Raw genomic sequence first — 113,764 nt, 5'->3', positions numbered from 1 at the left:
GCTGGTCGCCCAGGTTCCCCTGGTCTAAACCCCGGCGATCACCGATCCTCGACGGCCGCGACACGATGCTCTGCGTCGGCATGAACGGCGAGCCGCTCCCGCTCGAGCACGGCTTCCCGGTCCGCATGCTCACCCCCGGCCTGTACGGATATGCCGGCGCCTGCAAGTGGGTGACCGAATGGAACTGACCACCATCACCGCGACCGTCGAATAAGCCCTCCGGCCCTCCGGCCCTCCGGCCCTCCGGCCCTCCGGCCCTCCGGCCCTCCGGCCCTCCGGCCCTCCGGCGCGCTGACCGGCTGGCCCGCCGGCCGTGCCGGTCCCGCCGGCCGTGCCGGTCCCGCCGGCCGCGCCGGTCCCGCCGGTCCCGTGGTCCCGTCGGCCCGGGCGGTCAGCCGGTCAGGGGACGGTGCGTTCGATGGCCGCCGCGCCGTCGCGGTCGAGCTCCCGCCGGGCCCGTTCGACGTTCTCCGGGGTCGGGTCGCGGCCCTCCGCCACCGCCAGGTCGGCCGGCTCCCACGGCTGGTCGGCCCCGGTGCGCACGATCGGTTCCTCGCCCGGCGCGAGGAACTGCGGGTTCTCGGAATCCGGCCCGCCCCCGGTGACGAAGGCGTCGACCGCGACGTCGTCCTCGATCGCGTCCGCCACCTCCGGAGTCTCCTCGAGCGGCGGGCGGTTCGGCTCTGTCATGGCTCCTCCAAACGCTGGGCCCCAGTCATCCTCCTCCGCGGCGCAGCCCTTCGCATCCCGGTCGCGGGCGCCTGTGGAAAACGGACGATCGATGCGTCCGACAGCCAAGCGAGCGTGATTCGGACAACCGTCGCGCGCATCGGATGGACGGTGCGTAGCGGGCCGAATACATTTCTGCGGTGTCATGTGTGTGCGCGTTCCGGCGGGGATCGTGCACACCCGTGGCGAGGGGAACGAGAAATGAGCGAAAGCTGCGAGGTCCGGCAGCGGCCGGGCCCGATGGCGTCAGGCCCGGCGAGGTGACCGGCCTGCCCGACGCGGAGCGCGATGCCGGCGAGGTGGTGCGCCTGCTGGCAACGCTCGCCGCGCGGTTGCGTGCCCGCGACATCGACCTCGGCGACGAGCAGGAGTTGATCGCGCTGCTGGCCGCGGACGGTGGCGCGGCGGCGACCCGGGTCCTGGCCTACCTGCGCGACCTCCAGGGCTCCGGGGACGGCGTGGCGGCCGCGGTGCCGCCGCGGCTGGGCCCGTGGCGCGAGTGGGTGCCACCGCGCGGTCACCTCTTCGGCACGGCGCCGGCCCCGGCGCCACGGGTGGAGGGTTTTCCCAGGCCACGGCGCCGCGATCCCGGCGAATGACAGCTAGGCGGGGCCGCGCAGCGTCTCCGAGGGACACACCCCGAAGCGATTCCGGTACGCCGAAGCGAACCTTCCGAGGTGCGCGAACCCCCAGCGGTGCGCCACCGCGGCCACGGTCGCGCGCGACGGGTCCTCGCGGCGCAGGGACTCGTGCGCGCGTGCCAGGCGTACCTGTTGCAGGTAGGTCATGGGCGCGCACCCCACGGACCGGCGGAAGCCCTCCTGGAGCGACCGCACGCTCACCCCGGCGATCCTGGCCAGGTCCGCCACCGTGAAGGGGCGTTCCGGTTCGTCCTGGATCGCGTCGATGACCCGTTGCACGGCGCGCGGCGGGCCGGCCGGCGCGGGCGCGTTGAGCTCCTCGGTGTAGCGGTGCGGCACGCTGAGCAGCAGCCCACTCAGGACGCTGCGGCGCAGGTGCTCCGCGATCAGGGGCTGGCGGACCAGGCTGGCCGGGTGGCCGATCTCGGCCCGCAGCATCCGTACGAGCGTGCCCCAGCTGCGCGCCGGCCCGGACCGGAGGTCGACGACCGCGGGCAGGTCGATGGGGCCGGTGACCGGGCGGCCGAGCAGGGCGGCGAGCTCCGCCTCCAGCGCCGGCTGCTCGATCTTGACGTCGAGTTCGGCCGAGTTGGCCGCGTGCAGGGTGTAGACGGGCTTGCCGGGCCCGTACAGTACGGCGCTTCCCGGGTCGGCGGTGATCTCGAGGCCGGCGTACCAGACATGCAGTTGACCGGTGGTGGGGATGGTGATGTGGTACGCCTCGAGCTCGCTGGCGACGAGCGTCACGGGGGCGCCAAAACCCAGGTGGCCGACGGTCAAGGGTCCGAGTTGGATCACGTCGGCGTGGAACTCGAAGCCGTCGGGACCCTCCGGCGCCGCCACCGCCAGGGGGTGGTAGAACCGGGCCAGCAGAGACCGGGTGTCGTCGATGTCGACACTGCTGAAGCTCGCGGTCGCGCGGGTAACCACCGAGGGCGTCACTGTCCTGAAGTGAGCGTCAACCATCTCGTAAGGCACTCCTGCGCATACGGTGAGTATTCGTGGCAGGTAGGAGCACGTCAATGTCCCGACGCGGCCGGTGACCGATCCAGCACATTCCGGCCATATGAACTACTCTGGCGTTCCGCGCCTACCTGGCGTAACTTGCAGACCAGCGGATTGTTGTCGGGACGCGGACGTCCGGCCGGGCCTGGGTGAGGCACCGGGTTGCAGAACTGCCAGAGCAGAAGACTCCGCGGAATGTTCGGCGTCGCCCGCACGACGCCAGGAAGAGGGCAGCCGTGTATCTGCCGATCACCACTCGCCAGTTGGCCGACGGTACGGTCGAGATCGCCCCCAGCGGGGAGATCGATCTCGACAACGCCCACGTCATGCGGGACGCCGTCAACGACGTCCTGACCTCGCAGACGCCGGGACGGATAGACCTCGACCTCCAACGGGTGATGTTGATCGACAGCATCGGGATCGGCATCCTGGTGGCCTGCTTCCACACGGCCGCCGCCTCGGGCGTGAAACTCGTGGTGAGCCACCCCAGCCCGACGGTCTACCGCCAGCTGTGGATCTCGGGCCTGGTCGGCCTGCTGGGCTGCGCCGAACCGCCCAACCCGCGCACGTCGGTGGGCCTGCGCCCGAGCTGAGCCACCCTCCACCGCCCGGAGGGGCCCCGCGGTCCCGGACTTGCCGGTCCGGGCCGCTCCCGTTCCACCCGTTGCCTTCGGGCCGCCGGCTCATCGGGTCGCACCCGCCCGTTGCCCTGGCGAACGTCCCCGGCTGGCTCATCGGGTCGCACCCGCCCGTTGCCTTGGCGAACGTCCCCGGCCGGCTCATCCGGTGGCACCCCACCGTCGCCTTTGGTCGTCGCCGGCCGGTTCGTCGGGTCGTGCCCCGCTCGGGCTGCGGCCGCGCGGGCCGTCCGTATCCGGGCGAGCTACCTCTAACGGGTGATTTCGGGTCGCCGTACCGGGTCGGTGCGGGCGGGACGGTCGGCGAGAATGCACCGCATGATCGTCCTGCGTTCGGTCGCGTTGTTCCTGCTCGCCGCCCTCGCCGAGATCGGCGGTGCGTGGCTCGTCTGGCAGGGCGTACGCGAGCATCGCGGACTCCTCTTCGCCGGCGCCGGGGTGATCGCCCTCGGCGCGTACGGTTTCGTCGCGACCCTGCAGCCCGACCCGAACTTCGGCCGGATCCTGGCGGCGTACGGCGGGGTGTTCGTGGCCGGATCGCTCGGGTGGGGCATGCTCGTCGACGGTTTCCGCCCGGACCGCTGGGACCTGATCGGCGCCGGCCTGTGCCTGCTCGGCGTCGTGGTGATCATGTACGCCCCGCGCGGCGCGTGACATCCGCTCGCCGCGGCCGTCCGGGGTGCCTTAGCGTTGCAGGATCATGTGGCGGCGCGCGGCGATCGGAACCCTCGTCCTCTACGCCGCCGCGGTCGTCGCCATCACGATTTTCCCGATCCGTGTGCATCCCGCCTCGTACTGGGCGGGCGAACCGTTCATGACGATGGTCCACTGGAGGCCCGGCGACGTCGACGCGCCGAGCTTCACCCTGAACGTCATCATGTTCATCCCGTTCGGGGTGCTGCTGCCGTTGCTGTGGCCGGCCTCGGACGGGCTGCGGGCCATCGCGGTACGGGCGGTCACCGCCAGCACCGCGATCGAGACGGTGCAGTTGGTGCTCGGGCTCACCGTCGGCAGCCGGCGGACCATCGACGTCAACGACCTGATCGCCAACACCGCCGGGGCGGTGATCGGGCTGCTCGTCCTGCGGCTGGCGGTGCCGTCTCCGGTCCACCGGGCCCGCGTCCTGGCGGTGCCTTCCGGGGTCCGCCCAGCCTGCGTCCAGGCGGTGCCCTCCCGGTTCCGCTGGGCCTTTGTCCTGGCGGTGCCCTCCCGGTTCCGGCGAGCCCGCGTCCTGGCGGTGTTCTTCCCGGTCCGCCGGGCCCGCGCCCTGGCGGTGCGTGCCGGGGCGCGGGCGACCGAGGCCGGTGGTGGGGACCAGCCCGGGGCGCCGCGTTCCCCGTCGGCCGGGGGCTCCACGAGCGGATGCCGGGGCCGGGACGTCCGGTAGGGGCGGCGCGCCGGTGCCGGGGGCTCAGACCAGCAGGTCGGGCTCCACCTGGTGGATCTTCACCGGCATGCCGTCCGGGGTCTCCACGTGCAGGCGGGTGCCCAGGTCCGGGTCCCTGGCCAGCCGCACGATGGTGACGCCGCGGTCGCGGAGCAGCTTCTCGAGACGGTCGAGCGGCATGGTGGCGGAGAAGTTGAGCTCGACGGTGCTCTCGCCGCGGGACGGGTCCGGCGGCCGGGTGACCAGTCCGATCTGGGCGGTGCCGACCTGCATCAGCACCCACTCGCCGCCCCGGTCGCCGTGGATCAGCTCGCCGCCGAGCATCTCGTAGAAGGCGACGGCCTCCGGCATCTCGGCGACGTGGACCATCGGCTGCAACTGCAACCCGGGCAGCACGGGGCGCGGCGCCGGCACGCGGGCGACGCCCCGCTTCGGAAGCTCGGGCCGGAGGTCCTCGGCCGGAGCGGCGTCGGCTTGCGCGGCATCGGTCTGGGCCGCATCCGGGTCCGGCGGGGCCGGATCGGACTGCGCCGGGTCCAAAGGCCCGGAGTCCGACGGTCCGCGCTCCGACGGTCCGCGCTCCGACGGTCCGCGCTCCGACGGTCCGCGCTCCGACGGTCCGCGCTCCGACGGCCCGGAGTTCGACGGCTCGCGCTCCGACGGCTCGGGGTTCGACGGCTCGGGGTTCGGCGGCTCGGGGTTCGAGGGGGCCGGGTCGGGCGGTGGTTGCGGGGATGGGGGCGCTGCCGGCTCCTCGTGGGTCAGGAAGGGCGGCGGGATCGGGCGGGGGTCGGCGGGGCTTGCCGTGGTGGGGCGGCGGGGGCCCGGGGTGGCGGCCACCGGGGCGGTGCGGGCCGGGGGCACGGCGGGGTGCCGGCCCCGGTTGTGCGCCGTCTTGCCCCCGGCGGTCACCGGTCGTTCCTTCGCCATGGCGGACTCCTGTCGGGCAACTGTCGGCGCCGGCGGAAATGCCGCCACCGACAGGCTCAACGACCCGTGCCGCTCATCGATTCATCCGCGGATGCCCGCATCCTGCGAAGAACCAGCAGGCCACCGATGCCGGGTACGAACGCCAGCAGCCGGGTGCGCACGTCTCGGGACTCGCGGAACGTGGCTCCGGCGACGACCAGATAGGCGCACCCGTGCACGGGCCCGAGCAGGGACGCGACCGGCGCCCAGTGCACGGTGGCAAGGTTGGCGAACAGCAGCACGAGGGAGATCAGCTCCACCCGGGCGGCGATGGTCAGCGGCGGGGAGGGCATCGGTCACGCCCCCGTCGTCGAGCCGGGCCGGATGATCATCAGCACCACGACCGTCGCCCACACCAGATTGAAGACCCCGGTCACCATCCCCAGCCGGGCGGCGACCGCCGCCACCGATCGGCCCGGCCTGCCGGCCGCCACCGCAGCCGCAGCGCCGGACCCGCCCGTCCCGGTCGCGGACCCGCCCGTCCCGGCTCCGGACCCGCCCGTTCCTGCTCCGGACCCGTCCGTTCCTGCTCCGGAACCGTCCGAGCGGGCCGCGGGGCCGGGCTCGCCGGAGCCGGACGGTCCGGTCGCGGTGCCCGGGGCGACGGGAGCGAGGTCCGCGGCGAGGGTTGCCACCTGGCCCGGGAGGATCGCGAAGACCAGGATGCCGGCGGCCACCGCGGTCAGGGCCATCGAGACGATCAGCCAGGCGTCGGTGAGCACGCCCAGGCTGCTCGCGGTCGCCAGCCCGAACACCGGCACGAGGATGCCGAGGCCCGCGTAGACGCGGCAGATCCGGTGCAGGTTGCGCAGGACCGCGATGCCTGCCGGGTCCGGGTCGGCGCCGGTGAGCACGCGGCGGGCGGTGGCGGGGAACATGCTGGCCGCGACGGTGACCGGGCCGATGGCGACGATGGCGGCCAGGACGTGCAGGGACAGGAGCAGTTTTGTCACGGTTCCCGACCGTAGGGACCACGGATATCCGCCGACAGTGGCTGGAATGCCATATGCCAACGGATTTTCGCCAGCGGCCGGACTACGCTGCCGGTTCATGCACATCGTGGCCGTACTCGCCCTCGACGGGGTCGTCGCCTTCGACCTCGCGACGCCGCTCGAGGTGTTCGCGCGGACCCGGCTGCCCGACGGCTCGGCCGCGTACGACGTGCGGGTCTGTGGCACCGGGCCGGAGGTGGACGCCGGAGCCTTCGCGATCCGGGCCCCGTATTCGCTGGACCTCCTCCAGGAGGCGGACACCGTCATCGTGCCGGGAATCGCGGACCTCGCTGCGCCCGTACCGGAAAAGGTCGTGAGCGGGTTGCGGACGGCCGCGGCGCGCGGCACCCGGATCGCCTCCGTCTGTGTCGGCGCGTTCGTGCTCGCGGCGACCGGCCTGCTCGACGGGCGGCGGGCGACCACGCACTGGGCCGCGGCGTCGCGGCTGGCCGAGTGGTTCCCCGAGGTGGAGGTGGACCCCGGGGTCCTCTATGTGGACAACGGGCAGTTCCTCACCTCGGCGGGCGCGGCGGCCGGGCTCGACCTCTGCCTGCACCTGGTGCGCCGCGACCACGGCTCGGCGGTCGCCGCGGACGCCGCGCGGGTGTCGGTGATGCCGCTGGAGCGGGAGGGCGGCCAGGCGCAGTTCATCGTGCCGGAGCAGCCGCCGGCGCCGCGGGGCTCCACGATGGAGCCGCTGCTGCGGTGGATGCAGGAGAACGCGGGACGCGACCTGACCATGGCGGAGATCGCGGCCCGGGCCGGCATGAGCACCCGTACGCTGAACCGCCGCTTCCGCGAACAGACCGGCACGACGCCGCTGCAGTGGCTGCACCGGGCCCGGATCCGCCACGCGCAGCACCTGCTCGAGACGACCGCGGACGGCGTCGACCGGATCGGCACGCGGGTCGGCTTCGGGTCGCCGACCGCCTTCCGCGACCGGTTCAAGCGCATCGTCGGCACGAGCCCGTACGCCTACCGCCACGCCTTCCGCACGAGGACGGTGGTCAGTCGTTCAGCTGGGCGCGCTGGATCTCCGTGAGGGTGGCGGTCATCACCTCCGCGATCGGCCGGGGTCCGAGCAGGTGCTCGAGGAGCAGGGCGGCGTGCAGCGCGAGCGTCTCGGGCTTGGGCGCCGGCGAACCGTCGTCCTCCCACACCCCGAGGGCGCTCGCCAGCAGGTAGAGCGTCGCCTGCGGGTCCACCTCCGGGCACCAGGCGGCGGCGGACCGGACGCTCTGCTCCAGGACGGCGCGCACGTCGTCGGCGGCCAGCCCGTCCGGGTGGGCGGCCTCCAGGAGCAGGCGCACGGCGGTGCCCAGGATCAGGCCGGTGCGGGTCTGGTCCTGCGCGCCGAGCTCGGCCACCGCCCCGGACAGCGCCGCCGGGTCGCGGGCGCGGGCCGCCTCGACGGCGGAGGCGGTGGCGGCGGCGATCGGCCGGGCCGCGGCGGGCAGGTGACGCCACTGATCGGTCATGGGGCGACGCTAGCCCGGGGGTCCGACAGAACCGCCTGCGGGAAGCGCTCGATGTTGTCGACCACCCAGCGGCGCAGCAGGGCCAGCGGCTCGCACGCGTCGCGGCCCAGCGGGGTCAGGGAGTATTCGACGTGCAGCGGGACGGCCGGGTACACCGTACGGTCGATGAGGCCGTGCTCCTCCAGGCGCCGGAGGGTGGCGGTGAGCACCTTCGGGCTGACCCCGTCGAGCTTCGACCGCAGCGCCCCGAACCGCCGCGGCCCGTCCTCCAGGGCGCCGAGGGCGAGCGCGCTCCACTTGTTCGCCAGCAGGTCCAGCATGTGGCGGCAGGGGCAGGACGAGTCGTAGACGTCATGGGTACGGCCGCAGGAGGTGGGCGCCATCGCGCCATCGTAGTATCCATTGGGAACCAGTGGTCGTCGACGGCGCTGGCTGAAAGCCGTTTTTGTCGGAGGCACCTGGCATGGTGGTCGGCATGACGGTGGACAAGGCGATGGCAGCCCGCGTCGAGCGCGGCGAGTTCCCGGGAATCGTCACGCTCGTCGCGCACGACGACGACGTGCGCGTCGACGCGATCGGCGCCACGGCGTTCGACGGGGGCGTGCCGATGACCCGCGACACGATCTTCCGGATCGCGTCGCTCACCAAGCCGGTGCTCGCCGCCGCCGCGATGCTGCTCGTCGAGGACGACCTCATCGACCTCGAGGAGCCCGTCCACCGGCTGCTGCCCGAGCTGGCCGGGCAACGGGTCCTCGCCCGCGTCGACGGGCCGCTGGACGACACGGTCCCGGCCCGCCGGCCGGTCACGGTCGAGGACCTGCTCACCTTCCGGATGGGCTTCGGCCTGATCACCGAGCCGGAGTACGACCCGCCCTGGCCGATCAACCGGGCCGCCGCCGAGCTGGAGCTCACGCTCGGCCGGCCGGAGCCGCGCACCCCGCACGGGCCCGACGAGTGGATCCGCCGCTTCGCCACCCTGCCCCTGATGGTGCAACCCGGTGAGCAGTGGCAGTACAACGTCGGCAGCCTGGTGCTCGGGGTCCTCCTCGCCCGGGCCGCCGGCAAGCCGCTCGGCGAGGTGCTCCGGGAGCGCCTCTTCGACCCGCTCGGCATGCGCGAGACCGGCTTCTGGCTGCCCGAGGCCCGCGCCCGGCAGCTGCCGACCCACTACGCGACCGACCCCGGGACCGGAAAGCTCGCCGAGCGTACGGACACCGGCGTGCAGGTGTGGAGCCGGCCGCCGGCCTTCCCCTCCGGCTCGGCCGGCCTCGTGTCCACGGTGGACGAGTTCCACACGTTCGCCCGGATGCTGCTCGACCGTGGGGTGCACGGCGGCACCCGGCTGCTCCCCGAGCGGTCGGTCGAGCTCATGACGACCAACCGCCTCACCCCGGCGCAGCTCGGGACGGCGGGTTCGCTGCTCGGCGGCTCGGGCTGGGGCTTCGGCATGACGGTGAGCGTGGTGGCCGACGACACCTCGGCGCCGGGCCGGTACGGCTGGGCCGGCGGCTACGGCACCACCTGGTTCAACGACCCGCACGAGCGGCTGATCGCGATCGCGTTCACGCAGGTCAGCGACTTCCTGTGGAGCGGCGCGGCGGAAGAGTTCGGCCGGCTGGCCTACATCCCGTGGCGTTCGGAGGAGAAACGATGACGAACCTCGACGCGGTGACCGCGTGGGTGGACAGATACCGCACCGCCTGGGAGTCGAACGACCCGGAGGACATCGGCGGCCTCTTCGCCGAGGACGCCGCCTACTTCACCGAGCCGTGGGCGGAGCCGTGGCGTGGACGCGACGCGATCGTGGCCGGCTGGCTCGAGCACCGCGACGAGCCGGGCACCACCACCTTCGAGTGGCACCCCCTGATCATCACCGACGACCTGGCCGTCATCGAGGCGACCACGCACTACACGTCACCGCCGCGGACCTACAGCAACATGTGGGTGCTGCGGCTCGACATCGGCGGCCAGGCGCGGCAGTTCACGGAGTGGTGGATGCAGCACCCGGCACCGAGCGCCTGAGCGGCGGGTCGGGGAACGAGCCGTCGCCGAAGAGGACCCGCGCCGCCGCGGCCCGGCCCGGGGCGGTGTGCAGCAGGGTGAACGCGGCCTCGGCGCCGGCGGCGGACCGCAGTCCCGACAGAGCGCGGCGCATCAGGAGCCGGCCCCGGAAGCGCGCACGCAGTCCGGCGCCGTCGTAGTGCCGCAGCACCGAGGCGTCACCGCTGCGCAGGTAGTCGCCGGTCACCTCGGCGGCCAGGCGGGACAGGCGCAGGCACGGGTCCAGGCCGCCGGCGGTGAGCGGCGACACCGCGCCGGCCGCGTCGCCGACGAGGAGCCCGTCCGGGCAGGCGATCCGGCGCAGCAGCCCGCCGACCGGGATGGGACCGCCGCGCCGGCGCACCGGACCCTCGGCGACCGGCAGAACGCCCGACCCGCCGCCCGGGCCGTCCGCGTCGCCTCCCCACCCGGCGCCCCGGCCGTCCGAGCCGGCACCGAAGCGGCCCGAGCCGCCGCCGTCCGGGCCGGCACCGAAGCGGCCCGAGCCGCCGCCGTCCGGGCCGTCCGGGCCGGTGCTGAAGCGGTCGCGGAAGGCGTGCAGGAGCTGGGGCAGCGGCGCGGCCAGCCGGTCCGGGCGCCCCGCCAGACCCACGTGGGCGTGCCGTCCGTCGTCCACGACCCAGCCCAGATAGCCGGGGGCGAGCCGCGGGTCGATCACGCAGTGGAACGTCGGCGGGCCGTCGCCGGCGGCCATCGGGTACACCTCCTCGATGCCGACGATCAGGTGGCGGTTGACGTCGAGGCCGAGCCGGCGGGCGACGGTGGAGCGGGCGCCGTCCGCGCCGATCGTGAAGCGGGCCGTCACGTCCGCCACCGGGTACGGCACGCCGAGGCGCACCCGGGCGCCGGCCTGCTCCGCGCGGGCCCGGGCGTCGGCGTAGACGCCCGCCATGTCGGCGACCCGGAACTCGTCGCGGGCGCTGAGCAGCTCGACCGGCCGGCGGCCCGACGGCGGGTGCAGCACCACCCGGCGGATGGGCGGGCCGAGATGCCGGCCGGGCAGGGCGAAGTCGTCGAGGGTGCGGCGGACGAAGATGCCGGTCGTCCGGATCCCGGTGTCGAGGCTGCGGCGGCGGTCGACGACGAGCACGTCGAAGCCCTGCCGGGCCAGCAGCCGGGCGGTGTGCAGGCCGGCGAGGCCGGCGCCGGCGACGAGGACGTCCACGGTCTCCATGACCGCGACCGTAGCGGCGGGCCGGCCGCGAGAAGGGCGCCGTCACGACACCTTCACCGACCCTCCCCGGCGTGCGATCGTGCGGTTTCGGGCGGGAACGGGCAGACTGCCTCGAATGGAGGTGCGGCAGCGGGTCCTCGGTGGGCGGTACACCCTGCTCGAACCGCTGGGCAGCGGCGGCATGGCGGTCGTCCGGCGTGCCCGCGACGAGGTCCTCGGGCGGGACGTAGCGATCAAACTGCTGGCCGGACGGCACGCCGGGGACGCCACCTCGCGCTCCCGCATCCGGGACGAGGCCCGAGCCGCCGCGACCCTCTCGCATCCGCACATCGCGCAGGTGTACGACTACGGCGAGGCCGAGGAGCAGGGCCGGCGCGTCCCGTACGTGGTGATGGAGTTGATCCGCGGCATCACCCTGCAGCAGCGGGCGGCGAGCGGGGTGCTGTATCCGCCGGAGATCTGCCGGATCGGCGCGCAGGTCGCGTCGGCGCTGGCCGCGGCGCACGCGCTGGGGCTGGTGCATCGCGACATCAAGCCGGCCAACGTCATGGTCACCCGCGACGGCGTGAAGGTCGTCGACTTCGGACTCGCGGCCACCGCCGGCCCCGGCGAACCGGGCGAGGAACTGCTGGGCACGCCGGCCTACCTGGCCCCCGAGCGGCTCACCGGCGCCACCGTCCTCCCGGCCTCCGACGTGTACGCCCTGGGCGTCCTCCTGTACCGGCTCCTGGCGGGGGAGTCGCCGTGGGCGGTGGACAGCACCACGCAGATGCTGACCGCGCACGTGACCGAGGAGCCCTGCCCGCTGCCACCGCTGCCGGGCGTGGCGCCGGAGATCGTGGCGCTGGTCGAGCGGTGCCTCCACAAGGATCCCGCCGCGCGTCCGACCGCGGCCGAGGCGGCGCGCGTCCTGGCCGGGGAGCGGACCGGCACCACCCAGGTCCTGCCGGCGCCGCCCGTACCCGAGGCGGACCGGCCCCGGCGCCGGTGGCTGCTCGTGGCGGCGGCCGCGGCCGTCCTGCTGGCCGGGGCGGGCTGGGTGCTGCTCCCGCCGGGCGCGCGGGGCGGGGCCGAGCCGGTGGCGGTCGCGCCGTCCCCGCCTCCGCCTCCGCCGGTGCCCACCCGGCCCGGCCCGGCCCCGGCGACGACCGTCCCGGCCGGGGTTCCTCCGGCGCCCCCGCCGGTCACCACCACGAAGGCGCGGCCGGCGCCCGGAACACCGCGCGGCACCGCGCCCCCGCCGGGCCGGCGCGATCCGGCGCCCGGCACCAGGACGTTCCGGTCGGCGGGCGGCACCGTCACCGCGCGATGCGACGACAGGGACCGGGCGGTGCTGGTCTCCTACGCCGCGGTCAAGCCGTACAAGGTCGAGCGGGTGAACCCCGGGTCGGCCGCCGTCGTGTTCCGGCACGGCAAGGACCGCATCCGGGTACGGGTGAGCTGCAAGGCGGGAACGCCCACCGCGACCACCCGCCCGTAGCGGCTACCGACCAACGGTGCGGTAGTGGCCGGGCGCCACGTCGTACGCGCGCTTGAACGCCTTGCCGAACGCATACTCCGAGCCGTAGCCGCAGCGGGTGGCGACCGTGCGGAGCGAGGCGTCGGACTCGCGGAGCAGGCGGGCCGCCGTCGTCATGCGCCACCAGGTCAGGTACGCGAGCGGAGGCCGGCCGATGATCGTGGTGAAGCGTTTGGCGAACGCCGCACGGGACAGGCCCGCGACCGCCGCCAGGTCCTCGACCGTCCACGGCTTCTCCGGGTGGCGGTGCATCTGGCGCAGCGTGGTCGTGATGGCGGGGTCGCGCAGCGCGGTGGCCCAGCCGGCCGCGTCGCCGGGCTGCTCCGCCAGCCACGCCCGCAGCACGTACAACAGCAGCATGTCGATCAGCGCCGGGATCGCCGCCTCGGTGCCGGGACGCGGGTCCAGCAGCTCGGTGCCCAGCAGCTCCACCGCGCTGCGCAACGACGGGTGCTGCCCGGCCCGCGCCGGCACGTGGACGATCGCCGGGAGGTCGGCCAGCAACGGGTGCGGGCGGCTCGGGTCGAACATGTAGTACGCGCACATCAGCTCGGTGACCGCGCCGGTGCCGCCGATGCGCATCTTGTCCAGTGGCGTGGCGTCGTCGGGCCGCGGCTCGAAGTCGACGATCGGGCTGCCCGGCTGGTCGACGAGCGCGTAACCGTGTCCGTGCGGGGTGAACAGGACGTCACCCACGCCCAGTGCGAGGGGCTCGTGATGGTGGGAGATGACCCAGCAGTTGCCGGCCAGCACGACGTGACAGCCCGCCGCCTCGCCCTGGTGGAAACGCACACCCCACGGGGCGTGGCTGCTGGTGCGAACGGCCGTCGGGCTGCCCGTACGCATGGCCACCAGCACGTCGCTCAGCACATCCACCCGGAAGACTCTAGGACATCTTTTCGAGCTTCTGAACCATCCACAGTCTTTCGTCCCGTTTATAGCGTTGACGGCATGACATTCCACGTTGTTGTCGGCGCGGGCCCGACCGGCACCGCCACCGCGCTACTGCTCGCCGAGTCCGGGGACGACGTCCGGGTGGTCACGCGACGCGGCACCGGACCGGAGCACCCGCGGATCGAGCTGGTGGCCGCGGACGCCACGTCCGGGCTGGCCGGCCTCTCCCGGGGCGCCACCACACTGATCAACTGCGCGATGCCGGCGTACCACCGGTGGCCCGAAGAGGTGCCCGCGTTGTCGGAGGCCCTGCTGAACGCGGCCGAGCGCACCGGCGCCGGGTACGTGAACCTGGGCAACCCCTACAGCTACGGCCCCGCCGACAGCCCCCTGACCGACGACCTGCCGCTGCGCCCGACCACCATCAAGGGCCGGGTACGGGCCCAGATGTTCCGCGACGGCCTCGCCGCGCACGAGGCGGGCCGGTTGCGGTTCACCGAGGTCCGGCCGGGTGACTTCCTCGGCGTGGGCGCCTTCGCCATGTTCCACTGGTTCATCGGTCCCCAGGTGCTGGCCGGTCAGGAGGTCGTGTTCCCGGCCGATGTGGACGTCCCGCACAGCTGGACCTACACGGGCGATGTGGCCAGGACGCTCGTCGCGGTGGCGCGCTCCGAACGGTCCTGGGGCAGTGCCTGGCACACGCCGCAGACCGCCGACCTGTCGGTCCGCGAGCTCGCGGAACGGTTCGCGACGGTGGCCGGCCGGCCGCGGCCGGCCGTGCGCGGGATGACGCCGCTGGAACTGCACGCGACGATGGCGGACCCGATCGGGGCCGAGTCGGTGGAGATGCAGTACCTCTACCAGCGCGAGAGCGTCCTGGACTGGTCACGGACGGCGGCCGAGCTCGATCTGAAGCCGACGCCGCTCCACGACGTGCTGCGAGAGCTGGCCACCGCCTAGAGCCGCAGGAGGGCGTCGGCCGACGGGCTGCCCGGTTCCGCCTGATACACGATGATCACGTCGCCGGGCGTACCCGAGACCGCCAGGGACTGACGGCGCAGCTCGAGCGGGCCGACGATCGGATGGTCGAAGCGTTTGAGCTCGTCGCGGGAGGGCCGCACGTCGTGCCGCGCCCACAGCCGGCGGAAATCCGAATACCCGGAGAGGTCGGCGACGAGCCGTTCCAGCGCCGGATCGGCCGGGTCCGCCGCCGCCCGCAGCGCCGCGACGGTCTGGGCCGCGATGTCCGGCCAGCCGGGGAAGAGCCGGCGGACGTCCGCGTCGAGGAAGACGTCGCGGACCAGGTTGCGGCCGGGGGAGTACATCGGGGAGAGGGCCGTGGCGAGCTTGTTCGCGGCGCGGATCTCGAACCGGCCGTCGCGCACGTACGCGGGGGTGCCCGGCCACGCGTCGAGCAGCGCCCGCACGTCGATCGGGCGCCCGGGCGGGCGCACCGGGGGCCGGGCGAGGGCGTGCAGGTGGGCCCGGGCGTCCGGGTCCAGCCGCAGCGCCCGGGCGAGCGCGTCGAGGATCTGCGGGGACGGGTGCCGGTCGCGGCCCTGCTCCAGCCGCATCAGGTAGTGCGGGCTCACCCCCGCGATCCGGGCGAGCTCGTCGCGGCGCAGACCGGGGACGCGCCTTCTTCCGTACGCGGGCAGCCCCGCCTCGTCCGGGCGCACCGACGCCCGGCGCGCCTTGAGGAATTCCCCCAGCGGGTTGCCGGTCACCCGTCGAAGGGTAGCCCCGCGCGGGTACTGGCTACCGCCGTCGCCCCGGCGCAGCGTGGAGGCCATGAAGACATGGTTCATCACCGGCGCCTCCCGTGGATTCGGCGCCGTCTGGGCGGCCGCGGCGCTCGCCCGCGGAGACCGGGTCGCGGCCACGGCGAGAGACCCGCAAACCCTGAAACCCCTGGTTGACGCGTACGGCGACAGCGTCCTGCCGCTCGCCCTCGACGTCACCGACCGTACGGCGGCCTTCGCGGCCGTCGAGCACGCCGCGACCCGCCTCGGGCGGCTGGACGTGGTGGTCAACAACGCCGGGTACGGCCTCTTCGGCATGGTCGAGGAGGCCACCGAGGAGCAGGCCCGCGCCCAGCTCGAGACGAACTTCTTCGGCGCGCTCTGGGTCACCCAGGCCGCCCTGCCGATCCTGCGCGCGCAGCACGGCGGCCACCTCCTCCAGGTCTCCAGCATCGGCGGCGTCGCGGCCTTCCCCACGCTGGGGCTCTACCACGCGTCGAAGTGGGCGCTCGAGGGGATGAGCGACGCGCTGGCGCAGGAGGTCGGCCCGCTGGGCGTGAGGGTGACGCTGGTCGAGCCCGGCCCGTACGGCACCGACTGGGCCGGGGCGTCGGCGGTGCGGACCACGCCGATCGAGGCGTACGAGCCGATCCGGGAGGCGCGGCGCTCCGGGGCCTCCGGCCGCGCGGGCGCCGACCCGGCGAGCACCGCCGCGGCCGTGCTCCGACTTGTAGATGCTCCGGAGCCGCCGCTGCGGTTGTTTCTCGGCGATTACCCGTACCCGATCATCGAACGTCTCTACCGCGAACGTCTGGCGACCTGGCGGAGCCCGAAAATCTAAGCCCGGGCCGGCCGCGGCCGATGGTGGGGTCCGATCCGACCGGAGGGAGATCGCATGGACGCCTACGCCGAGACGGCCTACGAGTGGCTCGCCGGCCTGATCGGTCCGCAGTCCGTGGTGCCCTGGTGGGCGTGGGCGGCGGCGCTGGTCATGATCTTCTGGGGCCTGCTCGCCCCGGGGATCACGGCCGGTCGCGACCGCGAGGAGGAGCGCAAGCGCCTGCTCAGCTGACCGGCGCCGGGGTGCGGCCCACCGTGTCGAGGTGCCGCAGGGCCTGGGCGTACGACGAGACCAGGCCGGTCTCCAGGTAGGACACCTGGTGCTCCGCGCAGAAGTCCCTGACCAGCCGCTGCGCCTTGCGCAGGTTGCCCCGCGGCATGGACGGGAACAGGTGGTGCTCGATCTGGTAGTTGAGGCCGCCGAGCGCGAAGTCGGTCAGCCAGTTGCCCCGCACGTTGCGGGAGGTGAGCACCTGCCGGCGCAGGAAGTCGGCGTCGTCCTCGGGGCTGAGCGGCGGCATGCCCTTGTGGTTCGGCGCGAACGAGCAGCCGAGGTAGAGGCCGAAGAGGCCCTGGTGCACCGCCACGAACGCCAGCGCCTTGCCGGGCGGCAGCAGCACGAACACGGCCGCCAGATAGGCGGCGAGGTGCAGGGTGATGAACAGCAGCTCGCGCATCCCGGCCCGGCTCCGGACGCTGAGCAGGTAGCGCACGCTGGCGACGCGCAGGTGCAGCGCCTCGAGGAACAGCAGCGGGAAGAACGCCCACGCCTGATAGCGGTAGAACATCCGGGCCACCCGGCCGCTGGCCTGCGCCTGGCCGGTGGTGAACACCAGTGCGCCCGCGCCGATGTCGGGATCCTTGTCCTCGTCGTTCGGGTGCGCGTGGTGCCGGTTGTGCTTGTCGATCCACCAGCCGTAGCTGAAGCCGACGCCGAGGTTGGCGAGGACGACGCCCAGCCGGTAGTTGCGGCGGCTCGAGCCGAAGATCTGCCGGTGCCCGGCGTCGTGGCCGAGGAAGCCGAGCTGGGTGGAGACGACCGCGAAGAACGTGGCCACGAGCAACTGCCACCACGAGTCGCCGACCACCACGAGGGCGGTCCAGGCGGCGGCCACCAGGGCCAGCATGAGGGCGATCTGCGCGGCGTAATAGCCGGGTCGCCGGTCGAGCAGCCCGGCCGCCTTGACCTGCCGGGACAGCGCGGCGTACGCGCTGCCCCGAGCCGTGGTGGTGCTGTTGAGTGCGTCGATAGCCATGAAGGTCGCTCCAGAGCCTGCCGAGAACAGAATTCGCCGGTATCCCAGAGCGAATGTCCCTCGATACCCCTCCCGCCGTCCGGCAAACGCCCGGATCGGGGCCCCGCCGGCCGCACCGGCGGGACCCCGGGCGCTCTCAGGAGAGGTTGTAGCAGTTCACCGCGGAGGCCTCGTCGTTGAACTCCTTCGGCAGCGTCGGGGCCTTCTGCATCGGGTACATCCGCCAGACCACGCCGCCGCGCGCGTCGTAGTCCCAGTACGTGGTGCCGACCCGGCGGGTGGTGTTGTTCTTCCAGGACGAGGCCCGGTCGTTGAAGCCGGTGTCCTTCAGATTGATGGTCAGGGCGTAATCGCAGACGTACGAGTAGATGATCTCGATCTGCCCGGTGTAGGTCTGGTCGTCCCACAGGCACATGGCATCCGCGGGACAGTCGCTCTCGCCGGCGCTGGTGAGACCCAGCACGACACCGTTGCTGAAGGTGACCCGGGTCCTGCCGGTCTGGACAGCACCCGGGTGGGCGTCCAGGATCGCGTCGATCCGGACCTGCGTGGCGTCCCCGGCGGGTGCGGCCACCGCGGTACCGGCGCCCCCCACCATTACCAGGCCGGCCGCGAACGTGGCCATCAGGGCGGCCAGTCGTCGTTTCATGCGTGTTCCTCCATCGTCGGATCGGATTGCCGCTGACGTCGATCAGCGACTATGTGTCTAGCGCCGATGGATCGTTCAGAATCACGCGCTGGACAAGTGAACGACGCGGCCTGGACAATCGACCGCGACGTTCGCTACGGGGAGGCCGCGTCGGTGGCAGGTACGGAACGTGCGCTCTCGGACGACGACGGCCCACTCACTCGATTCGCGGCTGACCTGCGGAAACTCCGGCAGAAGGCGGGGCTGCCGCCGTACCGGGAGCTGGGCCGCCGGGCGCACTACTCGGCCGCCGCGCTGTCCGACGCCGCCGGCGGCAGGAGGTTGCCGAGCCTCGCGGTCACCCTCGCCTATGTCGCCGCGTGCGACGGCGATACGCAGGCATGGGAGCAGCGCTGGCATTCCGTGGCCGCGGAACTGAGCACCGGAAATGCGCCCGAAGAGCCCGCGGCGCACGACGGGGAACCGGCGCCGTACCTCGGCCTCGCCGCATTCGGAACGGCCGACGCCGGCAGATTCTTCGGCCGGGAACGCCTGGTCGATGAGCTGGGTACGCGCGTGGCCGGGCACCGTTTCGTGGTGGTCGTCGGCGCCTCCGGCTCGGGAAAGTCCTCATTGCTCCAGGCGGGCCTGCTGCACCGCGTCCTCGCCGAGGGCCTGCCCGGTACGGCCGGGATCACGCCGCTCGTCCTGACGCCCGGTTCGCATCCGCTCGAGGAGTGCGCCGCCCGGCTCGCCGCGCTCACGGGCGCCACCGCCACCTCGGTGCACGCCGCGTTGCGTGACGATCCCCGTGCCCTGCACCGGACCGCCCTCCAGATCCTCGCCGACCGGCCGGCCGGGGCCGAGGTGCTGGTGGTGGTGGACCAGTTCGAGGAGGTGTTCACCCTCTGCGCGGACGCGGGGGAGCGGGCCCGGTTCATCGAGGTGCTGGCCGCCGCGGCGCGCGCCTCCAACAGCCGTACCCGGGTCGTCCTGGGCCTGCGGGCCGACTTCTACGCGCACTGCGCCCATCATCCGGAGCTGCTCGACGCCCTGCGCGACGCTCAGCTCCTGGTCGGTCCGATGACCACCGCGGAGCTGCGCGAGGCCGTCACCCGGCCCGCCCTCGACGCCGGCTGCCGGGTGGAGAATGCCCTGGTCGCGGAGCTGATCGGGGACGCGGCCGGGCAGCCGGGCGTGCTGCCGCTCGTCTCGCACGCGTTGCTGGAGACGTGGCGCCGGCGGCGGGGCACCACGCTGACCCTGGCCGGGTACCACGCCGCGGGCGGCCTCGACCGGTCGATCGCGCGCGCCGCCGAAGCGGTCTACACCGGGCTGTCGGAGGGCGAGCGCGAGTGGGCGCGGCGGCTGTTCGTCCGGCTGGTCGCCCTCGGCGAGGGCACCGAGGACACCCGGCGCCGGCTCGACCGCGCCGAGCTGGATCCGGCCGCCCCGGAGACGACGGCGGTGCTCGAGCGGCTGGCCGCCGCCCGCCTGGTGATCCTGGACCGGCACAGCGTGCAGCTCACCCACGAGGCGCTGGTCCGCCGCTGGCCGCGGTTGCAGGGCTGGCTGACCGACGACCGCGAGGGCCTGCGGATCCACCGGCAGCTCACCGACGCGGCCGACGCGTGGCAGCGGCTCGACCGGGATCCCGGCGCCGTCTATCGCGGCAGCCGGCTGGACCGGGCCGACCGGTGGGCGGCGGCGGGCGGCCGGAACGCGCTGAACGCCCGGGAGCGGGACTTCCTCGGGGCGAGCCTGGCCGAGCAGGCGCGCGAGCAGGCGGTGGCGCGCCGCCGGATCACCCGGCTGCGCCAGTTCCTCGCCGCGCTCACCGTGCTGCTCGTGCTGACGACCGGTGCGACCGCGTACGCGGTGCGGGCCCGGCAGGTCAGCGTCGGTCAGCGCAACCTCGCGATCACCCAGAAGGTGCTGAGCCAGGCGGCGGCGCTGCGCGCGACCAATCCGGCGCTGGCGATGCAGTTGCGGCTGGCCGCGTACCGCCTGGCGCCGGTGCCGGAGGCGCGGGCGAGCCTGCTCAACATGTTCACCACCCCGTACGCCGCCCTGCTGACCGGGCCGAGCGGGGCGGTGCAGGCGCTCGCCTTCAGCCCCGACGGCCGCACCCTCGTGGCGGGCGACGACGACGCCGTACGGCTGTGGGACACCGCCGATCCGAACCGGCCCGGCCGCCCGGCGCTGCTCACCGGCCTCGCCGGGCCTTTCCCGTCGGTGGCCTACAGCCCGGACGGGCGCACGGTCGCCGCGGTCGGCGTCGACCGGGCCGGCCTGTGGGACGTCACCGATCCGGTGCGCCCCCGCTTCCGCGCGTCGATCGCCCGCCCCGCCGGGAAGATCGCCTTCAGCCCGGACGGCCGCACCCTGGCCGCGGGCGGCGGCAACGCCGTACGCCGATGGGACCTGGGCGATCCGGACAACCCGCGCGAGCTGCCGCCGTTCCCGGTGGGTGCCGGCCCCGTCTACGACGTCGCCTTCGGGGACGGCGGCCGCACGCTCGCCGCCGCCGTGCCGGCCGCGGGTGAGTCGCTCGCCGGGCGGCACGAGGTGCGACTGTGGAATCTCGCCCGTCCCGGCGCGCCGGTCACGCTCGCCGCCGAGGCCGGGTTCGTCCAGGTGCTCGCCTTCACGCCGGACGGGCGCGGCCTGGCCACCGGGCACGGCGACGACGCCCTGACGCTGTGGGACGTCCGGGACCCGGCCCGGCCCGTACGCCTCGACCGGCTCACCGCTGCCACCGCCGCGGTCAACGAGGCGGCCTTCGGCCCCGACGGCCACACGCTCGCCACCGCGGGCGCCGATCGCGAGATCCAGCTCTGGGACGTCACCGACCTGCGCCACGCGCGCGCGGTGGCCACCCTCCAGGGAGCCACCGCCCCGGTCACCACGCTCGCCTTCCGGCCGGACGGCCGCACCCTGGCCGCGGCCAATTCCGACGGCATCGTACGGCTGGAGAGCGTGGCGGAATACACCTTCCCGGCGCGCGCGGGCGGCGGCGTGGAGGTCGTCGACTTCAGCGCGGACGGCGGCACCCTCGTCAGCGGGCACGCCGACGGCACGGTCGGGGTGGCCGCCGCGGCCGACCCGTACCGCCCGGTGCTGTTCCCGGCGGGCCCGAGCGGCCTGCCGATCGTCGCGGTGGCCCTGGCCCCGGACGGCCGCACGCTGGCCAGCACGGACGCGACCGGCGCCGTCGTCCTGTGGGACCTGCGGGGCCGCCGGATCGCGGTGGTCGCGCCGCGTCCGCGATCTCTCGTCCCGGTCACCCCGGCGCTGGCCTTCGCGCCGGACGGGCGCACCCTCGCCGCCTCGGGCCGCGACAACTCGGTGCGGCTCTGGGACGTCGCCGACCCCCGCCGTCCCCGGGCGCTGGCGGGCATCGACGGCCTGTCCGCCGCGGTGAACTCGGTGGCGTTCAGCCCGGACGGCCGGCTCCTGGCGACCGCGGGCGACGGCACCGGCAGCGGCCTGTGGGACCTCGCGGACCTCCGCCGGCCGCGCCGCCTGTCCGTCCTCACCGGACCGGCGCCGGGTCCGGTGCTGGCGGTGGCCTTCGGGGCGGGCGGCCGTACGCTCGCCCTCGCCAACCCGGACCGCACGGTCGGCCTGTGGGACGTCGCGGATCCGGCCCGGCCCCGGGCGGTGACCATTCTGTCCGCGGCCAGCCGGGTCTACTCGGTCGCCTTCAGCCCGGACGGGCGGCGGCTCGCGGCCGGCACCATCCACGGCACGACCAGCGTGTGGGACGTCACGGACCCGGGCCGCCCGCCGGTCGAGCTGACGTCGTCGGGGCCGGTTCACTCCGTCGCGTTCGGCCCGGACAACCACGTCCTCGCGACGGCGGGCGTCGACTGGCGCGGCGTGAACGGGTCACTGCGGCTGTGGGAGATGGACCCCGAGCGGGTGGCGGTCCGGGTCTGCGGGCTGGCCCGGCCGGCTATCACGCGTACGGAATGGCGGCAGTTCTTTCCCGGCCTGGCCTATCGTCCGCCCTGCCCCTGAGCGGGTCAGGCGCGGTCGTGGATGGTGACGGCGTACCCGTCGGGGTCGGTGAAGGTGAACGTCCGGCCGAACGGGCCGTCGAACGGCGGCACCGTGATCGGGACGCCGTCGGCGGCGAGCCGGTCGTGGACGGCCTGCGCGTCGTCGGCGCCGAACCACAGGACGACGCCCGCGCCGGGCTGCGGGGTCACGGCGTCGAGGTCGAGGCCGGGCAGCGGTTCGCGTACGGCGAAGGCGGGCGTGGTGGCGAAGACGACGGCGTGCGGCGGGGCCACGGGCGCCCGCTGGAGGCCGAGCCGGCTCTCGTAGAAGTCCGCGGCCTTCTCCAGGTCGCGCACCTGAAGGGCGATGAAGTCGGGTCCGGTGACGGTCATGACTCACTCTCCTGCATCATGTCAGCGTGTTGACATGTACGAGTGTGTGTCATGATGCTGACATGAGTCAAGCGGGAATTTCCCGGCCGGTCGACGAGCAGGTCGGATACGTGCTGAAGAAGGCCGCCACCGTGCTGCGGGCGGCGATGGACAACGCGCTGCGGCCCCTGGACCTGACCGTCTCGCAGTACGCGTGCCTCGAACTGCTCCGGCAGCAGCCGGGCCTGTCCGGATCCGAGCTGGCCCGGGCGATGTTCGTCAGCCGCCAGTCGATGAACCTGGTGCTGAAGGGGCTGGAACGCCGCGGCCTGCTGATCCGCTCACCGGTTCCGCCGCACGGCAAGGCGCTGCCGACCCGGTTGGCCCCGGCCGGCCTGGAACGGCTCGCCGCCGCGAACGAGGCGGTCAGCGTGGTCGAGAAGAAGATGCTGGCGGGGCTGACCCCGGAGGCCGAGCGCCGGCTGTGCGCCGACCTGACCGCGTGCGTGGAAGCGCTCGGCGACGACCTGCCGGCGGACGTCAGCGATTGACGTACGCCGCGAGCCCGCCCAGCTCCTCGCTCGCGATGAACACCGAGCGCACGTTGATGATGGCTTCCTCGACGTGGGTGGGGCAGCCCCACGCGGCATCGCCCCACGAGTCGGCGATCTTGATCTCGGCCGCCGCGGTGCACCCGCCGGCGCCGCCGAGCTGGCAGTGCTCGGGATGCGGCTTCGCGGCCTGCGTGGCCGCGGCGGCGCGGATCTGAGCGTTGAGTTCCGCGGCGGCCGCGGCGCGTTCCTCGGCCTCGGCGCGCAGCTTCTGCTCCGCGCGTACGGCCCTGGCGAGCTCGTCGTGGGCCGCCTTGGCGAGCGCCTCCGCTGCCGCCTTCGCCTGCTCGATGTGATGCCGCTCGATGGCCAGCGCCGCGGTGCCGGCGAAGACCCGGGCGAGGGCCAGGTCGGTGTCCTGCGGCGCCCGCGGCGTGCGGTGATACATCGCGAAGGTGCCCAGCAGGCCACCGTCGCGGGCCAGGATGGGCGTGGACCAGCAGGCGGCCAGCCCGGCCCGGCCGGCGAGCCCCCGGAAGTCGTCCCAGAACGGATCGGTGCCGATGTCGGCGACCATGACCGGCTCCCGCCGGTGCGCGGCCGTGCCGCACGAGCCCACGCCCTCCCCGGTGGCGATCCCGTCGATGGCCTCGTTGTAGAAATCGGGCAGGCTCGGCGCGGCCCCGTGCCGCAGATGCAGCCCGTCGGCGTCGGCGAGCAACACGGAGACCAGCACCTCGTCCGGAGCCAGCTCCTCGATGCAGCGCGCCATCCCGTCGAGCACCTCGGCCAGCGGCGCCTGCCGGGCGATCTGCTCCAGCAACGCCCGATGCTCCGACATCAGCCGCTGCGCATGCTTGACCTGAGTGACCTCCACGCCGATCACCCGGACGCCCACGACCTCCCCGGAACCATCCCGGCGCGGCTCACAGGTGAAGTCGAACAACCCCGGCGACCCGGTGGCCGGCACGATCCCGACGTCGCGGGCGGTGCCGGGCTCACCCGTACGGAAAACCCGGTCGAGCAGGGCACGGAAATCCTGAGGCAGCACATCGCCGAGCGGCACCCCGGCCCGCACCCGCTCCTCGCCGACAGCCGCAACGAACGCGGGATTCGCCGCCTCCACCACGTGAGCGGACCCGGCAAGCGAGGCGAAAACGGCAACGGACTGCCCGAAAAGCTCGCGCACATCCTCCTCGGCCGGCCGACCAGATACCGCCGTCATGGATGGCGCCTCTCCTCCGACGAACACAATCGGGCCGTTTCTACCCGCCGACCTAGACATCCAACCCGACCTCCGTTGCCCGCTCAATTCGAGGTGCCGCGCACGGCATCGATGGTGTGGTGCAAGGTTGGCGCGAAGCGGCTGATCTCCGACCGGCTGATCCCGTTGCCGCGGCCACGGACTTCCAGTTCGTGTGAATACGGCTCACCGGCGCACGCGTTTGGGCAGGACCTCATCCGCCCGTGCACGACCCAGGTCGGTTTCGTACGGGTCCGTCGCTGCTACCAGGGCATCCAGCACGCCCAGCGCGCGAGCCACACCGAGGAAGGCCTCGAAGCTCACCCCGGGATCGCCGGTCTCTATTCGTCGTAAGGTGTTGCGCGAGATGCCGGCTCGCTCGGCGACCTGGACCGCGGTGAGCCCGTGAAGCTTGCGCCAGGCCAGCAACTGCTCGCCGATGCTGACGGCGGCAGCGCTGACTCTGGATGACGGACGAGGCACGTTGCTCCCGGCGTTATGGGCACGATCCTTACCACTATACGCGCTAATGTTCAGCATCCTGACCATTGGACGGCGCACTTTCTCCAGGATCGTGTTTGGCTCGGTCAGGCGTGTGCCAGGCCTTGCCGGGTCTTGGTCAGGCGCGGGACGTGAGCTGTTCCCAGTTGCGGTGCGCGATGTCGGCCTTCTGCTCGCCGGTGAAGGGCGCGTCCTCCAGGAAGGACCGGGCGACGCCGGCGCTGGTGTCCACGTAGGGGAAGCCGCCGGGGCGGAACCCGTAGGTGAACGGGTAGTCGGTGGAGTACAGCATCCGTTCGGTGCCCACGACTTCGGCTGTCCAGCGGAGGTAGCGAGGGCTGACGGTGCCGCTGCCGGCGACCCAGAAATTCTGCTTGAAGTAGTCGGCGAGCGGGCGGGCGAGGCCACCGGCGTCGGCGAAGAACCCGGTGTGGTCGAGGTAGAAGAGCACGACCTCTCCCCAGTGGCCGGCGATGACCTGGAGATCGGGGTAGCGGTCGAAGACGCCGGAGAAGATCATCCGCAGGTACTGCACGCCCAGGTCGTAGTACCAGCCGATCGCGGGCCCCGCCAGCGCGGTCCCGATGGGGCCGATGCCGGAGTAGTAGGCGTCCAATACCGCCTGCACAGGCATCTGCGGGTGGAAGTGGAGGGGGACCCGCAGCCGCTCCGCGGTGGCGTACAGCTCGTCGTAGTCGGGGTTGTCGGCGAGCTTGGATCCGGTGCGCCCGTAGAGCATGGCGCCCGGGAAGCCGAGCTCGGTGACCGCCCGCTCCAGCTCCGCGGCCGCGGCCGACGGCGACTGCGTCGGGATCGCCGCGAACGCCTGGAACCGGTCGGGGTTGCCGGCGACGACCTCCGCGAGCTGGTCGTTGGTGTCGCGGGCCGCGGCGACCGCATCCGCGTCAGGCAGATTCTGTACGCCCGGTGACGAGATCGACAGCACCGCCACGTCGACTCCCTGGTCGTCCATGTGCGCGAGCCGCGACTCCGCGGTGTCGCGCAGCCGCCGGGCGATGGGACTGTCGCCGAACCCCAGGTTCGGCAGCTCCGGCACCCCGGACCGCGACCACGCCTCCATGATCGCGGGCAGGACGACGTGCTCTTCCAACGCAATGATCCGCAGCCGGTCGGACATCTACTGCTCCCTCGGGTTGGTTCCAATGGAAACAGTCGAAGCGTATCACTGATACTAACGGTGGAACCGTGCCTCCGATATCGTTGGTGCATGTCACCACCTCCACCGAGCGCTCCCGACACCGCGGCCGCCGGTCGCGACCAGGCCCGGCAGCGGGTCATCGAGGCCGCCATCGACCTGTTGAATCGAGGAGGACGCGACGCGGTCACCACCCGCGCGGTCGCCGAGACAGCGGGCCTGCAACCCCCGGCCATCTACCGGCTGTTCGGCGACAAGGACGGGCTGCTCGACGCGGTGGCCGAGCACGGCTTCACCGCGTTCCTCGCCACCAAGCACGTCGACCCCGACCCGCAGGACCCGATCGAGGACTTGAAAGCCGGCTGGGACGTCGCGGTCGAGTTCGGCCTGGCCAATCCGGCGCTCTACACCCTGATGTACGGCGAGCCCACAAGGGCCACCTCGGCCGCCTTCAAGACCGGCATGGAAATCCTGATGGCCCGCATCCGCCGCCTCGCCGCCGGCGGCTGGCTCCGGGTCGACGAGGACCTCGCGGCCCAGATCATCCACGCCACAGCACGCGGCGCGGTGCTCACCTGGCTCTCCCTGCCGGAGCATCGGCGCGACCCGGCCCTGTTGACAACCATGCGCGAATCCATGGTCGCCGCCATCACCAGCGAGCGGCCGTCCGTCCAGGACACGGGCCCGGCAGGCGCGGCCCGAGCCTTGCGCGCAGCATTGCCCGAACAGACCACCCTCAGCAGCGCGGAGCAACACCTGCTGAAAGAGTGGCTGAGCCGCCTCGCCGCGAACGGTTGAGCCCCCGGCGATTCGCGTCCGACGCGGTCCGAATTACGGAGCCGACGGCCTCACCCGAGCGGGTGAAGCCGTCCAGGGCGGTCGATAAGGTTGCCCGAGTCTTGGTCGGATTCGTGATGAGGGATGCGCCCGATGGTGGATGCCGCGATCTTGGAGCGTGCTGGTCAGCTCAAGGGTGAGCTGGTGAAGTTCTCCCAGCAGCCCCGGTACGACCGGGCCGCATCCGACTTCTTCGACCGTTACGGCGATGGAATCGACGAGCTCGACGAGCAGCAGTGGATGCTGCTGTGGGACTGCTTCATCCTGGAGCACAGGCTGGCCAACGGCCGAACCGTGGTGGAACAGTTCGTCGCCGGGCACCCGCGGCTCTCTGAGTCGGAGCGGGACATGCTGTTGGGCTGGCAGGACGTCGTCCAGGGGCCGTTCGAGGTGATCCGCCGCGACGGGCCGGCACTGATCGTGGAAAGCCTGGTCGACGAGCTGACCTACCGGGTGCGCTCGAACATGGGACCCGGCATCTTCCGGCGTATGCCACGCAAGTCGTTCCTCATCGCCCGGCTCGTCGCGGTAGGTGACGAGTGGATGCTGTCCGGTCCGGTCAGCCTGCTGCGGGCCGCCGAGCGGGACATCGCGTACCGGCTGGCAATGGACATGGCGCTGCGGACGCCGGAGGCGGTGTTCCGCAACCCGGAGAAGCTGGCCCTGGCGTGGGAGCAGCAGCGCGCCGACCGAGACCGGTTCATCCGGTTCTTCGGCGCCGACCTGATTGTGGTCCCCGGAGAGCAGGTCCAGGACAGGCTGAACGAGTTCTACGCCTTCTCCCGGAAGGAACTCCTCGGCCGCCCGGAACCCGACGGCCCGCCGGCTGGGGTGGCCGTGACCCTGCCGGAGGACATGGCCGACTCCGAGACGGTCGCGTTGATCTACGACGAGACAGACGGGATCGGCTTCTACACCGAGTTCGGCCTCGTCGAGCAGGCGTTCGCCAACCCCGACCTGCTCCGGCGCCGACGCTGGCGTGAACACGCATTGGAATACCTCCACGACGACAGCGTCGAGCCGATGGTGATCCGGCGGCTGGCCGAGCGGAACCCGGAGAAGGCGACGATCGTGATCCGGCGGCTGCTGAAACGGCCGAAGTTCAACTGGAATCGCGACGGCGAGGACCTGCTGCGCGAGGTCAAATCCGGCTACTACGCCCAGCCGCCGCGCCCACGGGTGAGCCCGGTCAGCGAACGGCTGGCCGCATTCGTCGCCCAGCGATGAGCACTGCCGGACCAGACCGGATCCGGCCTCAAGCTGCTCTCTCACGGGGTGCCTTCGATCGCCGCTGACTTGGGAACAGGGTGACTGTCCCGGAGGTGTCAGTCGGGGTCGCTGCTGTGCTGCCGGCCGAGCCCGAACCGGTCGCGGAGCTCGGCATCGACGAACAACCAAGACCGCGGACCGGCGACACGTCGGCTTCCGCGATCCGTCCGGTGGTCAGGGCCTGCCGGCCCAAGCGAGGGCCGCACCACCGCGGCGGTCACCGCTTGGCTCGCCGCGCGGCCACGGCCCGGCGCGAGTAGGTGAAGGCGATCCGCCCGGCGCTTCGGTACGCCTTCGGCAGGACTGGCCGGCGAAAGCCGCTTCCGGCCGTAGCTCACCGCCCAGACGAGAAATGCCACCGACCGTGTTTGGGCTGGTCAGTGGCACTTGAGTCCTGGTGGACCTGGGTGCCCCCGGCAGGATTCGAACCTGCGCTTTCGCCTCCGGAGGGCGACGCTCTATCCCCTGAGCTACGGGGGCTCAGCGAGAGGAAGCCTAGCAGACCTCCTCGGGCCGCCCGAAACGGTTACCCCCTCCTCGGCGGCACCGGCGACACCTCGAGGCCGGCGAGACCTCGAGGCCGGTGAGCGGTGGGGCCGGTGAGCGGTGAGACCGCCGAGGGGCGAGGCCGGCGGGACCGAGGGAGACCGCGGGTTCGGTGGGGGCCGCCGAGGGCCGCCGAGGGCCGCCGGGTCGGCGGGAGCCGTCAGGTTGCCGGGGGATCTGGCTGCCGCCGGACTCGCCCCCCACACTGCTGCCACCGGGAGTCGCCGGGAGTCGCCGCGAGCGGCCGACAGCGGCCGAGGGCGGCTGGGAGTCACTGGGAGCGGCTGGGAGTCGCCGGGAGCGGCTGGGAGCGGCCAGCAGTCGCTGGGAGCGGCCGCGAGTCGCTTGGGGGTCAGGGGGCTTTTAGCTTGGCGAGGAGGTCGTCGATCAGGTTGATCTCGCTCTGTTGGCCGGCGACCATCGTGCCTGCCAGGGCTGTGACCTTCTTCTCGTCGGAGAGGGTGATGATTTCCTGGGCCATGTGGATGCCGCCCAGGTGGTGTTGGCGCATCAGGGTCAGGTACTGGATGTCGAGGTCGTTGCCGGTGGCCTTGCGGAGGGTGGCGAGGTCGGCGGGGGTGGCCATGCCGGGCATGAGGCCGTTGCGGACCGAGCCGGCGGAGTCGGGCATCCAGGCCATGGCCGGTTGGGTGCCGGTGGGGCTGAGGTTCCATTCGCGGAGCCAGGCCAGCATCGTGCCGACCTGGCCGTTCTGGGTCATGGCTATGTCGCCGGCGAGGGTGACGAGTTGCGGGTTGGTGGAGTTGGCGTGCTCGATCATGGACATCTCCACGGCCTGGGCGTGGTGGGTGCTCATGTCGCGCAGGAAGCCCGCCTCCGCGGAGTCGTCCGCGGGGGTGCCGATCAGGCGGGTGCCGAAGGCGCCGGCGGCCGCGCCCAGGAGGAGGCCGAGGACGAGCACCAGGGCGAGCCAGCCGGTGCCGAAGCGGGGGCCGGTCCGGGTGGTGGGGGTGTCCTCGGCCGGCGCGGCGGCCCGGGCCGCCGCGTCCTGGTCCGTGGGGGCGGTCATCAGTTGCCCGTCGGCTGGTCCATGCCCGTGCCGTTCGAGGCTGCCGTGACCGGGCCGGTGTTGGTGTTGCCGCCGGAGCAGACCGCGTTGGGCTCCATGGTGGCGTTCAGGCGGAGGTCCTTGATGAACTCGTCGATGCGGCCGTCGTCGGCGCTGTCGACCTTGAGCTGGTAGCCCCACGCCTGCAGGGAGACGTTCTTGTCGAGGTTGGCGACCGGGCTCATGAACATGTAGTCCTTGCCCTGGACCTTCTCCTGGAGCTTGGTCACCTGGTCGGCCGCGAGGCCCTGCTTGTACGTGACCCAGACCGCGCCGTGCTCGAGGCTGTGGACGGCGTGCTCGTTGGCGATCGGCTCCGGGTAGACGTCGCCCATGCAGTTCTGCCAGGAGGAGTTGTGCGCGCCGCCGACGGGCGGGTTGGTCACGTACGTGAGGGGCCCGTCCTTGTGGTTGCGGTCGTCGATCTGCGGGTTCTTCTGCGACCGGTAGTCGATGATGCCCTCGATGCCGCCCGCGCGGTCTTCCCAGGACTCGCTGCCCTTGATCGAGGCGAACACGCCGTAGCCGATGATGCCGACGGCGATCAGGACCACCACGCCGGCCACCGCGATCGGGCCCCAGTTGCGGCCGCCGCTGACCTTGACGGGTGCGACCGGCTTGCGGCCCTTGCCGCCGCCCTTGCCGCCCTTGCCCTGCGGGCCCTTGCCGGCCGGCCGGGTGCCGCCGGCCTTGGCGGGCGGCTTGCCCTGCCCCGACGTCTTGTCGACCTTCACGGTGGACGGGACCCGCTCGGGACCCGGGGTGCTCATACTCATCGTGCCTCGTCAATTCGTGGGGATGGTCGGGCCGGGCCCGTGCACAGGCCCCGGTACGCCGCCGGGCGCCAAAGTCTACCCGGATAGCATGGCTCAGTGACTCCCGCTGACCTCGCTGCCACCGTTCTCACAGCTGCGCGTGCCGTTTTCGTCACCCGCGGCCTCGACGTCGCCCTGCTGCCGGAGACGACGACGGTGGAGCGACCCCGTAACCCCGAGCACGGCGACTACGCCTCGACGATGGCCATGCAGCTGGGCAAGAAGGCCGGCGTCGCGCCGCGCGAGCTGGCTTCGGCGCTCGCCACGGAGCTGAGCAGCCGGCCGGGGATCAAGTCGGTGGAGATCGCCGGTCCGGGCTTCCTCAACATCCGGCTGGACGCCGCCGCGGCGGGGGTGCTGGCTCGCGACGTGGTGCTGGCGGGGCAGGAGTACGGCCACACCGACCGCCTCGCCGGCCAGAAGATCAACCTGGAGTTCGTCTCCGCCAACCCCACCGGCCCCGTGCACATCGGCGGCGTGCGCTGGGCGGCGGTCGGTGACGCGCTGTCGCGGCTGCTGCGGGCGTCCGGCGCCGACGTCGGCACGGAGTACTACTTCAACGACGCCGGGTCGCAGATCGACCGGTTCGCCCGGTCGCTGCTCGCCGCGGCGAAGGGTGAGGCCGCGCCCGAGGACGGGTACGGCGGCGCGTACATCGCCGAGATCGCCGGGGCCGTGAAGGCGCGGGTCCCGGCCGTGCTGGAGCTGCCGGAGGCCGAGGCGCAGGAGGTGTTCCGGGTCGAGGGCGTGGAGTTGATGTTCGCCGAGATCCGGCAGTCGCTGGACGAGTTCGGCGTGCACTTCGACACGTACTTCAACGAGAAGGATCTGCACGACCGGGGCGAGTTGCAGGAGGCGCTCGACCGGCTGCGCGAGCAGGGGCACGTGTTCGAGGCGGACGGCGCGACCTGGCTGCGCACCACCGACTTCGGCGACGACAAGGACCGGGTGCTGCGCAAGTCCGACGGCGACTGGACGTATTTCGCCGCCGACTGCGCCTACTACCTGGACAAGCGCAAGCGCGGCTTCGAGAAGGTCGTGATCATGCTCGGCGCCGACCACCACGGCTACATCGGCCGGATGAAGGCGATGGCGGCGTGCTTCGGCGACGACCCGGCGGTCAGCCTGGAGATCCTCATCGGCCAGCTGGTCAACCTGGTGCGCGACGGCGAGCCGGTGCGGATGAGCAAGCGGGCCGGCACGGTGGTGACGCTCGAGGACTTCGTCGACGCCCTCGGCGTGGACGCGACCCGGTACGCCCTGGCGCGGTATTCGTCCGACTCGCCGATCGACATCGACATCGACCTGTGGACGCGGGCCAAGAGCGACAACCCCGTCTATTATGTCCAATATGTCGCAGCCCGGTCGGCCAGCGTCGCCCGGCAGGCGGCGGCGGTCGGGCTGACCCGGGGCGAGCCCGGCGACTTCCGGCCCGAGCTGCTCGTGCACGAGAAGGAGAACGACCTGCTCAAGGCGATCGGCGAGTATCCGGCCGTCGTGGGCAGCGCCGCGGAGCTGCGGGAGCCGCACCGGGTCGCGCGCTACCTGGAGGACCTCGCGGGCGACTACCACCGCTTCTTCGACAAGTGCCGGGTCACGCCGATGGGCGACGAGGAGATCACCGACCTGCACCGGGCGCGCCTCTGGCTGAATGACGCCACCCGAACGGTGATCGCGAACGGTTTGGGACTGCTGGGCGTCACCGCGCCCGAGAGGATGTAGGTCATGCGGGCACATGAGGCCGGGGCGCTGCACGGCGACCTCGGCAACCGGGGGCCGAACTGGCTGCGCGTCCCCGAGGACGTGAATGCGCTGGTGCCGCAGTTGTGGCCGCGCACTGTCACCCGTACGGAAGAAGGCGCCCTGGAGATCGGCGGGGTGAGCGTCCTCGACCTGGCGGCGGAGCACGGCACCCCGGCGTACCTGCTGGACGAGGCCGACCTGCGGACGCGCTGCCGCGATTTCGCGGCCGCGTTCGCCGGCGCCGACGTCTATTACGCCGGCAAATCCTTCCTGTGCAAGGCCGTCGTCAAGGTCATCGACGAGGAGGGCCTCTTCCTGGACGTCTGCTCCGGCGGGGAGCTGGCGGTCGCCCTGGCCGCGGGCTTCCCGGCCGAGCGGATGGGCTTCCACGGCAACAACAAGTCGGTGTCGGAGCTGCGCCGGGCGCTGGACGCCGGGGTCGGCCGGATCATCGTCGACTCGTTCCAGGAGATCGACCGGCTCACCGCGCTCGCCCGGGAGAGCGGCACCCGGCCCGCCGTGCTGATCCGCGTCACGGTGGGCGTCGAGGCGCACACGCACGAGTTCATCGCCACCGCGCACGAGGACCAGAAGTTCGGGTTCTCGCTGGCCGGCGGCGCCGCGTTCGAGGCGGCCATCCGGGTGCTCGACGAGGGCGTGCTCGACCTGCGGGGCCTGCACTCGCACATCGGCTCGCAGATCTTCGACACGTCCGGCTTCGAGGTGTCCGCGCGGCGGGTGCTCGAGCTCCAGGCGCAGATCCGCGACGCGCGCGGGGTCGAGCTGGAGGAGCTGGACCTCGGCGGCGGCTTCGGCATCGCGTACACGACCCAGGACGACCCGTCGGCCGCCGCCGACCTCGCCAAGCGGATCAACAAGATCGTCGACGCCGAGTGCGCCGCCGAGAACCTGCGGCGCCCGCGGCTCTCCATCGAGCCGGGCCGGGCCATCGTGGGACCGGCCGTCATGACCCTGTACGAGGTGGGCACCGTCAAGGACGTCGACGGGCTGCGCACGTACGTGAGTGTCGACGGCGGGATGAGCGACAACATCCGCACGGCGCTGTACGACGCGTCGTACTCGGCCACCCTCGCCGGGCGTGCCTCACCGGCCCCGCCGCTGCTCGCCCGCGTCGTGGGAAAGCATTGTGAATCCGGGGACATCGTCGTGAAGGATGAATTCCTGCCCGCCGACGTGCAGCCCGGAGATCTTGTGGCGGTGCCCGGCACGGGTGCCTACTGCCGGAGCATGGCCAGCAACTACAACCACGTGCCCCGCCCGCCGGTGGTGGCCGTGCGGGACGGTGCCTCGCGGGTCATCGTCCGCCGGGAGACCGAAGAAGATCTGCTCGCATTGGATGTGGGATGAGTTCTGGTAAGCCTGCGGTTCGCCTGGCCCTGCTCGGCTGCGGCACGGTCGGCAGCGAGGTCGTCCGCCTCCTGCACGACCAGGCCGAGGATCTGACGGCCCGGATCGGGGCGCCCCTGGAGCTCGTCGGCATCGCCGTGCGCCGCCTCGGGCGCGAGCGGGGCAGCCTGCCGGTCGACCCGGCGCTGTTCACCACCGACGCGCTGGGCCTGGTCAAGCGCGACGACGTGGACGTGGTGATCGAGGTCGTGGGCGGCATCGAGCCGGCCCGGTCCTGGCTCACCGAGGCGCTGCGGGCCGGCAAGAGCGTGGTGACGGCGAACAAGGCGTTGCTCGCCGAGGACGGCGCGACGCTGCACGACGCCGCCGCCGAGGGCGGCGCGGACCTCTATTACGAGGCCTCGGTCGCCGGCGCGATCCCGCTGCTGCGCCCGCTGCGCGAGTCGCTGCACGGCGACCGGGTCACCCGCGTGACCGGCATCGTGAACGGCACCACCAACTTCATCCTGTCGTCGATGGACGCGACCGGGGCCGGCTTCGGCGAGGCGCTGGACGAGGCCACCGAGCTCGGGTACGCGGAGGCCGACCCCACCGCCGACGTCGAGGGCTTCGACGCCGCCGCGAAGGCCGCGATCCTGGCCTCGCTCGCCTTCCACACCCGGGTGACCGCGGCCGACGTGTTCCGCGAGGGCATGACCGGCGTGACGGCGGCGGACATGGCCAGCGCCAAGGAGATGGGCTGCACGATCAAGCTGCTGTGCCTGGCCGAGCGGGGCGAGGACTCCTCGGGGCAGGAGTCGGTCAGCGTGCGGGTGCACCCGGCGATGATCCCGCGCAGCCACCCGCTGGCGAGCGTCGGCGACGCGTTCAACGCGGTGTTCGTCGAGGCCGAGGCCGCGGGGCAGCTCATGTTCTACGGCCGGGGAGCCGGGGGTACGCCGACCGCCAGCGCCGTGCTCGGCGACATCGTGGCGGCGGCGCGCAACCGCCTGTCGGGCACCCGCGCGCCGAGCGAGAGCGCGTACGCCCACCTGCCGATCCGCCCGATCGGCGAGGCGGTGACCCGCTACCACATCAGCCTGGACGTCGCCGACCGCCAGGGCGTGCTCGCCACCGTGGCCGGCGTGTTCGCCCAGCACGAGGTGTCGATCGCGACGGTGCGGCAGTCGGGACGCGACGAGGACGCGACGCTGGTGATCGTCACGCACGGGGCGCCGGACGCCAACCTCGCCGCGACGGTGGAGGACCTGCGCGAGCTGAGCATCGTACGGTCGATCGCGAGCGTCCTGCGGGTCGAGGGAAGTCCCGCATAGTGGAAGCGCGGTCTCGCCATTCGGCGGGCTCGTGCATCCTGGAGCAAGTCGTCGGAGAGGAAAAGACCATGTGGCGGGGACTTATCGAGGCATACCGCGACCGGCTCCCGGTCTCGGCGGCCACCCCGGTGGTCACCCTGCACGAGGGCAACACGCCGCTCGTGCCCGCTCCCGTGCTCTCCCAGCGCACCGGCGCCGACGTCTACCTCAAGGTCGAGGGCGCCAACCCGACCGGGTCGTTCAAGGACCGCGGCATGACCATGGCCGTCTCCAAGGCGGTCGAGGAGGGCTCGAAGGCGATCATCTGCGCCTCCACCGGCAACACCAGCGCCTCGGCGGCGGCGTACGCGGCCCGCGCGGGCCTGACCTGCGCCGTGCTGGTGCCGCAGGGCAAGATCGCGCTCGGCAAGCTGGCCCAGGCCCTCGTGCACGGCGCCAAGCTGCTCCAGGTCAACGGCAACTTCGACGACTGCCTCGCGCTGGCCTCGAAGCTGTCCCAGGACTTCCCGGTCTCGCTGGTCAACTCGGTCAACATCTTCCGTCTGCACGGCCAGAAGACCGCCGCCTTCGAGATCGTCGAGGCGCTCGGCACCGCCCCGGACATCCACTGCCTGCCGGTCGGCAACGCGGGCAACATCTCCGCGTACTGGATGGGCTACCAGGAGGACCACGAGGCGGGCAATTCCAAGATCCTGCCCAGGATGTACGGGTTCCAGGCCTCGGGCGCGGCCCCCATCGTCCACGGGCAGGTCGTGCCGGAGCCCTCGACCATCGCCACCGCCATCCGCATCGGCAACCCGGCCAGCTGGACGAAGGCGCTCGACGCGCGGGACGCCTCCGGCGGGCTGATCTCCGCGGTGACCGACCGGGAGATCCTGGCGGCGTACCGGCTGCTGGCCCGCGAGGTCGGCGTGTTCGTCGAGCTGGGCAGCGCGGCGAGCGTGGCCGGGTTGCTCCAGCAGGCGGAGGCGGGCGCGGTGCCGGCCGGCGCGACGGTGGTCTGCACGGTCACCGGGCACGGCCTCAAGGACCCCGAGTGGGCGATCTCGACCGCGCCGTCGCCGACCACCATCCGCAACGACGTGCTCGCCGCGGCCCGCGCCCTAGACCTGGCCTGAGCCCGCGGTCTCCACCGACTCCTCGGTGGCGACCCGCACCAGCGCCACCATGGCGTCGCGCACCGTACGCAACTCCTCGTCCGTCAGCTTGCGCAGCAGCCGGGCCTGCTTCTCCGCGCCCGCCGTGATGATCCGGGAGATCAGCTCCCGGCCGCCGGCGCTCAGCATGATGCGCCGCACCCGCCGGTCGTTCGGATCCTCGGCGCGGGTCACCAGGTCGTGGGCCACCAGCCGGTCCACCATGCCGCTCAGCGTCGCCAGGCTGACCCCGAGCAGCCCGGCCAGCTCCCGGCCGGACGTGTCGCCCAGTCTGAACAGAAGCAGCAGAATCTTGAGCTGCGGCATGGTGAGCTGAGAGGCGAAGAGGGGATCGGACCGGTCGTACGCGAAAAGGTGCTGGAGCTGCTGTTGCGCATCCGTGATGTCGGCGATGAGTTGTTCGTTGTCGGCCACCGCACCTCCCTGCCCCCGTCGAAAACCATTTGTTCGCGTGGGGCAAACTATATGCCTTGGACGAACTTTCCCGGGGGAGCGCATGTCATTCCTGACCAGGCTCAGTCTCGCTAACCGAGGGCTGGTCGCCCTCATCGCGGTGGTGATCACCGGTTTCGGCATCTACACCATCCCGTCCCTCAAGCAGCAGCTCCTGCCCTCGCTCGAGTTCCCCGGGGCCTTCATCGGCGTGGTCCTGCCGGGCGCCAGCCCGGAGATCATGGAGGAGCAGGTCACCAGGCCGATCGAGGACGCCGTCAAGGGCGCCGACGGCCTGGACACCATCCAGTCGACCACCCGCGAGGGCTCGGCCACGATCATCGTGCAGTACGAGTTCGGCACCGACCTCGACAACGCGATCAACCAGCTGACCACCTCGGTCAACCGGATCCAGCCGACGCTCCCCGACAAGGTCGAGCCCACGATCTTCGCGGGCGGCACCGACGACATCCCGGCCATCGTCCTCGCCGCGACCGGCGGCTCCGACCAGTCCGACCTCGCGCAGCGGCTGGACCGTACGGTCGTACCGGAGCTCACCGCGATCGACGGCGTGCGCGACGTGCAGATCACCGGCACCCGCGACGAACAGGTCGTGATCAAGCCCGACCTGGCGAAGCTGGGCGCGGCCGGCGCCGACCCCCGCGCCATCACCACCCTGCTGCAGAACAACGGCATCTCGGTGCCCGCCGGCGCCATCACCGAGGGCGGGCGCTCGCTCAGCGTCCAGGTCGGCAGCCCGGTCACCTCGGTCGAGCAGCTCCGCGGCCTCTACCTCAACGGCAAGCGGGGCCCGGTCAAGCTGGGCGACGTCGCCTCGGTCACCAGCGAGGTGGCCACGGCCACGTCGTTCACGCGGACGGACGGGGTCGAGAGCCTCGGCATCGCGGTCACCGCCGCCCCCGACGGCAACGCGGTGGCGATCTCGCACGCCGTCCGCGACAAGCTCGCCGACCTGGAGGCCGGCTCCGGCGCCAAGCTGACCGTCATCACCGACCAGGCGCCGTTCGTCGAGAGCTCGATCGAGAGCCTCACCACCGAGGGCCTGCTCGGCCTGGTCATGGCCGTGATCGTCATCCTGGTCTTCCTGCTGTCGATCCGGTCCACGCTGGTCACGGCGGTCTCGATCCCGCTGTCGGTGCTGATCGCGCTCATCGGGCTGTGGATCGGCGACTATTCGCTCAACCTGCTCACCCTCGGCGCGCTGACCATCGCGGTCGGCCGCGTCGTGGACGACTCGATCGTCGTGCTCGAGAACATCAAACGGCATCTCGGGTACGGCGAGAGCAAGGTCCACGCCATCACGTCCGGCGTGAAGGAGGTCGCCGGCGCGGTGACCGCCTCCACGCTCACCACGGTGGCCGTGTTCGCACCGATCGCGCTCGTCGGCGGCTTCGTCGGGCAGCTGTTCGCGCCGTTCGCCATCACCGTCACCGTCGCGCTGCTCGCCTCGCTGTTCGTGTCGCTGACCGTCGTGCCGGTGCTCGCGTACTGGTTCCTGCGGCCCGCCGCGGGTGGCGCCGAGTCGGAGGCCGTACGCCGGGCCGCCGAGGAGAAGGAGCTGCGCAGCCCGCTGCAGCGCACGTACCTGCCGATCATCCGCTGGGTGACCCGCAGCCGCGGCACCCGCTGGGCCACCGTCGCGATCGGCGTCGTCGTGCTCATCGGCACGCTGGGGCTGGCCAGCAAGCTCGAGACCAACTTCCTCGACCAGTCCGGCCAGGACACCATCACGGTCACCCAGGACCTGCCGGTCGGCACCAGCCTGGCGGCGACCGACGAGGCCGCCAAGAAGGTCGAGGCGGTGCTGGCCGGGCGGGACGACGTGGAGACGTACCAGGTCACGGTCGGCAACGGCGAGTTCAACCCGTTCGTCGGCTCCGGCGGGGCCAGCGGCGCCAGCTTCAACGTGGCGCTCAAGGAGGACGCCGACGCCGTCAAGATCTCCGACGAGCTGCGCGAGCAGTTCAAGGGCATGACGGACGTCGGCGAGGTCACCGTCGGCGGCGACAACGGCACGGGCTTCGCCGCCGACCAGCTCGCGGTGATCGTGCAGGCCGCCGACCAGGACGCCCTCACCGCCGCCACCCGGCAGGTCCAGGACGCGATGGCCGGCACCAAGGACGTCACCGACGTGAGCACGACGCTCGCCGCCAGCGTGCCCCGCCTGGACGTGGTGGTGGACCGGGCCGAGGCCGCACGGCGGGGCCTGACCGAGGCCGCGGTGGGTCAGGCGGTGGCCGGCTCCTTCCGCTCGGCCCCGGCCGGGCGCATCACGGTCGACGGCTCCAGCCGGGACGTGGTCGTGACGTTCGGCGCGCCGCCCGCGGGCGCCGACGCCCTGCGCAAGCTGCCGATCACCGCGGCGAACGGCCAGCGGGTGCCGCTCGACACGGTCGCCGACGTCAAGGAGGTCGACGGCCCGGAGGAGGTCACCCGGATCGACGGGAACCGCAGCGCGACGGTCACCGGCACCGCCACCGGCTCCAACGTCGGCGCGACGACCACCGATCTGAAGAAGCGGCTCGACGCGCTGACCCTGCCGGCCGGCGCCTCGTACAGCATCGGCGGCGTCAGCCAGGACCAGGCCGACGCGTTCGCGGACCTCGGCCTGGCGGTGCTCGCGGCCATCGCGATCGTCTTCGTGATCATGGTGGCCACGTTCCGCAGCCTGCTCCAGCCGCTGCTGCTGCTCATCTCGATCCCGTTCGCGGCGACCGGCGCGATCGGCCTGCTGCTGGCCACGGGCACCCCGCTCGGCGTCCCGGCGCTCATCGGCGTCCTGATGCTGGTCGGCATCGTGGTCACCAACGCCATCGTGCTGATGGACCTCATCAACCACTACCGGCTCGCCGGGATGGGGGTCCAGGAGGCGGTCGTCGAGGGCGGCCGGCACCGCCTGCGCCCGATCCTCATGACGGCGATCGCGACCATCTTCGCCCTGCTCCCGATGGCGCTCGGCCTCACCGGCCAGGGCGGCTTCATCTCCCAGCCGCTGGCGATCGTGGTCATCGGCGGCCTGGTGAGCTCCACCCTGCTGACGCTGGTCCTGGTGCCGGCGCTCTACACGATGGTGGAGAACACCAAGCTGAAGGGCCGCGAACGACGCGAGCGCCGGCGGGCCCGCAAGGCGCTCTCGGCCGCCGGAACGACGGAGCAGGCCGCCGCCGCGCCCGCCGACACCCCGAAGCACGCGGCCGGCGGGCCCGAGCCTGTGGTGCCGGACGACGTGCCGGTCCCGGACTCGAGCGGCGGGGCGCACGAGGCCCCGGTGCCCGACCCGGCGCGGGCCGAGGCCGAACCGCCGGCGAGCGGGGCCCTGCGGGGCTACACGGACCAGTTCGAGGTCCTGAAGATGCCCCGCCGTCCCGCCTCCCCGCCGCCCGCCTGACCTGCGGGTAGTCCACCCGGTCACCGGCCGTTCCCGCTCGTGCGGGGACGGCCGGTACTGTTTGCGTACGTGGCAACCCCGTTCTCGGTCCTTACCGGCAACCGCGACTTCCGGCGCCTGTTCGCCGCCGAACTCGTCGTGTTCGGCGCCGACTGGTTCGTCATGGTGCCGCTGCTCGTGCTCCTGCCCGAACTCACCGGCAGCGGCGTGTGGGGCGCGCTCGTGCTCGCCGCCGACACCGGGATCACCGCGGTGCTGCTCCCGTACGCCGGCACCGTCGCCGACCGGCTGGACCGCCGCACCATCCTGATCGCCGCAAACCTGGCCGCGCTCGTCGCGACGCTGCTGCTCTTCCTCGTCCGCTCGGCGGCGACCGCCCCGCTGGCCCTGGTCGCCATCGGCGCGGTGGCGGTGGCCAAGGCGTTCTACTCCCCGTCCGCCCAGGCGGCCCTGCCGAACGTCGTCGAGCCCGAGGACCTGGCGGCGGCCAACGCGATAGCCGGCTCGGCGTGGGGCACGATGACCATCGTCGGCGCCTCCCTCGGCGGCATCGTGAGCAGCGTCGCCGGCCCGTACGTGAGCTTCGCCGTGGCCGCCGCGGGCCTGCTCACCGCGGCCGTCGTGACGTCCCTGATCCGCCGCCCGCTGCAGGCGCCCCGGGACACGACCGCCGTCCCGCCGCGTACGTGGCACGCGCTCCTGGAGGCGTTGCGCTACATCGGTGCCCGTCCCCGCATCCGGGCCCTGGTGACGGTGAAGTCGGCGGTCGGCCTCGGCAACGGCGTGCTCACCGTCTTCCCGCTGCTCGCCGGCATGTACGGGGTCGGCTCGCTGGGGGCGGGGCTGCTCTTCGCCGTACGCGGCGCCGGCGCCCTGGTCGGCCCGCTGGTCATGCGCCCGGTCCTGAACCACCGCTCGTGGCTGCTCCCCGGCCTCGCCCTGTCGATGAGCCTGTACGGCCTGGGCTACCTCGGCGTGGCGGCGGCACCGTGGTTCCCGCTCGTGCTCGCGCTGGTCTTCGTCGCCCACTTCGCCGGCGGCACCAACTGGGTCCTGTCCAACTACGCCCTCCAGGGCGAGGTGCCGGACCGCCTCCGCGGCCGCGTCTTCGCCACGGACATGATGCTCGCGACCCTGGCGATCTCGGTCAGCCAGCTGGGCGCGGCCCTGTTCGTGGACCACGTCGACGAGCGGGTCATCCTGGTCTCCTGCGGTTCGATCACCCTGCTGTACGCCATCGGCTGGCGCATCGCGACCCGCAACCTCTCCCTGGCGGACGACCCCCCACCCGCCACCGACGAGCCGACACCGGCGTCCAGCGAGCCCACGGCCGCGCCCGCCGGGCCAGCGAGGGCGTCCAGTGAGCCCACGGCTGCGGTCGGCGGGCCAGCGAGGGCGTCCAGTGAGCCCACGGCGGCCGGCGAGAGCGACCCCGACCCGCAACCTCAGAGGTAGGACGCCTCGGCACCGCTGGCCGAAGCGGCTCCAGAGTGCAGCATGCATCGTCGGCCTGAAGCTATGCCCGGCCGGGTGTTCGATGTGATCTCGGCCGCGGGTCGTCAGGGCGCGGCGGGCCGCCTATGCGCGGGGCGGAGACGAAGGCTGTCCGGGGAAGACCGGCCCGGGCGCGGGCGACGGCGGCTGGAATGCGGACTGCTGCGGCTGCTGGAACGCCGGTTGCCCGGGCTGCTGCGGCTGCTGGAACGCCGGTTGGCCGGGCTGTTGGAACGCCGGTTGGCCGGGCGGCTGGAACGTCGGGTGCTCGCCCGGGCGGAACGGGGCCGGTTCGTAGGGGGAGCCGCCGAACGGGCCGTCGCCGGAGGGTGCGCGGGTCACCACCGCCGCGATCAGCAGGCCCAGCCCGGCCGCGAGCAGCAGGCTCAGCAGGATGCCCACGATCAGCGAGAGCACCCCGTAGGTCGTCGCCCGGTAGTCGAACGAGCTGATCAGCTGGGGCAGCACCACCAGCCAGACCACCTCGAGGACCTGGCACGCGGCCAGTATGCCCAGGCCGAGCCGGGCCAGCATCGTGCTGCGCGGGCCGAGGCGGGCGCGGCGGGACGCGACCACGATGAAGCCCGCGATCAGCACGGCCAGCACCGGGAGGTGGATGAGGACGCCCGAGAGCAGGTATCCGACGGTCATGGCCGAGACCGTAACCCAGGGGTGCGACATTCCCGGGTCCGGCGGGTGACGCGCCGTTGATGATCTCGGCCTAGCATGTGGCGATGGGCCTGACCTTCGTCTCCGAGCCGGTGCGGGTGCGTACCCCGGCGACCAGCGCCAACCTCGGTCCGGGCTTCGACACGCTGGGCCTCGCGCTCGCGCTCTACGATGACCTTTCCGCCCGGGTGACCGGCGACCGGTTCACCGTGTCCGTGACCGGTGAGGGCGCCGGCGAGCTGCCCGGCGACGAGTCGCACCTGGTCGTGCGGGCGATGCTGCGGACCTTCGACGAGCTGGGCGGGCGGCCGCCGGGCGTGGCCGTGGCGTGCGTGAACCGGATTCCGCAGGCCAGGGGGCTGGGCTCCTCCTCCGCGGCGATCGTGGGGGGCGTGCAGCTGGCCCGGGCGCTCGCGCGTGAGCCGATCAGCGACGAGGACGCGTTGCGGATCGCCGCGGACCTGGAGGGGCACCCCGACAACGTCGCGCCCTGCCTGCTCGGCGGGTTCACCATCGCGTGGACCGAGGTTTCCGGGGCGCGGGCCGTGCGGTTGGGCACGGCTGAGGGCGTACGGGCGACGATTTTCGTCCCTCAGGAACGTGGCCTGACCTCGACGGCGCGGGCGGCGCTGCCGGCGAGCGTGCCGCACGCGGACGCCGCGTTCAACACCGGGCGGGCGGCCCTGCTGGTGCACGCGTTGCGGTCCCAGCCGGAGCTGCTCTTCGCGGCGACCGAGGACCGGCTGCACCAGGGTTACCGGGCCGAGGCCATGCCCGGCACCACGTCACTTGTCGCATCTCTGCGATCGCTCGGCGTGGCGGCCGTGGTGAGCGGCGCCGGGCCGACGGTGCTGGCATTGAGCCCTGTACCAGGGGATTTCCATCCGGGAACAGCGTGGCGCGCCGAGACGTTGAGCGTGGATGCCACCGGAGCCCTTGTCAAAGGGGGTATGGTGGAACACGCCGAGCGGGACCCTGTTGCCGCAGGTCGCAAGAGTTGACTACGCTCAAGACCTAGCACAGCCGCGAAGCAAGCGATCTCTCTGCGGTTCGGCGTGCACCCCCGAGACATATGCCGATCTGGCTCGTCTCAATTCTTTCAAGGCACACGCCGAGCAGCAGGTTATCGATCGCTGCACTCGCCGAGACCTATCCGTCAGTGTCAGACGGGTCGGGAAACCGTCGAGCTGCCGTGCTGCAAAACTCCCGCGCCGCAGGTGCGAAGCGGGATCCGAGGGCACCCGGCCACCAGGCTGCTGCAGACCCGGGTGGTCTTGGCTTTTTCGACGGAAGGAATCCATTGAGCGACACCACCGACGTGACGTCGGGTGTTTCTGACGTCGCTGACGGCGCCACCACCGCGGCTGTCACCAAGCGCCGCCGCGGCGGCACCGGGCTGTCCGCGATGCTGCTGCCCGAGCTGCAGAGCCTCGCCGCGTCCCTCGGCATCTCCGGCACCGCCCGGATGCGCAAGGGCGAGCTGATCACCGCGATCTCGGAGCGCCAGAACGGCGGAGCTCCCGCGGCCGCCGCTGCCGAGACCACCCCCCGGCCGCGCCGCACCAACGGCTCGTCGGGCCGGTCCGGAACCGCCGCCCAGGCGGAGACCCTGCCGATCGCCGAGCCGGTGCGCACCGAGCCCGCCGCCGCCCCCGTGGCCGAGCAGCAGCCCGCCGCGCCGCCGGCCGTCGTGCAGACCGCCGCCGCCCCGGCGACCGAGCAGGCCCCCGCCACCGAGCAGCCCGAGCGGGAGCAGGGCCGCCGCAGCCGCCGGGACCGCCAGGACCGGCCGGAGCGCGAGCAGGGCGACGCCCGCACCGACAGCGCCGACGGAGGCGCCCGCACGGACGGCGCCGACACCGCCGAGCGCGGCGACCGGGGTGACCGGCCCGAGCGCGGCGAGCGCAACCGTGACCGCCAGCGCAACCAGCAGCGCTCCGAGGGCGGCGACCGCAACGACCGGGGCGAGCGCTCCGAGCGTGGCGACCGGCCCGAGCGCTCCGAGCGCAACGATCGGCCCGAGCGCAACGACCGGGACCGCAACGACCGGGACCGCAACGACCGTGACCGGAACGACCGGGACCGCAACGATCGCGGTGACCGTAACGACCGGGGTCCGCGCAACGACAGCCACGACGATGATGACAACGACGGCGGCGAGGGCGGGCGGCGCAGCCGGCGCAGCCGCTTCCGGGACCGCCGGCGTGGCCGGGACCGCGACGGCGGCGAGGGCGGCGGCCGGGACGGTGGCCGCGAGGGCGGGCGCGACGGCGGGCGCGAGCCGCACGTCAACGAGGACGACGTCCTCGTTCCGGTGGCCGGCATCCTCGACGTGCTCGACAACTACGCGTTCGTGCGGACGACCGGCTACCTGTCCGGCCCCAACGACGTGTACGTGTCGATGTCCCAGGTCAAGAAGCACGGCCTGCGCCGCGGCGACGCGGTCACCGGTGCCGTGCGCGCCGCCACCCGCGACGGTGGCGGCGGTGACCAGCGGCGGGACAAGTACAACCCGCTGGTGCGCCTGGACACGATCAACGGGATGGAGCCCGAGGAGGCGCGCCGCCGCCCCGAGTTCTACAAGCTCACCCCGCTCTACCCGCAGGAGCGTCTGCGGCTGGAGACCGAGCCGCACATCCTGACCACGCGCGTCATCGACCTGGTGATGCCGCTCGGCAAGGGCCAGCGGGCCCTGATCGTCTCGCCGCCGAAGGCCGGCAAGACGATGGTGCTGCAGGCGATCGCCAACGCGATCACCCACAACAACCCCGAGTGCCACCTGATGGTCGTGCTGGTCGACGAGCGGCCCGAAGAGGTCACCGACATGCAGCGCTCGGTCAAGGGCGAGGTCATCGCGGCCACGTTCGACCGGCCGCCGCAGGACCACACCACGGTCGCCGAGCTGGCGATCGAGCGGGCCAAGCGCCTCGTCGAGCTGGGCCACGACGTGGTCGTGCTGCTCGACTCGGTGACCCGGCTCGGCCGGTCGTACAACCTGGCGGCGCCGGCCTCCGGACGCATCATGTCCGGTGGTATCGACTCGACCGCCCTCTACCCGCCGAAGCGGTTCCTCGGCGCGGCGCGCAACATCGAGAACGGCGGCTCGCTGACGATTCTCGCCACCGCGCTGGTGGAGACCGGCTCGATGATGGACACGGTCATCTTCGAGGAGTTCAAGGGCACGGGTAACGCGGAGCTCAAGCTCGACCGGAAGATCGCCGACAAGCGGACCTTCCCGGCCATCGACATCCACCCGTCCGGCACCCGCAAGGAAGAGATCCTGCTCGGCAAGGAAGAGCTGGCGATCGTCCACAAGCTGCGCAAGGTGCTGAGCTCGCTGGAGTCGTCGGCGGCCCTGGATCTTCTGCTCGACCGGCTCAAGCAGTCCCGGACGAACATCGAGTTCCTGATGCAGATCGCGAAGTCGACGCCCGGGGAGTAAGTAGTTCTTCCCGGCCCGGCTGAGTAAGGGTCAAAAGCGTCCGAAAAGGGGCGGTCACCGCAAGGTGGCCGCCCCTTGTCGCACATCGGGTGCGTTCGGGCGCGTCCGGGGTCGTGCGAACCTCCGGTATCACCTACTCGATCCGCCGGGAGGGCGTCCGATGATCGTGCCGGGATACCGGGACAATCCGTCGCCGCGATGGGATCCGGCCGCGCCGGCCGACCCCGGCGAAGCGGACGAGTTCCTGCGCCAGTGCTATGTGGAGAATCCGCGGCTGGGCCCGGTGGAACCGCGGCTGGCGATCGTCCGCGCGCAGATCGCCGCGACGGGCAGCTACGTGCACACCACGGAGGAGCTCGCGTACGGGGCGAAGCTGGCCTGGCGCAACGCGAGCCGCTGCATCGGCCGCCTCTACTGGCGCAGCCTGGTGGTGCTGGACCGGCGCCGCGCACGTACGGCGGACGAGATCTTCTCCCTGCTCGTGCACCACCTCCAGGCCGCCGGGGGAGGGCAGCAGGCCGGCAAGCTGCGCCCGGTCATCAGCATCTTCGCGGCGGCGCAACCGGGTCAGCCGTACGCGAAGGTGTGGAACGAACAGCTCCTGCGCTACGCCGGGTACCGCACCGAGGACGGCGGCGTGGTGGGCGACCCGCGCAACGCCGACTTCACCGCGCGCATGCAGGGCTTCGGCTGGCAGGGCAAGGGCGACGCCTTCGACATCCTGCCGCTCGCCGTGGAGGTGCCGGGCGAGCCCGTACGCCTCTACGGGCTGCCCGAACGCGCCGTCCTCGAGGTGCCCATCGCGCACCCCGACTACGGCTGGTTCGTCGAGCTGGGCCTGCGCTGGCACGCCGTACCGGCGATCTCGAACATGCGCCTGTCGATCGGCGGCGTGACGTACCCGCTCGCGCCGTTCAACGGCTGGTATCTCGGCAGCGAGATCGGCGCCCGGAACTTCGCCGACACCGACCGCTACGACATGCTCCCCACGGTCGCCGCGCGGATGGGGCTGGACACCAGCCGCGAGTCGACGCTGTGGCGCGACCGCGCGCTGGTCGAACTGAACCGGGCGGTGCTGTGGTCGTTCGAGAAGGCCGGCGTACGGATCAGCGACCACCACACCGAGTCCCAGCGCTTCCTCACCCATCTGGGCAACGAGGAGCGGGCCGGCCGCCGGGTGCCGGCCGACTGGAGCTGGATCGTCCCGCCCATCTCCGGCGGCATCACGCCGGTGTTCCACCGCTACTACGACGAACTGGACCTGAAGCCCAACTTCTATCCGCTCGAGGAGATCGGGGGAGAAACGGGCCAGGGATGCCCACGGTCGGGCAATCCGGCGCGTTCGCACATGGACGGCGCGAAAGCCGACTTGCCATGATCGGCTCCATCGATCCCTCCGGCGTCAGGCGAACTCGTTGACCGGGAAATCGTCGCGGTGACGCCACGCAGCGTCGGTGCGCACGTGGTCGGGGCGTACCCATTTCAGGAGCTTGAGCGGGAACTCCCCGGCCGGGATGCGGCCGGCGCTGCGCACCACGAACCCCTCGGAGGTCTCCGGGGTGTGCCGGCGCGACCAGGCGGCCCGCGCCTCGGTCAGGCTGCCGCCGCGGTAGAGCACCGGCACCACCGGCAGTTCCAGGCGCTGCGCCCAGTCGACGGTGTCGTCCCAGCCGAGCAGGGTGTCCGTCTCGTCCCAGATGCCGAAGACCATGAAGACGCCCGGCAGATCCGTGTACGCGATGCTGCGCCGCGCCCACATCGACTCCCCGCAGACCCGCCAGTCGTCCGGTATCCGGTAGGCGGTCATCGCCCACAACGCCTTGGCGGGGCGGTCCCACGGCTGCGTGCCGGAGTCGAGGGAGCGGGCGTACATCGCGTCCCGGGTGAAGGTGAGGTTGCCGCCGTCGAGTTTCTCGGTGACCACCAGCTCGCCGTCCAACCAGGACAGATCGTGCTGCACCTTGTCGTCGGCGGTGGCGCCGGGTGAGTCGGGCAGGTGGAAAGTACGCGGATACTTGCCCGCCTGCCCGCTCATCAGAAGTCCCCCTCCGCCACCTGGAAGACGGTCAGCCCCAGCGCCCGCCACATGCGCACGACCTGCTGCCGGTCGTCGAAGACGCCGACGACGCGCCAGCGGTCCCGGACCTCCCGGTCGAAGATCTCCCGCTTGACGATCGCGTCCTTGCGCGAGTCGCCCTCGGGCCGCATGAAGAGTCCTTCGTACGGCACATCGACGTAAAGGTCCAGCCAGGCCTCGGTCTCGGACCGGCAGACCGCGTCCCGGCCGGAGCAGAACACGATGGCGTGGCCGGCCGCGTGCATCGCCCGGACCGCCGCGATCACCGCCGGGTTCGGCAGGTCCGAGCCGACCCGGTGCCAGTCGTACGGGCTCCGGTCGTGCATCAGCGCCACCGTGCCGTCGATGTCCACCAGCACGGCGTCGGGCAGCTCCGGATCCGGCCGGTAGACGACGCCGGGGCCGCCCGGGTCGACGTACGGGACCGGCAGCGGAAGGTTCCGGCCCGCCAAGTACCGCTCGTGCATGCGCCGGATGGCCGCCTCGCCGACCCGTTCGTCCCCGTCGCGGTCGGCGTCGCGGCGGACGCACTCCTCCACCGGCACGTCGGTGAAGTCGTGCACCTCGAACGTCGCGTGGAACCGGGCCGCCAGCTCCGCCCACTCGCGTACCGTCTTCGCCCGCAGGTTGGTGTCGTCGACGATCACGTCGCCGTGCGCGCGCAGCAGCGCCTCGACGGCGGCCCGCTGGGCCTGGGTGACCTGGGCCTCGGCGCGCTGCGTGAACAGCCGCTGCCCGTGCAGCATCCGCCGCAGGTCGTCGCGGTTGACCCGGACGACCTGCGGCTGCAGCTTGCGGGCGAACGTGGTCTTGCCCGAGGCGGGCAGCCCCCGCGTGATCAACAGCCTGGTCATTCCTCACCCACCCGATTGCCACCCGGCGTGACGTCTCCCGCCGGCCGGACGAGCTGCCACAGGCCGGGACGGTAGTCCTTGCCGTCCAGCCGCAGGAACAGCGCGCCGCGGTGGGCGCTGCGCACGGCGCGGGCCGCGAACTCGCGCCGCCCCCAGCCGTCGGGAAGGCCGTTCACGATGGTCCGGTACTCCTTCTCCACCTGTTCGGCCAGCTCCTCGACGGAGGCGGTCAGCTCGGCCGCCACCGCGCGGACCCACGCGTGGAACTCGTCGGGCAGCGGTTCCGTCAGCGCGTCCAGGTCGCCGCCGCCGACCAGAACCTCCCATACCGTACGGGCGGAAAGGCCCGTGACCAGCCGGTGCAGCCGGACGTACGCGGCGTACTTGATCTTCACCCGCTCGTCCGTATCGAGCAGGTGCAGCACCAGCCCCTCCCGCCCGTCGCGCGGGGGAGCGGCCAGCGCCTCGGCCGGCGTCGTGTACTCGAACGAGCTAGCCGCCGGGCCGGGCCACTCCGGCACGGCCGCCGGCCCGTACGTCCGCCCGGTGGCGATCTCCACGGCCCCGAGCAGCACCAGGTCGTCCAGGCCGCCGTAGTCGACCACGATCCGGTTCTCCGGGTAGATGATCTCGACCAGCACGGTGAGCCCGGCCGGCGGTGCGAACTCCGCGTACCGCGTGCGCAGCACCCGGGTGGCGTGCAGCGCCTGCTCGGACGCGAACGAACCGCGGGTCGCCACCGCCCAGCCGTCCCCGTCCGGGTAGATGATGCCGAGCGAGCCGTCGACCTTCTCGGTCACCGCGACCCTCGCCTCCGGTCGAAGGACCGGCGCGTGCGACTCGGTGTGGTTGAAGAACTTCGGCAGCGGGCGGGCGAGCACGCGGCCGGTGGACTCGTCGGCGATCAGGCCGCGGCAGGCGAGGGTCACCGGGGTCCAGGCGCCGGCGTACTGGCAGGCCTCGGTGTAGTTGTAGATCACGTACGGCCGCGAGGGGTGGCGCTGCGTCCGGACGTGCCCGTTTTCGAGGGCGGCGGTCAGTTCGACCGGGTCGAGGACGTCGTGGAGCAGCGTCATGGCAGGTTCCTTTCCGCGTGGGAATGCCGGGAGGGCCGCTCACGTTAACCAGCACGGACCAGCAAGCGCCTCCTGATTTCAGGTCCGGAGGCCGGGCATGGCACACTGGTCCATCGGCCAGCAAAGGTTCCGGTTCACGCCCTGAAGACTCGGCGACCCGGCGACCGCCAACGAGAGGGACCGAGAAGACATGAAGAGCGGCATCCACCCGGAGTACACGACCACCGAGGTCGTCTGCTCCTGCGGCAGCACTTTCACGACCCGCAGCACCGCCAAGGGCGACATCCGCGTCGAGACCTGCAGCGCCTGCCACCCGTTCTACACGGGCAAGCAGCGCGTGCTGGACACCGCGGGCCGGGTCGCCAAGTTCCAGGCGAAGTACGCGAAGGTCAACGCCGGCAAGAAGTAACTGCCTCGACGGCGCCCGGTTCCGCAGCAGCGGGGCCGGGCGTCGTCGGTATGTAGGGGGAACTTGTGAGCAACGACCGGCTGACCACGCTGCTGGACGAGTACGCGCAGCTCGAGAAGCAGATGGAGGATCCCTCCATCCACTCCGACCAGGCCCTGGTGCGCCGGGTCGGGCGGCGCTTCGCCGAGCTGGCGCCGCTGTACGCCGCCCACACCGAGCTCGAGGCCGCGCGCGCCGACCTGGCCGCCGCCAAGGAGCTCGCCGCGGAGGATCCGTCGTTCGCCGGCGAGGTCGAGGCGGTCGCCGCCGTGCTGCCCCCGCTGGAGGAGAAGCTCGGCGAGATGCTGATCCCCCGGGACCCGCACGACGCCAAGGACGTCATCGTCGAGATCAAGGCCGGCGAGGGCGGTCAGGAGTCGGCCCTGTTCGCCGGCGACCTGCTGCGGATGTACACCCGGTACGCGGAGCGCCGCGGCTGGACGGTCGAGGTCATCGACGCGCAGGAGTCCGACCTGGGCGGCGTCAAGGACGTCTCGGTCGCGGTGAAGACGAAGGGCGTGCCCGAGGGCGGCCACGGCGTCTGGTCCCGGCTGAAGTGGGAGGGCGGGGTGCACCGCGTCCAGCGGGTGCCCGTCACCGAGTCGCAGGGGCGGATCCACACGTCCGCGGCCGGCGTGCTGGTGCTGCCCGAGGCCGAGGACGTCGACGTGCAGATCGATCCGGGCGACATCCGGGTGGACGTGTTCCGCTCGTCCGGGCCCGGCGGGCAGTCCGTCAACACCACCGACTCGGCCGTACGCATCACGCACCTGCCCACCGGCATCGTGGTGAGCTGCCAGAACGAGAAGAGCCAGCTGCAGAACCGGGAGCAGGCGATGCGCATCCTGCGGGCCCGGCTGCTGGCCGCCGCCCAGGAGGAGGCCGACGCCGCCGCGTCCGACGCCCGCAAGGCCCAGGTGCGTACCGTCGACCGGTCCGAACGCATCCGGACGTACAACTTCCCGCAGAACCGGATCACCGACCATCGCATCGGCTACACCGCGTACAACCTGGATCTGGTCCTGGGCGGTGAGCTGGACGCCGTGCTGGACGCGCTCGCGGAGGCCGACCGGGCCGCCCGGCTGGCGGGCGGGTCGGAGATCAGCCGACGTCCGTGACCGTGAGCCCGTCCCGGGTCACGCAGGCCAGCAGGTGGCCGCTCGCCAGGCAGCCGTAGTCGGCCACCGGTTCGATGGTGCCGCGCACCTGGATCCCGCCGTCGCGCAGGTCGAGCAGCCCGACGGACATCACGCCGGTGGGCTGCTCGGTGCGCTTCAGCACGTAGACGTTCCCGGCCGTCGGCGCCGAGCGGTCCCAGACCAGGGACGTGTTGCCGAGGTCGGCTATCCGGCGCCCGGTCGCGCTGTCGATGAGGGAGTGCTGGGCCGCCGCGCGTTCGTCGGTGGCGAGGAGCCGGTCCGGGCCCAGCGACAGGACGCTCGTCACGTCGCCGGCCTGCCAGCGCAGCGCCCCGGACTCCCGGTCGTAGCCCGAGATCCCGGTGCGGCCGGTGACGCAGAAGACCTGACCGCACGGGACGGAGACGCCGTACGAGCGGTCCGTGATCTGCCATTTGCGGCGCAGGGTCTCGGTGTCGTACGCGGTGATCGTGCCGTCGCCCTCCCGGACGTTCTCGACGACGAACATGTGCCGGTCGACGACGGTGTTCGTGTACGAGCTGTCCTCGCCGGCGCCGTCGTGCCACGGCATCTTCCCGGTGGCCACCTTCCGCCCGTCGGCGACGTCGTAGACGGTCACCCGGCCCTGCGGCGTGACGGTGAGCAGCCGGTCGGCGCCGGCCTCCAGGACGCCGCGCGCCACCCAGGTCTCGACGCCGCCGGCCGAGCGGGACCAGATCGGGGCGCCGTCGCGCAGCCCCAGCACGGTCAGGGTGCGTACCGCGTTGCCGTCGGCCTGCCACTCGATGAGCAGCACCCGGCCGTCGCTGGTGCCGGCGAACTCGCCGGGACGCCGCCACAGCTGCCGGCCGGTGACCGCGTCGACGGCGACCGTCTCGCGGGTGAACGCGCGGTAGAGCTGGTGGCCCTCGTCGTTCGGGATCTGCACGACGGCGTCGGCGGCGGGCAGCAGCATCACGCCGGACTCCACCGAGCCGAACGAGGAGGCGTCGCCGACGTCCGGGAGCGACCACATCGGCTTGCCATCGCCCAGCCCGTACGCGGTCAGCGACGTCGATCCGGACTTGTGCAGCAGGTAGACCGCGTCGCCGGTGACGGTGAAGGCGTCGCCGTCCTGCTGGAACGGCACGGTCCAGAGCTGCCGGGGCGCGTGCGACTCGGGCAGCCCGGAACTCGTGAGCGTGAGCGCGCAGAGCGCCACGACCACCGCCGCCAGGATGCGCCGCACGTCGTCGCGGCGCAGGGGGCGCCGGGCCGGCCCGGCCGGCGGGTCGCCGCCGTCGGTGACCAGCCCGAGCTCGATGACGGTCATGTCAGGGAGCGTAGATCGTGGCCGCCTCAGGCGGGGGTGCGGTGCGCGGCCGCCGCGGCCAGCGCGGCGCCGAGGCTGCGCGTGTTGGCACCCACCTCGGACCAGCCGGCGGCCAGCCCGATCGGCGTGCCGGGGACCAGCACCTGCCAGTTCTCGCCGGCGGCCGCCGCGCTGATCCTGCGGGACACCTCGGCCGCCTGGGTGGGCCCGGCGCCCGGCAGCACCACCACGAACTCGTCGCCGGCGAAGCGGGCCACGAAGTCGCCGCGGCGCATCACCCGGTTGAGCACCCCGGCGATGCGCTGGAGCACCAGGTCGCCGCAGTGCCGGCCGTGCCGGGCGTTGACCGCGCTGAAGCCGATCAGGTCGCAGACGCCGATGGCCGCGCGCTCGCCGCGGGCCAGCATGGCCGCCACGTACCGCTCGAGCTGGCGGCGGTTGGGCAGGCCGGTGAGCGGGTCGGTGAGGGTCTCGTCGCCGTAGCGGCCGGCGTCGCGCTGCGTCTCCTGGGCGTCGAGGCGGGCGGCGACCCCGTCGAGATAGCCGTCGCGGAGCCGGTCGATGCGCTGGGCGGCGAGGCGGAACGCATACCGGTCCGCCTTGTGCGCGGCCTCGTGGTCGCCGGCCGCCGCGTGGCAGATGCTGCGCAGGCGGGCGGGCTCGGCGGGGCCGAGGATCTCCTGGGAGACCGGCACGGCGTCGAGCTTGCGCAGCGCGTCGGCGGGCCGGTCGGCGGCGATGTCCAGGCACACCCCGCCGAGGTGGCGCAGTTCCCGGGAACGGACGCTGTCCCCGCCGCTGGTGAACAGGTCGCCGATGTCGGTCTCGGTGTTCTCGCCGAGGGCGGCGCGGCGGGCCAGGGCGTACCCGTAGACCGGGCGGCTGCTGGGCCGCAGCCGGGTGTCGACGCCGGAGGCGACGTAGCGGGTCAGCTCGGCGTCGATGTCGCGCAGCACGCGCAGGCAGCCGTCGGTGTCGCCCTGGTGGTCGAGGGCGACCGCGTTGCGCAGCCGGATGCCCGGCGCGGCGAACAGCTCCTGGGCCATGCCGGCCGCGGCGCCGACCTGGCGGGCCTGCTCGATCGCGGTGAGCGCGTGGCCGTGGAAGCCGAGGTAGGAATACGCCATGGCCAGGTCGTGCCAGCCCCACGCGGTGTGGCTGTCGCCGTCCGGCACCGCCGCGAGGGCGCGGGAGGCCTGGACGAGGTGGGTGACGCCGCGGTCGAGCGCGCTCTGCAGGTGGGCGCCGAGCGCCGCGAAGGCGTGCATCTGGCCGCGCAGGTACGGGTCGGAGGTCTCGTGCACGGCGTTCGACGCGAGCGTCATGGCGGTGGCGAACTCGGCGACGCGACCCAGATTGATGAGCGAGCCGAAGCGCTGGACCAGGGCGTACGCCCGGGTGAGCGGGTCGGTGGTGACCTCGAGGACCTTGTCGTAGATCGGCAGCGCCTCCGCCGAGCGGCCGCCCTGCTGGAACTCACCGGCCCTTCGCAGATCGTCGACACAGTCCGGTAGCTGGTCCAACCAGGTCATGAGACCGCCACGGCCATTCAGGCCCCTCCTGCCGGCGTCGTTCATCGATCGACGACCCGGCCGGTCACCGTCGCGAAACGACGTCCCATGATTATGCCGTGACAGTCGCGCACGAACACCCCTCCGAGGGGACGGACCGGACGAGGTTGGCACCCTTGCTGGCGCGGGCCGCCGACCGGCTTGCGGTGGCCGGGGTGGAATCGCCCCGGGTCGATGCCGAGGTGCTCGCCGCGCACGTGCTCGGCATCGGCCGGGGCCGGCTGTTGCTCGTGGACACCGTGCGCGCCGGCGAGCGGCGCCGGTTCGAGGAACTCGTCGAGCGGCGGGCCGCGCGGATCCCGCTGCAGCACCTGCTCGGCACGGCGGCGTTCCGGCACCTGGAGCTGGCCGTCGGCGAGGGTGTGTTCGTGCCGCGGCCGGAGACGGAGCTGCTGGCTGGGTGGGGGATCGAGCACACCGCCCCGGGCGCCACGGTGGTGGACCTGTGCAGCGGCAGCGGCGCGCTCGCGCTCTCGATCGCCGACGAGGCCCGGCCGGCCCGGGTGGTGGCCGTCGAGCGCTCGCCCGGCGCGCTCGCCTTCCTGCGCCGCAATGCCCGGACCTTTCCTTCGGTACGCGTGACCGAGGCGGACGTGACGCGCCCGGACATCCTCCCCGAGCTGCACGGCCGGGTGGACGTGGTGCTGTGCAACCCGCCGTACGTGCCGGACGGGACCGCCGTGCCCCCGGAGGTCGCCGACCACGACCCGGCCGAGGCGGTCTTCGGCGGCGCCGACGGGCTGACCGTGATCCGGCCGGTGATCGCCCTGGCCGCGGCCCTGCTGAGGCCCGGCGGCGCGGTGGGCATCGAGCACGACGACACGCACGCGGAGGCCGTGCCGGCCCTGCTGCGCGCCGACGGCCGGTTCACCGGGGTGACCGCCCACGACGACCTCGCCGGGCGCCCGCGGTACGCGACGGCCCGGCGGGTCTGACGGCCGTCCGGGGCGCCATGGCAGACTGCATCTCGTGATGCTCTACGACTGCCGGGTTGTGTCCGAGCGCGACCGCGGCATCGCCGCCGCCGTGGAGGCGGTCAAGAGCGGTGAGCTGGTCGTCCTGCCCACCGACACGGTCTACGGGGTCGGGGCGGACGCCTTCACCCCGCACGCCGTCACCGCGCTGCAGAACGCCCGCGGTGTGGACCGCCGCGTCCCGCCGCCGGTGCTCGTCGGTTCCCGGCACACCCTGGACGGCCTGGTCTACTCGCTGCCCAAGGCCGCCCGGGAGCTGGCCGACGCGTTCTGGCCGGGCGCGCTGACGATCCTGGTGGAGCACTCGCCGAGCCTTCAGTGGGACCTCGGCGAGACCGGCGGGCGGGTCGCCGTGCGCATGCCGCTGCACCCGGTCGCGCTGGAGGTGCTGCGCGAGGTGGGGCCGATGGCCGTCACCACCGCCAACAAGACGGGCCAGGCCGCGCCGGTCACTGCTGAGGAGGCGCGGGACCAGCTCGAGTACGCGGTCCGCATCTACCTCGAGGCGGGCGTGGCCCACGATCCGGCGCCGAGCACGATCGTCGACGTGAGCGGTGACGTGCCCCGGGTGCTGCGGGACGGCGCGGTGGCGTACGAGAAGCTCCGCGACGTGGTCCCGGACATCCTGGCCGTGGGGTCCTGACCATGCCGCCGTTCACCGTCCTGCACGTGTGCATGGGCAACATCTGCCGGTCACCGATGGCCGAGCGGCTGCTCGTGCTCGCGGCGGCGCAGCGGCTGGCCAAGCTGGATCCCGACGCCGGCCTCGAGGACCTGCTGCACAGCGCCAGCGCCGGCACGGGCGGGTGGCACGAGGGCGAGGAGATGAACCCGCCGGCGGCGCGCCAGATCCGGCTGCGGGGCGGCAGCGTGGACGGTTTCGCCGCCCGCAAGCTGACCAGCGCCCACCTCGCCGAGGCCGACTTGATCCTCACCGCCACCGCCGATCAGAGCGACTACGTGCACGCCCTGCTGCCCGAGGCCGTCGGCCGCACGTTCGTCCTCGGCCACTTCGGCCGGCTGCTGCGCGAGCTCGACCCGGCACAGCTGCCGCCGGCCGGCACCGACCCGAAGGTGTTCGCGGACCGGGCCGCCGCCGTGGTCGCGGCCGCGGACCGGCGCCGCGGCGAGGACGAGCCGCTGCCCGGCGACGACCTCGACGACCCGTGGGGCCGCGGCGACCAGACCTTCCAGCGCGTCGCCGACGAGATCGACGAGTCCCTGTTCGCCCTGGCCGACGTCCTGCTGCCCGGGGCGCCGAGGCCGGCGTGATCGTTGCCGCGGACGCCGCCGGGATCCGCCGCGCGGCCGGGTTGCTGCGCGCCGGGTCGGTGGTCGCCTTCCCCACCGAGACCGTGTACGGCCTGGGCGCCGACGCCTTCTCGGCGAAGGCGGTCGCCGAGGTGTACCGCCTCAAGAACCGCCCGTCGTGGAACCCGCTGATCGTGCACGTGCCGCACGTCGTGGCGGCGCGGGAGCTGGCAGCCGGGTGGCCGGACGTGGCGAACGAGCTGGCCGCGGCGTTCTGGCCGGGACCGCTGACCCTCGTCGTCCGGCGGGCGCCGCACCTCACCCAGGTCGGCGCCGACACCGGCACGATCGCCGTACGGGTGCCCGCCCACGAGGTCGCCCTGCGCCTGCTGGAGGCCACCGGGCTGCCGCTCGCCGCGCCCAGCGCCAACCGCTCGGAGGGCATCTCGCCGACGACCGCCGAGCACGTGCTGCGCAGCCTGCCGGACGTGCCGCTGGTGCTGGACGGCGGCCCGGCCTCGTGGGGCATCGAGTCGACGGTCCTCGACCTCACCGGCGAGGTGCCGCGCCTGCTCCGCCCCGGCGCGCTCGGCCTGCGCGAGATCCGCGAGGTGACCGGCGCGATCGCGCTGCCCGGGGACGTGGCGGACGGCTCGGCCCGGCCCTCGCCCGGGATGAGCCGGCGACACTACGCGCCCAGGGCCAAGGTCGTGCTCACCGACGAGGTGGACCCGGCGGCGCTGGACCCGTCGGTGGGCGTGCTGACGTACGAGACGGCGGGCGTGCCGGGCGCCGAGATGCTCAGCGCCGAGCCGCGTGAGTACGCCGCCGACCTCTACGCGGCGCTGCACCGCCTCGACGACGCCGGGGTCGCGACGATCCTGGTGAAGACGCCGCCGGACACCGAGGAGTGGATGGCGGTCCGCGACCGGCTCAACCGCGCCTCGGCGTGACGGAGGCGCGGCGCTGTTCGGCGCCTCTGGCGATGTTGCGGGCCATGCCGCTGAAGACGATGCCGTGGAACGGCACGACGCTTGCCCAGTACGCGTGCCCGGCCAGCCCGCGCGGCACGAAGAGGGCCCGCTGGCGGTAGACGCTGGTGCCGCCGGGCCCGGGGGAGGCGGACATCTCCAGCCAGGCCCGCCCGGGAACCTTCATCTCGGCGCGCAGGCGCAGCAACTCGCCCGGCTTGATCTCCTCCACCCGCCACCAGTCCAGCGCCTCGCCGACGTAGAGGCGGTCCCGGTCGCGCCGGCCGCGGCGCAGGCCCACCCCGCCGACCAGCCGGTCCAGCCAGCCCCGCACCGACCAGGCGAGCGGGAACGAGTACCAGCCGTTCTCGCCGCCGACGCCCTCGATGATCCGCCAGAGCTCGTCCACCGGCGCCTCCACCGGCCGGGAGCGCTCGTCGCGGTAGATGGTGCCGCCGGACCAGGTGGGGTCGCTGGGCAGCGGCTCGGCGTCCGCGTCCGCGCCGACGGCGGTGGACCAGCGGGTCTCCACCTCGGCGTCGCGGACCTTGCCGAGCGCCAGCCGGACCGCCTCGTCGAAGCCCAGCCGCTCGCCGGGGGCGTACCGGGCGATGTCGTGCTCGTGGGCGACGGCCTCGTGGATCAGGCTGCCGACGAGCGGGCGCGCGATCGCGTTCGGCACCGGCGTGATCGCACCGACCCAGTGCGCGGAGAGCCAGGGGCTGAGCGGCCGCAACGGCAGGATGATCCGGCGGCGCAGGCCCGCCACCCGGGCGTAGCGCTGCATCATCTCGGCATACGTGAGCACGTCGGGGCCGCCGAGGTCGAAGCCGCGATTGACGTCCGGCGGCAGGCCGGCGGCGGCGATCAGGTAGCGCAGCACGTCGCGGACGGCGATGGGCTGGATCCGGTTGCGCACCCAGCGCGGCGTCACCATGACCGGCAGTCGCTCGGTCAGGTAGCGCAGCATCTCGAACGACGCGGAGCCGGATCCGATGATCACCGGTGCCCGCAGCACGGCGGTCGGCACGCCGCTCTCCAGCAGGATCCTCGCCACCTCCGCGCGGGACCGCAGGTGTGCCGAGGGGCGCTCGTCCGCCGGCGGTTCCGGGCCGCCGAGATAGACGATCCGCCGGACCCCTTTTGTGTACGCCGCCCGCGCGAAGTTGCGGGCCGCCTCCCGGTCGCGGCGCTCGAAGTCGCCGACGCCGAGCGAATGCACCAGGTAGTACGCGACCTCGACGCCCTCGAGGGCCGGCCCGAGCGTCGCCGGATCGGACAGGTCGCCCTCGACGACCTCGGCGCGGGACGCCCACGGGACGTCCCGGAGCCGGCCCGCGCTGCGCGAGAGAGCCCGTACCTGGTGGCCGGCGTCGAGGAGGCGGGGGACCAGGCGTCCGCCGATGTAACCCGTCGCCCCGGTGACCAGACATCGCATAACTCTCACTGTGCCCGCAGATGCGGCCACCTACGCCATATGCTCGTAGTCCGGCAGCGTTGCTGAGTGAGGGAGCCCGCTATGGACACGTTCTGGGGTCCGGACTTCTCCGCGCTGCGCCGGGAGGATCCCGAGATCGCCGAGGTGGTCCTGGGCGAGCTCGAGCGCCAGCGCGGCGGCCTGCAGCTGATCGCGAGCGAGAACTTCACGTCCCCGGCGGTGCTGGCCGCGCTCGGCTCGACGCTGACCAACAAGTACGCCGAGGGCTACCCCGGGCGGCGCTACTACGGCGGCTGCGCGGAGGTCGACCGGGCCGAGGAGCTGGGCATCGAACGGGCGCGGGAGCTCTTCGGGGCCGACCACGCCAACCTCCAGCCGCACTCGGGCGCGTCGGCGAACATGGCCGCGTACGCCGCACTGGTGCAGCCCGGCGACACGGTGCTCGCCATGGACCTGCCGCACGGCGGGCACCTGACCCACGGCAGCAAGGTCAACTTCTCCGGGAAGTGGTTCCACACCATCGGCTACCGGGTCCGCAGCGACACCGAGCTGATCGACTACGACGAGGTGCGTGACCTGGCGCGGGCGCACCGTCCCGCGCTGATCATCTGCGGGGCGACCGCGTACCCCCGCCTGATCGACTTCAAGGCGTTCCGGGACGTCGCCGACGAGGTGGGGGCGTACCTGATGGTCGACGCCGCGCACTTCATCGGGCTGGTCGCGGGGCGGGCGGTGCCGTCGCCCGTACCGTATGCCGACGTGGTGTCGTGCACCACCCACAAGGTGCTGCGCGGCCCGCGGGGCGGCATGATTCTCTGCCGTGAGGATCTCGCCGCGCGCATCGACAAGGCCGTCTTCCCGTTCACGCAGGGCGGGCCGCTGATGCACGCCGTCGCCGCGAAGGCGGTCGCGCTGCGGGAGGCGTCGCTGCCCGGCTTCCGGACGTACGCCCAGCAGGTCGTGCGCAACTGCCAGGCGCTCGCCGCCGGGCTGGCCGCCGAGGGGATGCGCCCGGTCTCCGGCGGCACCGACACCCACCTGGCGCTGATCGACCTGCGGGACGCCGGCGTCAGCGGCCGGGACGCCGAGGCGCGCTGCGACCGGGCCCGAATCACACTGAACAAGAACGCGATCCCGTTCGACCCGGAGAAGCCGACCACGGCCTCCGGGATGCGGGTCGGCACGCCCAGCGTGACCACGCAGGGCATGCGCGAGGGGGAGATGCGGCAGATCGCCGGGCTCGTGGCCGCCGCGGTGCGCGCCGATCCGGGCACGATCGCCGGTGCCGGCGTGCTGCGGGACGTCGCCGCCGAGGTGGGCGAGCTGGTGCGGCGGTTCCCGGCGTACCCGGGCGCGGAGGTCACGGTATGACCGAGTCCCGGAGCGTGCCCGCGCAGCGGGACGACGAGGACGTGCCGGAGTGGGCCCTGCGCAAGGACGAGGACGACCGGCCGCTGCCCGAGCTGCCGCCGCTGCCCGCCGATCCGCGCTGGCGGGTGGAGCATCTGCCGTTCCTCTCGGCCTTCTCGTTCGCGCTGCTGATGTGCGCGGCCTCGGTGGGCTACCTCGCGTCGGGGGCGCCCGCGGCCCTCGGCGCCGCCGCCGGCGTCGCCCTCGTCACGGTCAGCTACACCATGTCCACGCTGGTCCTGGCCTGGGCCGACACCGTACGCCCGGCGCTGATCATGCCGCTCGGCATGCTCACGTACGTGGTGAAGTACTCATTGCTCGGCGTGATCCTCGCTTTTGTGGTCTCCTCGGAGTGGCCGGGCCGCGCCGCGCTGGGCTGGGGGGTCGTGGCGGGGGTGCTGGGCTGGACGGCGGTGCAGATCTGGTGGGTGGCCCGGCCGGGCCGCCGTAAGTGATCTTCCGCACCGGAGTTTTGCCACGTCAACACCCCTTTTGCGGGCCTTGGTCCACGAACCGGTGACGGATAGGCGGCAAAGGTGTCCGGTTCTGGCGGAGGGGGAGTACCGTGTCTCCGAGTTGCGAGACCCCCGACGCCTGGACAACTGCGGTTGTGCGGGGGGTCCCGCTTAGCTTCGTGTTTCCGACTGATATCTTCTAGCCGTCATGGCCGGTCAGAAACTTCCCAACGAATCCCCCGGTGACGACGGTCCTCCCCCACCCGACACGGGTATGGGCATGACGGCGGTCGCCTATCTCTTCTCGGGCATGTTGGTCTGGGGCGGGATCGGCTGGCTGATCGACCACTGGGTCGGTACCAAGGGCATCTTCGCCGGAATAGGCGCGGTCGTCGGTATCGGCGGTGGTGTCTACCTCATCGTGCGCCGTCTCGGCGCCTGACAGGAAAGGGCTACGGTGATCGGTCAGTCGACGGTCCTCGCAGCGGAGTTCCCGCCCAGTGTCGAGGACTTCTACCTGCCCAGCATCCTGCCGTGGGGCGCGCACGACTCCTACTGGTTCACCAAGGTCACGTTCCTGATCTGGGTCGCCGTCGCCGCCATCATCATCTTCTTCCTGGTCTCGTACCGGAAGCCGCAGCTCGTGCCGACCAAGAAGCAGTGGATGGCCGAGAGTGCGTACGGCTTCGTGCGCAACAACATCGCCGTCGAGATGATCGGCCCGAGGGGCGTGGCGTTCGCGCCCTACCTCACGACGCTGTTCATGTTCATCCTGCTGAACAACTTCTTCGGCATCGTGCCGCTCGTGCAGATCTCGCCGAACTCGCACATCGCCTTCCCGGCGATTCTCGCGGTGATCAGCTACTTCATGTTCATCATCGTCGGCATCCGGCACCACGGCTTCTTCAAGTACTTCAAGACGGCGCTCATCCCGCCGGCGCCGTGGTTCATCCTGCCGCTGCTGATCCCGATCGAGTTCTTCTCGAACTTCATGGTCCGCCCGTTCTCGCTCGCGGTCCGACTCTTCGCCAACATGTTCGCCGGCCACATGCTGCTGCTGGTGTTCACGCTCGGCGGTTTCGCGATGATCAGCTCGAACGTCTGGTTCACGCCGTTCTCGATCGTCTCGTGGCTCATGACGATCGCTCTGACGTTGCTGGAGTTCCTGGTCATCTGCCTGCAGGCGTACGTCTTCACGGTGCTGACCGCGAGCTATGTGCAGGGCGCGCTCGCCGACGAGCACTGAGAGCCGTCGTAGCAACATCCCGTTTGTCGTCGCGCGTGAGAGCCACGCGAGATACCAGGAGGAATCTGCAATGCTTGACGTTATTGCCGCCGTTGAGGGCAGCACCGCCGCCATCGGCTACGGCCTGGCCGCCATCGGCCCCGGCATCGGCGTGGGTCTGGTCTTCTCCGCGTACATCCAGTCGACGGCCCGCCAGCCGGAGTCGTCGCGCCTGACCCTCCCGTACGTCTGGATCGGCTTCGCCGTCATCGAGGCGCTCGCCCTGCTGGGCATCGCCTTCGGCTTCATCTGGCAGGGCCAGCTCTGACCTCAGCTCCTCGATAGGAGGTGCCCATGTACAACACCATTCTTCTGGCTGCTGAGGAAGGCGCCAAGGAGCACAATCCGATCATTCCTGTATGGCAGGAGATCGTGGTCGGCTCGATCGCTTTCGCCGTACTCTGCTTCGTCCTGATGAAGTTCGTCTTCCCGCAGATGGAGAAGACGTTCCGCGCCCGGGTCGACGCGATCGAGGGCGGCATCAAGCGCGCCGAGGCCGCTCAGGCCGAGGCGAACCAGCTGCTCGAGCAGTACAGGGCGCAGCTCGGCGAGGCCCGCACCGAGGCCGCGCGGATCCGCGACGAGGCTCGTGCCGACGCGGAGGGCATCCGGCAGGACGTTCTCGCCAAGGCGCGGGAGGAGTCCGACCGGATCATCGCGGCCGGCCGCGAGCAGCTCGCCGCCCAGCGCGAGAGCATCGTTCGTGACCTGCGTGCCGAGGTCGGCACGCTCGCGGTGGACCTGGCCAGCCGGATCGTCGGTGAGTCGCTGGCCGACGAGGCGCGCAGCCGGGGCACCGTGGACCGGTTCATCAACGAGCTCGGCGCCGGTACGGGCGGGCGCTGATGGCGACCGTCAACCGGGAGTCGTACGCCGCCGCCGCGGAGAAGCTGACCGCGGGCACGGGGACGGCCACCGCCGCGCAGATCGCCACCACCGCCGACGAGATCATGTCGGTGGCCCGGCTGCTGCGCGGCGAGCCGCGGCTCCGGCGGGCGCTCACCGACCCGTCGCGCTCGGGTGCCGAGCGGGGCGAGCTGTTGCGTTCGCTGCTCACCGGAAAGCTCAGTGAGGCCGCGGTCGAGGCGCTGACGGTGCTGGCGTCCGGCCGCTGGTCGGCGCCGAACGAACTGCTCGACGCCACCGAGCGGCTCGGCATCGACACCGCGCTGGCGGCGGCCGGCAAGGCCGACCGGCTGGCCGACATCGAGGACGAGCTGTTCCGCTTCGGCCAGGTCGTCTCCGGCAGTCCGGAGCTTGCGGTCACCCTCGGTGACCCGACCGTTCCGGCCGACCGGCGCGCTAAGCTGGCCGAGGACCTGCTCAAGGGCAAAGCCCAGACGGGAACGCTCCAGCTGGTGCGGGTCGCGCTCGAGGGCTTCGGCGGCCGCAGCTTCGAGACGTCACTGACCAAGCTGGTCGAGCTGACCGCTGCGAAGCGGGACCGCGAGGTCGCCTACGTGACGTCGGCCAAGGTGCTCGACGACGCCGAGGAGCAGCGGCTCGCCGCCAAGTTGTCCGACATCTACGGTCGGCAGGTCTCGCTGAAGGTCGATGTGGATCCGAGCATTCTCGGTGGCCTCAGCGTCCGTGTCGGCTCCGACCTCTACGACGGCACGATCCTGCGGCGACTTCACGAAGCCCGGCAGGCGTTCGCGAAATAGTTACTTCCCCTCGGCGGCGGCGACGCTACCGAAAGCCCTCGGGCGCGGCGACGCCCCGAGCCGACTAGAGAAGGCAGAGGATGGCCGAGCTGACCATCTCCTCGGACGAGATCCGGGGGGCGCTAGAGCGCTACGTCTCGTCCTACACGCCCGAGGTCTCCCGCGAGGAGGTCGGCATCGTCTCCGATGCGGGCGACGGCATCGCGCACGTCGAGGGTCTGCCCTCGACGATGGCGAACGAACTGCTCGAGTTCGAGGACGGCACGCTGGGTGTCGCCCTGAACCTCGACGTCCGCGAGATCGGCGCCGTGGTCCTGGGTGACTTCGCCGGCATCGAGGAGGGCCAGCAGGTCAAGCGGACCGGCCGCGTCCTCTCGGTCCCGGTCGGCGACGCCTACCTCGGCCGCGTGGTCGACGCCCTGGGCAACCCGATCGACGACCGGGGCGAGATCGCCGACGAGGGCTTCCGCGAGCTCGAGCTGCAGGCGCCGAACGTCATGGCGCGCCAGCCCGTGAAGCAGCCGCTGCAGACCGGCATCAAGGCGATCGACGCCATGACGCCGATCGGCCGCGGCCAGCGCCAGCTGATCATCGGCGACCGCAAGACCGGCAAGACCACGGTCGCGCTCGACACGATCATCAACCAGCGCGCCAACTGGGAGTCCGGCGACCCGGAGAAGCAGGTCCGCTGCATCTACGTCGCCATCGGCCAGAAGGCGTCCACCATCGCCAGCATCCGCGGGACGCTGGAGGCGCAGGGCGCGCTGGAGTACACGACCATCGTGGCCTCGCCGGCGTCCGACCCGGCCGGCTTCAAGTACATCGCGCCGTACACCGGCTCGGCCATCGGCCAGCACTGGATGTACAACGGCAAGCACGTCCTGATCGTCTTCGACGACCTGACGAAGCAGGCCGAGGCGTACCGCGCGGTGTCGCTGCTGCTGCGCCGCCCGCCGGGCCGTGAGGCGTACCCGGGCGACGTCTTCTACCTGCACAGCCGCCTGCTCGAGCGCTGCGCCAAGCTCTCCGACGAGCTGGGTGGCGGCTCGATGACCGGCCTGCCGCTGATCGAGACCAAGGCCAACGACATCTCGGCCTACATCCCGACCAACGTCATCTCCATCACCGACGGTCAGATCTTCCTCGAGGCCGACCTGTTCGCCTCCGGCGTGCGCCCCGCCATCAACGTCGGCACCTCGGTGTCGCGGGTGGGTGGTTCCGCGCAGGTGAAGGGCATGCGCCGGGTCTCCGGCCGGCTCCGCCTCGACCTCGCCCAGTTCCGCGAGCTGGAGGCCTTCTCGGCCTTCGCCTCGGACCTGGACAAGGCCTCGCGGGCCCAGCTCGAGAAGGGCGTACGCCTGGTCGAGCTGCTCAAGCAGCCGCAGTACTCGCCGCTGTCGGTGGCCGAGCAGATCGTCGTCATCTGGGCCGGCACCACCGGCCAGCTCGACGACATCCCGGTCGGCGACGTGCGCCGGTTCGAGGCCGAGCTGCTCGACTGGATCAAGCGCAACCGCAGCGAGACCTTCACCGCCATCGAGGGCAACGGTCAGCTGACCGACGAGCAGGTCGAGACCCTCGAGAAGGCGGTCAAGGAGTTCAAGCCGCTGTTCAAGGAGGGCGCGATCACCGGCGGTCCGAACGACGCCCCGGCCGAGCCGCTCGCCGAGGGTCGCGAGAGCCGCGAGACCGTGACGCGCGAGGTCCGATCCGCGGACGAGGCCTGAGGCCATGGCCGGTCAGGTACAGGCCCTCCGGCGGCGCATCCGCACCGTCCGGTCGACCAAGAAGATCGCCAAGGCGCAGGAGCTCGTGGCCACCAGCCGGATCGCCAAGGCGCAGGAGCGGGTCGCCGCCTCCAAGCCGTACTCGGAGGCGATCACGCGGGTGCTGACGGCGCTGGCTTCCAACGCGTCCGTCGACAACCCGCTGCTGCAGCCGCGCGAGCGGGTGCGGCGGGCGGGCGTCCTGCTCATCACCAGCGACCGCGGCCTGGCCGGCGCCTACAACGCCAACGCGATCCGCACCGCCGAGCAGCTGATCTCCCGGCTGCGCGGCGACGGCAAGGACGTGGCGCTGTACATCGTCGGCCGTAAGGGCGTCGGGTATTACCGGTTCCGCAACCGGCCCATCGCGGCCAGCTGGACCGGCTTCTCCGAGCGGCCCTCGTTCGAGGACGCGCGGCACATCGGGGAGTCCCTGCTGGAGGCCTTCGTGGCCGGCGTGGACGACGCCGACGAGCACCACGGCCCGGACGGCATCCAGGGTGTGGACGAGCTGCACATCGTCAGCACGCAGTTCAAGTCCCTCATGACCCAGTCGGCGGAGGCGCACTTCCTGGCGCCGATGCAGGTCGAGGAGCGCGAGCGGGAGCCCGGGCTGCGTGCGGCGTACGAGTTCGAGCCCGAGGCCGAGGAGCTGCTGAACGCGCTGCTGCCCAAGTACCTCAACACGCGGATCTACGCGGCGTTGCTGGACTCGGCGGCGAGCGAGTCGGCGTCGCGGCGCCGGGCGATGAAGAGCGCGTCGGACAACGCGGACGATCTGCTCAAGCGGTACACGCGCGAGATGAACTCGGCGCGCCAGGCCGCGATCACCCAGGAAATCAGTGAAATCGTCGGCGGCGTCGAGGCGCTGTCCACGTCGGGAAGTGATGTGTGATGACTGCTGTAGCTGAGCCCACCAAGACGGAGACCGGTGTCGGCCGCGTCGTCCGGGTCATCGGCCCGGTCGTCGACGCGGAGTTCCCGCGGGACGCGATGCCCGCGATCTTCAACGCGCTGCACGTCGAGGTCACCCTCTCCGAGGGCACCAAGACGCTGACCCTCGAGATCGCCCAGCACCTCGGTGACAACATGGTCCGGGCCATCTCCATGCAGCCGACCGACGGCCTCGTCCGCGGCGCCGAGGTGCGGGACACCGGCTCGCCGATCTCGGTGCCCGTCGGCGACGTGACCAAGGGCCACGTCTTCAACGCCCTGGGCGAGGTGCTCAACGCCGACCCCGCGTCGCTGCAGGTCACCGAGCGCTGGCCGATCCACCGCAAGCCCCCGGCGTTCGCGGACCTCGAGCCGAAGACCGAGATGCTGGAGACCGGCATCAAGGTGCTCGACCTGCTCGCGCCGTACGTGCGCGGTGGCAAGATCGGCCTGTTCGGCGGCGCGGGCGTGGGCAAGACGGTGCTCATCCAGGAGATGATCATCCGGGTTGCCCGCAACTTCGGTGGTACGTCGGTGTTCGCCGGCGTCGGCGAGCGCACCCGCGAGGGCAACGACCTCATCCTCGAGATGGACGAGGGCGGCGTGCTCGACAAGACCGCGCTGGTCTTCGGCCAGATGGACGAGCCGCCGGGCACCCGCCTGCGCGTCGCCCTGACCGCCCTGACCATGGCGGAGTACTTCCGGGACGTCCAGAACCAGGAGGTGCTGCTCTTCATCGACAACATCTTCCGGTTCACCCAGGCCGGTTCCGAGGTGTCCACCCTGCTCGGCCGCATGCCGTCCGCCGTGGGTTACCAGCCCACGCTGGCCGACGAGATGGGCGAGCTCCAGGAGCGGATCACCTCCGTCCGGGGCAAGGCGATCACCTCGCTGCAGGCGATCTACGTGCCCGCCGACGACTACACCGACCCGGCGCCGGCGACCACGTTCGCCCACCTGGACGCGACCACCAACCTCGAGCGGTCGATCTCCGACAAGGGCATCTACCCCGCCGTGGACCCGCTGGCCTCGAGCTCGCGGATCCTGGCGCCGGAGTTCGTCGGCGCCGAGCACTACGCGGTCGCCCGTGAGGTGCAGCGAATCCTGCAGAAGTACAAGGACCTGCAGGACATCATCGCCATCCTCGGTATGGACGAGCTGTCCGAGGAGGACAAGGTCACGGTGCAGCGGGCCCGCCGCATCGAGCGCTTCCTCTCGCAGAACACGTACGCCGCCGAGCAGTTCACCGGCGTTCCCGGCTCGACGGTCCCGCTGAAGGAGACCATCGAGGCGTTCAAGAAGATCAGCGAGGGCGAGTACGACTCCTTCCCCGAGCAGGCCTTCTTCATGTGCGGTGGCCTCGAGGACCTCGAGCGCAACGCGCACGAGCTGATGAAGGGCTGATCAGCACCGGAACCGTCACGGGGCCGCTCCGACACCACGTCGGGGCGGCCCTGCGCGTTTCCTACGGCCCGTTATGTCCGTTTAGCAGCCAGTGCCCCGGGGCAGCGGGCGGGGCCGGGTATCAGGACGCGAAAGTTTCTTCTCTTGTTCGGATATTCTTGGCGGTGCCGATGGCCCGGCCCTGCGATCATGGCCCCTTTGGTCGCGGATGAGACCGATCGACGGCGGTTGGGGAGCGAGTGGCGAAGAGCGAGAAACCCAGGACCAAGCGGCGGTCGCCGCTCTGGGCGCGGCTGTGCGCGATCTTCGGGTGCGTGCTGATGGTCATCAGCGGCGGCGCGCTGATCACGAGCAAGGCCCTCGTCGCCCGGTACGCCGGCGCGGTCGAGACCAAGGACCTGTTCGGCAACTCCGCCGCCGGCGCCACCAAGCGGCCGGTCAGCGACATCAAGGGCCCGGTCAACATCCTGCTCGTGGGCATCGACCCGCGGGACACCTCGACGGCCCCGCTCTCGGACTCGATCATCGTCGTGCACATCCCCAAGGGGCTGAAGCAGGCCTACCTCTTCTCCATCCCGCGTGACCTGCGGGTCGAGATCCCGCCCTTCGCCCGCACCGGCTTCCAGGGCGGCACCTCCAAGATCAACGCCGCGATGTCGTACGGCAGCAGCACCGGCGACGGCAAGCACGACGTGGCCCAGGGCTTCGACCTGCTCGCCAAGACGGTCAGCAAGCTCACCGGCATCAAGAAGTTCGACGCCGGCGCGATCATCAACTTCAACGGCTTCAAGGAGATCGTCGACGCGATGGACGGGGTCACCATGACCATCGACCAGAACGTCAAGTCCGAGCACCTGCAGCCCAACGGCAAGCCGCGGCCCCGCCGGCCGGAATGCGCCGACAACAGCTGCGCCCATCCGTACGTCGGGCCGCAGAAGGAATACAAGAAGGGCACGTACCACCTGGAGGGCTGGGAGGCGCTCGACTACGTACGCCAGCGCTACGGCCTGCCCAAGAGCGACTACGACCGCCAGCGGCACCAGCAGCAGTTCATCAAGGCCATGGCGGAGCAGGCGCTGAGCAAGAACGTGGTGACCAACCCCATCAAGCTCGACCAGGTGCTCCGGGCGGCCGGCGACGCGCTCATCTTCGACGGCAACGGGCACAACGTCGTGGACTGGGGCCTGGCCCTGCGCGGCCTGCGCTCCAACGACATGGCCCTGGTGAAACTCCCCGGCCGGTCGCTGTTCAACGGCCGGCAGTACATCGGTGAGGGCCTGGAACCGAGCGCGGACGACTTCTTCGCGTCCGTGAACGACGACACGATCGCGACGTTCCTGGTCGAACACCCGGACTTCCTGCAGAAGCTCTGAGCCGCCCGCGGGAGTGCGCCGGAGTGGCGGTCGCCACCCCAGGCAACAGGGTGTCACCCGGGCGTTTAGAATTCACGCCATCGGCTGGGTTCCCCGGCCGGCAGGTTCCCCCGGGTTGACAGGGTTCCTCAGCTGACACGGCCCCTCAGCCGACGCAGTGCTCAGCTGACGCGGTTCTCAGTTGACGCGGTTCTTGGTTGATGCAGTTCTTAGTTGATGCAGTGCTCAGTTGACACAGGTGTTCCGGTTCCACAGGTGTTCCGGTTCCTCAGTTGACACGGTTCCTCAGGTTGATAGGAGACAGCGTGGCCAAGCAGTTGCACGTCCAGGTCGTCGCCGTCGAGGAAAAGGTCTGGTCCGGCGACGCCGAGATGGTAGTCGCGCGCACCACCGAGGGCGAGATCGGTGTCCTGCCCGGCCACTCGCCGCTCCTCGGCCTGCTCAAGGAGCCGTCCCAGGTGCGGGTCAAGCTCGCCGGCGGCGAGCAGCTCACCTACGACGTGGCCGGCGGCTTCGTCTCCATCGACGCGGACGGCGTGACGGTCCTCGCCGAGAGCGCCACCCCCGCCACCCCCGACGCGCACTGACGCCGAGCGATGCGGATTCTGGTGATCGTCGGAATCTGCCTCGCCGCGCTCTTCGCCGTCCTCCTCGCGGTCTTCCTCCGCCGCCGCCTGCTCATGCTCGGCGGCGGCACGATCCGCCTCCAGGTCCGGGTAAACACCCTGGTCCCGGGCCGCGGCTGGTCCACCGGCATAGGCCAGTTCGTCGGCGACGAGCTCCGCTTCCACCGCATGTTCAGCTTCGCCTTCCGCCCCAAGCGCGTCCTCAACCGCCGCACCCTGGGCGTGGAACGCCGCCGCCTCCCGGAAGGCCCCGAACGCCTCACCATGCCGGGCCACTGGGTGATCCTCCTCTGCCACCAGGCCGGCACGAACATCGAGATCGCCATGGCCGAGTCCACGGTGACGGGCTTCCTGTCCTGGCTCGAAGCGGGCCCACCCGGCCAGCCGGGCAGCGTCGCCCCCAGACCGACAATCAGCCCCCGCCCCGCGGAGAACTGACACCAGCCCCGCACAGCCTCACCCGACCGCCACAACCGCACCGCAGCGGCCGGCGCTGCGATCGGCGGCCCCGGGCGGTCGTCGGTTCCGCGGCCGTTGGTCCCGGGCGGTCGTCGGTTCCGCGGCCGTTGGTCCCGGGCGGTCGTCGGTCCCGTAGCCGTTGGTCCCGGGCGGTCGTCGGCTCCACGCGGTCGTCGCGAGCCGGATCACGCCATAGCGCGGTCACCCCACCACCGGCATGTGTGCCCGCATGCTGGGGCCGCATGCTCGGCCGGGTCGCATGCTCGGACCGGGGCGTCGGGGCTGCCGTCGGCTCTCGGGCGGGTGGAGGCCGACGGCCGGTGGGTCTGGCGGTCAGCCCGCCTGGCCGCCGGGGACCCATTTCACGTCGCCGGCCGGGCCGTTCGCCGTGCGGGCCAGGATGAACAGCAGGTCCGACAGGCGGTTCAGGTACTTGGCCGGGAGCGGGCCGGTGCGGTCCGGGTCCTCCTCGATCAGCGCCCACGCCGAGCGTTCCGCGCGGCGGGCTACCGTGCGGGCCACGTGCAGGAGGGATGCGCCCGGGGTGCCGCCCGGCAGGACGAAGGAGTCGAGCGCCGGGAGCTGCTCGTTGTATTCGTCGCACCAGCCTTCGAGGCGGGTCACGTACGTCTCCGTGATGCGCAGGGGCGGGTACGGCGGGTCGTCGGCGAGCGGGTTGCACAGGTCCGCGCCCACGTCGAACAGGTCGTTCTGGATGGCGGTCAGGACGCTGCGGATGTCCGGTGCGAGGGCGCCGAGGGCGAGCGCCACCCCCAGCGCGGCGTTGCACTCGTCGACGTCGGCGTACGCGACGATGCGCGGATCCGTCTTCGCGGCGACCTCGTTGTTGCCGAGGCGGGTCGAGCCGGCGTCGCCGGTGCGGGTGTAGATGCGGGTGAGATGCACGGCCATGGCCCCCACCCTACGGAGGCGGCCGGGGCGCGCCCCATACGATGGCCCGCGTGGATGTGATCAGGGTCAAGGGCGGCGCGCGTCTCTCCGGTGATGTCACGGTCGGCGGTGCCAAGAACTCGGCGCTCAAGCTGATGGCCGTCGCGTTGCTGGCCGAGGGGCGCAGCGTCGTGGCGAACACTCCCCGGATCACCGACGTGGCGATCATGGGCGAGGTGCTGCGGCGGCTGGGCTGTGACGTGTCGTTCGACGGCGGCGAGGCGACGATCGACGTGCCGGCCGAGCCGGGCAGCGAGGCGGACTACGACCTGGTGCGCCGGCTCCGCGCGTCGATCTGCGTGCTGGGGCCGCTGCTGGCCCGCCGCGGCTACGTGCGGGTCGCGCTGCCCGGCGGCGACATGATCGGCTCGCGCGGGCTGGACATGCACGTGTCGGGGCTGGCGCGGCTGGGCGCGGAGATCTCGGGTGAGCACGGCTTCGTCATCGCCTCGGCCCCGGCCGGGCTGCGCGGCGCCAAGATCTGGCTGGATTTCCCGAGCGTCGGCGCCACCGAGAACATTCTCATGGCCGCCGTGCTCGCCAAGGGCGTCACCGAGATCGACAACGCGGCGCGCGAGCCGGAGATCGTCGACATCTGCCAGATGCTCACCGAGATGGGCGCGCACATCGACGGCGCCGGCACGTCGACGCTGACCATCGAGGGCGTCGACGCGCTGCGGCCGGTCCGGCACGCCACCGTCGGCGACCGCATCGTCGGCGGGACCTGGGCGTACGCCACCGCGATGACCCGCGGGGACGTGACCGTCCACGGCGTACGGCCGGAATATCTGGAGATCGCGCTGGACAAGCTGGTCTCCGCCGGCGGGGTGGTCGAGCCGGGCGACAACCGGTTCCGCGTACGGATGGACGACCGTCCGAAGGCCGTCGACATCGTGACGCTGCCGTATCCGGGTTTCGCCACCGACCTGCTGCCGATGGCGCTCGGGCTGGCCGCGGTGAGCTCCGGCACCTCCCTGATCACGGAGAACATCTTCGACGGCCGGTTCATGTTCGTGAACGAGATGGTGCGGCTCGGGGCGGACATCCGTACCGACGGCCACCACGCCGTGACGAACGGCCGTGAGCGGCTCTCCGGCGCCCCGGTCCGCGCGACCGACATCCGGGCCGGCGCCGGCCTGGTGATCGCGGGCCTGTGCGCCGACGGCGTGACCGAGGTCGGCGAGGTCCACCACATCGACCGCGGCTACCCGGACTTCGTCTCGGACCTGGCCAACCTCGGCGTCGACGTGGAACGCGCGGTCGTCACCGAGCCCACCTACGACTTCTGAGGGCCGGGGCGGGCGTTCAGAGGGCGGGGGAGCCGCCCACCAGGCGCCGGGCCTCCTCCGCCTCCTCCGGGAACACCAGCACCACCAGGCGGCCGTCCGGGCGGGCCGCGGACGTCGAGCGGATCCCCGCCGAGCGGAGCAGCACCCGGATCTCCTCGGCCACGCCGGGGTCGTCGGTGGTGGCTGCCGGGCAGAGCAGGCCGTAGTCGTCGCCGCAGTCGAAGATCGCCAGGCCTTCGTAGAGGTCGCGGAGCGGGTCGTCGCCGGGGCGGGTCCATTGCAGGCCCATCCGCCAGAAGATCGCGCCGAGGAATCCGACGAGAGCGACGGCGATGAAGGGCCCGAGGAGGTACCAGCCGTCGCTTGGTGGCATGGGCACAGTCTGGCATCGGCAGGGCCGGTTTTCCGGGGATTTGACCTGATAGAGGCCCTGAGGCTGCGTTAAGGGCGCCCGCTAGTCTGGGACCACGCTCAAGGTCGAGCGGGCTTACGGAGAAGGAGAGGCACACATGGCGGGTCGGCTTGCGGTCATCGGCTCCGGTCTGATGGGTTCCGGTATCGCCCAGGTGGCGGCGCAGGCGGGATGGCAGGTCACCATGCGGGACCTGGACGAGTCCTCGCTCCAGCGGGGGGTCACCGCGGTCCGGGACTCCCTCGCGCGCTTCGCCGCCAAGGGGAAGATCACCCAGGAGGACGCCGACGCCACCGTCGCCCGGATCACCACCACGACCGAGCTGGAGGCGGCCGCCGACGCGGACGTCGTGGTCGAGGCGATCTTCGAGAAGGTCGAGGCCAAGCACGAGGTCTTCCGCGCGCTCGACAAGATCTGCAAGCCCGGCGCGGTGCTCGGCACGAACACGTCGGCGATCCCGATCACCCAGATCGCGGCGGTCACCGAGCGGCCCGAGTCGGTGGTCGGCATCCACTTCTTCTCGCCGGTGCCGATGATGAAGCTCGTCGAGCTGGTCCGCGGCTACCAGACCTCCGACGAGACGCTGGCGTCGGCGCGCAACTTCGCCGAGGAGGTCGGCAAGACCTGCGTCGAGGTGCGGCGGGACGTGGCCGGGTTCGTCTCCAACCGGCTCTTCTCGGCGCTGCTGGTCGAGGCGATCAAGCTCGTCGAGTCGGGCGTGGTGTCCGCCGCCGACCTGGACACGGTCATGAAGCTGGGCTTCGGCCACGCCATGGGTCCGCTGGCCACCATCGACCTGACCGGCCTCGACGTGATGCTCAACGCGACCAGCAACATCTACCGGGACACCGCGGACGAGAAGTTCTTCCCGCCGGAGCTGCTGCAGCGCATGGTCACCGCCGGTGACCTCGGCCGCAAGACCGGCAAGGGCTTCTACAGCTACTGAGCCGGGGTCAGCCGTCGCGCTTGGTGGTCCATCGGAACGTGGTGAGACACAGGATGAGGGCCACCAGGCACCACACCCCCAGCACCAGCGCCACCATCGGCAGGTCGTAGGAGCCGCCCGGCTCCCGCGGGCCGAAGGACTCCGGCAGGAACACCGAGCGCAGCCCCTGGCACATCCACTTCAGCGGGAAGATCGAGGCGAGGTTCTGCATCCAGCCGGGCAGGCTGGTGAAGACGAAGAACACGCCGGAGATGAACTGCAGGATCAGCGCGACCGGGGTGACCACCGCCGGGGCGCTGCGCCCGGTGCGGGCCAGCGACGAGAAGGCGATGCCGCACAGCGTGCACGCGGTGATGCCGAGCGCGGAGACCCACAGGAACGTCAGCCACTTGCCGGCGGTGTCCGGCAGGTCCAGTCCGAAGAGCAGGGTCGCCACGGCGAGCAGGATCGCGGTCTCCAGCACCGCGATGAAGGCCACCATGAGCACCTTGCCGGCGAAGTAGACCCACCGCGGCATCGGCGTGCCGAGCAGGCGCTTGAGCACCCCGCGGTCGCGTTCCATCGGGATCTGGATGGCGAGGGCCTGGAAGCCGACGGTCATCAGGCCGGTCGCGATCATGCCGGTCACGAAGTACTGGGTGAACTTGACGCCGTCGCCGATCTCGCCCTTGAAGATCGAGCCGAACACCAGGATCAGGATCGCCGGGAAGGCCAGCGTGAACATGACCTGTTCGCGACTGCGCAGGAACTGCTGGATCTCCAGCGCCCCCTGCCGAAGACCGAGGTTCATGCCGCTGAGCCTCATGGGCATGCTCTCCTGGCCCTTCACTTTCGCTTCGCCCGCTCCGGTGCAGTCGATCATGCTGAAATCATGTCGAGATAGATGTCCTCAAGGGTCGGTCTGGTCACCGTCAGGCCGGGGACCTCGCCGTCGAAGCGCGCGGCCAGGTCGGTGACCACGGCCGTCGGCGTCGCGCTGCGGGTGCTTTCCCAGGCGCCTTCCGCCGTACGCCAGGAGACGGTCGCCAGGGCGGAATCCCGGTTGCCCAGCCGCCGCGGGGTGTCCACGGCGATCAGCCGCCCGGCCGTGATCACCCCGACCCGGTCGGCGAGGGTCTCCGCCTCCTCCAGGTAGTGCGTGGTGAGCACGATCGTCGTACCGCTGCCGGCCAGGTCGCGGATCAGCGTCCAGAACTCGCGGCGGGCCTCCGGGTCGAAGCCGGTGGTGGGCTCGTCGAGGAAGAGCAGCTCCGGCCGGCCGATGATGCCCAGCGCGACGTCGAGCCGCCGCTTCTGCCCGCCCGAGAGGGTGTGCGTACGCGAACGGGCCTTTTCTGTCAGGCCCACCCGCGCGATGACGTCCGCCGGATCGTCGGGCTCGGGGTAGAACCGGGCGAAGTGGCCGACCACCTCGCCGACGGTCAGCTCGTCGAACTCGCCGGTGCCCTGGAGCACGATGCCGACCCGGGTGCGCCACCGGCGCTTCGCGGCGTCCTCGACCGCCGGGTCGACGCCGAGCACGCGCACCTCGCCGCCGTCGCGCTTGCGGTAGCCCTCGAGGATCTCGACCGTGGTGGTCTTGCCGGCGCCGTTCGGGCCGAGCAGCGCGAAGATCTCGCCCCGCGCCACCGTCAGGTCCACACCGTCCACCGCGACCGTGTCGCCGTAGACCTTGCGCAGCCCTCGTACCTCTATCGCGGCCTCCGTCATGGAGGCAACCTAACCCAGCGGCCCGCCGAGGGCTGGGTGGCCGCCGGCCCGGCGGGTTGCTCAGGGCTGGGTGGCCGCGGGCCCGGCGGGTTGCTGAGGGCTGGGTGGCCGCGGGCCCGGCGGCTCGCCGAGGGCAGGGTGGCCGCCGGCTCAGCGGTTCGCCGCGAACGTCACCGAGAGCAGCGTGGCCGCCGCCATGCCGCCGAGCAGCGTGAGGCCGATGCCGCCGATGTCCAGGCGGGCGTGCAGCCGCCGGTGGGCCACCAGCGCGCCCACCGGCACCCCGGCGGAGGGCGCCACGAGGAACGCGAGCCAGCCGAGCCCGCGGATCAGCGTCGCGCCCGGCACGTCCGTGCTGCCCACCGTCACCAGCCCGGCGGCGAGGAGCCCGGTCAGGCCCGCGACCAGCGCACCCAGCAGCGGCAGCAGGGGCAGCACCCAGCGCGGCAGGGAACGGCGCTCGGCCGGGCGTACGGTCACGTCGATGCGCTCCGCGGCCCGGGCGAGCAGCGTGCGCGCCGACTGCCGGGGCGCGGGGACCGGCGACCGGGAGTCGGGGGAGCGTTCCAGGGCCACGCGGGGCAGCGCGTCGATCGCGATCGGCTCGGGCACCTCGCCGAGGGCGCGTACCCGCAGGCCCGGTGCGCGGCGCAGCTGGTCCCAGAGCCGGGCGGCCTCCCGGTCGACGTCGAGCACCTGGGCCGCCGCCGCCCCCGCCCAGCGGTCCGCGGCGGCCGCGTCTCCCTCGGCGCGGGCGAGCTCGCCGGCGGCCTGCGCGGCGCTGGTCCGGTACGCCTCCTCGGCGCCGCGCAGCTCGGTGTCGCGCCGCCGGGCGACCTCGGCGAGCGCGGTCATCATCAGCTGGTAGTCGCGGTCACGTGTGGTCACTGTTCACCTCGTACGGGATGATCACTTCCGGATGGCGGTGCACCGACCGGTCGAAGAAGAGGGCCCGACGCCGGCGCGGGTACCAGGCCGGCCCGCCGGGTTGCGGGGAGAGCGGACTGAGCTCGGGGCCCTGCACGTCCAGCGCCACCCACGCGCCGATCGTGTCCAGCCGCGCCCCGATCCCGCCCAGGTCGTCGCGCAGCCGGGGGACCGAGCGCCACCAGCCCAGCACGTGCAGGCGCTGCTCCGGCCCGTCGGCGAGCAGGCCCCTAAGCCGTTCCCGGTACGCCGGGCCGGCCGCGTCGAGCGCGTACCCGAGCACGTAGTGCGGAATGCCGTCCGGGGCGAGCGTGCCGAACAGGTCGTCGAGGTCGGCGGGTCCGTACCAGTCGGCCTGGGGGAGTTCGGCGACCAGCCGGGCGGCCGGCCGCTCGGCGCCGGGGTCGAGGCAGACGATGCGGAAGCGGGCGGGGCCCTGCGCGGCGAGCGACAGGGCGGCGGAGGCCAGCACGTCGCACGCCTCGTCGATGCGGGTGCCGAGCACCGCCAGGTTGCGTCCCGGCATCCGGCCCAGCCGCAGCCGCGCCGGCCGCGCGGACACGTCGATGCGCTCGCCCAGCACCGCGCCCGGCGAGGAACCGACGTCGGCGGCGCCCCGCGGCACCCGGCCCGCGGGCCGGTACATGGCCGGCAGCCGGGGCACGGCGTCACCGTCGAAGAGCCGCGGCGGTACGCACGTCTCCGGCCGTTCGCGCCACAGCTTGCGCTGCAGCGACCGCCACACCGCCCGGTCGCTCGCGTCGGGCAGCCGCACCACCCGGTTGGCGCCGGCGACCCCGGAGTCGGCGTTGACGACCGCGTGGAACCGGGGGATGACCGCGGCGGCCAGGTTGGTGTCGGCCAGGATCCGCCGCGCCTTGGGCAGCGCGATGCGCAGGGTGAACTGGCCGACCAGGCCCGAGCGGCCCCAGAGCGCCTCGATGCCGGAGACGTCCTGGCTGGCCAGGATCAGGTGGATGCCCTGCGAACGGCCGCGGCGGGCGAGGTCCTCCAGCAGCGTGACCGCCTCGTCGGCGACGGCGTCGCGGCCGGTGAGCAGCACCTGGAACTCGTCGATGACCGCGACGATCCGGGGCCAGTGCCCGCCCGGGTCCTCCGCGCGCAGCTCGGCCAGCTTCGACGCCTCGTACCGTTTGGCGGCCTGGGCCCGGGTCCGCAGCTCCTCGCCGAGGTGGCGGAGCATGGCCAGGCCGAACTCGCGGTCGCCGTTGACGTTGATGCCGGCCAGCCGCACCTGCGGCAGCCAGCTCGGGTCCCGCGGTCCGGGCGCGAACCGGGCGAAGGACACGCCCTCCTTGAAATCGAGCAGGTAGAGGGCGAGTTCCCCGGGGCCGTACCGGGCGGCGAGCGAGCCGATCCAGGCGTAGATCAGGTTGGTCTTGCCGGACCCGGACGGCCCGCCGATGAGCGCGTGCGGCGGGTCGTCGCCGAGCGCCACCTCCACCAGCGAGCCGTCGGTGCTGTCGCCGATCGGCGCGGTCAGGCCGTGCGCGGACGACTCGGTCCAGAGCTTCTCCGGCTCGAGGTCGGCGAAGCGGGCCGGCGGCGGGCCCGCGCGCAGCCGCTCGGCGGTGGCCCGGCAGAACGCGGCGATCCGCTCCGGCGGCGGCGCCGCGTCGAGGGTGACGATCAGGGTCCCGGTGGTGTCGCAGCTCGCGGATTCCCCGCGCACCGCGATGCGCTCCACCGTCGGGTGCGGTGCCAGCTCCAGACCCCGGACCACCAGGTGTACGCCGCAAGCCACGCCGGTACGCACCACGCGATCGAGCTGCGCGCGCTGCTCGCCGGTGAGATGCCCGGTGCGGCCGGGGTCGAACAGCAGCACCACCACCCGCCACGGCTCGGGGCGCGGCCCGGTGGTGGCGGCGGTGAGTTCGGTCAGGGAGGCGTACTCGCCGGCCAGCACGCTCTCGTTGACCCGGCAGATGTGCTCGACCAGCTCGTCGAGGGCGGCGCCGAGCCCGCCGGGGCTGACGAACGAGAGCAGGCCGGCGTTGCCCAGCGGCGCGAACGCGGCCAGGGTGCCGCCGAGCTGCTCGGGGTCGTACACGCTGAGCCGCACGTCGCCGGGCCGGGTGGTGCCGAGGGCCCGCAGCAGCAGCCCGGAGACGACGCCGTCGGCGGCCGGCTGGTCGCCGAGGACGTTCACGTGCGCGTGGTCGAGGAACGGGACCAGGGCGGGGAGCTTGGTCCGCGTCTCGCCGGCCTCGTACGCGACCGTCCCGATCCGCAGCAGCCCGGGCCGGCCCACCCGGTCGGGTTCGGTCGGCGTCCAGTAGCGCCACGACGTGCCGGCGGCGCCGGACGCGGTGAGGGCGGCCAGCGACTCGACGTTGCGGGTCAGGGTGGCCGCCTCGGCCTGGGTGCGGCGCAGGATGTCCTGCCGGGCGGTGTCGCGCGCCTCGGCGAGCTGGGCGAGGCAGGTCGCGTACGCGTCCCGGATCAGCTTCTTCCGGCGCTGGGCCTCGTTGCGGGCCGACTCGGCGGCGGCCAGCACGGCCCGGGCGGTGCCGCGTGCCTCGGCCAGCTCCTGCCGGACGACGGCGACCAGCGCGTTGCGGTGGCTACCCACTCGACCCCCCGGAATCGACGTGGGGGGATTTTAACCACTATGGGGGGTTTCTCGACCATATGTGCCGCGTGTCGGCTTCGAATGGTCACCGTCCCCCGCCCGGGCGGGCCCCCCGATCCGGCGGATCGAGGGGCCGGGCCGTACCCCTCGGCCGGGTCCGGTCCCGCCGGAGCGCCGGGTCCGGACGGCGGCCGTCGAGGACCGGGCCGTCCCGGTGACCGTCGGCGTCGCGGGGCGCCGGCACGCCCGCGGCCGTCCGGCTCAGCCAGCGGGGATCGGCGGTGACCAGGTCCCGCCAGAGCCGCGCGGCCACCAGGTCGGCGCCCTCGGCCGTCCAGCGGCGCAGCGTCTTGCGGGGCACGTACCGGCGCAGCCAGTCGACCGCCCGGCGGGCGTCGCGGTCCAGGCCGTCCGTCCGGGGTGTCCGCTCGTACGGCCGCAGCCCCAGCACGCAGCAGTAGTGCAACGCGTTGTAGAACCGCCACTCGTCGGTCGTGCCGAACCCGCCGGCCGGCCGCAGCTTCTGCACGTGCTCGGCCAGCACTGCCCGCAGCTCGGCGACCCGGACCAGCGGCTGATCCGCCACGCCCGGCCCGCGCGCGTGCAACCGGCGGTCCACCGTGGGCAGGTCGATGAGCGGGTTGCGCAGCAGCCGGCCGATGTCGGCGTAGTCGTCGAGCGCCCGCCGGGTCAGCCGGTGGAACTCGTCCTCGTCCATGGCGATCATCTGGTGCCGCTCGCGCCGCCGGGGCAGCGCGTCGGCCGCGACCATCAGCGCCGCGCGGTCCGCCCGCAGCCGCTCGTCCTGGAGGAACGCCAGCCGGTCGAGCCCGGCGCGCAGCGGCACGGCCGTCCCGACCGCGCCCAGCACCACGGCCACGAGCACGAACTGGAGGACGGCGACCGTGTGCAGGCCGGGCGCCGCGAGCAGGGTCAGGGCGACCGGCCCGCCGAACAGCAGCGTCGCCGCCCCCGCGGCCACCAGCGAACGCCGCAGGTCGGGCAGGAGCCGCTCGCCGGCCTCGACCGCGTCCGCGACGGCCACCAGGTAGCCGAGCAGCAGCTGGTCGAGGCCGATCGTGGCGATCACCAGCTCCGCCGAGCCGAGGTCGATCGGGATCAGCACGATGACCAGGCCGGCGGCGTACAGGGCGGCGGCCGCGGCGAAGGCGGCGGGCAGCCGGCGCGGGCGTACACGGTCGGCGTACCGCAGCAGCAGGGCCAGCGCGCCGGCCAGCGGCGCCACGGCGACCAGCTTGCCGACGCCGGGCAGCAGGACGGCCAGGATCAGGAAGACCCCCGACGCGTACGCCCACCCGAGATTCACCGGCCGCCGCTCCGGCACGCCCCGCGGGATCAGCGCCGCCGCCACCCCCGCCCAGCCCAGCGCCGGCACGCACAGCAGCACCATCGCCGTGCCGGAGCCCGGTGCGACCGTCCACGCGGCCACCGCCACGGCGTACGACCCGAGCGCCCCGCCTGCCCGCCACAGCAGGATCCGGGCCGGATCACGCGCGACGAGGTAGCACCCCAGCCACCAGGTGAGGGCGAAGGCGGGTACGGCTATCGCGGGCACCGGGGAAGTCAACCAAAGAGGCGCTGGGTCCCGACACCCTCGGACGGTCCCCGTTCCCTCCTGCGCCGCCGACGTCGCCTGATCACCCACACCGCGCCGAGCACGAGCAGCAGCAGCCCGAGCAGGACCAGCACCGGGAGCAGGATCGCGAGCAGCGACAACGCGACGCTGGTGAAGTCCTCCGCCGTGCTGGCCACCGGGGCGCCGACGCCGGCGGTGGTCGCGTTCACCACCGGCCGGGAGGCGGCCTTGACGCCGTGCACGCAGAGCGCGATGACCACGCCGGCGGCGACGGGCACCCACTGGTGCGAGCCGAAGAACGACCCCGGGTCCGACACGGTGACCGTCTCCGACGCCGAGCCGGCGCCGAACGCGAGCCCGCCCGCGGTGGGCCGGACCACGGTCTGCACGATGTCGTTCACGTGGTCGACGACGGGCACCTTGTCGGCCACGACCTCGACGGCGAGCAGCAGGGCGAGGATCAGCAGCACCCAGCCGTTGGACAGCCACTGCCAGCCGCCGGGCAGGTCGATGGTGTCGGTGTATCGGTCCAGCAGACCCATGGTGACCAGGGGGATGTACGCGTTCAGCCCGGCGGATGCCGCCAGGCCCGTACCGGTGAGGGCTTCGAGCACGATCTCAGCATGGCACCGCCGCGCTCGCCCCGCCGGGGGACGGAGGCTACCCTCGTGCGGTGCGTCTGGTCATCGCGAAGTGCTCCGTGGACTATGTCGGCCGGCTCTCCGCCCACCTGCCCCCGGCTACCCGGCTGTTGATGGTGAAGGCGGACGGGTCGGTGTCCATCCACGCCGACGACCGTGCCTACAAGCCACTCAACTGGATGAGCCCGCCGTGCAAGCTCCAGGAGGCACCGGGCGTCTGGAAGGTGGTCAACAAGGCCGGCGAGGAGCTGCGGATCACCCTCGAGGAGATCTTCCAGGACACCTCGTACGACCTGGGCGTCGACCCGGGCCTGGTGAAGGACGGCGTCGAGGCGCACCTGCAGGAGCTGCTCGCGGCCCACCCGGAGACCTTCGGCGAAGGCTGGAGCCTGGTACGCCGCGAATACATGACCGCCATCGGCCCGGTCGACCTGCTCTGCCGCGACGCCGCGGGCAAGGCGGTGGCCGTGGAGATCAAGCGCCGCGGCGAGATCGACGGCGTCGAGCAGCTCACCCGCTACCTCGAGCTGATGAACCGCGACCCGCTGCTGGCGCCGGTCCAGGGCGTCTTCGCGGCCCAGGAGATCAAGCCGCAGGCCCGGGTGCTCGCCACCGACCGCGGCATCCGCTGCGTCGTGGTCGACTACGACAAGCTGCGCGGCATGGACCGCAACGAGCTCACCCTCTTCTAGCGGCCGCTCAGCTCCACCCGGTCGGTGGCGGTCGTGCCGCTGACGTACGCCCGCGCGCCGAAGGCCGCCACCGCCGTCTGGACCACCACGCCCGTCCAGCTCAGCGGGTCGCCCTGGGCGATCTGCACCACGGTCGGCAGGCCGAGCAGCAGGATGTCGACGCCGGCGAACGCGGCGATCAGCGGGCCGGTCGACACGGAGCCCATCGGGGTGTCCAGCGGCAGCAGCGAGTTGTCCACGAAACCGGTGCGCGCCTTGCGGACCGCCGCGACCGCGCCGACCGGTCCCAGGCCGAGGCCGAGCGCCCACCACGGGCCCGCGGGGAGGTCGCCGAGGGCGCGCAGCAGGGCGAGGGCGGCGGCGTACCAGAGGGCGGTCAGGACGCCGGGCACCCAGAGGCGCTGCACGATCGCCGCGCGCGAGCTGAGCCCCAGCATGCGCAGCATCCACGGGTTGCCGGCGTCCGTCCGCACGCTCGCCGTCGTGACCCCGCCGGCGAGCAGGCCGCCGGCCAGCACCGCCGCGCCGAGGAGCCAGCCGGGCGCGTGGGCGAGCAGGGCGGGCAGCGTGCTGGCCCCGGCCAGCCACAGCAGGCGTCGCGGGCGGCGGCGCACCATCAGCAGGTCCTGGCCCACCAGCACGGGCACGCGGGCCGGCAGCCGGCGCGATCGCAGCCTGCGGTGGGCCCAGTAGCGCCGCTCGACCATCTCGGTCACGAAGGACGGTTCCACCCCGAACGCCGAATCCGCGAGCGTGCCGGCGGTGCGGGACGCCTCCAGGATGCGCTCGTTCGGCGTCCCCTCGAGCCGGCGCACCGCCACCAGCCAGAACGCGACCAGGAGCACGGCGAGCCCGGCGACGGTCGCGAGCGCTGCGGTGGCCGGGGGCCAGCCGGCGGAGAGCGGGATCGCGGCGCCGGCCGAGTCGGCGACCAGGGCGGCCAGGCCGGCGGCCAGCAGCAGGTACGCCGCGTCGTCCGAGCGCGCCGACCACCAGCGGTCCGCCTGCGCCCCGAGCGCCAGCAGCAGCAGCCCTCCACCAAGCACTGCCCCGTACGCGGGCAGCAGCTCCGCCGCCCCCGTCACCGGGCGACCGGTCGTGTGGCCGAGGATCGCGAACCCGCCCAGCGCTCCCGCCGCGGCGGCGCCCACGGTCGCCCAGCACAGCGAGGGCAGCAGCAGCCGGCGCCGGCTGACCGGGGCGGTGAGCAGCCAGGAGGCGGCCGGGCGGCTGAGCGCGAGCGGCCCGAGCCGGCGCAGGACAAGGTAGAGGCCGCCGGTGAGGGCCAGCGCCAGGCCCGCACCCGCAAGCCCCGAGGCGTGCGGCGCGGCCGGCCAGAAGACGACGGCGAGCTGCTTGTGCGCCATGCCGCCGACGATCGCGACGAAGAGCACCGCGAAGTAGAAGTTGCCGAGCGTCTCACCGCGCTCCCGGTGCGCCGACTGAGTACGGCGGACCCAGCGCCGTACGCCGGTGACGCCGACCGCGGTGGTCACCCGGCGACCAGGGCGGCCATGCCGGTCACCTCGGTGCCGGCCGCCGCCGCGAACACGTCGTCGTGGCTGGCCATCAGGATCGTGCCGCCGCCGTCGCGGTACTCGGCCAGCATCGCCGCCACCTGCGCCCGGCCGTCCGGGTCGAGGCGCTGCTCGGGCTCGTCGAGGATCATCAGCCGGCTGGGCCGCAGCAGGGCCAGCGCCAGGGTCAGCCGCTGCTTCTGCCCCGACGACATGGACGGTGGCACGGCGTCGGCGTGCGAGGCGATGCCGAACCGCTCGAGCGCCTCGTCGATCCCGGCGTCCGCGGCGTCCAGGCCGTGCGCGCGGCAGACCAGCTCGGCGTGCTCGCGGGTGGTGAGGCCCGGATACCAGGTCGGCGGCTCCACGGTGGTGGCCACGGCGCGCCAGAACTCCGGTGTGGACCCCGGCGGGCCGCCGAAGATCTCGATCTCGCCGGCGTCCGGCCGTTGCAGGCTGGCGATGCAGCGCAGCAGCGTCGACTTGCCGATGCCGTTCTCGCCGGTGATGCAGACGCCGGCGCCGGTGGGCACGGTCAGGTCGACGTCCACCAGCACCGGGGCCGCGCCGTAGCTCACCGACAGGCCGCGGACCTCGATCGCGGATTGATCCACCGGTCGACGCTAGCAAAGGCGGTCACGGGCGGCGGCCGTACAGCAGCTTCAACGTCTTGACGATGCGCCGCACCTGGGCCGGGGTGCGTTCGAAGGTCATCGCCGGCAGCAGCGAGGGCGCCCGGCGTACGGTGATCGCCTTCGGCACGGTGAACTCCCGCAGCCCGTCCTCGCCGTGGATGCGGCCGAAGCCGGAGTCGCCGACGCCGCCGAACGGCAGGGTGGCCATGCCGACGAAGCTCAGCGTCGAGTTCACCGCCACCATGCCGGTACGCAGCCGCCGGGCGATCCGCACCGCGTTCGCCTTGCCGAAGACGGCGCCGCCCAGCCCGTACGGAAGCGCATTGGCCTTCGCCACCGCCTCGTCCGCGTCCGCGACCCGGGTGATGGTCAGCGTCGGACCGAACGTCTCCTCGCGGATCGCGGCGGAGTCCTCGGGCACGTCCACCAGCACCGTCGGCGCCACGTGCGGGGGCTGCACCGCATCGGCGCCGCCGAGCACCGCCCGGCCACCGGTGGCCAGCGCGTCGCCGATGTGCCGCCGGACCACGTCGAGCTGGGCGGGCATGGTGATCGGGCCGATCTCCTCGCCGACCCGCAGCCTGCCGGCCTTGGCCACCACGGCCGCCACGAACGCGTCGTAGACCGGCGCGACCGCGTACGCCCGCTCGATGCCGATGCAGGTCTGCCCGGCGTTGGTCATGGCGCCCCACACCGCGGCCTCGGCGGCGGCGTTGACGTCCGCGTCCGCGTCGACGATCAGCGCGTCCTTGCCGCCGGCCTCGATGAGCACCGGGGTCAGCGTCTCCGCGCAGGTCGCCATGACCTTCTTGGCGGTGGCGGTCGAGCCGGTGAACGCGATCTTGCCGACGCCGGAACGGCACAGCAGGGCGCCGACGTCGCCGAGGCCGTGGACCGCCTGCAGGACCGGCTGCTCCGGCACCACCTCGGCGAACGTGTCGACGAGCCACTGGCCCACCACGGGCGTGTACTCGCTCGGCTTGAGCACGACGGCGTTGCCCCCGGCCAGCGCGCCCGAGATCGGGCCCAGCGGGGTGAGGATCGGATAGTTCCAGGGCCCGATCACCCCGACGACACCGTACGGCTGGTACTCGAGGTGACCGGCGTGCTCGGGCAGCAGCAGGCGCGTCCTCGTGCGGCGCGGCCCGAGCACCCGCCGGGCGTTGCGGGCGGCCCAGTCGGTGTGCTCGATCGCCGCGCTCGCCTCCACGACGGCGTCCGCCACCGGCTTGCCCGTCTCGAGGTGGGTGAGCTCGGCCAGCTCCTCCAGCCGCTCGGCGAACAGGGCCCGCCACCGCAGCAGCCGGACCTTGCGCCCGTCGAAGCCGAGGGCGGCCCACCAGGCGCCGGCCGTACGGGCCCGCTCCACCGCGGCGGCCACGGCGTCCGCGCCGGCCACGGGCACCCGGCCCGCCTCCGCCCCGGTCGCGGGGCTGGTCGAAATGAGGACACCGTCCTCGACCACGGGCGTTCCGGGCGTGCGGGTAGCCGTCATGAACGCGAGTCTAGGTCGCATTCGGGGTGCCGCGCCTCACACGTACGCTGGAAGTTGTGAGCCCGCGCCGCAACCGCCCCCGCCGCGACTCGCCGTCCCTCGTGCCGGACGAGCGGGTCCGCAAGGGCGTCGAGGGCGTGCAGCAGTATCAGGACGGCGAGTGGATGGTGCGCTCGATCTTCGGCGGCGCGGCCGTGAAGACGTACCGGTGCCCCGGCTGCCTTCAGGACATCCGCCCCGGCGTCGCGCACGTCGTGGCCTGGCCCGCCGACGAACGCGGCGACGCCTCCGACCGCCGGCACTGGCACACCGGCTGCTGGCGCGCCCGGGACCGGCGCGCCCCGGTGGTGGAGCGCTCGCGCAACGCCCCACGCTACGGGTGAGAGGACCCAGGTTGACCAACCAGATTCGCGCGAACAGCGTCCTGCCGGCCCGCCGGGAGGACATCGAGCTGCACACCGCCGACGGGCTGACCCTCGTCGGCGAGCTGGCCCGCCCGCTCGACCGCGACCCGGTCGCGACGCTGGTGTGCCTGCACCCGCTGCCCACCCACGGCGGCATGATGGACAGCCACGTCTTCCGCAAGGCGGCCTGGCGCCTGCCCGCGCTGGCCGGGGTGGCGGTGCTGCGCTTCAACACCCGCGGCACGTCGAGCGTCCGCGGCACCAGCGAGGGCGCGTTCTCCTCCGCGGTCGACGAGAAGTTCGACGTGGCCGCCGCGATCGAGTACGCCGAGTTCGCCGACCTGCCGAACATCTGGCTGCTCGGCTGGTCCTTCGGCACCGACCTGACCCTCATGCACGGCCTCGACCCGGCGGTGGCGGGCGCGATCCTGCTGTCGCCGCCGCTGCGCTTCTCCGCGCCCGAGCACCTGGCGGCGTGGGCGGAGTCGGGCAAGCCGGTGACCGCGCTGGTCCCCGAGTTCGACGACTACCTGCGCCCGGACGCGGCGGTGGAGCGGTTCAAGGCCGTCCCGCAGGCCGAGGTGGTCGGCGTGCCCGGCGCCAAGCACCTGTGGGTCGGCGACGCCGAGACGGTCCTCGACGAGATCGTGCGCCGGGTCGCCCCGGACGTCCCGGTGCCGCTGCCGCGCGAGTGGGACGGGCCGATGGAATCCGGCGACATGAACGCGTACGCGGACCGCACGGTCGCCGCCTTCTCGGACGTCCCGGTGCCCAAGCCGCTCGGCTGACGCTACTTGCGCTCCATGCTGGGGTTGACGACCTCGCGGACGATCAGCTGGATCGCGGCCACCATCGGGATCGCGATCAGCGCGCCGAGCACGCCGAACAGGCCCACCCCCAGCAGCGCGGCGGTGACCGCGGCGACGTCGCTGACCTTCACCGAGCGCCGCATGACGTTCGGGTAGATCAGGTAGTTCTCGATCTGCTGGTAGACGATGAAGAACCCGAGGCAGATCAGCCCGTTCGGCAGCGAGTCGGCGAAGCCCACCAGGCTGACGATCACCGCGCCCAGGGTGGCGCCGATCTGCGGGATCAGGTCGCAGACGGCGACCACCACGGCCAGCGCGAACGGGTACGCCAGCCCGATGATCACCGCCAGCACCCACGTCGAGATGCCGGCCAGGACGGCGATGGCGATGGCACCCACCATGTACGCCCCGACCTTGGTGAGGATCTCGTCGGTCAGCAGCCGCACCCGGGTACGCCGCGACGCCGGCACGAGGGCGTACGCACCCTCCTTCATCCGGTCGAACGCCGCCATGAAGTAGATGACCAGCACCAGCACGGTCAGCACGTTGAAGATCGTGCCGAACAGCAGCTTCGCGCCGCCGACGACGCCGCCGAGCGTGTTCGTGACGGTGCCGGCGTTGATCGCGCTCTGCACCTTGTTCAGGATGTCGTACTGCTCGATCAGGTCGTTGATCGCCTTGTTGCGCTGCAGGTCCTGAATGAACCCCGGAACGTTGTCGATGAGCTGCCCGGTCTGCGTGACCAGCGGCGGGATCAGCGCGAGAACCCCACCGCACAGCAGCAGCACAATGGTCAGCGCCATGACGGTGACGGCCAGCCACCGCGGAAAACCCCAGCTCCGCAGCCGCACGATCGCCGGATTCAGCCCGATCGCCAGGAACAGGGCAATGAAGATCAACACCAGGATCGAGGCGGCGTTGCGCAACCCCAGAAAGATCCCGTACGCGGTGAGCAGCCCGAGCCCGCCGAGCAGCCCGATGAGAAACGGATTCCGCCGGCTCAACGGCGGCCCGGGAGCCCCGAACTCACCATCATCGTCCGCAACGCCGCCCGCGACCCCGGGCACGCCATACCCGTCCGGCAGGGGCGCTCCGGACCTGCTCCCGCTGCCGGCCTGCGGGGACCCGGTCTCGCTGCCCTCCGCGGATTCGCTTCCGCTGCCGGCCTGGGCGGACCCGCTCCGGCCGGCCTCCGCGGACCCGGCCGCGCTGCTAGCCTGCGCGGACCCGCTCGCGCTGGCCGCCCGGGACCCGGTCGCGCTGCCGACCTCCGAGGAACCGCTGCCGGCTTCCGGCGTCCCGGGATCGGTCGCTGCCGGCCCGGGGGCGGACGCTGCCGTTCCGGTGGCCGGCGACGTCGTGCCGGGGTCCGGTTCTGCCGGTCCGGCGGCCGGCACCGGGTCGGGTCGGGGCTCCTCGGCCGTCACCATTACCTCCACGCGGAACGGGGGAGGCCACCCGCGGCGACCGGACATCCCGGCGGGCAATTTATCGGTATGCGCAAACGCCCGCCACCCGCCAGGCCGCAAAACCCCGGGTCGCGGCCCTCACACCCGGGCCGCGGCCCTCACACCCGGGCCGCGGCCCTCACACCCGGGCCGTCGGGCCCGTCCGCCGGGGCCCGTCCGCCGGGGTGCCGGTCAGTCGGGGTGCCGGTCAGTCGGGGTGCCGGTCAGTCGGGGTGCCGGTCAGTCGGGGTGCCGGGTCAGTCGGCGTCGACGCCCACGCGGCTCGCGGGGCGGGTCGTCACCTTGGCCGAGGCCGTGATCTTGCCGCCGCCCTGCGTCTTGTCGCCCGCGGCCTGCCCGGCCTGCGCCGACGCCCCCTGAGGAGCGGCCGCCGAGCCGGTCGCCGCCGAGCCGGTCGCCGGCGTGGCGGTTCCCGCGGCGGGTGCGGAGGCCGCGGTGCCCGCCGCCGGAGTGGCAGTGCCGGTCGCGGTTGCCGACGAGGCGGCGCCGGTCGCGGGCGCCGAAGCGGCGGTGCCCGCCGCCGGTGCCGCGGTGCCCGTGGCGGTCGAGGGTGCCGAAGCCTTCGCGTGGCCCGAAGCCGTCGCGGGGGCCGGAGTGCTCGCGGGTGTCGGAGCGGTCGTGGGGGCCGGAGCGGCGGTGCCGGCCGGCGGAGTTGCGGTGCCCGTCGCCGTCGTGGGGGCCGGTGCCGCGGTGCCGGGGGCGGGCGTGGCGGTGCCCGTCACCGTCGGGGCGGCGGACGGGGGCTCGTCGTTGTCGTCGGGTTCGGGGGAGGCTGCCGCCGCGAGGACCGCCGCCGCGGCCAGTTCGGCGACGCGCTTGGCTTCCTTCTGGACCTGACGGCGGACGTCCGCGGCGTGGCGTTCGGCGGCCTCGCCCGCGCGCTTGGCGTCCGCGACGCGCTTGAGCTCCGTTTCGAGTTCGCGCTGGACCTCGGCCAGGCGCTGCTGGACGCGCTCGGTCTCGCGCCCGGCGGCCGTGGAGCGTTCGGTGGCGTCGGCGACGTTCTTCTCCGCCTCGGCGACCTTGGCCTGGGCCTTCTCGAGGTCGCGGGCCGCCGCCGCGATCTTGTCCTGCTGGGCGGCGATCTCCTTGCGGACCGCGGTGGCCTGCTCGTCGGAGCGGCGCAGGATCTCCTCGGCGTACTTGTCCGCCTCGCTGCGCAGGTCGGCGCACTGCTTCTCGACGGCCGTACGCATCTGGCCGAGCTCCTGGACGACCTCCTGGCGGCGCTCGCCGACCTCGCGTTCGACCTTGGCCTTCAGCTCCGCCTGCTCGCGCTCGGCGTCGGCGCGGAGCTTGGCGATCTCCTGCTGCGCCCGGTCGCGCAGGGCCTTGATCTCCTGGTCGGCCTGCATGCGGGTGGACTTGCTGTAGCCGTCGGCCTCGGCGCGGATCCGCTGGACCTCCTGCGCGGTGCGGTCGGCGAGCTGCTGGGCCTCGGCGCGGGCGCGGCTCAGGGTCGACTCGGCCTCGGCGCGCAGCTGCTCGGCGGCCTGGCGGCTGGCGGCGAGGGCCTTCTCGGCGGCGGCGCGGCGGGCGGCGTCGGCCTTCTCCTCGTCGGCGCGGCGGGCGGCCAGGGCGATCTCGAAGTCGCGGATGCCGTCGTGGGCGTGCGCCTCGGCCTCGGCGCGGATGCGTTCGGCCTCGGCGAGCCGGGCGGCGATGTCCTCGGTGGCGGAGTTCTTGATGTCCTCGGCGACCTCTTCGGCCTTGGTGAGGATCTCCTCCACCTTGGGGCCGAGGTGCCGGAAGGAGACCTCGGCGCCGATGCCCGGGTTGCGGCGGGCCTGGGCCAGCTCCTGCTGAAGCCGGTCGATCTGGCCGATCATCGCCTGATTCTGCAGCTGCGCGTTGTCCCGCTCGCCGATCAGCGTGGCGATCTCGGTCTCGGCGCGGGCGACGTACCGTTCGACCTGTTTCTTCTCGTAACCCCGCAGGGCGGTCTCGAAGCTGGGCTCCGGTGGCGTCTCTCCACCGAGACCGAAGATTTCCCCGCCGTGCGACATGCTGTCCATCCTCACATACGCATAGTCCCGTGACGTGCCGATACACACCTGGCTGGCGGGACTGTGCGTCTGGTTGCCTTTTCCACCGAACCGCCTGAAACCGGGCGGTGGACCTTTTTGTCTGGTTCACAGGCTACGCGTGGAAGCGAACGGGCCGCACCGGAGGAGCTCCGGTACGGCCCGTACAGACATCTCGCACAGCCCGCCCGCACTCCCCTCAACCGTTCCGCACCCGCGAGGGTGGCGCAACCGGGGAGTGAGTGGCGAACGCCTCAGCTGCTCTTCGCGGCGGCCTCCGGCTGCTCGGCCTCGGCGTCGTCCTCCTCGGCGGCCCGCTGCGCGGGGGCCTCGGGCTTGGCGGCGGCGGCCTTCTGGGCGGCCTCGGCGACCTTCGCGGCCGGCCCGACCGTGGGCACCAGGCCGGACAGGCCGGACAGCATCTGGCCGAGCTGGTTGGTGACCGCGTCCTTCTGCCGGGTGAGGTCCTCGACCTCGCGCTTGGCGGCCTGCGTGGTGTGCTCGGCCTCCTGGCGCGCCTCGGTCAGCAGGCGCTGCGACTCGCTGCGCGCCTCGGTGACCATCTTGTCGGCGTGGGCGCGGGCCTTCTCGACGGTCTCGACGGCGTGCCGCTCCGACTCGACGCGGCGGGTCTCGGCGCGCTGCTCGATCTCCTTGGCGCGGTCCTCGGCGGCGCGGGCCCGCTCCTCGGCCTCGGCCACCATCCGCTGGGTGGCGCTGACCTGGGCGGCGTGCCGCTCGGACTCCTCGCGCTCGGCCTTCTCGCGGCGCTCGGCGATCTCCAGCGCGAGCGACTGCAAGTCCTTGTCGCGCTTGTCGCGGGCGTCGGTCAGCAGCTTGGTCGCCTCGGCGCGCTTCTCCTCGGCCTCCCGGGCCGCCTTGGCGCGCTGCTGGGTGATCTCCCGCTCGGCGGTCGCCCGCAGCGAGGCCACCTCGCGCTCCACGGTGGACTTCAGCTCGGCGACCTCGTGGGCGGTGACCGTGCGCAGCTGCTTGGTCTCGCGGTCGGCGTCGGAGCGCAGGGTGTCGGCCTCGCGCCGGGCCTGCACCCGGGCCTCGGCGGCTTCGCGCTCGGCGTGCGTGCGGACCTGCCCCGCCTCGCGCTCGGCGCTCGCCTTCATGGCGGCGGCCTCGGCGCGAGCCTTGTCCGTGATCTCCCGCGCTTCGAGCCGAGCCGCGGAGAGGATGCCCTCGGACTCCCGCTTGGCCTCGCTACGGTGGTCGTTCGCCTGTTCCTCGGCCAGCCGCAGGATCTGCTCGACCCGGGTGCCCAGCCCGGAGAGGGTCGGCCGGTTGTTCTCCTCGAGGAGCTTGTTGCTGTCGGCCAGCTTCTGCTCGAGGGCGTTCAGGCGCTGCTCCGCCTGCCGCAGGCGGCGCTGCGCGTCGTTCATCCGCTGCTCGGCCTCGCCGCGGGCCTGCTCGGACTGGTTCAGCGCGGCTACCAGCCGGCCGAGGTGCGCATCGACCTGCCCGCGGTCGTATCCACGGAGGACAACGGTGAAGTCGTGCTGCGAATTCGCGGTTTCGAAGAAGGCGAGATTGGCATCCTGCTGCTGGGGCATTGCGACATACTGGCAGACCCCCAGGGGGGCTACGCAAGAGCGTACGGGCCGGGTATTCCGGCCTAAGATCACCTTCGCCCCGTACGCCGGGGGCGAAGCTGGGCCGTTCGGGTGGCCGCACCGGGGGAATGCCCGCGGAGCGTTGTCGCGCCGCTACCAGCTGTGCAGCACGGGGTCGGAAGATCGTCCCACAGGAGCCTCGCGGGGCGCTCCTCGGTGCTGACGATCCTGCCAGTCCGCGGCGGTGGCGTCAGGACGTTTCACCCGCAAGGCGTACGAATCAGGCCGGCTGGACCAGCTCCACGAGCACCCCGCCGGCGTCCTTGGGGTGCACGAAGTTGATCCGCGACCCGGCCGTACCCCGGCGGGGTTCGTCGTAGAGCAGCCGGAGCCCGCGGGCGCGCAACGCGGCGCTCGCCGCCTCGACGTCGCGGACCGTGTACGCGAGCTGTTGCAGTCCCGGCCCGTTGCGGTCGAGGAACTTGGCGATGGCGGAGTCCGGCCGCAGCGGGGCGAGGAGCTGGATGCGGGCGCCGCCGCCGTCCGGGTCGGCGGCCACCATCGCCTCGCGCACCCCCTGCTCCTCGTTCGTCTCCTCGTGCACGCAGCGCAGGCCGAACGTGCGCTCGTAGAACGCCAGCGCCTCGTCGAGATCCGGCACGGCGATGCCGACGTGATCGACCCGCAACAGGCCCACGGCCGGTAGGGGCTCCACGTCGGAGACTGTGAGATTCTCGCTGTTGTCCCCGGTGGGTGGCGTTGCGTTCATCCGGCTAGTCTGACCTAACCATCGTTCAGGCGTCGCGGCCGGTCCCCACGAGGGACGCCTCCCGCGTCCCTGCACCACCGTCCGCCAGCCGAAAGCGAAGCTCCCGTGACCAGTTCGGTGATCGTCAGCGGTGCCCGTACCCCCATGGGCCGCCTCCTCGGAAACCTCAAGAACGTGCCGGCGACCGCGCTCGGCGGCTACGCCATCGCCGCCGCCCTCGAGCGCGGCGGAGTGGCGCCGGAGCAGGTGCAGTACGTGATCATGGGCCAGGTGCTCCAGGCGGGCACGGGTCAGATCACCGCGCGGCAGGCAGCCGTCGCCGCCGGCATCCCGATGACCACCCCGGCCGTCACGGTCAACAAGGTGTGCCTCTCCGGCATCGACGCGATCGCCCTGGCCGACCAGCTGATCCGGGCCGGCGAGTTCGACATCGTGGTGGCCGGCGGCATGGAGTCGATGACCAACGCGCCGCACCTCATGCTCGGCCAGCGCCAGGGCAAGAAGTACGGCGACATCCTGGTCCGCGACCACACCGCGTTCGACGGCCTGATGGACCCGTGGGACGGCATCTCGATGGGCGAGTCGACCGAGCGCAGCGGCAAGGAGCTCGGGATCACCCGCGCCGAGCAGGACGCCTTCGCCGCGCTCAGCCACCAGCGGGCGGCCGCCGCCCAGCGCGAGGGTCGCTTCGCCGAGGAGATCGTGCCGGTGAAGGCGGGCCTGCGCGACGTCGACAAGGTGATCGACACCGACGAGGGCGTGCGCCCCGACGCCACCGCCGAGTCGCTGGGCGGGCTGCGGCCGGCGTTCGCCAAGGACGGCACCATCACGGCCGGCAGTGCCTCGCCGATCTCCGACGGCGCCGCCGCGGTCGTGGTGATGAGCCGCGCCAAGGCCGAGGAGCTGGGGCTGACCTGGCTGGCCGAGATCGGTGCGCACGGCAACGTGGCCGGGCCGGACAACTCGTTGCAGGCCCAGCCGGCCAACGCGATCCGGCACGCGCTCGGCAAGGCCGGCCTGACCGTGGGCGACCTCGACCTGATCGAGATGAACGAGGCGTTCGCGCAGGTGGTCATCCACTCGATGCGCGAGCTCAAGGTGAACGAGGAGATCGTCAACGTCAACGGCGGCGCCATCGCGCTGGGTCACCCGATCGGCATGTCCGGTGCCCGGCTGGTGCTGACCCTCGCCATGGAGCTCCGGCGCCGCGGCGGTGGCACCGGCGCGGCGGCCCTGTGCGGCGGCGGCGGCCAGGGCGACGCGCTGATCATCACGGTGCCCTCGGCATGACCCCAGCCCCCGCCCGCCGCGGCCGGGACGTCCCGGCGCTGGTCGCCCGGGCGCGGGAGGGCGACGCCCGCTCGGTCGCCCGGCTGATCAGCATGGTCGAGAACGGCGACCCGAAGCTCGGCGAGGTGGCCGCGGCGCTCGCGCCGTACGCCGGCCGCGCTCAGGTCGTCGGCCTCACCGGCGCGCCCGGGGTGGGCAAGTCGACCACCACGAACGAGCTGGTCAAGGCCCTGCGCGGGGCCGGCCGCCGGGTCGGGGTGCTGGCCGTGGACCCGTCCAGCCCGTTCACCGGCGGCGCGATCCTCGGCGACCGGGTACGCATGCAGGAGCACACCACCGACCCGGGCGTCTACATCCGCTCGATGTCCAGCCGCGGTCAGCTCGGCGGGCTCTCCGCCGCCACCCCGCAGGCGGTCCGGGTGCTCGAGGGCGCCGGCTGCGACGTGGTGCTGGTCGAGACGGTCGGGGTCGGCCAGGCCGAGGTGGAGATCGCCTCGCTGGCCGACACCACGCTGGTGCTCCTCGCGCCCGGCATGGGCGACGCGATCCAGGCGGTCAAGGCCGGCATCCTCGAGATCGCCGACGTGTTCGTGGTGAACAAGGCGGACCGGCCGGGCGCCGACGCCACCTACCGCGACATCCAGGGGATGCTGGGCCTGGGCGAGCGCGGGCCCGGCGACTGGCGCCCGCAGGTCGTGCGCGCGACCGCGGTCCGCGGCGAGGGGATCGACGACGTGGTCGCGGCCATCGAGAAGCACCGCCAGTGGCTGGAGAAGACCGGCTCGCTCCGCCTCGCCCACGAGCGGCGGGCCGCCGTCGAGGTCGAGGCCATCGCGCTCGGCACGCTCCGGGCCCGGATGGGCGACCTGCGTGACGGTACGGCGCTGAGCAAGCTCGCCGCCGAGGTGGCCGACGGCGCGATCGACCCGTACGCTGCGGCCTCGGCACTGCTCGCCGAGTTGGGGGAGCATCCGGGCCATCGAGCGGTGTGATTCCTCAGCCCGGCCGGCCGGCCGGCGATGGTAGGAGGGAAATCCCGCCTACCGGTGGGTAGCAGTACGGAGCGAGGTATCGATGGCTCGGCGGTGGGAGGCGCGTTCGCCGCGGCGCGCGGATCCGCTGGTTGCCGCCCTCGTCGTGCTGATCGCCCTGGTCCTGGCCGTCTTCGGGGCCCAGCTGCTGCCGGTGACGGTGCTGGTCCCGGCGTTCTGGCTGCTCATGATCGTCGTGCAGGTCAGCTTCGCCCGGTCGTGCCGCCGGGTCGCGCGGTTCCTCGGCCGGGCGGCGCCGGGCCGGGAGGCCGTCCGCGCCCGGGCCGGCGCCGTCATGTGGCGGTTCTTCGCGGTCGCGGGTGCCGTGTTCGTGCTGGGCAACCTGGTGCAGCTGGCCGTCGCGGTCCGCGATCCGCTGTCGGCCGACGCGGCGGTGGGCACGGACGCGCAGGTCGCCTCGATCGCGCTCGGGGCGGTGCTGATCGTCGCCGGGATGTTGCGCTACCCCCGGGGCGACATGGGCGCTGCCGAGCGGTTCCGCCTGCGCATCGACGTCGCCACGGTGATGGCCGCCGCGGTCACCTTCGGGCTCTGGGTGGCCGAGGTGCCGCCCGGCCCGCACGACGCGAGCTGGGCCGCGGAGACCGTGGTCGGGCTGCTCGTCCAGCCCGGACTGTTCCTGGTCGTGCTCTTCGCCGTGGTCCGGGTGATCCTCGGCGGCGGGCCGTTCACCCGGGTCGCCGGGCTGATCAGCGGCGTCGCCGCCGCGTTGCAGGCGGCGTTGCAGGCCGTGCCGGCGTCGGAGTACGTCCGGCCGCCCGGGATGGCCTGGCTGCTGGCCGGCAACGTGCTGGTCAGCGGGCTGATCGCGATCGGTGCGCGGGTGCAGGAGCGCGACGTGCTGGCCGGTTCGCCGCGCGCCGCCCGCCGGCCCAAGCGCCCGTACAGCATGCTTCCGTACGGCGCGATGATCGCGGTCTGGGCGCTGGCCGTCGGCGTGCTGGCGGCCGACGGGCGTACCGGTCGCGGCTGGGTCGTCGGGGTGGGTGCGATGGTCACCACCGCCCTGGTCGTCGGCCGGCAGGTGGCCGCGTTCCGGCACATCGCCGAGCTGCTGCGCGAGCGTGAGGAGCTGACCGCGCAGCTGACCGAGCTGGCGTTCCACGACGCGCTGACCAAGCTCGCCAACCGTGGCCTGTCCATGCAGCGGCTGGAGGAGGCCCTCGGCGCCGGTCCGGCCACCGTGTTCCTGGTCGACCTCGACGAGTTCAAGCCGGTCAACGACGCGTACGGGCACGCCGCCGGCGACCGGCTGCTGATCGAGGTGGGGCGGCGGCTGCGCGGCTGCGTGCGGGACGGCGACACGGTCGCGCGGCTGGATGGCGACGAATTCGCCGTACTGGTGGAGGGGTTGTCGGCCGACCGGCGGGCCGATCTGGCGGACGGCCTGGACCGGGCGCTGAGCGGCTCGGTGCGGATCGGGACGGCGGAGGTGCCGGTGCGCGCGAGTATCGGCGTGGCCACCGGACGGCCGGGCACCCATGACCCGGACAGCCTGCTGCACGAGGCCGACATGGCCATGTACGCCCGCAAGGTCCGCCGCCGTCACCTCCAGGACAGTGACCTTCCGTAGCGGCTCGTGCTCAGGCCGTCAGCCAGGGCTTTTGTCAGGGTTGCACCCCGGTACCCGCTGGTAGCCTTGCCGCCCTCTGGCCTGGAGGAACACGCTATGCGTACGAAAATGGCCGCCTGTGCCGCGGTCGGCCTGATGGCCCTTTCCGCCGTCTCCGCCTGCACCGACGACGACGGTGGCACCGGCAGCTCGTCCGGCGGCAAAGCCCGCGGCGGCGGCGCCGGCAAGGTCGGCGTCATCCTGCCCGACACCACCACCTCGCAGCGCTGGGGCACCGACGACCCCAAGCTGTTGAAGGCGGCGTTCGACGAGGCGGGCGTGCCGGTCGACATCCAGAACGCCGAGGGCGACAAGGCGCAGTTCCAGCGCATCGCGGACAGCATGATCGCGGGCGGCGTACGGGTGCTCATGATCGTGAATCTCGACTCCGCCACCGGCAAGGTCGTCCTGGACAAGGCCAGGGCGGCGGACATCAAGACCATCGACTACGACCGGCTCACCCTCAACGGCGCGGCCGACTACTACGTCAGCTTCGACAACGAGGCGGTCGGGGTGCTCCAGGGCAACGGCCTGGTGCAGTGCCTGAAGGACAAGGACTACCCGACGCCGCTGGTCGCGGACCTGAACGGCTCGCCGACGGACAACAACGCCACCCTGTTCAAGCAGGGGTACGACTCCGTCCTGCAGCCCCTCTACGACAGCGGCGAATACCTGAAGGGCCCGGACCAGTCGGTCACCGACTGGGACAACGACGAGGCCGGCGTGGTGTTCGGGGAGATGTGGGCGCAGACCGGCAAGAAGATCAACGGTGTGGTCGCGGCCAACGACGGCCTCGGCAACGCCGCGATCTCGGTGCTGAAGAAGGACGGGATGAACGGCAAGGTCCCGGTCACCGGCCAGGACGCGACCGTGCAGGGCCTGCAGAACATCCTCGCCGGCGACCAGTGCATGACGGTCTACAAGCCGATCAAGCAGGAGGCCGACGCCGCCGCCGCGCTGGCCATCAAGCTGTTCCGCGGCGAGCAGGCCAAGGCCGGCGACCAGGTCAAGGACCCCGAGTCGGGCGGCTACGTCCCGGCCGTCCTGCTGAAGCCGCTGCCGATCTTCAAGAAGGACGTCGGCTCGGTCATCGCGGACGGCTTCGTGGAGCGCAAGGCGGTCTGCGCCGGCCGGTTCGCACCCCTCTGCGAGGAGAACGACATCAACTAGCCGCCTCCCGGTCGCGGCTCCGGTCGACGGCCGGTCACGGTGGCGGGCCCGGCGGCCGTCAGCGCCACACCGGCGATGACGGCCACCAGGCCCGCTGTCCGCACGTACGGCGGGGGAGTGATGCCGATCAGCAGGCGGTGTCGGAGCCCGTCACGCTGACCGCGGTCCACGCCTTCTGCACGGCCTGGTACTCGGTGCTGCACCGGCCGTAGAGGTCGGTGGCCGCCGACAGCGTGTACGTGCGGGCCCGGGCGTACGTGGTGCTCGAGGTGAAGTACGTGGTCAGCGCCCGGTACCAGATCGCCGCCGCCTTCGCCCGCCCGATGCCGGTCACCGCCGGCGCCGAGCCGCACACCGGCGAGGTGCCGTACGCGGTGGCGCCGGTGCCCTCCGCCAGGTTGAAGAAGAAGTGGTTGCCGACGCCCGAGGAGTAGTGCACGTCGAGGTTCTTCGTGCCCGTCGTCCAGCAGTTCTGGCTGCGGCCGTCCAGCGACGGGTTGTACTGGTAGCGCAGCGGCGTACCGTTGCCATTGATGTTGATCTTCTCGCCGATCTGGTAGTCGCCCGGGTCGCTGCTGTTGCCGGAGTAGAACTCCACCATCGACGCGAAGATGTCCGAGGTCGCCTCGTTGAGGCCGCCCGACTCACCGGAGTAGGTCAGGTTCGCGGTGCGCTCGGTGACGCCGTGCGACATCTCGTGCGCGGCCACGTCCAGCGACACCAACGGGCGGCTGTTGCCGCTGCCGTCGCCGTAGGTCATCTGCGCGCCGTCCCAGAAGGCGTTGACGTACGAGCTGCCGTAGTGCACCCGCGACGGCACGCCGGTCCCGTTGTTGAAGATGCCCCGGCGGCCGAACGTCGCGTTGTAGTAGTCGTACGTCTTCGCGGCGCCGTAGTGCGCGTCGACCGCGGCGGACTGGCGGCTGCTCGTGGCGCCCGTACCCCAGACGTTGTCGGCGTCGGTGAACAGCGTGCAGGAGCCCGAGGTCCGGTTGTTCATGTCGCAGGTGGTGCCGTTGCCGCGCACCGCGTCCTTCAGGCTGTAGCTGCTGGTGGAGACCTGGGTCGTGTCGATGGTGACGGTGCCCGCGTACAGGCTCCGGCCGCTGCCGGCCGCCGTCTCGACGGTGTCCCAGGAGCTGAGGACCGCGCCGGTGCGGGCGTCGGAGACCACGTGCAGGCGCGACGGGGTCTGGCCGTCCGGCCCGAAGCCCTCCACCACGGTCTCGTACGCGAGCGTCCCGGTGCCCGAGGTCGCGTCGACCACCAGCTCGGGGGAGCCGACCTTGGCGACCGTGCCGGCGAAGCGGCCCTTGGCGGTCGCCACGGCCGACGCCGCGCTCCGGGACGGGGTGGTGCTCAGCGCGAGCGGCGCGGTCAGGCCGACCGAGGTGCTGCGCAGGGCGCCGTCCTTCGCGCCGTGCAGGATGAAGTCGCCGCCGAGGACGCGCAGGCCCTGGTACGTGCGCTGGTAGCGCACGTGCGTGGCACCGTCGGCGTCCTTCGCGGTGGCGAGGACGGTGAACGCGTCGGCGGCGCTCGCCTTGACGGCGGCGCGGTGGGCGGAGGGGGACAGGGGATCGGGCGCCGGGGCCGCGGTCGCGGCGGTGGCGTCGGCACCTGCCAGCAGGCCGCCCAGGAGCAGGGCCGAACCGACGGCGGCGATAGATCGTTTCACGGGGTCTCCTGACCGTGGGGGGAAGCGGCGGTAGCCACGTAGTTACATCTACCGATGAGTAGGAGAACCTGTGTAGATCCTGAACGTGTCATAGCTTTGGCGGGGGCTTAGCGATCGTTCAGGTTTCCGCCTACCATGTCGCCATGGACGCAGAGGAGATCGCCGCTGCCCGTCAGCGCTGGCAGAAGCGCTACGACGACGCCCGCAAGCGGGACGCGGACTTCACCACGCTCTCCGGGACGACTGTCGACCCGGTCTACGGGCCCGCGCCCGGTGACACCGTCGAGGGATTCGAGCGGATCGGATGGCCGGGCGAATTCCCGTACACCCGGGGCCTGTATCCCACCGGATACCGCGGACGGACCTGGACCATCCGGCAGTTCGCGGGGTTCGGCAACGCCCAGCAGACCAACGAGCGCTACAAGATGATCCTCGCCGCCGGCGGCGGCGGGCTGAGCGTCGCGTTCGACATGCCGACCCTGATGGGCCGCGACTCCGACGACCCGCAGGCCCTCGGCGAGGTCGGCCACTGCGGCGTGGCCATCGACTCGGCCACCGACATGGACGTGCTCTTCGACGGCATCAAGCTGCAGGACGTCACCACGAGCATGACCATCTCCGGCCCCGCGGTGCCGGTCTTCTGCATGTACCTCGTCGCCGCCGAACGGCAGGGCGCCGACCTCAGCAAGCTCGACGGCACGCTGCAGACGGACATCTTCAAGGAGTACATCGCGCAGAAGGAGTGGCTCTTCGCGCCCGAACCGCACCTGCGCCTCATCGGCGACCTGATGGAGTACTGCGCCCGGGAGATCCCGCGCTACAAGCCGCTGTCCGTCTCCGGCTACCACATCCGCGAGGCCGGCTCCACCGCGGCGCAGGAGCTCGCGTACACGCTCGCCGACGGATTCGGGTACGTCGAGCTGGGCCTGTCCCGCGGCCTCGACGTCAACACGTTCGCGCCCGGCCTCAGCTTCTTCTTCGACGCGCACGTCGACTTCTTCGAGGAGATCGCCAAGTTCCGCGCCGCCCGCCGCATCTGGGCCCGGCACCTGCGCGACGACTACGGTGCCACCAGCGAAAAGGCCCTCTGGCTGCGGTTCCACACGCAGACCGCGGGGGTCTCGCTCACCGCGCAGCAGCCGGTCAACAACGTCGTGCGTACGGCCGTGGAGGCGCTCGCCGCGGTGCTCGGCGGCACCAACTCGCTGCACACCAACGCCCTCGACGAGACCCTCGCCCTGCCGACCGACGAGTCGGCGGAGATCGCCCTGCGCACCCAGCAGGTGCTGATGGAGGAGACCGGCGTGGTGAACGTGGCCGACCCGCTGGGCGGCTCCTGGTACGTCGAGGCGCTCACCGACCGGATCGAGGCGGAGGCCGAGGAGATCTTCGCCCGCATCCGCGACCTCGGCCACGACGGCACCATGACCTCGGGCATCCTGCGCGGCATCGAGGACGGCTGGTTCACCGCCAACATCGCCGAGGCGGCCTTCACCTACCAGCAGGCCCTCGAGAAGGGCGACAAGCGGATCGTCGGGGTCAACGTGCACACCGGCACGGTCGCCAAGGACCTCGAGATCCTCCGGGTCTCGCACGAGGTCGAGGTGGTGCAGCAGCGCGAGCTGGGTGCGCGCAAGGCCGATCGGGATCCCGTACGCGTGCGGCAGACCCTCGCCCGCCTGGTCGAGACGGCCCGCACCGGGGAGAACATGATCCCGGCGATGCTGGACGCCGCGCGGGCCGAGGCGACCCTCGGCGAGATCTGCGGGGTCCTCAAGGACGAATGGGGCATCTATCGCGAGCCCGCCCGGTTCTGAGCGGGTGCCGCCGGGGCGGGTGTGACGTCCGATATCGCCTGCCCGGCGGCGCGGCGGACAGGCGCGCGTGCGTGCGAGACTAGGTAACCATGAGCGACCCACGGACCACTCCGTCGATCTTCACCCGCGGCGCGGTCGACCTCGGCGCGCTGCGCCCCGCGAGCACGCCCGCGCCGTCCGGACCCGCCGCCTCCGGCGCCGGTCCCGCCGGCCCCGGCGGTCCCGCCGCGACCCCGGCGCCCGCCGGCCCGGGCGGTGCCCCGGCCCCGGTGATCGAGGTGACCGAAGCGAACTTCCAGACCACCGTGCTCCAGCTGTCGATGACGACCCCGGTCATCCTCGACTTCTGGGCCGAATGGTGCGAGCCGTGCAAGCAGCTCTCCCCGGTGCTGGAGAAACTCGCCGCCGAGGGCGGCGGCAGCTGGGTGCTCGGCAAGGTCGACGTGGACACCAACCCGCGGCTCGCGCAGGCGCTGCGCGTCCAGGGCATCCCGATGGTCGTCGCGGTGGTCGGCGGGCAGCTCGTCGAGGGCTTCACCGGCGTCCTGCCCGAGGCCGAGGTCCGCCGCTACGTCGACGCCGTGCTCAAGGCCGGCGGCGTCGAGGTGGCCCCGGCCGAGGACCCGCGGATGGACGCCGCCGACGACGCGCTGATGACCGGCGACCTCGACGCGGCCGAGGCGGCGTACAGGAAGATCCTCGCCGAGTCGCCCCAGGACCACGCCGCCGAGTCCGGCCTCGCCCAGGTGGAGCTCTACCGCCGGGTCACCGGGGTGGACGCGGCCGCCGTGCTGGCCCGGGCCGCCGCCGACCCCGACGACCTCGAGGCGCAGCGGCTCGCCGCCGACATCGAGGTGCTCAGCGGGCAGGCCCCCGAGGCGTACGAGCGGCTCGTCGCCGCCGTGAAGCGGACCGCCGGCGACGACCGGGACGCCGTACGCAAGCACCTGCTGTCCCTGTTCGCCGTCGCCGGGCCCGACGACCCGGCCGTGGCGAGCGCCCGCCGCGCGCTCGCCCGGGCGCTCTTCTAGGCAAAGGTACGGGGGGCTCCATGCGCCGCATAGCCGTGCTCGACGCACCGTCCAATCTCGGTCTGCGCCCGCCGACCGTGACGTCGGTGCCGGGCTGCGCCAAGGCGCCTGGAGCCCTGCGCGACCAGGGTCTGCTGCGCCGCCTCAACGCCCGCGACGCCGGCTGCCTCACCCCGCCCCGGTACGACCCCGGCGACTGGCGCCCCGGCGACGGCGTCTGCCACGCACCGGAGATCGCCGTCTACTCCCGCCGCCTGGCCGACCGCATCGGCGCCATCATCGACCAGGGCGAATTCCCGGTCGTGCTCGGCGGCGACTGCTCGATCGTGCTCGGCTCGGCCCTCGCGATGCACCGCCTCGGCGAGGCCGTCGGCGGCCGCATCGGCCTGGTCTTCGTCGACGGCCACTCGGACTTCCGCCACCCCGGCAACGCCTCGTACGTCGGCGCCGCCGCCGGCGAGGACCTGGCCCTGGTGACCGGCCGGGGCCAGGCCAACCTGGCGGCGATGGAGGGCCGCCGCCCCTACTACCGCGACATCGACGTGGTGGTGATGGGCATCCGGGCCCAGGACGAATACCGCCTCGACCTCCAGGCGGCCGGAATCGTCACCCGCCCCGTACCGACCCTCCGGGCCGAGGGCGCCGCCCGCAGCGCCCAATGGGCCCGCGAACAACTCGTCGACTGCGCGGGCTACTGGGTCCACCTCGACGTGGACGTCCTCGACCCGGCGGTGATGCCGGCGGTCGACGCGCCCGAGCCGGGCGGCATAGCGTTCCCGGAGCTGGAACTGCTGCTGGCGGGGCTCGTAGAATCCCCGCACTGCCTGGGCGTCGAGATCACGGTCTTCGACCCGGACTACGACCCCGACGGCACGTACGCCGAGGAGATCACGGCGGCGATCGTCTCGGGCCTGAAGTCGGCCCACACGGTGGACGTACGCCCGGACCTGATCGCGGCCAGAGCCGACCTGGTCGCCCCGGGAGCCCCGGGCAAGCTGGGCCCGTCCCCCCTGTTCCCGGGCCCGCCGGCCCTCGTGGAGGCAGCAGCCCTGCCCACCTTCCAAACCCCGCCGGCACTCCCGGACCCGCCGGCCGATCACCCAGCCCTGGGCGATTCCCCGGCTGTCGAGGCCCTTCCGGACGGTCCCGCTGCTGCCGGTCCTGCCGCTCACGGGTCTGCTGATGCCGGTCCTGCCGCTCACGGGTCTGCTGCTGCCGGTCCTGCCGCTCACGGGTCTGCTGCTGCCGGTCCTGCCGCTCGCGAGCCTGCTGCTGCCGATCCCGCCGCTCGCGAGCCCGCGTCTGCGCCGGTCGCGATCCTGGATGACGCGCCGGCGCTTGCCCTCGTCACAGCGGAGCCCGAGGACGCGGAGTCCGACGTCATCGGGCACGAACCCACCGACCCGTCACCCTCCACCGCAGCCCTCGACGCCGTCTCACCCGCCTCGTGGGAGCCTGACCTCGACGGACCTTCACCCGACGGCGACCGCGGGCCGACCGAGGACGATCCGGAGCTCACCGACGTCGACCCGGAGCCCCGCGACCTCCACTCCGAGCCGCGCGACCAGCTTCCCGAGCCGGGCGACCAGCTTCCCGAGTTGGGCGACCAGCTTTCCGAGCCGGGCGACCAGCTCCCTGGGCGGCGCGACCTGGTTGCCGAGCCCAGCGACTTCCATCCCGAGCCCGGCGACTTTGATCCCGAGCCCAGCGACCTGCACGCCGAGCCCCGCGACCGCCGTTCCGAGCCGGGTGAGGTGCATGCCGAGCCGGTGGTCGTCGAGGCGGAGCCCGTCGTGGTCGTGGACCCGGAACTCGATGTCGTCGACGCGGAACTGGTGGAGGACGACCCGGGAGAGGCCCGGCTGCGTCCGCTCGGCTCGGCGCCCCTGCTGGACTCCGAGCCACTCCCCGCCACCATGCCGGGCATGCTCCGCCCCCGCAATGCCGAGGATTTCACGTTGCCGGCCCAGCGCCCGGCCTTCGAGCTCGGCCCCGAAACACCCGCCGACATCACCTGACCCGCCCACCCGCGAACCCCAGCAACCAGCACGCCGGACGACCACCCCGCCGCGCCCGGGAAGCGGTGGACGGCAGCCCTGCTGCGGCCGGAAGGTGGTGGACTCGCCGCGCCGCCGCGCCCGCAAGGTGGCGGACCCGCAGCCTCGCTGGGCCCGCAAAGACTGCATCCGAGACCCGCAGACCCGCAGACCCGCAGACCCGCAGACCCGCAGACCCGCAGACCGGCACGGCCCGCACGGCCCGCACGGTGTGCGCTTGCGGACCGGTTGGGGGCGGCGAGAGCTTGCGCCCGGTGGGCCGCCCGGGAGGGGCGGGTCCGGCGGGCCGTTCTCGTTCGGCCGGGGTGGGCTTCGTGGGTGGGTCAGCCGGCGAGGTTGCGGAGGAAGCGTTCCGCGACCGGGACTGCTGCTTCGGCGCCTGCGCCGCCCTTCTGGACCATGATGGCGAAGGCCACGTCGCCCTGCCAGCCTATGAACCAGGAGTGGGTTTCGTCGGAGTTGTCGGCGAATTCGGCCGTGCCCGTTTTGCCGTAGACCGGGTCGCCGGGGACGTCCTTGAGGGCTGTGCCGGTGCCGGTGGTGATCACTTCGCGCATCATCGTGCGGAGGGGCTTGACCGAGGTGTCCTCGAGTTTTTCGCCGTCGGGGAGGGGGCTGGCCGGGGGTGGCTCGAGGACCAGGCGGGGCTGCTTGAACTGGCCGCGGGCGACCGCCGCGGTCGCGCCCGCCATGGCCAGGGGGTTGACGGCCGTCGCGCCCTGGCCGAAGGTGGCCGCCGCGAGTTCGGTGGGGGTGTTCGCCGGGGAGATCTTGCCGCTGAAGGAGTCGGCGCCCAGGTCCCACTTCTCGCCGAGGCCGAGTTTCGCCGCCGCGGCCTTGAGACCGTCGGCGCCGAGGGCGGGTGCGAGGTTGACGAACGCCGTGTTGCAGGACTTGGCGAAGTCCGTACGGAAGGGGACCGAGCCGAGTTCCATGTCGTGCGAGTTCTTGAACTCGCGGCCGCTCACCGTCTTGGTCTTGGGGCAGGCGACCTTGCCGTCGAGGGTGACCGCCTTCTTGTCGAGCAGTCCGAGGGTGGAGACCATCTTCATCGTCGAGCCGGGCGGGACCTGGCCGGTCATGGCCGTGTCGACGCCGCCGCCGGTGGGTCCGTTGGCCACCGCCAGCACCGACGAGTCGCTGATCTTGACGGCGACGAGGGCACTCGGCTGTTTCTCGGCCGCCACCGCGGCGTCCGCGGCATTCTGCGTACGGATGTCCAGGGAGATTTTGATCGGCTTTCCCGCGACCGGCTCGATGCTGTGGATCTGGGCGTCCTCGATCTTGTCGTCCGGGGTCTTGCGGGCGACCACGACGGCCTGGCCGGCCGTGCCGCGCAGCTGGGCGTCGTAGCGCTCCTGGAGGCCGCCGTGGCCGACCTGGTCGCCGCGGGCCATCGTCTCCGGGTTGGCGTCGAGGTCCTCGCGGGTGGCGAGGTCGACGGTGCCGATCGTGGCGCGGGCGAACGGCCGGGTCGGCGCGAGCTCGCGTTCCTCCTCGCGGGTGATCGTGCCGGTGAGGCTGCGCACCTTGGCCGACACCTTCGCGTAGTCCGTCTCACGCAGGGTGACCACGTCGACGAACGCGTCCGGCTTGGAGCCCTCGATGCGGGTGGTGAGGTCGTCGCGGTCGATGGTGACCTTGACCTTCGCGATCTCGGCGATGAGCGCGTCGAGCAGCGCCTTCTGGTCCTCGATCCGCTCCGGGACGACGCCGATGACGGTGACGGCGCGCTTCGTGACCAGCGCCTTGCCGTCCGCGCCGAGGATGTCGGCGCGGTCGGCGGTCTTGCGGCGCAGCTCGAGGCGGTCACCGTCGGTCAGCTCGCTGTGCACGATCGCCGGCTCCCAGATGACCCGCCAGCCGTCGGAGTTGGCCTTGGTCAGCCGGACCGTGCTCTCGTACGACCAGGCGGCGCCGCCGGGCAGGGTCCAGTCGATCTTGATGGGGCCGGACGCGATGTCGCCCGTCTCCTTGGGGTCGCCGGCCTTGGAGAGCAGCACCGAGGACTTGGAGAGGTCGCCGGCGAGCTCCTGGAGCTGGCCGTACACGTCATTGGCGGCGATCTTGCCACCGGCGGCCGTGACGAAGCCCACCTTGCTCAGGTCTCCGCCGCGCCAGCCGTCGAGGAACGCGTCCAGGGTCTTGCCCGGGCCGTCCGAGCCTGAGCAGGCCGCCAGTCCGGTGGCGGCGAGCACGAGGCCGGCCAGCGCCGCGACAACTCGGCGGGCGCGTCCGCTCGGGTGCATGAGGTGTTCCTCCCCAGGGTACGAAATCGGGAACGTACGGAACGGTAACCTCCCGGCGCTCGTCCGGCCGACCCGCAGAGCGTGAGATGTGTCCCGTTCGTTGCCGGATCGTCGCCTCGGGGACCAAGGGTCCGGCGGAAGTGTCGGACCGAGGCTCTAGGCTTGTCCCGACACGTCGAACCCACAATGTCGTGGGCGAGGGGAGCCGTCTGCCATGCCTGTCACCGACGAGGCAGCCACCGAATCCGATCCCGAGCTCGATTTCGGGCCTGGGCCAGGGCTGGCCCTGACCGGCCGGCTCGGCACGTCGGACGACGAGCTGGACGAGCCGCTGCCGAATGCCGAGCGCCTCGTCGCCGAGGCCGTCGCGCTGGCGGGTGACGACCACGTCACCGCGGCGCTGGTCGACCGCTTCTGGCGGTTCGCGCCGGACGAGGAGCTGGTCGGCTACACCTGCGGCGAGATGTTCGAAGCGGCCGGCAAGCACCGCGAGCTCGCCGGCACCCGCCTCCCGGGCGAGCTGAAGCTGGACATCAGCGCGCCCTCCGAGGCGCAGCCGCACTCGGTGATCTCGATCGTCATCGACGACATGCCGTTCCTGGTCGACTCGGTGATCGCGTTGCTCACCGCGCACCAGCTCCAGGTGCACCTGCTGGTCCACCCGCTGATCGTGGTGCGCCGCGAGCCGCTCGGGGCGCTGGCCCAGGTCGAGGCGGACGTCGAGCCGGACGACGCCATCGAGGGCGACCTGGTGGAGAGCTGGATCCGGGTCGAGATCGACCCGGTGCGCACCGAGGCCGCCCGCGAGCAGCTGCACAACGAGCTGCGCCGGGTCCTCACCGACGTGCGGGACGCCGTCGACGACTGGCCGCGGATGCGCCAGCGGGCCCTCGTCATCGCCGACGAGCTGGCCGCCGCCCGCGGCTCGGACCGCAAGCTGCCGGTCCCCGACAAGGACGTCACCGACTCGATCGAGCTGCTCAAGTGGCTCGCGCACGACCACTTCACCTTCCTGGGCTACCGGGAATACCAGCTCAGCGACGACAGCGACCTGCTCACCGCGGTACCGGGCAGCGGGCTCGGCATCCTGCGCGGCGACCACAGCACCCCGCGCAAGCTGTCGTCCATGGCGCCCGAGGCGCACCGGCGGGCCCTGGAGAAGCGCCTGCTGGTGATCACCAAGGCCAACTCGCGGGCGACCGTGCACCGCTCGGCGTACCTGGACTACATCGGCGTCAAGGTCTTCAACGACCGCGGCGAGGTGTGCGGCGAGCGCCGCTTCCTGGGCCTGTTCTCCAGCTCGGCGTATCGCACCAGCGTCCGCGAACTGCCGGTCGTGCGCCGCAAGGTGATGGAGGTGCTCGACCGCTCCGGGCTCTCCCCGCGTGGTCACTCCGGCAAGGACCTGCTCCAGATCCTGGAGACCTATCCGCGCGACGAGCTGTTCCAGATCAAGACCGACGACCTCTACGAGGCCGTCATCGGCGTGCTGCGCATGGCCGGCCGTCGTCAGCTGCGGCTCTTCCTGCGCCGAGACGGGTACGGCCGGTTCATCTCCTGCCTCATCTACCTGCCCCGCGACCGTTTCACCACCGGTAACCGGCTGGCCATGCAGGAGATCCTGCTGCGCCAGTTGAACGGCGTCGGCGTCGACTACACCACCCGCGTCACCGAGCGGATGTTGGCGCGGGTGCACTTCATCGTGCGTACGGACCCGGCCGACCCGCCGGGCGCAGTGGACCCGAACGCGCTGGCCGAGATGCTCGCCGACGCTACCCGCATGTGGGACGACGACTTCTCCCTGGTGCTGGAGCGCAAGCTCGGCGAGGAGCCGTCCCGGGAGCTTTTCCACCGCTACTCGGCCGCGTTCCCCGACAGCTACAAGGACGGCCACACGCCGTACGAGGCGGTCCAGGACATTGCCAAGCTGGAGCTGCTGGAGGAGTCCGGCCAGCTCGAGATGCACCTGTATCGCAAACGCCGGCTCAACCGCGACGGCTCCGCCGAACCCGACGACCACGACGTGCGGTTCAAGGTCTTCCGCCAGGGCGAGCCGATGATGCTCTCCGCGGTCCTGCCGGTGCTGCACTCGCTCGGCGTGAAGGTCGTCGACGAGCGTCCGTACGAGGTGCGCCGCTCGGACGGCACGGTCTATCTGTACGACTTCGGGCTGCTCCCGCCGGCGTCGCACCACGAGCTGTCCGAGGTCCGTCCGCAGGTCGAGAACGCCTTCGCCGCCGCCTGGCAGAACGAGGCGGAGGTCGACGGCTTCAACGAGCTGGTGCTGCGGGCCGGGCTGACCTGGCGGCAGGTGGTGGTGCTGCGGGCGTACGCGAAGTATCAGCGGCAGACCGGCATCGTCTTCTCCCAGCGTTACGTGGAGTCGACCTTCATCGCCTACCCGGAGATCGCCCGGCTGCTGGTGCAGCTGTTCGAGGCGCGGTTCTCGCCCCGGCTCGAGATGGGCGAGGAGGAGCGCACCCGCCGCTCGGCCGACCTGGTCGAGCAGATCACCGGCCTGCTCGACGAGGTGGACAGCCTCGATCAGGATCGGATCCTGCGGTCGTACCTGACGCTCATGCAGGCGACCCTGCGCACCAGCTTCTTCCAGCGCGGCAGCGACGCGCGACCCAAGTCCTACGTCGCGTTCAAGCTGGACCCGCAGGCGATCCCGGACCTGCCGCAGCCCCGGCCGAAGTTCGAGATCTTCGTCTACTCGCCCCGGTTCGAGGGCGTGCACCTGCGCTTCGGCGCGGTCGCGCGCGGCGGCCTGCGCTGGTCCGACCGGCGCGAGGACTTCCGCACCGAGGTCCTCGGCCTGGTCAAGGCGCAGATGGTCAAGAACGCGGTGATCGTGCCGGTGGGCGCCAAGGGCGGCTTCGTGCTCAAGCAGAAGCCGGGCGACCGCGACGAGGCGGTGGAGTGCTACCGGCTGTTCATCGGCGCCCTGCTCGACGTCACCGACAACATCCTCAGCGGCAAGATCGTGCCGCCGCGGGACGTGGTCCGGCACGACGCCGACGACCCCTACCTGGTGGTCGCGGCGGACAAGGGCACCGCGACGTTCTCGGACATCGCCAACGAGATCTCCGTGTCCAAGGAGTTCTGGCTGGGCGACGCGTTCGCGTCCGGCGGCTCGGCGGGCTACGACCACAAGAAGATGGGCATCACCGCCCGCGGCGCCTGGGAATCGGTGAAGAAGCACTTCCGCGACCTCGGCACCGACACCCAGACGCAGGACTTCACCGTGGTCGGCATCGGCGACATGTCCGGCGACGTCTTCGGCAACGGCATGCTGCTCAGCGAGCACATCCGGCTGGTGGCCGCGTTCGACCACCGGCACATCTTCCTCGACCCTGACCCGGACGCCGCGACCTCGTTCGCCGAGCGCCGGCGCCTGTTCGACCTGCCCCGCTCGTCGTGGGCCGACTACGACGCCACGCTGATCAGCGAGGGCGGCGGCGTGTATCCGCGGACGGCCAAGTCGATCCCGGTGTCGCCGCAGGTCCGGGCGGCGCTCGGCCTCAGCGAGGCGGCCGCGGTGAGCCCGGTCGAGCTGATGCGGGCCGTCCTCGCGGCGCCGGTCGACCTGCTCTGGAACGGCGGCATCGGCACCTATGTGAAGGCGTCGACCGAGACGCACGCCGACGTCGGCGACAAGGCGAACGACGCTATCCGCGTCAACGGCCAGGACCTGCGGGCCAAGGTGGTCGGTGAGGGCGGCAACCTGGGACTCACCCAGCGTGGACGCATCGAGTACGCCCGCAGCGGCGGCCCCCGCGACGCCGAGGGCAACGCGGGCGGCGGCCGCATCTTCACCGACTTCATCGACAACACGGCCGGGGTGGACTGCTCCGACCACGAGGTCAACATCAAGATCCTGCTCGGCGGGGCGGTCACCGACGGCGAGCTGACCGTGCCCGAGCGCGACGAGCTGCTGGCGGCGATGACCGACGAGGTCGCGGCGCTGGTGCTGCGCGACAACTACGAGCAGGCCACGGCGCTGGGCAACGCGCGGCAGCAGGCGCACTCGCTGCTGCCCGTGCACCGCCGGATGCTGACCGCGATGGAGCAGGCCGGGCAGCTCAACCGCGAGTTGGAGGCGCTGCCGACCGACAAGGAACTCGCCGCCCGGTACGACGCCGGCCAGGGGCTCACGCCTCCGGAGTTCGCGGTGCTGCTCGCGTACGTGAAGATCTCGCTCGAACGCCAGGTCCTCGCCGACGTCATCGTGGACGAGGAGTGGACGACGGGGGTGCTCGCCCGCTACTTCCCGACGCCGCTGCGGGAGCGGTTCGGCGCCCGGATGGCCGGACACCGGCTGCGCCGCGAGATCATCTCGACCGCCCTGGTCAACGAGGTGGTCAACCGCGGCGGCACGTCGTTCGTCTTCCGCGCGATGGAGGAGAGCGGGGCGTCGGCGGCGGACGTGATCCGGGCGTACGTGGTGGTCCGCGACGTCTTCGGGCTGCGTGACATCTGGGAGGCGGCCGAGCGGCTCGACAACCAGGTGCCGACGTCCTCGCAGACGCTGACGTATCTGGAGACCCGCCGCCTGCTCGACCGCGCGGTCCGCTGGCTGGTCAGCAACCGCCGCTCGCCGATCGACGTGGCGGGCGAGATCGAGCGCCTGCGCCCCGGCGTCGGCGCCCTGCTGCCCCAGCTGCCGGAGGTCGTCGTGGGCGGCGAGCGCAGCACCATCGAGGCGCACGTCGACATGCTGACCGGCAAGGGCATCCCGGAGGACCTGGCCCGCTCGGTGGCCCGGGTCGTCTACGGCTTCGGCGTTCTCGACATCCTGGAGACCGCCAAGTCGACGGGCCGCGACGCGACCGAGGTGGCCGACGTCTACTTCGTCCTGTCCGAGCGCTTCCACATCGACGTGCTGCTCTCACACATCTCCCGCCTCCCGCGCGGCGACCGCTGGCAGACCCTCGCTCGCATGGCGCTGCGCTACGACCTGTACGCGGCCCTCGCGGCGCTGACGGCGGAGGTCCTCCAGTCCACGCCGGCCGAGGAGTCGCCGGAGGACAGGGTCTCGGAATGGGAGCAGGTCAACGCGGCATCGATCGCCCGCGCGGGCAACGCGATGGGCAACGTGGACGAAACCCCGGCCGATCTGGCGGCGCTGTCGGTCCTGCTCCGCCAGATCCGCACGCTGGTGAAGACCTCCGCGGCGAGCTGACCCCGGCGCGCGGCGAAACGCGGGCGGTCCCGGGCGGCCCTTCTTTGCCGAGGGTCGCCCGCCTCCTCGGCGGTCACGGCGGTGGGCGAGACCGTCCGCTCCACCCCGCCCCGGTCCGGGCCGGCTGCCTGACGCGTCACGTTCGTCGCCGGGTACCCCCACGGGGTATAGGATGGCGGCATGACCCGGCAGATCGAGCTCGAGATCGGCGGCATGACCTGCGCCGCCTGCGCCAACCGCATCGAGAAGAAGCTGAACCGGCTCGACGGTGTCACCGCCACGGTCAACTACGCGACGGAGAAGGCGCGGGCCACCGTGCCGGCCGGGCTCACCGCCGCCGACCTCATCGCCGTGGTGGAGAAGACCGGCTACACCGCCGCGGAGCCGCGGGCCGAGCAGGCCCCCGAGGCCCCGGCCGCCGACCCGCTGCGTACCCGGTTGATCGTCTCCGCCGTGCTCACCGTTCCCGTCGTGCTGCTCGCGATGGTTCCGGCCTGGCAGTTCGACTACTGGCAGTGGCTGTCGCTGACCCTCGCGGCGCCGGTCGTGGTCTACGGCGGGTGGCCGTTCCACCGGTCCGCCGCGGTCAACCTCCGGCACGGCGCCGCGAGCATGGACACGCTCGTGTCGCTGGGCACCCTCGCCGCGTTCCTCTGGTCGCTGTGGGCGCTCTTCCTCGGCGACGCCGGGATGCCGGGCATGACCCACCCGTTCGAGCTGCGCGCGGGCACCGACAGTGACGCCATCTACCTCGAGGCCGCCGCCGGGGTCACGACGTTTCTGCTGGCCGGGCGCTACGCGGAGGCGCGGGCGAAGCGGCGCGCCGGTGACGCCCTGCGGTCGCTGCTGGAGCTGGGTGCCCGGTCCGTCGCCCTGCCCGACGGCCGGGAGATCCCGGTGGAAGAGCTGCGGACCGGAGACCTCTTCCTGGTACGGCCGGGAGAGAAGGTCGCCACCGACGGCGAGGTCGTCGACGGCGCCTCGGCCCTCGACCAGAGCCTGATCACCGGCGAATCCGTGCCCGTCGAGGTGACCGTGGGTGACCCCGTCACCGGCGGTACGGTCAACGCCGGCGGCCGGCTCGTCGTCCGCGCCACCCGGGTGGGCGCCGACACCCAGCTCGCCCAGATGGCCCGGCTCGTCGAGGAGGCTCAGGACGGCAAGGCGGCCGTCCAGCGCCTCGCCGACCGGATCTCCGGCGTCTTCGTGCCCGTGGTCATCGCCCTCGCGGCGGCCACCCTCGGGTTCTGGCTCGGCTCCGGGCGGGGAACGACGGCGGCGTTCACCGCTGCTGTGGCCGTACTCATCATCGCCTGCCCTTGCGCCCTCGGCCTGGCCACGCCGACGGCCCTGCTGGTCGGCACGGGCCGCGGCGCCCAACTCGGCATCCTCATCCGCGGCGTCGAGGCGCTCGAATCAACGCGCCGGGTGGATACCGTGCTGCTGGACAAGACCGGCACCGTCACCACCGGGGTGATGACGGTCACGGAGGTGGTCGCCGAGCCCGGCCAGGACGCGACGCGGCTGCTGAGGCTCGCGGGAGCGGTCGAGGCCGCCTCGGAGCACCCGCTGGGCCGCGCGATCACCCGCGCGGCGGCCGAGCACGGCCCCCTGCCGCCGGTCACGAACTTCCTGGCCACGGCGGGTGTCGGCGTCCGCGGCACAGTGGAGGGCACCCCGGTCGAGGTTGCCCGGGCCGCGGGCGGTGCGTTCCCGGTCGAGATCGTCCGCGCGGAGAGCGGTGCGGTGGAGGGCGGTCGCGGTCCGCGCGGGACGGCGGCGGTCGCGGCTGTCTCGGACGGGGGCGGTGCGGCGGAGGCCGGTCGGGGTGCGGGCAGTGCGGCGCAGACGTGGGTCGAGGTCCGTGCCGACGGCACGCTGCTGGGGCGGCTGGCCCTGACCGATGCCGTACGCCCGACAAGCGCCGCCGCCATCGCCCACCTGCGCCGTCTCGGCCTCAACCCGGTGCTGGTCACCGGCGACGCCGCGCCGGTGGCGGAGCGCGTCGCCGCCGAGGTCGGCGTCACCGAGGTGATCGCGGGCGTCCTGCCGGCCGGCAAGGTCGACGTGGTCAAGCGGCTCCAGGCGGAGGGCCGCTCGGTGGCGATGGTCGGCGACGGCGTGAACGACGCGGCGGCGCTGGCCCAGGCGGACCTCGGCGTGGCGATGGGCGCGGGCACCGACGTGGCGATCGAGGCGTCGGACCTGACCCTCATGCGCGACGACCTGACCGCGGCGGTCGACGCCGTACGCCTGGCCCGCCACACGGTCCAGATCATCCGCGGCAACCTGTTCTGGGCCTTCGCCTACAACGTCGCGGCGCTGCCGCTGGCGGCGTCCGGCCTGCTCAAC

General features: G+C 72.5%; 99 protein-coding genes, 1 tRNA gene and 3 pseudogenes (2 of these 103 only partly in view). 59 read left to right on the top strand and 44 right to left on the bottom strand.

Annotated features, from left to right (window positions below):
* Window positions 1-28, top strand: partial view of an anti-sigma factor gene (locus CLV70_RS08885; protein ID WP_106125906.1) — the 3' end only. The gene continues 719 nt to the left of window position 1, outside the view; 28 of the gene's 747 nt are visible here — the last part of the coding sequence; the start codon falls outside the window, past its left edge; its stop codon occupies window positions 26-28.
* Between the two features lie 22 nt (window positions 29-50).
* Window positions 51-179 (top strand): annotated as a pseudogene (locus tag CLV70_RS08880) (molybdopterin-dependent oxidoreductase); the annotation flags it as partial.
* A 220-nt stretch (window positions 180-399) separates the two neighbouring features.
* On the opposite strand, the gene CLV70_RS08875 reads toward CLV70_RS08880, so the two are convergent.
* Window positions 400-690: a hypothetical protein gene (locus CLV70_RS08875; RefSeq protein ID WP_106125905.1), complete on the bottom strand. Its 291-nt coding sequence runs from the start codon at window positions 688-690 to the stop codon at window positions 400-402.
* Window positions 691-989: 299 nt separating this feature from the next.
* Between CLV70_RS08875 and CLV70_RS08870 the strand changes: the two genes are divergently transcribed.
* On the top strand, window positions 990-1,328 hold the full coding sequence (locus CLV70_RS08870) for a hypothetical protein (RefSeq protein WP_245908112.1): 339 nt from the start codon (window positions 990-992) through the stop codon (window positions 1,326-1,328).
* 3 nt (window positions 1,329-1,331) lie between these two features.
* Here the strand turns inward: CLV70_RS08870 and CLV70_RS08865 are convergent, their stop codons facing one another.
* The gene (locus tag CLV70_RS08865) at window positions 1,332-2,300 is read right to left on the bottom strand and encodes an AraC family transcriptional regulator (RefSeq protein ID WP_245908111.1); all 969 of its coding nucleotides are present in this window, start codon (window positions 2,298-2,300) and stop codon (window positions 1,332-1,334) included.
* A 311-nt stretch (window positions 2,301-2,611) separates the two neighbouring features.
* On the opposite strand from CLV70_RS08865, the gene CLV70_RS08860 reads away from it, so the two are divergent.
* The 3 genes from CLV70_RS08860 to CLV70_RS08850 all read left to right on the top strand — a co-directional run bounded on the left by CLV70_RS08860 (window position 2,612) and on the right by CLV70_RS08850 (window position 4,400).
* Complete coding sequence (locus CLV70_RS08860; RefSeq protein WP_106125903.1) at window positions 2,612-2,968, top strand: STAS domain-containing protein; 357 nt, start codon at window positions 2,612-2,614, stop codon at window positions 2,966-2,968.
* Window positions 2,969-3,331: 363 nt separating this feature from the next.
* Window positions 3,332-3,667 carry a YnfA family protein gene (locus CLV70_RS08855; RefSeq protein WP_106126077.1) on the top strand — a complete coding sequence of 112 codons (336 nt, stop codon included), beginning with the start codon at window positions 3,332-3,334 and terminating at the stop codon, window positions 3,665-3,667.
* 46 nt (window positions 3,668-3,713) lie between these two features.
* Window positions 3,714-4,400 (top strand): VanZ family protein, encoded by a 687-nt coding sequence (locus CLV70_RS08850; RefSeq protein ID WP_106125902.1) that lies wholly within the window; start codon window positions 3,714-3,716, stop codon window positions 4,398-4,400.
* A gap of 24 nt (window positions 4,401-4,424) precedes the next feature.
* Here the strand turns inward: CLV70_RS08850 and CLV70_RS08845 are convergent, their stop codons facing one another.
* The 3 genes from CLV70_RS08845 to CLV70_RS40920 are packed head-to-tail and all read right to left on the bottom strand — an operon-like array spanning window position 4,425 to window position 6,322.
* The gene (locus tag CLV70_RS08845) at window positions 4,425-5,330 is read right to left on the bottom strand and encodes a VOC family protein (RefSeq protein ID WP_106125901.1); all 906 of its coding nucleotides are present in this window, start codon (window positions 5,328-5,330) and stop codon (window positions 4,425-4,427) included.
* A 56-nt stretch (window positions 5,331-5,386) separates the two neighbouring features.
* Window positions 5,387-5,662: a DUF3817 domain-containing protein gene (locus CLV70_RS08840; protein ID WP_106125900.1), complete on the bottom strand. Its 276-nt coding sequence runs from the start codon at window positions 5,660-5,662 to the stop codon at window positions 5,387-5,389.
* A gap of 3 nt (window positions 5,663-5,665) precedes the next feature.
* On the bottom strand, window positions 5,666-6,322 hold the full coding sequence (locus CLV70_RS40920; RefSeq protein ID WP_106125899.1) for a protease: 657 nt from the start codon (window positions 6,320-6,322) through the stop codon (window positions 5,666-5,668).
* Between the two features lie 97 nt (window positions 6,323-6,419).
* On the opposite strand from CLV70_RS40920, the gene CLV70_RS08830 reads away from it, so the two are divergent.
* A complete protein-coding gene (locus tag CLV70_RS08830; protein ID WP_106125898.1) occupies window positions 6,420-7,403 on the top strand; it encodes a GlxA family transcriptional regulator in 984 nt (327 codons plus the stop codon).
* On the opposite strand, the gene CLV70_RS08825 is transcribed toward CLV70_RS08830, so the two are convergent.
* Window positions 7,369-7,839: a hypothetical protein gene (locus CLV70_RS08825; protein WP_106125897.1), complete on the bottom strand. Its 471-nt coding sequence runs from the start codon at window positions 7,837-7,839 to the stop codon at window positions 7,369-7,371. The two genes, CLV70_RS08830 and CLV70_RS08825, sit on opposite strands and share 35 nt — an antisense overlap.
* Window positions 7,836-8,222 (bottom strand): winged helix-turn-helix transcriptional regulator, encoded by a 387-nt coding sequence (locus tag CLV70_RS08820; protein ID WP_211303692.1) that lies wholly within the window; start codon window positions 8,220-8,222, stop codon window positions 7,836-7,838. The genes CLV70_RS08825 and CLV70_RS08820 overlap by 4 nt, the downstream gene beginning before the upstream one ends.
* A 92-nt stretch (window positions 8,223-8,314) precedes the next feature.
* Here CLV70_RS08820 and CLV70_RS08815 point away from each other — a divergent pair, with 92 nt between their 5' ends.
* Window positions 8,315-9,493: a serine hydrolase domain-containing protein gene (locus CLV70_RS08815; protein WP_245908110.1), complete on the top strand. Its 1,179-nt coding sequence runs from the start codon at window positions 8,315-8,317 to the stop codon at window positions 9,491-9,493.
* Window positions 9,490-9,861: a nuclear transport factor 2 family protein gene (locus tag CLV70_RS08810; protein WP_106125894.1), complete on the top strand. Its 372-nt coding sequence runs from the start codon at window positions 9,490-9,492 to the stop codon at window positions 9,859-9,861. The genes CLV70_RS08815 and CLV70_RS08810 overlap by 4 nt, the downstream gene beginning before the upstream one ends.
* Here the strand turns inward: CLV70_RS08810 and CLV70_RS08805 are convergent.
* Window positions 9,821-11,074 (bottom strand): FAD-dependent oxidoreductase, encoded by a 1,254-nt coding sequence (locus tag CLV70_RS08805; RefSeq protein ID WP_106125893.1) that lies wholly within the window; start codon window positions 11,072-11,074, stop codon window positions 9,821-9,823. The genes CLV70_RS08810 and CLV70_RS08805 overlap by 41 nt on opposite strands.
* A gap of 115 nt (window positions 11,075-11,189) precedes the next feature.
* Between CLV70_RS08805 and CLV70_RS08800 the strand changes: the two genes are divergently transcribed.
* Window positions 11,190-12,554 (top strand): serine/threonine-protein kinase, encoded by a 1,365-nt coding sequence (locus tag CLV70_RS08800; protein WP_106125892.1) that lies wholly within the window; start codon window positions 11,190-11,192, stop codon window positions 12,552-12,554.
* A gap of 3 nt (window positions 12,555-12,557) precedes the next feature.
* Here the strand turns inward: CLV70_RS08800 and CLV70_RS08795 are convergent, their stop codons facing one another.
* The gene (locus CLV70_RS08795) at window positions 12,558-13,469 is read right to left on the bottom strand and encodes an AraC family transcriptional regulator (RefSeq protein ID WP_106125891.1); all 912 of its coding nucleotides are present in this window, start codon (window positions 13,467-13,469) and stop codon (window positions 12,558-12,560) included.
* A 75-nt stretch (window positions 13,470-13,544) separates the two neighbouring features.
* Here CLV70_RS08795 and CLV70_RS08790 point away from each other — a divergent pair, with 75 nt between their 5' ends.
* Window positions 13,545-14,447, top strand: coding sequence for an NAD-dependent epimerase/dehydratase family protein (locus CLV70_RS08790; RefSeq protein ID WP_106125890.1), 903 nt, complete (start codon window positions 13,545-13,547; stop codon window positions 14,445-14,447).
* On the opposite strand, the gene CLV70_RS08785 is transcribed toward CLV70_RS08790, so the two are convergent.
* Window positions 14,444-15,214, bottom strand: coding sequence for a helix-turn-helix domain-containing protein (locus CLV70_RS08785; protein WP_106125889.1), 771 nt, complete (start codon window positions 15,212-15,214; stop codon window positions 14,444-14,446). The genes CLV70_RS08790 and CLV70_RS08785 overlap by 4 nt on opposite strands.
* A 64-nt stretch (window positions 15,215-15,278) precedes the next feature.
* Here CLV70_RS08785 and CLV70_RS08780 point away from each other — a divergent pair, with 64 nt between their 5' ends.
* Both CLV70_RS08780 and CLV70_RS39030 read left to right on the top strand, forming a co-directional pair.
* A complete protein-coding gene (locus CLV70_RS08780; RefSeq protein WP_106125888.1) occupies window positions 15,279-16,070 on the top strand; it encodes an SDR family NAD(P)-dependent oxidoreductase in 792 nt (263 codons plus the stop codon).
* Window positions 16,071-16,124: 54 nt separating this feature from the next.
* Window positions 16,125-16,301: an intracellular growth attenuator family protein gene (locus tag CLV70_RS39030; RefSeq protein WP_146163996.1), complete on the top strand. Its 177-nt coding sequence runs from the start codon at window positions 16,125-16,127 to the stop codon at window positions 16,299-16,301.
* Here the strand turns inward: CLV70_RS39030 and CLV70_RS08775 are convergent.
* Together CLV70_RS08775 and CLV70_RS08770 are read right to left on the bottom strand one after the other, a co-directional pair.
* Complete coding sequence (locus CLV70_RS08775; RefSeq protein ID WP_106125887.1) at window positions 16,294-17,325, bottom strand: fatty acid desaturase family protein; 1,032 nt, start codon at window positions 17,323-17,325, stop codon at window positions 16,294-16,296. The two genes, CLV70_RS39030 and CLV70_RS08775, sit on opposite strands and share 8 nt — an antisense overlap.
* A gap of 136 nt (window positions 17,326-17,461) precedes the next feature.
* On the bottom strand, window positions 17,462-17,974 hold the full coding sequence (locus CLV70_RS08770; RefSeq protein WP_106125886.1) for a peptidase inhibitor family I36 protein: 513 nt from the start codon (window positions 17,972-17,974) through the stop codon (window positions 17,462-17,464).
* A gap of 153 nt (window positions 17,975-18,127) precedes the next feature.
* Between CLV70_RS08770 and CLV70_RS08765 the strand changes: the two genes are divergently transcribed.
* Window positions 18,128-21,976, top strand: coding sequence for an nSTAND1 domain-containing NTPase (locus CLV70_RS08765; RefSeq protein WP_211303690.1), 3,849 nt, complete (start codon window positions 18,128-18,130; stop codon window positions 21,974-21,976).
* A 5-nt stretch (window positions 21,977-21,981) separates the two neighbouring features.
* Here CLV70_RS08765 and CLV70_RS08760 read toward each other — a convergent pair whose 3' ends face one another.
* Window positions 21,982-22,350 carry a VOC family protein gene (locus tag CLV70_RS08760; RefSeq protein ID WP_106125884.1) on the bottom strand — a complete coding sequence of 123 codons (369 nt, stop codon included), beginning with the start codon at window positions 22,348-22,350 and terminating at the stop codon, window positions 21,982-21,984.
* Window positions 22,351-22,412: 62 nt separating this feature from the next.
* Between CLV70_RS08760 and CLV70_RS08755 the strand changes: the two genes are divergently transcribed.
* Window positions 22,413-22,880, top strand: coding sequence for a MarR family winged helix-turn-helix transcriptional regulator (locus tag CLV70_RS08755; protein WP_106125883.1), 468 nt, complete (start codon window positions 22,413-22,415; stop codon window positions 22,878-22,880).
* Here the strand turns inward: CLV70_RS08755 and CLV70_RS08750 are convergent.
* From CLV70_RS08750 to CLV70_RS08740, 3 genes are all read right to left on the bottom strand, one after another.
* Window positions 22,870-24,105: a GAF domain-containing protein gene (locus CLV70_RS08750; protein ID WP_106125882.1), complete on the bottom strand. Its 1,236-nt coding sequence runs from the start codon at window positions 24,103-24,105 to the stop codon at window positions 22,870-22,872. The genes CLV70_RS08755 and CLV70_RS08750 overlap by 11 nt on opposite strands.
* Window positions 24,106-24,309: 204 nt before the next feature.
* Window positions 24,310-24,663: a helix-turn-helix domain-containing protein gene (locus tag CLV70_RS08745; RefSeq protein ID WP_106126076.1), complete on the bottom strand. Its 354-nt coding sequence runs from the start codon at window positions 24,661-24,663 to the stop codon at window positions 24,310-24,312.
* 79 nt (window positions 24,664-24,742) lie between these two features.
* Window positions 24,743-25,762, bottom strand: coding sequence for an amidohydrolase family protein (locus CLV70_RS08740; RefSeq protein WP_106125881.1), 1,020 nt, complete (start codon window positions 25,760-25,762; stop codon window positions 24,743-24,745).
* 90 nt (window positions 25,763-25,852) lie between these two features.
* Between CLV70_RS08740 and CLV70_RS08735 the strand changes: the two genes are divergently transcribed.
* Window positions 25,853-26,578, top strand: a complete 726-nt coding sequence (locus tag CLV70_RS08735; RefSeq protein WP_106125880.1) for a TetR/AcrR family transcriptional regulator — start codon at window positions 25,853-25,855, stop codon at window positions 26,576-26,578.
* A gap of 132 nt (window positions 26,579-26,710) precedes the next feature.
* On the top strand, window positions 26,711-27,844 hold the full coding sequence (locus CLV70_RS08730; protein ID WP_146163995.1) for a hypothetical protein: 1,134 nt from the start codon (window positions 26,711-26,713) through the stop codon (window positions 27,842-27,844).
* Between the two features lie 450 nt (window positions 27,845-28,294).
* On the opposite strand, the gene CLV70_RS08725 is transcribed toward CLV70_RS08730, so the two are convergent.
* From CLV70_RS08725 to CLV70_RS08715, 3 genes are all read right to left on the bottom strand, one after another.
* A tRNA-Arg gene (locus tag CLV70_RS08725) sits at window positions 28,295-28,366 on the bottom strand.
* A 418-nt stretch (window positions 28,367-28,784) separates the two neighbouring features.
* The gene (locus CLV70_RS08720; RefSeq protein WP_106125878.1) at window positions 28,785-29,462 is read right to left on the bottom strand and encodes a DUF305 domain-containing protein; all 678 of its coding nucleotides are present in this window, start codon (window positions 29,460-29,462) and stop codon (window positions 28,785-28,787) included.
* Complete coding sequence (locus CLV70_RS08715; RefSeq protein WP_106125877.1) at window positions 29,462-30,277, bottom strand: thioredoxin-like domain-containing protein; 816 nt, start codon at window positions 30,275-30,277, stop codon at window positions 29,462-29,464. The genes CLV70_RS08720 and CLV70_RS08715 overlap by 1 nt, the downstream gene beginning before the upstream one ends.
* A gap of 96 nt (window positions 30,278-30,373) precedes the next feature.
* Here CLV70_RS08715 and argS point away from each other — a divergent pair, with 96 nt between their 5' ends.
* The 4 genes from argS (at window position 30,374) to thrC (ending at window position 35,858) form a co-directional block, all read left to right on the top strand.
* Complete coding sequence (gene argS / locus CLV70_RS08710) at window positions 30,374-32,038, top strand: arginine--tRNA ligase (protein WP_106125876.1); 1,665 nt, start codon at window positions 30,374-30,376, stop codon at window positions 32,036-32,038.
* Window positions 32,039-32,041: 3 nt separating this feature from the next.
* Window positions 32,042-33,427 carry a diaminopimelate decarboxylase gene (gene lysA / locus CLV70_RS08705; RefSeq protein WP_106125875.1) on the top strand — a complete coding sequence of 462 codons (1,386 nt, stop codon included), beginning with the start codon at window positions 32,042-32,044 and terminating at the stop codon, window positions 33,425-33,427.
* Window positions 33,424-34,740 carry a homoserine dehydrogenase gene (locus CLV70_RS08700; protein ID WP_106125874.1) on the top strand — a complete coding sequence of 439 codons (1,317 nt, stop codon included), beginning with the start codon at window positions 33,424-33,426 and terminating at the stop codon, window positions 34,738-34,740. Before lysA ends, CLV70_RS08700 begins: the two co-directional genes overlap by 4 nt.
* Before the next feature lie 68 nt (window positions 34,741-34,808).
* The gene (gene thrC / locus CLV70_RS08695) at window positions 34,809-35,858 is read left to right on the top strand and encodes a threonine synthase (RefSeq protein ID WP_106125873.1); all 1,050 of its coding nucleotides are present in this window, start codon (window positions 34,809-34,811) and stop codon (window positions 35,856-35,858) included.
* On the opposite strand, the gene CLV70_RS08690 is transcribed toward thrC, so the two are convergent.
* The gene (locus tag CLV70_RS08690; RefSeq protein ID WP_245908109.1) at window positions 35,844-36,311 is read right to left on the bottom strand and encodes a MarR family winged helix-turn-helix transcriptional regulator; all 468 of its coding nucleotides are present in this window, start codon (window positions 36,309-36,311) and stop codon (window positions 35,844-35,846) included. The two genes, thrC and CLV70_RS08690, sit on opposite strands and share 15 nt — an antisense overlap.
* A gap of 82 nt (window positions 36,312-36,393) precedes the next feature.
* On the opposite strand from CLV70_RS08690, the gene CLV70_RS08685 reads away from it, so the two are divergent.
* Together CLV70_RS08685 and CLV70_RS08680 are read left to right on the top strand one after the other, a co-directional pair.
* Window positions 36,394-39,738, top strand: a complete 3,345-nt coding sequence (locus CLV70_RS08685) for an efflux RND transporter permease subunit (RefSeq protein ID WP_106125871.1) — start codon at window positions 36,394-36,396, stop codon at window positions 39,736-39,738.
* Window positions 39,739-39,807: 69 nt separating this feature from the next.
* Window positions 39,808-41,046: pseudogene (locus tag CLV70_RS08680) on the top strand (MFS transporter); the annotation flags it as partial.
* 270 nt (window positions 41,047-41,316) lie between these two features.
* Here the strand turns inward: CLV70_RS08680 and CLV70_RS08675 are convergent.
* Complete coding sequence (locus CLV70_RS08675) at window positions 41,317-41,883, bottom strand: hypothetical protein (RefSeq protein ID WP_106125869.1); 567 nt, start codon at window positions 41,881-41,883, stop codon at window positions 41,317-41,319.
* Window positions 41,884-41,966: 83 nt separating this feature from the next.
* On the opposite strand from CLV70_RS08675, the gene thrB reads away from it, so the two are divergent.
* The 3 genes from thrB to CLV70_RS08660 all read left to right on the top strand — a co-directional run bounded on the left by thrB (window position 41,967) and on the right by CLV70_RS08660 (window position 46,721).
* Window positions 41,967-42,902 (top strand): homoserine kinase, encoded by a 936-nt coding sequence (thrB, locus tag CLV70_RS08670; RefSeq protein ID WP_106126075.1) that lies wholly within the window; start codon window positions 41,967-41,969, stop codon window positions 42,900-42,902.
* A 299-nt stretch (window positions 42,903-43,201) separates the two neighbouring features.
* Window positions 43,202-45,343 (top strand): transcription termination factor Rho, encoded by a 2,142-nt coding sequence (rho, locus tag CLV70_RS08665; RefSeq protein WP_106125868.1) that lies wholly within the window; start codon window positions 43,202-43,204, stop codon window positions 45,341-45,343.
* 160 nt (window positions 45,344-45,503) lie between these two features.
* On the top strand, window positions 45,504-46,721 hold the full coding sequence (locus CLV70_RS08660) for a nitric oxide synthase oxygenase (protein ID WP_106125867.1): 1,218 nt from the start codon (window positions 45,504-45,506) through the stop codon (window positions 46,719-46,721).
* 24 nt (window positions 46,722-46,745) lie between these two features.
* Here the strand turns inward: CLV70_RS08660 and CLV70_RS08655 are convergent, their stop codons facing one another.
* The 3 genes from CLV70_RS08655 to CLV70_RS08645 are packed head-to-tail and all read right to left on the bottom strand — an operon-like array spanning window position 46,746 to window position 49,350.
* Entirely contained in the window at window positions 46,746-47,378 is a 633-nt protein-coding gene (locus tag CLV70_RS08655) for an RNA ligase family protein (protein ID WP_106125866.1), read from the bottom strand.
* A complete protein-coding gene (locus tag CLV70_RS08650; protein WP_106125865.1) occupies window positions 47,378-48,274 on the bottom strand; it encodes a phosphatase domain-containing protein in 897 nt (298 codons plus the stop codon). The genes CLV70_RS08655 and CLV70_RS08650 overlap by 1 nt, the downstream gene beginning before the upstream one ends.
* Window positions 48,271-49,350 carry an RNA ligase gene (locus tag CLV70_RS08645; RefSeq protein WP_106125864.1) on the bottom strand — a complete coding sequence of 360 codons (1,080 nt, stop codon included), beginning with the start codon at window positions 49,348-49,350 and terminating at the stop codon, window positions 48,271-48,273. Before CLV70_RS08645 ends, CLV70_RS08650 begins: the two co-directional genes overlap by 4 nt.
* A gap of 190 nt (window positions 49,351-49,540) precedes the next feature.
* Between CLV70_RS08645 and rpmE the strand changes: the two genes are divergently transcribed.
* A complete protein-coding gene (rpmE, locus tag CLV70_RS08640; RefSeq protein ID WP_106125863.1) occupies window positions 49,541-49,759 on the top strand; it encodes a 50S ribosomal protein L31 in 219 nt (72 codons plus the stop codon).
* 65 nt (window positions 49,760-49,824) lie between these two features.
* Window positions 49,825-50,916, top strand: coding sequence for a peptide chain release factor 1 (gene prfA / locus CLV70_RS08635; RefSeq protein ID WP_106125862.1), 1,092 nt, complete (start codon window positions 49,825-49,827; stop codon window positions 50,914-50,916).
* Here prfA and CLV70_RS08630 read toward each other — a convergent pair.
* The gene (locus CLV70_RS08630) at window positions 50,900-52,249 is read right to left on the bottom strand and encodes an outer membrane protein assembly factor BamB family protein (RefSeq protein WP_106125861.1); all 1,350 of its coding nucleotides are present in this window, start codon (window positions 52,247-52,249) and stop codon (window positions 50,900-50,902) included. The two genes, prfA and CLV70_RS08630, sit on opposite strands and share 17 nt — an antisense overlap.
* A gap of 26 nt (window positions 52,250-52,275) precedes the next feature.
* A complete protein-coding gene (locus CLV70_RS08625; RefSeq protein WP_106125860.1) occupies window positions 52,276-53,781 on the bottom strand; it encodes a GGDEF domain-containing protein in 1,506 nt (501 codons plus the stop codon).
* Window positions 53,782-53,879: 98 nt separating this feature from the next.
* On the opposite strand from CLV70_RS08625, the gene prmC reads away from it, so the two are divergent.
* The 4 genes from prmC to CLV70_RS08605 are packed head-to-tail and all read left to right on the top strand — an operon-like array spanning window position 53,880 to window position 56,998.
* Window positions 53,880-54,755 (top strand): peptide chain release factor N(5)-glutamine methyltransferase, encoded by an 876-nt coding sequence (prmC, locus tag CLV70_RS08620; RefSeq protein WP_211303689.1) that lies wholly within the window; start codon window positions 53,880-53,882, stop codon window positions 54,753-54,755.
* Between the two features lie 37 nt (window positions 54,756-54,792).
* Window positions 54,793-55,437 carry an L-threonylcarbamoyladenylate synthase gene (locus tag CLV70_RS08615; protein WP_106126074.1) on the top strand — a complete coding sequence of 215 codons (645 nt, stop codon included), beginning with the start codon at window positions 54,793-54,795 and terminating at the stop codon, window positions 55,435-55,437.
* A gap of 2 nt (window positions 55,438-55,439) precedes the next feature.
* Window positions 55,440-56,066 carry an arsenate reductase/protein-tyrosine-phosphatase family protein gene (locus tag CLV70_RS08610; RefSeq protein WP_106125858.1) on the top strand — a complete coding sequence of 209 codons (627 nt, stop codon included), beginning with the start codon at window positions 55,440-55,442 and terminating at the stop codon, window positions 56,064-56,066.
* A complete protein-coding gene (locus CLV70_RS08605) occupies window positions 56,063-56,998 on the top strand; it encodes an L-threonylcarbamoyladenylate synthase (RefSeq protein WP_106125857.1) in 936 nt (311 codons plus the stop codon). Before CLV70_RS08610 ends, CLV70_RS08605 begins: the two co-directional genes overlap by 4 nt.
* Here the strand turns inward: CLV70_RS08605 and CLV70_RS08600 are convergent.
* Window positions 56,979-58,454, bottom strand: coding sequence for an SDR family oxidoreductase (locus tag CLV70_RS08600; protein WP_106125856.1), 1,476 nt, complete (start codon window positions 58,452-58,454; stop codon window positions 56,979-56,981). The two genes, CLV70_RS08605 and CLV70_RS08600, sit on opposite strands and share 20 nt — an antisense overlap.
* 81 nt (window positions 58,455-58,535) lie before the next feature.
* On the opposite strand from CLV70_RS08600, the gene CLV70_RS08595 reads away from it, so the two are divergent.
* The 13 genes from CLV70_RS08595 (at window position 58,536) to CLV70_RS08540 (ending at window position 69,808) form a co-directional block, all read left to right on the top strand.
* Entirely contained in the window at window positions 58,536-59,825 is a 1,290-nt protein-coding gene (locus tag CLV70_RS08595) for a serine hydroxymethyltransferase (RefSeq protein ID WP_106125855.1), read from the top strand.
* Window positions 59,822-60,319 carry a hypothetical protein gene (locus CLV70_RS08590; protein WP_425440128.1) on the top strand — a complete coding sequence of 166 codons (498 nt, stop codon included), beginning with the start codon at window positions 59,822-59,824 and terminating at the stop codon, window positions 60,317-60,319. Before CLV70_RS08595 ends, CLV70_RS08590 begins: the two co-directional genes overlap by 4 nt.
* 208 nt (window positions 60,320-60,527) lie before the next feature.
* A complete protein-coding gene (locus tag CLV70_RS39025; RefSeq protein ID WP_211303688.1) occupies window positions 60,528-60,761 on the top strand; it encodes an AtpZ/AtpI family protein in 234 nt (77 codons plus the stop codon).
* A 15-nt stretch (window positions 60,762-60,776) separates the two neighbouring features.
* The gene (atpB, locus tag CLV70_RS08585) at window positions 60,777-61,565 is read left to right on the top strand and encodes a F0F1 ATP synthase subunit A (protein ID WP_106125854.1); all 789 of its coding nucleotides are present in this window, start codon (window positions 60,777-60,779) and stop codon (window positions 61,563-61,565) included.
* A 70-nt stretch (window positions 61,566-61,635) separates the two neighbouring features.
* Entirely contained in the window at window positions 61,636-61,872 is a 237-nt protein-coding gene (locus CLV70_RS08580) for an ATP synthase F0 subunit C (RefSeq protein ID WP_106125853.1), read from the top strand.
* Window positions 61,873-61,898: 26 nt separating this feature from the next.
* Window positions 61,899-62,450: a F0F1 ATP synthase subunit B gene (locus CLV70_RS08575; protein WP_106125852.1), complete on the top strand. Its 552-nt coding sequence runs from the start codon at window positions 61,899-61,901 to the stop codon at window positions 62,448-62,450.
* Window positions 62,447-63,268: a F0F1 ATP synthase subunit delta gene (locus CLV70_RS08570; protein WP_170148594.1), complete on the top strand. Its 822-nt coding sequence runs from the start codon at window positions 62,447-62,449 to the stop codon at window positions 63,266-63,268. Before CLV70_RS08575 ends, CLV70_RS08570 begins: the two co-directional genes overlap by 4 nt.
* Before the next feature lie 80 nt (window positions 63,269-63,348).
* The gene (atpA, locus tag CLV70_RS08565) at window positions 63,349-64,995 is read left to right on the top strand and encodes a F0F1 ATP synthase subunit alpha (protein ID WP_106125850.1); all 1,647 of its coding nucleotides are present in this window, start codon (window positions 63,349-63,351) and stop codon (window positions 64,993-64,995) included.
* 4 nt (window positions 64,996-64,999) lie between these two features.
* Window positions 65,000-65,929, top strand: a complete 930-nt coding sequence (locus CLV70_RS08560; RefSeq protein WP_106125849.1) for a F0F1 ATP synthase subunit gamma — start codon at window positions 65,000-65,002, stop codon at window positions 65,927-65,929.
* Complete coding sequence (gene atpD / locus CLV70_RS08555; RefSeq protein WP_106125848.1) at window positions 65,929-67,371, top strand: F0F1 ATP synthase subunit beta; 1,443 nt, start codon at window positions 65,929-65,931, stop codon at window positions 67,369-67,371. The genes CLV70_RS08560 and atpD overlap by 1 nt, the downstream gene beginning before the upstream one ends.
* A 239-nt stretch (window positions 67,372-67,610) precedes the next feature.
* Entirely contained in the window at window positions 67,611-68,744 is a 1,134-nt protein-coding gene (locus CLV70_RS08550; protein WP_245908108.1) for an LCP family protein, read from the top strand.
* Between the two features lie 305 nt (window positions 68,745-69,049).
* The gene (locus tag CLV70_RS08545) at window positions 69,050-69,331 is read left to right on the top strand and encodes a F0F1 ATP synthase subunit epsilon (protein ID WP_106125847.1); all 282 of its coding nucleotides are present in this window, start codon (window positions 69,050-69,052) and stop codon (window positions 69,329-69,331) included.
* 9 nt (window positions 69,332-69,340) lie between these two features.
* Entirely contained in the window at window positions 69,341-69,808 is a 468-nt protein-coding gene (locus CLV70_RS08540; RefSeq protein ID WP_106125846.1) for a DUF2550 domain-containing protein, read from the top strand.
* A gap of 354 nt (window positions 69,809-70,162) precedes the next feature.
* Here CLV70_RS08540 and CLV70_RS08535 read toward each other — a convergent pair whose 3' ends face one another.
* Window positions 70,163-70,741 carry a cob(I)yrinic acid a,c-diamide adenosyltransferase gene (locus tag CLV70_RS08535; protein WP_106125845.1) on the bottom strand — a complete coding sequence of 193 codons (579 nt, stop codon included), beginning with the start codon at window positions 70,739-70,741 and terminating at the stop codon, window positions 70,163-70,165.
* Window positions 70,742-70,782: 41 nt separating this feature from the next.
* Here CLV70_RS08535 and murA point away from each other — a divergent pair, with 41 nt between their 5' ends.
* Entirely contained in the window at window positions 70,783-72,069 is a 1,287-nt protein-coding gene (gene murA, locus CLV70_RS08530; RefSeq protein WP_106125844.1) for a UDP-N-acetylglucosamine 1-carboxyvinyltransferase, read from the top strand.
* A 16-nt stretch (window positions 72,070-72,085) separates the two neighbouring features.
* Here the strand turns inward: murA and CLV70_RS08525 are convergent, their stop codons facing one another.
* Window positions 72,086-72,442 (bottom strand): hypothetical protein, encoded by a 357-nt coding sequence (locus CLV70_RS08525; RefSeq protein WP_106125843.1) that lies wholly within the window; start codon window positions 72,440-72,442, stop codon window positions 72,086-72,088.
* A 136-nt stretch (window positions 72,443-72,578) separates the two neighbouring features.
* On the opposite strand from CLV70_RS08525, the gene CLV70_RS08520 reads away from it, so the two are divergent.
* Window positions 72,579-73,427, top strand: a complete 849-nt coding sequence (locus CLV70_RS08520) for a 3-hydroxyacyl-CoA dehydrogenase family protein (protein ID WP_106125842.1) — start codon at window positions 72,579-72,581, stop codon at window positions 73,425-73,427.
* A gap of 7 nt (window positions 73,428-73,434) precedes the next feature.
* Here the strand turns inward: CLV70_RS08520 and CLV70_RS08515 are convergent, their stop codons facing one another.
* The 6 genes from CLV70_RS08515 to CLV70_RS08490 form a co-directional block, all read right to left on the bottom strand.
* Window positions 73,435-74,217: an ABC transporter permease gene (locus tag CLV70_RS08515; protein WP_245908107.1), complete on the bottom strand. Its 783-nt coding sequence runs from the start codon at window positions 74,215-74,217 to the stop codon at window positions 73,435-73,437.
* A 68-nt stretch (window positions 74,218-74,285) separates the two neighbouring features.
* Entirely contained in the window at window positions 74,286-75,137 is an 852-nt protein-coding gene (locus CLV70_RS08510) for an ABC transporter ATP-binding protein (protein ID WP_106125841.1), read from the bottom strand.
* Between the two features lie 150 nt (window positions 75,138-75,287).
* Entirely contained in the window at window positions 75,288-76,025 is a 738-nt protein-coding gene (locus CLV70_RS08505) for a hypothetical protein (RefSeq protein ID WP_106125840.1), read from the bottom strand.
* The gene (locus tag CLV70_RS08500; RefSeq protein WP_106125839.1) at window positions 76,012-78,657 is read right to left on the bottom strand and encodes an FtsK/SpoIIIE domain-containing protein; all 2,646 of its coding nucleotides are present in this window, start codon (window positions 78,655-78,657) and stop codon (window positions 76,012-76,014) included. The genes CLV70_RS08505 and CLV70_RS08500 overlap by 14 nt, the downstream gene beginning before the upstream one ends.
* An 85-nt stretch (window positions 78,658-78,742) precedes the next feature.
* On the bottom strand, window positions 78,743-80,233 hold the full coding sequence (locus tag CLV70_RS08495; RefSeq protein ID WP_211303686.1) for a hypothetical protein: 1,491 nt from the start codon (window positions 80,231-80,233) through the stop codon (window positions 78,743-78,745).
* An 8-nt stretch (window positions 80,234-80,241) separates the two neighbouring features.
* Window positions 80,242-80,868: a DUF4126 domain-containing protein gene (locus CLV70_RS08490; RefSeq protein WP_106125838.1), complete on the bottom strand. Its 627-nt coding sequence runs from the start codon at window positions 80,866-80,868 to the stop codon at window positions 80,242-80,244.
* A 59-nt stretch (window positions 80,869-80,927) separates the two neighbouring features.
* Between CLV70_RS08490 and nucS the strand changes: the two genes are divergently transcribed.
* On the top strand, window positions 80,928-81,587 hold the full coding sequence (gene nucS, locus CLV70_RS08485) for an endonuclease NucS (protein WP_106125837.1): 660 nt from the start codon (window positions 80,928-80,930) through the stop codon (window positions 81,585-81,587).
* On the opposite strand, the gene CLV70_RS08480 is transcribed toward nucS, so the two are convergent.
* The 3 genes from CLV70_RS08480 to CLV70_RS08470 are packed head-to-tail and all read right to left on the bottom strand — an operon-like array spanning window position 81,584 to window position 85,234.
* A complete protein-coding gene (locus CLV70_RS08480; protein ID WP_106125836.1) occupies window positions 81,584-83,083 on the bottom strand; it encodes a DUF6297 family protein in 1,500 nt (499 codons plus the stop codon). The two genes, nucS and CLV70_RS08480, sit on opposite strands and share 4 nt — an antisense overlap.
* On the bottom strand, window positions 83,080-83,718 hold the full coding sequence (locus CLV70_RS08475; protein ID WP_106125835.1) for an ABC transporter ATP-binding protein: 639 nt from the start codon (window positions 83,716-83,718) through the stop codon (window positions 83,080-83,082). Before CLV70_RS08475 ends, CLV70_RS08480 begins: the two co-directional genes overlap by 4 nt.
* A 22-nt stretch (window positions 83,719-83,740) precedes the next feature.
* Window positions 83,741-85,234, bottom strand: coding sequence for an aldehyde dehydrogenase family protein (locus CLV70_RS08470; RefSeq protein ID WP_106125834.1), 1,494 nt, complete (start codon window positions 85,232-85,234; stop codon window positions 83,741-83,743).
* Between the two features lie 56 nt (window positions 85,235-85,290).
* Here CLV70_RS08470 and CLV70_RS08465 point away from each other — a divergent pair, with 56 nt between their 5' ends.
* Both CLV70_RS08465 and CLV70_RS08460 read left to right on the top strand, forming a co-directional pair.
* The gene (locus tag CLV70_RS08465) at window positions 85,291-85,617 is read left to right on the top strand and encodes a hypothetical protein (protein WP_106125833.1); all 327 of its coding nucleotides are present in this window, start codon (window positions 85,291-85,293) and stop codon (window positions 85,615-85,617) included.
* An 11-nt stretch (window positions 85,618-85,628) separates the two neighbouring features.
* Window positions 85,629-86,426: an alpha/beta hydrolase gene (locus CLV70_RS08460; protein WP_106125832.1), complete on the top strand. Its 798-nt coding sequence runs from the start codon at window positions 85,629-85,631 to the stop codon at window positions 86,424-86,426.
* 2 nt (window positions 86,427-86,428) lie between these two features.
* On the opposite strand, the gene CLV70_RS08455 is transcribed toward CLV70_RS08460, so the two are convergent.
* From CLV70_RS08455 to mce, 4 genes are all read right to left on the bottom strand, one after another.
* Window positions 86,429-87,451, bottom strand: coding sequence for an AI-2E family transporter (locus CLV70_RS08455; protein WP_425440127.1), 1,023 nt, complete (start codon window positions 87,449-87,451; stop codon window positions 86,429-86,431).
* Between the two features lie 701 nt (window positions 87,452-88,152).
* Window positions 88,153-89,931 carry a Laminin subunit beta-1 gene (locus tag CLV70_RS08450; RefSeq protein WP_245908136.1) on the bottom strand — a complete coding sequence of 593 codons (1,779 nt, stop codon included), beginning with the start codon at window positions 89,929-89,931 and terminating at the stop codon, window positions 88,153-88,155.
* A gap of 263 nt (window positions 89,932-90,194) precedes the next feature.
* Window positions 90,195-91,502: a DivIVA domain-containing protein gene (locus CLV70_RS08445; RefSeq protein WP_106125829.1), complete on the bottom strand. Its 1,308-nt coding sequence runs from the start codon at window positions 91,500-91,502 to the stop codon at window positions 90,195-90,197.
* 280 nt (window positions 91,503-91,782) lie between these two features.
* Window positions 91,783-92,271: a methylmalonyl-CoA epimerase gene (gene mce, locus CLV70_RS08440; RefSeq protein ID WP_106125828.1), complete on the bottom strand. Its 489-nt coding sequence runs from the start codon at window positions 92,269-92,271 to the stop codon at window positions 91,783-91,785.
* A 105-nt stretch (window positions 92,272-92,376) separates the two neighbouring features.
* Between mce and CLV70_RS08435 the strand changes: the two genes are divergently transcribed.
* The 4 genes from CLV70_RS08435 to CLV70_RS08420 all read left to right on the top strand — a co-directional run bounded on the left by CLV70_RS08435 (window position 92,377) and on the right by CLV70_RS08420 (window position 97,395).
* Window positions 92,377-93,561, top strand: coding sequence for an acetyl-CoA C-acetyltransferase (locus CLV70_RS08435; protein WP_106125827.1), 1,185 nt, complete (start codon window positions 92,377-92,379; stop codon window positions 93,559-93,561).
* Window positions 93,558-94,553: a methylmalonyl Co-A mutase-associated GTPase MeaB gene (gene meaB / locus CLV70_RS08430; RefSeq protein WP_106125826.1), complete on the top strand. Its 996-nt coding sequence runs from the start codon at window positions 93,558-93,560 to the stop codon at window positions 94,551-94,553. The genes CLV70_RS08435 and meaB overlap by 4 nt, the downstream gene beginning before the upstream one ends.
* A gap of 82 nt (window positions 94,554-94,635) precedes the next feature.
* The gene (locus CLV70_RS41690) at window positions 94,636-96,186 is read left to right on the top strand and encodes a GGDEF domain-containing protein (protein ID WP_106125825.1); all 1,551 of its coding nucleotides are present in this window, start codon (window positions 94,636-94,638) and stop codon (window positions 96,184-96,186) included.
* Window positions 96,187-96,282: 96 nt separating this feature from the next.
* The gene (locus tag CLV70_RS08420) at window positions 96,283-97,395 is read left to right on the top strand and encodes a sugar ABC transporter substrate-binding protein (protein ID WP_106125824.1); all 1,113 of its coding nucleotides are present in this window, start codon (window positions 96,283-96,285) and stop codon (window positions 97,393-97,395) included.
* 127 nt (window positions 97,396-97,522) lie between these two features.
* Here the strand turns inward: CLV70_RS08420 and CLV70_RS08415 are convergent, their stop codons facing one another.
* Entirely contained in the window at window positions 97,523-99,073 is a 1,551-nt protein-coding gene (locus CLV70_RS08415) for a M4 family metallopeptidase (protein WP_106125823.1), read from the bottom strand.
* A gap of 143 nt (window positions 99,074-99,216) precedes the next feature.
* Between CLV70_RS08415 and icmA the strand changes: the two genes are divergently transcribed.
* From icmA to CLV70_RS41995, 3 genes and pseudogenes are all read left to right on the top strand, one after another.
* Entirely contained in the window at window positions 99,217-100,890 is a 1,674-nt protein-coding gene (gene icmA, locus CLV70_RS08410; RefSeq protein WP_106125822.1) for a coenzyme B12-dependent isobutyryl-CoA mutase large subunit, read from the top strand.
* An 89-nt stretch (window positions 100,891-100,979) separates the two neighbouring features.
* Complete coding sequence (locus CLV70_RS08405; protein ID WP_106125821.1) at window positions 100,980-101,921, top strand: tetratricopeptide repeat protein; 942 nt, start codon at window positions 100,980-100,982, stop codon at window positions 101,919-101,921.
* 20 nt (window positions 101,922-101,941) lie between these two features.
* Window positions 101,942-102,881: pseudogene (locus CLV70_RS41995) on the top strand (arginase family protein); the annotation flags it as partial.
* A 1,420-nt stretch (window positions 102,882-104,301) separates the two neighbouring features.
* Here CLV70_RS41995 and CLV70_RS08395 read toward each other — a convergent pair.
* Window positions 104,302-106,227: a penicillin-binding transpeptidase domain-containing protein gene (locus CLV70_RS08395; protein ID WP_106125819.1), complete on the bottom strand. Its 1,926-nt coding sequence runs from the start codon at window positions 106,225-106,227 to the stop codon at window positions 104,302-104,304.
* Window positions 106,228-106,441: 214 nt separating this feature from the next.
* Between CLV70_RS08395 and CLV70_RS08390 the strand changes: the two genes are divergently transcribed.
* Together CLV70_RS08390 and CLV70_RS08385 are read left to right on the top strand one after the other, a co-directional pair.
* A complete protein-coding gene (locus CLV70_RS08390) occupies window positions 106,442-111,412 on the top strand; it encodes an NAD-glutamate dehydrogenase (RefSeq protein WP_106125818.1) in 4,971 nt (1,656 codons plus the stop codon).
* Window positions 111,413-111,592: 180 nt separating this feature from the next.
* Window positions 111,593-113,764 carry the 5' portion of a heavy metal translocating P-type ATPase gene (locus CLV70_RS08385; protein ID WP_106125817.1) on the top strand. Its footprint extends 90 nt past the window's final position, so 2,172 of the gene's 2,262 nt are visible here — the first part of the coding sequence; its start codon is at window positions 111,593-111,595; its stop codon lies beyond the right edge, outside the window.

The sequence above is a fragment of the Pseudosporangium ferrugineum genome (genome assembly GCF_003002065.1).
GTDB classification, from domain to species: Bacteria; Actinomycetota; Actinomycetes; order Mycobacteriales; family Micromonosporaceae; genus Actinoplanes; species Actinoplanes ferrugineus_A.
This window is presented reverse-complemented; position numbering and strand designations above follow the sequence as displayed.

Bases quoted from the DNA above. Each gene is read 5' to 3' on its own strand.
- CLV70_RS08535 (WP_106125845.1), bottom strand. From the start codon at position 70,741: ATGGCCGTGCATCTCACCCGCATCTACACCCGCACCGGCGACGCCGGC.
- CLV70_RS08525 (WP_106125843.1), bottom strand. From the start codon at position 72,442: ATGCCACCAAGCGACGGCTGGTACCTCCTCGGGCCCTTCATCGCCGTC.
- CLV70_RS08855 (WP_106126077.1), top strand. From the start codon at position 3,332: ATGATCGTCCTGCGTTCGGTCGCGTTGTTCCTGCTCGCCGCCCTCGCC.
- CLV70_RS08740 (WP_106125881.1), bottom strand. From the start codon at position 25,762: ATGTCCGACCGGCTGCGGATCATTGCGTTGGAAGAGCACGTCGTCCTG.
- CLV70_RS08595 (WP_106125855.1), top strand. From the start codon at position 58,536: ATGGACACGTTCTGGGGTCCGGACTTCTCCGCGCTGCGCCGGGAGGAT.
- lysA (WP_106125875.1), top strand. From the start codon at position 32,042: ATGCGGGCACATGAGGCCGGGGCGCTGCACGGCGACCTCGGCAACCGG.
- CLV70_RS08700 (WP_106125874.1), top strand. From the start codon at position 33,424: ATGAGTTCTGGTAAGCCTGCGGTTCGCCTGGCCCTGCTCGGCTGCGGC.
- CLV70_RS08770 (WP_106125886.1), bottom strand. From the start codon at position 17,974: ATGAAACGACGACTGGCCGCCCTGATGGCCACGTTCGCGGCCGGCCTG.
- CLV70_RS08825 (WP_106125897.1), bottom strand. From the start codon at position 7,839: ATGACCGATCAGTGGCGTCACCTGCCCGCCGCGGCCCGGCCGATCGCC.
- murA (WP_106125844.1), top strand. From the start codon at position 70,783: ATGGCCCGCGTGGATGTGATCAGGGTCAAGGGCGGCGCGCGTCTCTCC.
- CLV70_RS08750 (WP_106125882.1), bottom strand. From the start codon at position 24,105: ATGACGGCGGTATCTGGTCGGCCGGCCGAGGAGGATGTGCGCGAGCTT.
- CLV70_RS08470 (WP_106125834.1), bottom strand. From the start codon at position 85,234: ATGACGGCTACCCGCACGCCCGGAACGCCCGTGGTCGAGGACGGTGTC.
- CLV70_RS08655 (WP_106125866.1), bottom strand. From the start codon at position 47,378: ATGAGCGGGCAGGCGGGCAAGTATCCGCGTACTTTCCACCTGCCCGAC.
- CLV70_RS08720 (WP_106125878.1), bottom strand. From the start codon at position 29,462: ATGACCGCCCCCACGGACCAGGACGCGGCGGCCCGGGCCGCCGCGCCG.
- rpmE (WP_106125863.1), top strand. From the start codon at position 49,541: ATGAAGAGCGGCATCCACCCGGAGTACACGACCACCGAGGTCGTCTGC.
- CLV70_RS08805 (WP_106125893.1), bottom strand. From the start codon at position 11,074: ATGGAGACCGTGGACGTCCTCGTCGCCGGCGCCGGCCTCGCCGGCCTG.
- CLV70_RS08810 (WP_106125894.1), top strand. From the start codon at position 9,490: ATGACGAACCTCGACGCGGTGACCGCGTGGGTGGACAGATACCGCACC.
- CLV70_RS08745 (WP_106126076.1), bottom strand. From the start codon at position 24,663: ATGCTGAACATTAGCGCGTATAGTGGTAAGGATCGTGCCCATAACGCC.
- CLV70_RS08395 (WP_106125819.1), bottom strand. From the start codon at position 106,227: ATGCACCCGAGCGGACGCGCCCGCCGAGTTGTCGCGGCGCTGGCCGGC.
- CLV70_RS08685 (WP_106125871.1), top strand. From the start codon at position 36,394: ATGTCATTCCTGACCAGGCTCAGTCTCGCTAACCGAGGGCTGGTCGCC.
- CLV70_RS08730 (WP_146163995.1), top strand. From the start codon at position 26,711: ATGGTGGATGCCGCGATCTTGGAGCGTGCTGGTCAGCTCAAGGGTGAG.
- CLV70_RS08450 (WP_245908136.1), bottom strand. From the start codon at position 89,931: ATGGACAGCATGTCGCACGGCGGGGAAATCTTCGGTCTCGGTGGAGAG.
- CLV70_RS08420 (WP_106125824.1), top strand. From the start codon at position 96,283: ATGCGTACGAAAATGGCCGCCTGTGCCGCGGTCGGCCTGATGGCCCTT.
- CLV70_RS08560 (WP_106125849.1), top strand. From the start codon at position 65,000: ATGGCCGGTCAGGTACAGGCCCTCCGGCGGCGCATCCGCACCGTCCGG.
- CLV70_RS08840 (WP_106125900.1), bottom strand. From the start codon at position 5,662: ATGCCCTCCCCGCCGCTGACCATCGCCGCCCGGGTGGAGCTGATCTCC.
- CLV70_RS08675 (WP_106125869.1), bottom strand. From the start codon at position 41,883: ATGACCGTCGGATACCTGCTCTCGGGCGTCCTCATCCACCTCCCGGTG.
- meaB (WP_106125826.1), top strand. From the start codon at position 93,558: ATGACCCCAGCCCCCGCCCGCCGCGGCCGGGACGTCCCGGCGCTGGTC.
- CLV70_RS08615 (WP_106126074.1), top strand. From the start codon at position 54,793: ATGCTCTACGACTGCCGGGTTGTGTCCGAGCGCGACCGCGGCATCGCC.
- CLV70_RS08580 (WP_106125853.1), top strand. From the start codon at position 61,636: ATGCTTGACGTTATTGCCGCCGTTGAGGGCAGCACCGCCGCCATCGGC.
- mce (WP_106125828.1), bottom strand. From the start codon at position 92,271: ATGAACGCAACGCCACCCACCGGGGACAACAGCGAGAATCTCACAGTC.
- CLV70_RS08790 (WP_106125890.1), top strand. From the start codon at position 13,545: ATGACATTCCACGTTGTTGTCGGCGCGGGCCCGACCGGCACCGCCACC.
- CLV70_RS08610 (WP_106125858.1), top strand. From the start codon at position 55,440: ATGCCGCCGTTCACCGTCCTGCACGTGTGCATGGGCAACATCTGCCGG.
- CLV70_RS08650 (WP_106125865.1), bottom strand. From the start codon at position 48,274: ATGACCAGGCTGTTGATCACGCGGGGGCTGCCCGCCTCGGGCAAGACC.
- CLV70_RS39030 (WP_146163996.1), top strand. From the start codon at position 16,125: ATGGACGCCTACGCCGAGACGGCCTACGAGTGGCTCGCCGGCCTGATC.
- CLV70_RS08405 (WP_106125821.1), top strand. From the start codon at position 100,980: ATGAGCGACCCACGGACCACTCCGTCGATCTTCACCCGCGGCGCGGTC.
- CLV70_RS08735 (WP_106125880.1), top strand. From the start codon at position 25,853: ATGTCACCACCTCCACCGAGCGCTCCCGACACCGCGGCCGCCGGTCGC.
- atpD (WP_106125848.1), top strand. From the start codon at position 65,929: ATGACTGCTGTAGCTGAGCCCACCAAGACGGAGACCGGTGTCGGCCGC.
- CLV70_RS08445 (WP_106125829.1), bottom strand. From the start codon at position 91,502: ATGCCCCAGCAGCAGGATGCCAATCTCGCCTTCTTCGAAACCGCGAAT.
- CLV70_RS08575 (WP_106125852.1), top strand. From the start codon at position 61,899: ATGTACAACACCATTCTTCTGGCTGCTGAGGAAGGCGCCAAGGAGCAC.
- CLV70_RS08845 (WP_106125901.1), bottom strand. From the start codon at position 5,330: ATGGCGAAGGAACGACCGGTGACCGCCGGGGGCAAGACGGCGCACAAC.
- CLV70_RS08510 (WP_106125841.1), bottom strand. From the start codon at position 75,137: ATGACGGAGGCCGCGATAGAGGTACGAGGGCTGCGCAAGGTCTACGGC.
- thrB (WP_106126075.1), top strand. From the start codon at position 41,967: ATGGGCCTGACCTTCGTCTCCGAGCCGGTGCGGGTGCGTACCCCGGCG.
- atpA (WP_106125850.1), top strand. From the start codon at position 63,349: ATGGCCGAGCTGACCATCTCCTCGGACGAGATCCGGGGGGCGCTAGAG.
- CLV70_RS08540 (WP_106125846.1), top strand. From the start codon at position 69,341: ATGCGGATTCTGGTGATCGTCGGAATCTGCCTCGCCGCGCTCTTCGCC.
- CLV70_RS08850 (WP_106125902.1), top strand. From the start codon at position 3,714: ATGTGGCGGCGCGCGGCGATCGGAACCCTCGTCCTCTACGCCGCCGCG.
- CLV70_RS08815 (WP_245908110.1), top strand. From the start codon at position 8,315: ATGACGGTGGACAAGGCGATGGCAGCCCGCGTCGAGCGCGGCGAGTTC.
- CLV70_RS08660 (WP_106125867.1), top strand. From the start codon at position 45,504: ATGATCGTGCCGGGATACCGGGACAATCCGTCGCCGCGATGGGATCCG.
- CLV70_RS08755 (WP_106125883.1), top strand. From the start codon at position 22,413: ATGAGTCAAGCGGGAATTTCCCGGCCGGTCGACGAGCAGGTCGGATAC.
- CLV70_RS08800 (WP_106125892.1), top strand. From the start codon at position 11,190: ATGGAGGTGCGGCAGCGGGTCCTCGGTGGGCGGTACACCCTGCTCGAA.
- CLV70_RS41690 (WP_106125825.1), top strand. From the start codon at position 94,636: ATGGCTCGGCGGTGGGAGGCGCGTTCGCCGCGGCGCGCGGATCCGCTG.
- CLV70_RS08625 (WP_106125860.1), bottom strand. From the start codon at position 53,781: ATGACCTGGTTGGACCAGCTACCGGACTGTGTCGACGATCTGCGAAGG.
- CLV70_RS08780 (WP_106125888.1), top strand. From the start codon at position 15,279: ATGAAGACATGGTTCATCACCGGCGCCTCCCGTGGATTCGGCGCCGTC.
- CLV70_RS08590 (WP_425440128.1), top strand. From the start codon at position 59,822: ATGACCGAGTCCCGGAGCGTGCCCGCGCAGCGGGACGACGAGGACGTG.
- CLV70_RS08715 (WP_106125877.1), bottom strand. From the start codon at position 30,277: ATGAGTATGAGCACCCCGGGTCCCGAGCGGGTCCCGTCCACCGTGAAG.
- thrC (WP_106125873.1), top strand. From the start codon at position 34,809: ATGTGGCGGGGACTTATCGAGGCATACCGCGACCGGCTCCCGGTCTCG.
- CLV70_RS08775 (WP_106125887.1), bottom strand. From the start codon at position 17,325: ATGGCTATCGACGCACTCAACAGCACCACCACGGCTCGGGGCAGCGCG.
- CLV70_RS08600 (WP_106125856.1), bottom strand. From the start codon at position 58,454: ATGCGATGTCTGGTCACCGGGGCGACGGGTTACATCGGCGGACGCCTG.
- CLV70_RS08875 (WP_106125905.1), bottom strand. From the start codon at position 690: ATGACAGAGCCGAACCGCCCGCCGCTCGAGGAGACTCCGGAGGTGGCG.
- CLV70_RS08760 (WP_106125884.1), bottom strand. From the start codon at position 22,350: ATGACCGTCACCGGACCCGACTTCATCGCCCTTCAGGTGCGCGACCTG.
- CLV70_RS08390 (WP_106125818.1), top strand. From the start codon at position 106,442: ATGCCTGTCACCGACGAGGCAGCCACCGAATCCGATCCCGAGCTCGAT.
- CLV70_RS08820 (WP_211303692.1), bottom strand. From the start codon at position 8,222: ATGGCGCCCACCTCCTGCGGCCGTACCCATGACGTCTACGACTCGTCC.
- CLV70_RS39025 (WP_211303688.1), top strand. From the start codon at position 60,528: ATGGCCGGTCAGAAACTTCCCAACGAATCCCCCGGTGACGACGGTCCT.
- icmA (WP_106125822.1), top strand. From the start codon at position 99,217: ATGGACGCAGAGGAGATCGCCGCTGCCCGTCAGCGCTGGCAGAAGCGC.
- CLV70_RS08645 (WP_106125864.1), bottom strand. From the start codon at position 49,350: ATGACGCTGCTCCACGACGTCCTCGACCCGGTCGAACTGACCGCCGCC.
- CLV70_RS08515 (WP_245908107.1), bottom strand. From the start codon at position 74,217: ATGAACCTCGGTCTTCGGCAGGGGGCGCTGGAGATCCAGCAGTTCCTG.
- CLV70_RS08630 (WP_106125861.1), bottom strand. From the start codon at position 52,249: ATGACCGTCATCGAGCTCGGGCTGGTCACCGACGGCGGCGACCCGCCG.
- CLV70_RS08830 (WP_106125898.1), top strand. From the start codon at position 6,420: ATGCACATCGTGGCCGTACTCGCCCTCGACGGGGTCGTCGCCTTCGAC.
- CLV70_RS08520 (WP_106125842.1), top strand. From the start codon at position 72,579: ATGGCGGGTCGGCTTGCGGTCATCGGCTCCGGTCTGATGGGTTCCGGT.